Here is a 109245-nt window from a genome sequence, read left to right as displayed (position 1 = left end):
CGGCCCCGTCGAGAGGTTCGGCGACGACGCCGTCCCGCTGGACGAGCGCCCTCGCGTGGGCCGTACAGACGTTCCTGTCGGCGTCCCACGGCACGTAGAGCCTGACCGCCGCGATGTTTCCGCAGTCGGGTTCGCTACACTCGGCCATACGGGGAGCGTCGGCACCGACGACTATCGGTGTGTCGGCGCGCGGGCGACCGGCGCGACCGTTCCCACGGGCGGCGTCACCGGAACCGCTCGCGCTCGGCGTGGGCCGCGTCGGTGCCGTACTCGTCCACGAGCGGTTCGTAGGCGTCGCCGAGCGCGCGCATGGCCCCCGCGGTCGAGTGGAAGTCGAGTTCGTCCGCGACGGCGTCCCACGGGCGCGTCTGGAGGACTTTGCGGACGAGCAGTCGCTCTTCCCGAGGCGTGAGCGACGCGCGCTCGGGGTTCGTGAGGTGCGCGAGTCCGAGTCGCCGGAACGCGCCGGGGGCGGTCGTGTAGAGTCCCGGGCCGTACGACGCGCCGACGACGACGCGCCACTCGTACTCGGAGAGGTCGGGCGAGAAGGCTGACTCAGGGCCGGCGTCGGCGTCGGAGTCGGAACCGGCCTCGACGGCGGCGAGGGCGGTCCGCGCCACGTCGGCGTCGAGGTCCGAGAGGGCGTCGCCGAGCACGTCGCCGACGCGGCCGAGGAACCACCTCGCGTGGCGGTCGCGGAGGTCGCGACCGGCGGGCGACAGCGGGCGCATCATGAGCGCGGAGTACTCGCCGCTGGTGTCGTTTCTGGTGGTCGAGAGGTGGACCGTACCGTAGCCGTTGTCGCGCCAAAACGAGAGGAGGTCGGGAGTCGCGCCGAAGCCGACGCCGAGGTAGTCCGCCTCGTCCGCGAACTCGTCGCGTAGCTCCGAGAGGAGCCGCGAGCCGAGGCCCGACGACCGGACCGCGTGGTGGGTGGCGATGCGCATCACGCGGTAACCGACGGGGATTCCCGCCCCCTCGTCGCGGAGCTGGCTCGTGAACACGTCGGGGAGCATGTTCCCGCGGACCCGGTCGCCGTCGTACATGTGCCGGCGGGTGTCGGCGTCGAGGCCGCCCTCGCGGGCGAGGAGCGCGACCGAGACGACCCGGCCCTCGTGGGTGAGCGCCCGAAGCGTCAGGTTCGGGGCGTCGAGGAGGCGGGCGAGGTCGTCCGGCTCGGTCCGGTAGTGCGCGAGGACGAGCAGGCCGAACGCCTCGCGGAGCAGGTGTTCGTCCGCCAGTAGGTCGTCGGGCGAAAGCGCCCGGTAGGAGGCGGATTCGGGCGTCGCGTCCGCGACGAGTTGGTCGACCGGCGGCCGGGCGTCGAGGAGGAGCGCGCGGAACGTCCACGACTCGACGGGGTCGCCGGCGGCGTAGCGAATCGGGTCGTCGAGGCGCGCGTCGGTCACCTCGCGGTCCGCGTCGTCGAGGCGGTCGCGGAAGCGGACGGCGAAGCCGCGGCCCGCGCCCTCGTAGCCGCGGACGGTCGTACAGAAGGCGACCGCGGGCGCGGCGAGGAACGATTCGAGGAGCCTGACGGGGAGGGCCGCGGCCTCGTCCACGACGAGCGCGTCGGCGTCGGCCCCGGCCGCGCCGGCTTCTGTCGGCGGGACGTAGCGGACGCGCCCGCCGCGGTCGGCCGCGATGTCGAAGTCGTCCGCGCCGCCGCCCCGGAGCGCGCCGAGTTCGGAGAGGAGTCGCTCCGCGCGGGCGAACACCTCGGCGGCGTTCCGCTTTCCGGGCGCGGTCACGACCACGTCCGCGCCCTCGGCCGCGAGGCTCCCGGCGGCGAGGCCCGCCGCGCTCGACTTCCCGCGGCCGCGGTCGGCCTCTACGACGACGGCGGTCCCCGGTTCCGTCAGGGCTTCGAGCGCGGCGAGCGCCTCGGACTGGTCGGCGGTGAGGCAGTCCTCGTAGGCGCGCCGCGGGAATCTGCGGTCCCCCTCTCTCGGCACCCGCGGCGGGGCGGCGTCGAAGCTGATTCCCTGTCGGTACGCGCCGTCGCGCTCGGCGGTCCCAGAATCGAGGTCCACGAGCGCGACGCCGGGGTGGTCCCGGAGCGTCGAGACGAGTCGGCCGCGGAAGCGACCGGTCACGTCGCCGACGGTGAACGGCGGGACGGCCAATCGCTCGTCGAACGAGTCGTGGCGGGCCGGCCAGTCGTCGAGCGAGGGGGTGAGCAAAACGAGCAGGCCGCCGCCGTCGACCGCGCCGGCGACGCGGCCGAGCGCGTTCGCCGAAAAGTCCTCGTGGGCGTCGAGAACGACGAGCGTCCGGGTCGTCCCGAGGAGCGAGGAGGCGCGCTTCGGTTCGACGCGGTGGAAGCGAAAGCCCTCGCGGGCGGTGACGAACGTCACCTCGTCGTCGGGCACGTCGGCCCCGCGGACCGCGTCGAAGGCGGCGTCGATGCCGGCGTCCCGGTCGCCGGCGAGGACGATGAGGCGTCGCTGATTCGTCGCCAGCGCCTCCTCGCGGCGGGCGGCGGCGAGCGCCTCGACGTCGGGGTCGTCGCCGAGTTCGGTCATGGTATCGGTACGTCGGCGCGGCTATTCACGTTCTTCGGTCGGGCGCGAGCGCCCCGCAGTTCGGTCGGTACGGCGGTGGTTCTAGTGGGGTGTCACACGCCGCCAAACGCGAGTCGTGTGAGCAGTCGACACGCAGATTCGGGTCGCTGTGGTCGGCGAGAAATCGGGCGATTCGCGGGTCGTGCGGACGCGTCGCACGGCGCTACGATTTTGAAAGCGCTTTTATGGGGGCCGGAGCAAAGGATGGTTACAGCCTGTCCGGGGTTGATGAACCTCCTCGCCGTAGGGAAATCGTTGACCGGTCGCGACCGACCGACCGGTGTGATACCGGCGAGGGAGTCGAGCCCGCGAGCAGGATATAGGTGAACAACAATGGCTGTTTACGTAGACTTCGACGTACCGGCCGACCTCGCTGACAGCGCCGTCGAGGCGCTCGAGGTCGCCCGAGATACTGGTATCGTGAAGAAAGGAACCAACGAAACGACCAAGTCCATCGAGCGGGGCAACGCCCAGCTCGTCCTCATCGCGGAAGACGTTTCCCCCGAGGAAATCGTCATGCACCTGCCCGAACTCGCCGACGAGAAGGGCATTCCGTTCATCTTCGTCGAGACGCAGGACGACATCGGCCACGCCGCCGGCCTCGAAGTCGGCAGTGCCGCGGCCGCCATCGTCGACGCCGGCGACGCGTCCGACGATGTCGAGGACATTGCGACTAAGGTCGAGGACCTTCGATAACCGACCATGAGCGCGGACGAACAAGCCAGCGACTCGACGCCTGCCGAAGTCATCGAAGTCGTTGGAAAGACTGGGATGCACGGCGAGGCCATGCAGGTCAAGTGCCGCATCCGCGAAGGCTCCAACCAGGGCCGTATCATCACGCGAAACGTGCTGGGTCCCGTCCGCGAGGGCGACATCCTCCAGCTCCGCGAGACTCAGCGTGACGCCGACTCCATCGGAGGGCAGTAACAATGGTCGAAAAGCGCACGTGCGACTACAGCGGTGACGAAATCGAGCCCGGCACGGGCACGATGTACGTCAAGACCGACGGCACCATCCTCCACTTCAAGGACTCGAAGGCCGAGAAGAACTACTTCCTCGGCCGCGAAGCCCGCGACCTCGAGTGGACCGAGGCCGGCCGCCGCGCGAGCGGCAAGTCGGAGGACAACTGATGTCCGACGCTGAGCGCACCTTCGTGATGGTCAAGCCCGACGGCGTCCAGCGCGGTCTCATCGGGGACATCGTCTCCCGCTTCGAGGACCGCGGTCTCAAGATGGTCGGCGGCAAGTTCATGCAGATCGACGAGGAGCTCGCCCACGACCACTACGGCGAGCACGAGGGCAAGCCCTTCTTCGAGGGTCTCGTCGACTTCATCACGTCCGGTCCCGTCTTCGCGATGGTCTGGGAAGGACAGGACGCGACGCGACAGGTCCGCCGCATGATGGGCGAGACCGACCCCGCAGAGTCCGCCCCCGGCACCATCCGCGGCGACTACGGTCTCGACCTCGGCCGGAACGTCATCCACGGCTCCGACCACGAGGACGAGGGCGCGAACGAGCGCGAAATCGCGCTCTTCTTCGACGAGGACGAACTCGTCGACTACGAGCGCGTCGACGAGACCTGGCTCTACGAGTAAGTCTCGTCTCGCGGTTCTCACGCTTTCTTCCGAGAGGAGCGACGGCCACGTCTCCCCTCTCGTCCGCGCTCCAGCCGCCGAGAGGGCGCTCTCGTCGGGTCGGTGTGCGGGATTCTACCATCGGTCATCCGCGCTCGGCGGCGACCCTCACCGCGGCCTGACCGTCCACCGCGCGGCGAACAACGGTTTTCTCGTCGCCCGGCGAATCGTGTCACATGGTCGAAGTGGAACTCGTAGTCCTCGCGCTCGCGGTGCTGTTCGTCGGCGGCGCGGCGGCGATGCTCGGCGCGACCGCGATTGCGGCGTGGACGACCGCGCGACTGGCGGCGACGCTCTCGACGCTCGCGCGGCCGGTCGTCCTCGGCCCGACCGACATCCGCGACGTGGAACTCCGCGTGGCCGGCCTGCGCGCGCTCGACCACGTCGATTCCGGCGTCGTCACGAACGTCGTCCCCGAGCGGCGGCGCGGCGCGAGCGGCTTCGCTCGGTTCTCCCGGCGGGACGGCGTGCGGTTCGACCTCGCGCTCGCGACGCCCGACGACCGGACCGCGGCGGTCTGGGTGCCGGTCCCGGAGGCGCTGACCGGCGGGTCGCGGTTCGAGCGCATCGCCGCGGCGTGCGACGTGGTCCCCGAGGAGATTTCGGACGCCGTCGGCGCGGAGCTTCCGCTGGTTCGCAGTGCTGACGGCGGCTGGCGCGTCGGAAGCGGCGACGCCTCCGGCCACCGTCGGGGCGACGACGATGCCGCACTCGGTCGCTCGTTCGAGACCGAGCGCGCCTGAGTCGCGCCGGCGAGTCGTCGCGTCGTCGCGTCGCCACCACCGACCGAGACGCGACCGAAGGCGGTGCGGTCCCGCGGCTCTGTGGTCGCGGGTCGAGACGGACGAAAAAGAACGAAACGCGGCGTCGGTGGCTCAGTCGGCCTGCGGGACGGGCGCGTCGAGGTCGATTTCGCCGGCGTCGAGTTCGGCTTCGACCTCGCGGGCGGCTTTGACCATGTTCTCCATCTTCTGGTAGGCGACCTCGCGGGGGAGGAGCTTCACGCCGCAGTCGGGCGAGACGGTGAGCTTCTCCGGCGGGACGACCTTCAGGCCCTGCTTGATGTTCTCCTTTATCTCCTCGACGGTCTCGACTTCGGCGGTGTGAACGTCGACGACGCCGAGCGCGAGGTCCGGCTCGAACTCGGGGTCGGTGAACACGTCTATCTGCTCGTAGCCGCCGTTGCAGAGTTCCACGTCGAACTCGTCGATGGGGTAGTCGTTGAGTTCGGGGTAGATGCGGGAGTAGTCGCCGTAACAGACGTGGAGGCCGATGCGGACCTCGTCGGGGACGCCCGCGACGATGCGTTCGAGACACTCGCCGACGATGGCGTGGTCGTCCGGCGTCGTCGCCAGCGCGGGCTCGTCGATCTGGATGTAGGTCGCGCCCGCCTCGACGAGCTGTTCGATCTCCTCGTTGACGAGGTCGGCCAGCGCGTACGCGAGGTCCGCCTCGGAGTCGTAGTGCTCGTTGAACGACCAGCTCGCCAGCGTGTACGGGCCCGTGATGGGCACCTTGACGGGCTTGGAGGCCACGTCGCTCGTGAACTCGAACTCGTCGACCAGCCACGGCTCGTCGTACTCGACCTCGCCGACGACGGAGGGCTTGTCGAAGTAGTTGTGGCCCCACACCTTCACCGGGCCGTTGAACTCGTAGCCGGGGATGCGGTGGGCGAAGTACTCGACCATCTCCTCGCGGCGCATCTCGCCGTCGACGACGGTGTCGAGGCCGGAGCGCTCGTGTTCGTTGGTGATGACGCGACAGGCGTCGTCGTGGGCCTCGTGGAGGTGCTCCTGGGTGAACTTGGAGTCGGGGTCCTCCGCGAGGTCGTTGGCGCGGTTGAGCCACTTGGGCTTGGGGTAGGAGCCGACGACGGTCGTGAGCAGGAAGTGCTCGTTGTCGTGGTTCTCGGGGCGGAACTGCTCGCGGTTCTCGGCGTCGCGGCTCATGCTTCCACCTCCAGTTCGTCCTCGGTGGCGGCCGCGAGAGCGGCGAGTTTCTCCGTCGCGCGGTTCTCCGGCAGGTAGAACAGTTCGGTGTTGGAGGTCACGTAGGCGGTGTCGAACGTCTGGCTCTGGACGTTGTCGAGGGTCCACTCGACGCGCTCGCGGACCGTCTCGGGGTCTTCGACCAGCGTGTTCTGGCCGTCGACGAGGCCCAGGGCGATGTCGTCTTTCGTGCCGTACTCGTTGACGTTGTAGAGCGTCTGGTCGCGGTCGCCGGCGACGAAGTCGAAGCCGATGGCGTCCACGTCGGCGTCCATGAGGTGCGCGTAGACCTTCTCGTCGAGCGCGCCCCAGTAGGTGTGGACGACCACGTCGGCGTCGGTCGCGTCGGAGACGGCCGAGATGGCCTCGGGGACGCGCTCGTCGACGTCCTCGCCCGGCGGCGAGAACACGAGCGAGGGTTCGAGGAGGAACAGCGTCTCGTGGTCGGGGAAGGCGTCGACCTCGCCCGCGAGGAACTCGCTGACGGCGTCGAGGAAGTCGGCCTCGTCGCCGTAGTGCTCGTCGGTGGCGAGGTCCGAAAGCGAGTACGGACCGGGGAGGACCGCCTGTAGCGACTCGTCGCCGAGGAGGTCGGCGGTGGCGTCGAGCTCGGCCGCGACGTCGCCGGAGAAGGTGAGTTCGCCGCGGACCTGCGGGTCGCGGTAGAAGTTGTTGTTGTCGTAGTAGCGGACGATGCCGCCGGTCTCGACGTTCTCGTGGACCGTAAGCGGGTGCGCGAGCATGTCGTCCCAGCGGAGTTGCCCCTCGACGACGCGGTCGAGGCCGGCATCGGTCTGCTCGGAGACGACCTCCTCGCGGGCGCGATCGTACGCGCCCACGATGTCTGCGCCCTCGTTACCGGAGATGAGGTCGTGTTTCTGGTGGCCCTTGAGGTCCGAAAGCTCCTGTTTCGCCCAATCCGGGAGGGGATACAGTCCCGGTGTCGTCGAGACGAGTTCAGTCATCACTCCTGGCTAAGAAATGACGGTGTATAATATTTCCTGTATCAACATATGCGCATTGGTTATTCTAGCGCGAGTACCGTGAGCGTCTCGTAGGGGTACGACTCCTGCACGACGACTTCGTGGCCGAAGCCGTTCGCCTCGGCGCGCGCGAGCACCTCGTCGTAGCCGGTGAAGCTACTCACGAGGAGGAAGACGGTGCCGCCCGGTTTGAGGACGCGCCCGACCGTGTCGAGGAAGGGGTCGATGATTTCGCGGCCGTCCTCGCCGCCGGTGAGCGCGACCTCCATCCAGTCGTCGCGCGCGGCTTCGAGGTCCTCGGGGAGGTACGGCGGGTTGAACGCCACCGCGTCGAAGGCGTCGTCGCGGAACGGTTCGACGAGGCTCCCGCGGACGACTTCGAATCCTCGGTGGCCGTCGGCACGGAGGGCGGCGGCGCGCTCGGCGGCCTGCCGGCAGGCGTGGGGGTTGAGGTCGCTGGCGACCACGTCGGCGTCGGTCTTCGTCGCGAGCCGTTCTGCGACCCAGCCCGAGCCGGTGCCGACTTCGAGGACGCGCCCCGAGACGCGGCCGACCGCGGCCTGCGCGAGCAGGCCGGAGTCCTCCGCGGGCTGGTAGACCGAGGTGTTCATCCCGCGGCGTTCGGCGAGGTCGGTCATTCGTCGGCCTCCTCGACGCCGCCGTCGGCTTCGGGACTCGCTTCGGGCCGCGAGTCGGTGAGTGGAATCGGACCCGAGGGGTCGCGCTCGGACAGCGCGCGCTGGGGGAACGGAATGGTGATTCCCTCCTCGTCGAACGCCTCGCTGACGGCCGAAATAGTCGCCGTCCGCGCGCGCCACCACCGGCGGGCGCTCGGGCGGTCTATCCACGGGCGCACCCCGAGAACGACCGCCGAGTCGTCGAACCGCTTGGCGACGACCTGCGGCTTCGGCACCGAAAGCACCTCGTCGAGGTCTTCGACGGCCGCCTGTGCCACCTCGGCGGCGCGGTCGATGTCGGCGTCGTAGTCGACACCGACCTCGATGTCGAGGCGGAGTCGCCCCTTTCGGCTCCGGTTGACGAGGCTCTCCGAACTCACCACGTCGTTCGGAATCATCACGAACTCGCCGTCGAACGTCTGGATGCGCGTGTTCACGACCGTGATTTCGGTGACGATGCCCTCGTGGTCGCCGACCTCGACCCAGTCGCCGATTTCGAACGGCCGGGAGAACATGATGACGAAGCCCGCGATGAGCGCGCCGAGGGTCTGTCTCGCCGCCATCCCGACCACGATGCCGAGGAAGCCAGCGCCGACGAGGAAGCCGCCGAGGTCGGCCCGCCAGATGCCGAGGATGACCGCGAGCGTCGCGAGGTAGGTCGTCACCTGCGCGATGCGGTAGATGATTTCGCGCTGGTGGTCCGAAATCTCCGGGCGCGTGCTCGCAATCTCGCCGATGAACCGGCCGAGGACGCTCGTGAGGACGTACGCGCCGACGACGAACGCCGCCGACAGCGCGATGCGGACGAACGTCTGCCGGTTGACGTCGTACTGCGCCGAAATCGTGCCGATGTCGCCCGACAGCGACCAGAGCGCGAAGACGAACGCCCCGCCGCCGGCGACGACGACGAGACGGAGGACCGTCACCGAGAGATGCCACACCGGCATCGAGACGGCCTCGACCTCCTTGTCGTGGAGGCGCGCGCCGAGCCGCCAGACGGCGACGACGGCGACGGTCACGAGGACGCTCGCGGCGACGCGGAGTTCGAACGTCGGGAACAGCGACGCGATGTCGAGGATGGCGTCGCTCTGGAGGGGCGTTCCCGTCGAGGCGAGGCGGAGGAGCGCCGCGGCGAGTGCGGGTGCGGGGACCGTCATGGATTACAGGCCGACCGACGCGGCGAGTTGCGCGAGCTCGGCGAACTCCGCGGGAGCCATGTTGCCGGCGCGCTTTCGGAGGACGTCTTCGTCCGCGGCCTCGACGACGGCCTCGGGGTCCGACAGCCCGGAGATGTGCGCCGTGTTGCGGATGCCGTTTCTGATGGTCTTGCGCCGCTGGGTGAAAAGCGCCTTCACGAAGTCGAGGAAGAACGCCTCGTCGTCGACCTCGTAGTCCGGGTCGCGCGGCGTGATGCGGACGACGACGCTCTGGACCGCGGGCTTGGGGTCGAACGCCTCGCGGGGGACGTGCTCGCAGACCTCCACGTCGCCGTAGTGCTGGGTGCTCACCGAGAGGCGACCGTACTCCGAGGTGCCCGCCTCGGCGGCCATCCGCTCGCCGAACTCCTTTTGGAACATCAACACGAGCGGCTTGCCTCGGGGAAGCAGGCGGAACGAAATCTCCGAGGAGATGCCGTACGGGAGGTTCGAGACGCACGCCGTGAACTCGGGCAGGTCGACGTCGAGCGCGTCGCCCTCGACGACCGTGAGCCGCCCCGACTCGACCTCGTCGGCGAACTCGCGGCGCAGGTGTTCTGCGAACGTTCGGTCCTGTTCGACGACGGTCACGCGGTCGGCGACGCCGAGCAGTCGGTCCGTGAGGACGCCCGGCCCGCCGCCGATTTCGAGGACGTGCGAGCGGTCCGCGTCCTCGGGGAGATACGTCGGGATTCGGTCGACGACGCGGTCGTCGACGAGGAAGTGCTGGTCGTGGTCCGGGTTCCCGCGAGCGCCCGCCCGCCGGATGAGGGCGTCCGGGTCGCGCGCGGCGGTCCCGCGGCCCTGTTCGCTACCGTCGCTCGTCATTGGGAGAGGTATCGTGCGGGAGCGGGTAAAAGTCCCGTTCCGCTACTGCCCGTCGCGTCCGACGAACGTCTTGTACTTCACGTCGTTGTCGCGGAGTTCGTCGAGGATGCGCTCGACGATGACCTCCCTCGGGCGGTGGAGCCCGGAGACGCGCTCTTCGAGGTCCTCGAACGACTCGAACGGCCCCTGTCGCTTGCGCGATTCGAGAATCTTGTCGCGGAGCTTCTTGCCGATGCCGGGGAGCAAGTTGAGCTGGTGGAGCCGCAACGTGATGGGCTGTGCGTCGTTGTAGAAGTCGACGAACCGCGTTTCGTCGGCCTCGACGATGTCCTCGACGACGTAGTCGACTTCGGCCGTCGCCGTGTTCGAGAGGTCGCCGTACGAGAGTTCTTCGACGGACTGAATCAGCTCGCGGTCGGCGACCGGCGAGACGACGAGTCGGTCGCCGATGCTCACGTCGGCGTCTTCGACGAGGGTCAACTCGAGGAGACGGAAGTCCGACTCTCCGAGCGCGTACGCGATGGGTGCCGCGTCGAAGCGCCGTCGGTCGTCTCCCTGACGCCCGTGGCGGAGTACGTCGAGTACGACGACGTACTCGGTCGTGGCGTCGGCGTCACCGCTCTCCGTACGTGTCATACCAGTAGTTACGGCGAGCCGATATTTAAATAGTTGGCCGCGCTGTCGCGCGGTCAGACGTACTTCGCGACGACGTTGAGGATTTCGTCGAGTTCGTCGCCCGAGAGCGCGTAGCGCTGTTGGGCGAACACCGCGCGGAGTTCGTCGCGCGACTGCGGGAGGAGGTCCGCGATTTTGATGGCGGTCGGACCGTCGACCTTCTCGAGCTCGGCGAGCTCCTCGACGAGTTCGCGAGACTCCTCGGGGTCGAGGTGGGCGAACCGGTTGACGTGTTCTATCGCACGGGCCAGTTCGTAGCGCATCTCGCGCTCTTCGTCGGCGGCGCGTTCCGCCTCAACCTCGGCGAGCAGTTCCTTGACCTCGGAGGTCGTCAGATACTCCTCGTCGAGCTTTTCTTTGAAGATGGTCATCGCTTACTGCTGGGCGCGCAGGTGAGCGGGACGGACGATGACCGTCTTCTCTTTGCCGCCGTCGTTAATCTGGACCTTGAACGCGCGGCCCTGCTTCCCGGTGACTTCACCGGTGAGACCGTTGAAGCGCGGGTGGAAACGACCCTCGCGGACGCTCGGGTCGATGTTGAGGTGGACCTTCTGGCCCTCCTCGAATTCCGCGATAGCGCGCTGCGGCGGCGAAGTGCCGCGCTCGCGCGGCTTGTTCGAGAGCTTTCCTCGCGTCCCCTTCATCGGACCGTTGGAGCTCGGCATAGTCGTGAGAACGAATACTTGCGTCGCCATTATAAATTGCACGTTACGAACCGCGCGTGTGTGTCTCCCGCGTGGTCGCGCGGGAGGGACGGACTTAACCCGAGTCGGCGCGGCGATTCTCGTATGTCCGAAGACGAGCGGCGCATCGAGACGCGCGCCATCCACGCGGGACAGGAGCCCGACGAGGAGACGGGCGCGCTCATGACGCCCATCTACGCGAACTCGACGTACGCCCAAGACGGACCGGGCGACCACCGCGGCTACGAGTACTCCCGCACGGGCAACCCGACGCGAACCGACCTCGAATCGAACCTCGCGGCGCTCGAACACGGCTCGCACGGCCGCGCCTTCGCCTCGGGAATGGGGTCGATAAACACCGTGCTCAACCTCCTCGAAGCGGGCGACCACGTCGTCGCCGGCAACGACGTCTACGGCGGCACCCACCGCATCTTCACGCAGGTGTACGAGAAGTTCGACCTCGAGTTCGACTTCGTCGACACCACCGACCACGACGCCGTCCGCGACGCCGTCCGCGAGGAGACCGAACTCGTGTGGGTCGAGACGCCGACGAACCCCCTCATGCGCGTCAACGACATCGGCGCGCTCGCCGACATCGCCCACGAGGTCGACGCGCTCTGCGCCGTCGACAACACCTTCGCCACGCCGTACCTCCAGCGCCCCCTCGACCACGGCGCGGACATCGTCTCCCACTCGCTGACGAAGTACCTCGGCGGCCACTCCGACGTCGTCGGCGGCGCGCTCGTCACCGACGACGCGGAGTTAGACGAGGAAATCGGCTTCTACCAGAACTCCGTCGGCGCGACGCCCTCGCCGTTCGACTGCTTTCTCGTCCTCCGCGGGACGAAGACGCTCCCCGTCCGGATGGATCGCCACTGCGACAACGCCCGCGAACTCGCCGCGTGGCTCGACGACCACGAGGCGGTTTCCGAGGTGTTCTACCCCGGCCTCGACTCCCACCCGCAACACGACCTCGCGGCCGAGCAGATGGACGACTTCGGCGGGATGCTCTCGTTCGAACTCGACGGCTCGCTCGAACAGGCCTCGACCGTCGTCGAGGAGACCGAGGTGTTCACGCTCGCCGAGAGTCTCGGCGGCGTCGAGAGCCTCATCGAACAGCCCGCGGCGATGACCCACGCGGCCATCCCCCGCGAGGAACGGCTCGAAGCCGGACTCACCGACGGCCTCATTCGCGTCTCCGTCGGCATCGAGCACATCGACGACATGAAGGCCGACCTCCAGCGGGCGTTCGACGCGGCGTTCTGAGCCGTCGAACTCCGCGCCGGCTCGGCCTCATGCGCCCTCGTGCGCCCTCACGAACCGGTCGTTGCCGGAAACTGGGAACGCGAGTAAGGGTTATTGAACAGCACGATGAATAATGAGGTATGTCCCAAGAGACGTTCTCCCTGAGCGCGGAGTCCACCCAGCGACAGAGCTACGCCGAACCGACCGACCGCGTGATGGTCGATTCCGACGACCACGAGGGGTCGAGCCACAGCGCCGAGCAGTTCGGCATCGGGCTGGCAATCGGCTTCCTGCTCGGCGGCATCGCGGGCGTCATCGGCAACTCCCTGCCCATCGGCGTGATGCTCGGGCTCACGTTCGGCGTCGTGCTCGGCGTCTACTTCATGGAGCGCCGCTGACGGCGGGCGAGCGCAGTCGCTCCGGGGACGAACCTACGAAAAAGGTCGGTCGTCAGTTCAGATACGGCCGACGTTCTCGACGGAGACGCTCTCGACGCCTTCGACTTCGATGAACGCTTCCTCGACGGCCTCGGTGCCACCGGCGTCGTCGGGGACGATGACGGTCGGCAGGAGGGCGACGAGACCGAACGCGACGTCGTCGCGTTCGAAGCCCTTGATTTTCGCACCCTCGGGCAGGGAGTCTTCGAGCGCGTCCTCGAGGTTGTCGAGGTCCAGCTCGGGGCTGTTCGGCATGACCTTGATTTTGGCGGCTACTTTTCCCATGATTATGGACCCATGAACCCGCAGTCGGGGCACTCGTAGAGGTTGCTCTGCTTGCGGCACTTGGAACAACGCGAAATCTCCTGGCCACAGTCGGGGCACTTGAACGTCGCCGCGCTCATGCCGGCGATGTTGATGCCACAGGACACACACTGGTGCGCGTGTCGCTGTTCGGACTCGCTCATACGCTCATAAACCGGCGCGCGACTTTTAACCGTTGTCTTTCCGGGTTCCCGCGGGGGAAATCCGTGGCCCGCGTGGACACGCCTCATCCGAGTATCAGCGGCCCCATGAGAACGCACATCAGGTGGACGCGCCGACAGCCGAATCGGACGGGGACGTGACCGACGACGCCGGCGACCGCGAGAACGGCGACCCCGGCGACCCCCGCGAACGCCCACGAGAGCGCGACGAGGAGCGCGCAGACGGCGGCGACGAGTCGGCGCTGGTCGAGCCGCCCGACGACCGCGAGCGCCCGGTCGCCGACGACCGGCACCAACGCCGCCCCGCAGAGCCCCGAGACGACTGTCACCGGCACCGCGAGGCCGAGTCCGGTCGGGAGTTCCGCCTCGGTGAGCGCGACGAGCGCCCCCGTTCTGGGCGTCCCCAGCCCGGCGAGCGCGAACAGCGCGAACACCGTCGTCGCCGTCGTGGCCGCGCTGGTCGCGGTGACGTAGGCCCGCGTCGATTCGTCGGGGTCGGTTCTGGGGAGGACGGCCAGCGCGAGCGTGCCGGCGACGCCGGCCGAGACGCCCGGAAGGTAGCCGACGAACGCGCCGCCGCCGGTCCCCGCGGCGACGCTCCGCGCGACCGCCCCCGGCGACGTTGCGAGCGCGGCATCGCCTTGGGGCGGAACGCCGGACCCCCGCCGCGCCGCCAGAAGGACCGGCACGCCGAACAGCCCGGCCAACAGCGGGGCCAACGCGCCGCCGACGGGGAGCGGCCCCCCGAACGACCGGTCGAGGACGGCGAGGCCCAGCCCTGTCGACGCGGCGATGGTCACGCAGGCCGCCAGTTTGGCCCGTCGGGTCGGTTCGGTCCAGACGAGCGCGACGACGACGCCCGCGAGCACTAGCCACAGGCGGTCGCGGACGACGGGGTAGCCCTCGACCAACACGTCGGTGAGCGGCACCGCGAGCGGAACGGCCAGACAGAGCGCCGCGCCGCTTCCGAGCGCCGACAGCCGAAGCGCCTCCCGGCCGCGCCCGCCGAGGACGAGTTTGTGCGCCGGCAACGCGCCCGGCGCGAGCGCGGCGTCGGGCACGCCGAGCGTCAGCGCCGGCACTACGTCGAGGAACGTGTGAACCGTCGACGCGGCGAGCACGGCGGCCGCGACGGCGACGGGCGGCCCGGGCGCGTCGGACGCGACGCCGGCGAGAAGCAGGGCGAAGGCGTTCGCGTGGAGACCGGGGACCAGCCCCGAGCAGGTCCCGAGGAGGACGCCGACGGCCACGCCGAGGAGGGCGGCGACCGTCGGGTCGGCCGCGGCGGGCGACACGAGCGTCGCCGCTCGGCCGAGAAGAGAGCCGACCGCGCCGCCGATGAAGACCATCGCGCCGCAGTGGCCGCGGCTTCCGGTATGAAGCTACGCGCTCGGCACCGAGGCTGACGGCGGCGCGGTCCGCATCCGCGACGGGGGACGTGCGACCGAAGCCGCGGCTGGCGGGTTACATCGAAAGAAATCGGAGTTTCGAAGCGAGCGTCGCCGCGGACGCGGCGGGGTCTCGCGGAAGTTTAACCGAAGAGCGCGCCGAGGCCCTCGCCGTCGGCTTCTTCGTCTTCGTCGTCGTCGTCGCCGCCTTCGTCAGCGGCCTCTTCTTCGGCGTCTTCCTCGTCGTCGTCGTCAGCGGCCTCGACCTCGCCACCGGCGGAACCGCCCGAAGCGGGCGCGGGGGCGGCGGCGGCCGTCTCGATGGCCTCTTCGATGTCGACGTCCTCGAGCGCGGCGACGAGCGCCTTGACACGGGATTCTTCGACATCGACACCGGCGGCCTCGAGGACCGCGGTGATGTTCTCTTCGTTGACCTCTTCGTCCGACTCGTTCAGGATGAGCGCAGCGTAGACGTATTCCATTGTTGTGTACCTTGTGTGTTGTTAGAACAGGGAGCCGAGGGCGTCGCCAGCGTCTTCGTCGTCGCCGTCGTCTTCGGCGGCGGCGTCGTCGGCGTCGGCGTCTGCCTCGTCGGCGTCCGCTGTTTCTTCGTCAGTCGATTCTTCTTCCTCGGCGGCACCCGTGTCAGCCGCGGACACGCCGCGGAGTTCCTCGGGAAGCGCCTCTTCGTCGTCGATGTTCGCCGCGAGCGCCCGAAGCTGGGCGTCCGCCTTCGAGATGAGCTCGGGCATGAAGTCCGGGCTCTCGATGTTGGCGAACAGACCGACGGCCTTGGCCTCGCTCGTCGCCTTGGCGATGAGCGTCGGCGCGGTCTGGGCGGTCGGGTAGACCGCGTTGACCGACAGGTTCGTCGCGGCGGAGACGGCCGACTGGATGTCGGCGCGGTACTCGTCCACGTCGATGGCGAGTTCGTCGGGCTCGAACAGGACGCCTTCGGAGAAGACGCCGCGGAGGTCGAGACCGACCTCCTTGGGCTCGATGCCGAGTTCCGCCAGGACGTTCGCGAGTTCCTCGGAGACTTCCTCGCCCGCCGAAAGGACGTTGGAGTCTTCCGTCACCTTGATCGAGCCGTCCATGATGCGGGCGGACGCCCCGACCTGCTGGAGTTCGCCGACGAACGGACCCGGGTCGACACCGGTGTCACCCTCGGGGATGACGATGTCGTTCGGGGCGACTTCACCGGCGTTGATGGGCGCGGGCGTCTTCGACGCCTCGAGCTCCTTGTACAGGGCGAACGGGTTGTCGTTCGTGCCGATGAGGGCGACCTGCCCGGCGATGTACTCCTTGAGTTCCTCGAAGCCGTCGTCGACTTCGTCGAGCGCGCGGTTCGCGAGCGTGTTACGGCTCATGCGCACCGCGGCCGAGCCGTGAAGCTCGCGGCGCATGGCCTGAAGCTGGCGGCTCGGGATGCCCGCGACGCCGACGACGCCGACGGATTCGTAGGATTCGATGAAGTCGACGAGCTCGTCGACCTCTTCACGCTTCCACTGTGGGATGACCTCGGTCTGCCGGACCTCGGATTCGCTCATGCGGGCACCTCCACGGACGGCCCCATCGTCGTCTTCACGTAGACGGAGTCGATGTTGAGCGGGCCCTTTTCGAGCGTCGCTTCGAGACGACGGACGATGACGTCGATGTTCTCCGCGATTTCGTCGGGCGTCATGTCGTCTGCGCCGACGCGCGTGTGGAACGTACGACGGTCACGCGAGCGGAGCTGCACCGTGTTCTTCATCCGGTTCACCGTCTCGACGACGTCGTCGTCGGGCTGAAGCGGGGTCGGCATCTTACCACGGGGACCGAGCACGGTACCGAGGTAGCGACCGATGTCCTGCATCAGTCCAGCCTCGGCAACGAAGAAGTCGGTCTCGTCGGCAAGGTCTTTCGCCGCATCGGTGTCGTCGCCGAAGTCTTCGAGCTCATCGGGCCCGAGAACTTCGTCGGCGACATCCTCTGCGCGGAGCGCGGTTTCACCGGTCGCGAACACCACAATCTGGGTGTCCTGGCCGGTGCCAGACGGGAGCACGATGCTCTCGTCGACACGCTTCGACGGGTCGTTAAGATCTAAGTCTCGCAAGTTCACGGCGAGGTCAACCGTTTCGCGGAAGTTCCGCCCGGGTGCCTCGTCGAGTGCGCGAGAGACTGCGTCAACTATTGTGTCTGCCATTATTCACCTCCGTAGTACGCAGGATTGCTCCTACGGGTCAGTGAAACAGGCTACTGCCTGCCTCGTCCGGCAGGACGAGTAGGCTCAACTTAAGTCCGTCGAACTACGGGAGCCGAAACCCCCGAATTCGGGGGTTTCGCGTGCCACAGCCACACATGCGGGCTGGCGAGCACGCGAGCGATTCGAGGTCGTCGACGGTCGGGCCGCTCCGGGTCAAATCGGGTCGGTGGAGAGAAGAAAGCGGGCCGAGTCGGCTCGGCCCGACGGAAAGGGCGGTTCGAACCGCCGAGGCGGGTCCGAGACGATTACTCGTCGTCGAAGTAGTCGTCGAAGTCGCCGCCGTCGATGCGCTGTTTGAACGTGCGGGCGTCTTCGCCTTCGATGGTGACGCCGAGGGACGCACACGTCCCGGCGACCTCCTTCGAGGCGTTCTTGAGGTCGTACGAGAGCAGGTCAGAGGACTTCTGCTCTGCGACCTTCTTCAGCTGTTCGATGGACATGTCGGCGACGAAGTTCTCCTGGGGTTCGCCGCTTCCGGTGTCGAATCCGACTTCGTCCTTGATGAGCGCCGCCGTCGGCGGGACGCCGACCTCGATGCTGAACGAGCCGTCGTCGTCGTACTCGACGGTGACGGGGACTTCCATGCCGTCGAAGGCCGCCGTCTGGTCGTTGATGTCGTTGACGACGTCCTGCACGTCGACAGGGGTCGGGCCGAGTTCCGGGCCGAGCGGCGGACCGGGGTTCGCCTTCCCGCCGGGAACGAGTACTTCGATAGTTCCAGCCATACGTGGAAACACCGTGTGGCGACTTTTAACGGTTTTCTTTCGCCCGGAGTCGTATGCGACAACTACGCACAGCGCGCTGGGCCGCCGTCCGCCCGCTTACAGTTCGACGCCGAACGAGTCCACGTCGCCCGCGAGCGCGGCCATCGACCCGAGAAGTTCGGCCACGTCGTCGAGGTCGCTCGTGGAGACGACCTCCACGGGCGTGTGCATGTAGCGGTTCGGGATGCCGATGTTGAGCGAGGGGATGCCGGAGCGACTCGTGTAGAAGGCGTCCGCGTCGGTGCCCGTGCGGACGCCGGCGGCCTGCAACTGCACGCCGATGTCGGCCTCCGCGGCCGCGTCGCGGGCGAGCGCGACGACGTTCGGGTGGTTCGCGCTCCCGCGGGAGACGACCGGCCCCTCGCCGAGTTCGACGGGGCCTTTGCGCTTGCCGGGCACGTCGGGGTTGTCCGTCGCGTGAGTCACGTCGACGGCGACCATCGCGTCGGGGTCGAGGTCGTAGCCGACCATCTTCGCCCCCTGCACGCCGACTTCCTCCTGGACGGTGCTGACGGCGTACACCGTCGCGTCCACGTCGGCCTCGACGGCGGCGCGGAGACCCTCCGCGGCCGACCACGTGCCGACGCGGTTGTCCATCCCGTTGGCCGCGACGCGGTCGCCCGCGAGGTCGCGGACCCGCGCTTCGACCGTCACTGGGTCGCCCACTTCGACGTGGTCCTTCGCGTCGCCCTTGCTCGTCGCGCCGATGTCGACGAACTGCTCTTCGAGGTCGTCGTACTCCTCGCTCCCCACGTCGCGGAGGTGGATGGCGGTCTGGCCGATGACGCCCGCAACGTCGCCGTCGTCGCCGTGGACCGTCACGTGCTGGCCCTTCGAGACGGTGCGGTCCGCGCCGCCGATGGGACCGATGCGGACGAAGCCGTCGTCGTCGATGTCGCGGACGATGTAGCCGATTTGGTCAGCGTGGCCGGTGAAGGCGATTTCGGGACCCTCGCCGGTACCCTCGTGGACCGCGACGGCGTTGCCGTAGTCGTCGACCGTCACGTCGTCGGCGAACTGCGAGACGTAGTCCACCCACACGCGCTGGCCGTCGACCTCGTAGCCGGACGGGCTGGGTGTGGTGAGCAGGTCTTCGAGGAAGGCGCGTCGGTCGTCGTCCATACGTGACGTTCGGGAGCGCCGAAACAAGAACACAGCGACTCCAGCACACCCCACCGGAAAGCCGGTCGGTCGTCTCCGCGCGCGGCGTCCCGCGGCGACTCGCATCGGCCCGTCGCCACAAGGCATATCCATCTTGTGAGCGTACTGATGGATATGGCCGACTTCACCCTCTTCGAGGTCCACCTGCACGACGGATTCGAGTTCAGCCCGACCAACAGTTCGCCGCTTTTCTCCAAGCGCGGCGACGCGGAACTCGAAGCCGACGACGAATCGTACGACGACTACGACGCCGAGTTCGACGCCGACGAACCCGACGAGCTCGACGACGCCGAGTCGGACGAGTCGGGCGGCCGCTCCGGACTGGGGCTCCTCGTCGGACTGGTCCTGCTCGTCGGCATCGCGGCGGCGGTCCGCTACATCCGCGGCGGCGACGACGACCTCGACGAGCTGACCGACCTCGACGACGACGCCGACGAGGAGCGCGACGAAGTCGAAATCGACGCCTGAGCCGACGGCTCCGAACACCGCTTTTTTGCGACCGTGTCCGCCGACCGTTTCCACCGACTGCTCCCCTCGACGCCCGCGACCGGGTTCGACCGCAGTCGGATACCCTTAAGCGAATCCCGTAGCAACTCCGGGTATGACCGTTTCGAGCGCTCCCGGCAAGGTGTACCTGTTCGGGGAGCACGCAGTCGTCTACGGCGAGCCGGCGGTCCCCTGCGCGGTCGAGCGCCGGGCGACCGTCACCGTCTCCGCCCGCGACGACGACCACGTCCGCGTCCGCGCCGAGGACCTGAGTCTCAACGGCTTCACCGTCGAGTACCGCGGCTCGACCGGCGACCGGCCCGACGTGGACGTTCCGGCACCGCTCGTGGAGGCCGCGATGGGCTACATCGACGCCGCGGTCGACCAGGCCCGCGACGCCGCCGACGCGCCCGACGCCGGCTTCGACATCACCGTCGAAAGCGACATCCCGCTGGGGGCCGGCCTCGGCTCCTCCGCGGCGGTCGTCGTCGCCGGCATCGACGCCGCGACCCGCGAGCTCGGCGTCGAACTCGCGCCCCGCGAAATCGCGGAACGCGCCTACCAAGCCGAACACGAGGTCCAAGACGGACAGGCGTCCCGCGCCGACACCTTCTGTTCGGCGATGGGCGGGGCCGTCCGCGTCGAGGGCGACGACTGCCGGACCATCGACGCGCCGCCGCTCCCGTTCGTCATCGGCTTCGACGGCGGCGCGGGCGACACCGGCGCGCTCGTCTCCGGCGTCCGCGCGCTCCGCGAGGAGTACGACTTCGCCGCCGACACCGTCTCGACCGTCGGCGATATCGTCCGGCGGGGCGAGGAACTGCTGGCCGAGGCAAACCCCGACGCCGACGACGCGCCCGAGGAACTCCTCTCCGAACTCGGCCGCTTCATGAACTTCAACCACGGCCTGCTGGAGGCCCTCGGCGTCTCCTCGCGCTCGCTGGACTCGATGGTGTGGGCCGCCCGCGAGGCCGGCGCGTACGGCGCGAAACTGACCGGCGCGGGCGGCGGCGGCTGTATCGTCTCTCTGGACCCGACGCCCGAGACCCAGACCGCGCTCCGATTCACCCCCGGTTGCGAGGACGCCTTCCGCGCCGAACTCGCCACCGAGGGCGTCAGGGTCGAGGTGCCGCCCGAAGCGGACGCCGAGGGCGAGACCGAGCGCGACCCCAGCGACGGGGACGGGAAGAAGACGGGGGCGGACTCGGCGTGAGCCTCGTCGTCCTCAAACTCGGCGGGAGCGTCGTCACCGACAAGGACGAACCGGAGACGGTCGACGAGGCGGGGCTGGCGGCCGCCGCGGACGCAGTCGCGACCCTCGCCGAGTCAGGTCGCGTCGTCGTCGTCCACGGCGGCGGGAGCTTCGGCCACCACCACGCCGCCGAACACGGCGTCTCATCGGAGACCGGCAGTCACGACGCCCGCGGCGTCCGCGCCATCCACGACGCGATGAAGCGCCTCAACGACGCCGTCCTCGACGCGCTCGCCGACCGCGGCGTCGCGGCCCTGCCGGTCCACCCGCTTTCGGCCGGCGCGCGCGAGGCCGACGGCTCGCTGTCGCTTCCCCTCGCGGCGACCGAGACGATGCTCGACGAGGGCTTCGTCCCGGTGCTCCACGGAGACGTCATCGCGCACGCGGGCAAGGGCGCGACCATCGTCAGCGGCGACGACCTCGTGGTGTCGCTCGCGTCCGGCCTCGGCGCGGACCGCGTCGGCCTCTGTTCGACCGTTCCCGGCGTGCTCGACGCCGACGGCGACGTGATTCCCGAGATTACGGCGTTCGCGGACGCGGCCGACGCGCTCGGCGGGTCGGACTCCACCGACGTGACCGGCGGCATGGCCGCGAAGGTCAGAAAACTGCTCGCGCTCGGCGCGCCGGCGCACGTCTTCGGCCCCGAGGGGCTGTCGGCGTTCGTCGCCGGCGAGTCGCCGGGGACCGTCATCCGCGGGGAGTAGTCGGCGTCGGACTCGGGCTCGGATTCGGACTCGGGCTCGGATTCGGACTCGGGCTCAGTGTCAGGCTCAGAGTTCGACGACCAGCCCGTCTTCCGCGACTCGGACTTCGCCGTCGAAGCGGTCGCTCACGCTCGCCCGGAGGTCGTCGGTGACGCGGTCGGCGTGCGGGTAGAGATGCGTCAGGTAGACCGAGTCGATGTCCCGCCCGGCGAGCGCCTCGCCCACCTGCGACGGCGTCGGGTGGTTCGACACGTCCACGTCGTCGGGGAACGAGCAGTCGTGCGCGAGGACGCTCGCGCCGTCGGCGAAGTCGCCGAGGGCGGAGAACGCCTCGGTGTCCCCGGAGAAGACGAAGTCGGCCTCGCCCCGCTCGTTGCTGAAGCGGTAGGCGAGCGTCGGCATCGAGTGGCGGACCTCGAACCCCATCACGTCGAAGCCGGCGATGCCGAACTCGGTCGGGCCGACCTCCCGAATCTGCACGTCGAGGCGGCCCCGCAGGTAGTCGTGGACGTCGAACAGTCCCTCGACGAGCGTCTCGGTCCCCTCCGGGCCGACGATTTCGAGGCTGTCAGCGCCGGCGAGCCACCGGGCTTTCACGAGCGCCATGAGGTCCGAGACGTGGTCGAGGTGGTGATGTGTGAGGAGGACCGACGAGACACCCTCGTAGCCGACTTCCGTCTCGGCGAGGCGAGCGAGGACGCCCGACCCGCAGTCCACGAGGAGGGCGTTGCCGTCCGATTCGAGGAGGAGGCCGGTCTGGGCGCGGCCGGTGACGGGCATCGCACTGCCGGTGCCGAGGAACGTGACGCGCATGCGCAGAGCTACCACGGCGGCGGCGTTAGTCCTTGTGCTCGCCGGGGCGGCCGCCGCGGGGACAGGCACAACCCTCATACCCGCGCAGGCTAACCCCGAGGTAATGACCCGGCGCGGCCGCTCGCTTCTCGCGTCGAGAGGCGGCGACTACGAGTTCGACCCCGAGTCGGTGCCCGTCGCCGACGAGGACGTGCTCGACCTGCTGGAGCCCGCCGTCCAAGAGTGGTGGGTCGACCGGTTCGGCGAGTTCGTCCCCGGCAACGGCGGCTTTTTCACCCCGCCGCAACGCGGGGCCATCCCGCGCATCCACGACGGCGACAACGCCCTCATCTGCGCGCCGACGGGGTCGGGAAAGACCCTCGCCTCTTTCACCGCCATCATCAACGAGCTGTTCCGCCGCGACCGGGAGTCGCCCGACGGCCTCGACAACTCGGTGTACTGCCTCTACGTCTCGCCGCTGAAGTCGCTCGCCAACGACATCCACCGGAACCTGACCGAGCCGCTTTCGGGCATCGCCGACATCGCCGAAGAGCGCGGCGAGACGGTGGACATCAGACACGCCCTCCGCCACGGCGACACCTCCTCTGCGGACCGCCAGAAGATGCTGTCTGAGACGCCGCACATCCTCAACACGACGCCGGAGACGCTGGCGATTCTGCTCAACTCGCCGAAGTTCAAAGAGAAGCTCCGAACCGTCGAGTACGTCGTCGTCGACGAGATTCACAGCCTCGCGGAGAACAAACGCGGCACCCACCTGTCGGTGTCGCTGGAGCGACTGGAAGACCTCGCCGAATCGTCGCCGACGCGCATCGGCTGTTCGGCCACCGTCGAACCGCTCGACACGGTCGCGGAGTTCCTCGTCGGGTGCGAGGGCGGCGAGCCCCGCGACTACGAACTCGTGGACACGCGGTTCGTCCGCGACTTCGACGTCCGACTGGAGTGCCCGACCGACGACCTGATTCGGACGCCCCGAAGCGAGGTCCAGAATCGGTTTTACGACCGCCTGCACGAACTCGTGGCCTCGCACACGAACACGCTCGTGTTCACCAACACGCGGTCGGGCGCGGAGCGCGTCCTCCACAACCTCCGCGAGGAGTTCGACGACATCGACGAGTCGAACTCGGGGTGTCACCACGGGAGCCTCTCGAAAGAGCGCAGACAGGAGGTAGAGTCGAAGCTGAAGGCGGGCGAGTTGCGCGTCGTCACCACCTCCACGAGCCTCGAACTCGGCATCGACATGCCCCACATCGACCTCGTGGTGCAGGTCGGCTCGCCCAAGTCCGTCGCCGCGCTCCTCCAGCGGGTCGGCCGGGCCGGACACCAGCTCGGCCAGACCGTCGAAGGCCGCGTCATCGCCCTCGACAGGGACGAACTCGTCGAGTGCGCGGTGATGCTCTCGAAGGCCGAGTCGGGCTTCGTCGACCGGGTGTTCATCCCCGAGAACGCCTTCGACGTGGCCGCCCAGCAGGTGTACGGGATGGCCATCAACGCGATTCGCCCCGAGTCGGAACTCCGCGAGACGCTCCGTCGGGCCTACCCCTACCGAAACTTCGCAGACGACGACTTCGAGCGCCTGTTCCGCTATCTCACCGCCGACTACGACGGCCTCGAAGACAGGAACGTCTACGCGAAAATCTGGCGCGACACCAACGACCCGCCGGACGGCGAACACCACTACGAGGAGTACCCCGTCGGCGAACCGCTCATCGGCAAGCGCGGCCGGATGGCCCGCGTCATCTACATGACAAACATCGGGACGATTCCCGACTCCTTCACCTGCGACGTGCTGGTCCGCGGGGCCGACCAGTGGGTCGGCACGCTCGACGAGGGCTACCTCGACACGCTGGAGAAAGGCGACGTGTTCGTCCTCGGCGGCGACCACTTCGCCTACCGCTACCGCCGCGGGTCGAAGGTGTACGTCGACCGCACCTCTCAGCGCCCGACGGTCCCCTCGTGGTTCTCCGAGCGCCTGCCGCTTTCGTACGACCTCGGCCGCGAACTCGCGGCGTTTCAGGCCGACCTCGTGGACCGACTCGCCGCCGGCGGCGCGCCCACCGTCAGGTCGTGGCTCCGGGAGTTCCCCCTCGACGAGAACAGCGTCCGCGCCGTCACGCGGATGTTCGACGAGCAGGTCAGATACGCCGGCCCCGAGAGCGTGGCGACGCCCGACAGACTCGTCGTCGAGACCGAACTCGACCGCGAGGCCTACCGCCGACAGTTCTACGTCCACTGCACCTACGGCCGGCGGTTCAACGACGGCCTCTCGCGGCTCCTCGCGTACCACGCGGCCCGCCGGACGAACGCGAACGTGCAGGTCGCCGTCGCCGACAACGGCTTTTCGCTGTCGATGCCGCTCAACCGCAAGGTCGACCTCGCGGGCGTCCTCCGCGACCTCGAACCCGAGGAAGTCGAGGACGACCTGCGGGCCGCCCTCGACGGGACGGACCTCCTGAAGCGCTACTTCCGCATCAACGCGACGCGCTCGCTCATGATTCTCAAGCGCTACAAGGGCTACGAGAAGTCCGCCGCCCAACAGCAGGTCTCCTCGGAGATGTTGCTGTCGTTCGCCCAGGACCTCGACGAGTTCGCGGTGATGGAAGAGACCTACCGCGAGATTCTCGAAGACAAACTGAACCTCGCCGCCATCGAGGACGCGGTCGCGGCGATTCGGGCGGGCGACGTGGACGTGGTCGGCCACCAGGTCTCGTCGCCGACGCCGCGGGCGTTCGGCCTCGCCACGCTGACCGCGAGCGACGTGGTCCTCGCCGAAGACGAGAGCGCGGCGCTCAGAGAGTTCCACGAGCGCGTCAAAGCCGAAATCGGCGACGACGAGGCGGACCTCGGCATCGACGTGGAGTGACGGAATCGCGGCTCGACGCGGTTCGATGGTCGGCGCGCCGTGAAGACGCCTACCGCCGCGCCCACGCGAGCATCCGGTCGTAGAACGGGTCGGATTCGAGCGCGTCGGCGTCGCCGACGAGACACAGCGCCTTCTTCGCCCGCGTGAGGGCGACGTTGATGCGGCGGTGGTCCTCGAACAGCGGGCCGTCCAACTCGCCGGTAGCGACGAAGGAGACGACGATGACCTCCTTCGAGGAGCCCTGGAACCGGTCGACCGTGTCCACGATCGCGTCGGTTCGGCGGGAAATCTCGGCGACTTGCGCCCGGAACGGCGCGATGACGCCGATGTCGTCGGTGTCGACGCCGGCGGCCTCGTAGGCGGCGACGACCTCCGCGACGCGGTCGGCTTCGACTGGGTTCGTGTTGCCGACGCGCCGCCCGTCGGGGTCGACGAAGGCGACTTGGTCCGCGAGTTCGGCGGGGAGGTCCGCGGTATCGACGCCGAGGTCTCGGAGGTGCTGGGCGGCGACCGCACCCGTCGCCGGGCGGAGCGCGCCGTCGTAGAACTCCTTCGAGGCGAACGCCTGAATGCGCTGGGACATGCGGTACTGGCGGTCCAGCATGACCGAGGCGTCGGGGTACGTCTCGATGAGTCGCTGGAACAGCGATGTCTGGAGGTCGTTTTCGGCGCGGACGACCGGCGGAAGCTGTTTGTGGTCGCCGACGAGGACGAACCGGTCGGCGAGATTGACGGCGGCGAGCGTCCCGGGTTCGGTTATCTGCGACGCCTCGTCGACGAGCGCGGCGTCGAACGACTGCTCGCGCATCACGCGCGACCCGCAGGAGGCGGTGGTCGCGGCGACGACCGGCGCGTCCCGGAGGGCGGCCGCGAGCGCGTTCGGGTCGCCGCTCCGTGAAAGGCGCACGTCCTGCATGTCCTCGCGGACGCCCGATTCGGTGCCGACGCGAACAATGTCCTCGAAGCCTTGGTCGCGCAGGGCTTCGAGCGCGTTGTCGACCGCGCGGTTCGTGAAGGCAGACAGGAGGACGCGGTTGCCGTCCTCGACGAGCGCGCGGATGGTCCGGGCGATGGTGTAGGTCTTGCCCGTCCCCGGCGGCCCGTGGATGAGCGCGAGGTCGTCGGCGTCGACCGCGAGGCGCACCGCGTCGTCCTGGGCGTCGTTGTTGTCGATGAACGTCCGGCCCGCAGAGCGGTCCGAAAACTCGGGGTCGCGGCGGCCGAACAGCACGTCTTTCCGGTCGGGCGAACCCTTGAGCACCGCGTCGTGGAGCGCGGTGAGCAAGCGGTCGACGGTGAGTTCGGAGGGGTACACGTCGAGGCGGCGGAGCGGCACGGGTTCGTCGGTCGTGACGACGATTTCGTCGCCGAGTTCGACGATGCGCGCGAGTTCGGCGTGGCCCTCGACGGGGTGGCCGTCGCTGGCGAGCGCCACGTCGCCCGCGCGGAGCTTCGACACCGCGTCGTCGGTCTGCTTCGCCCGGAGTTCCCACGTGCCGTCGGGGCGCTCCGTCTGTCCGAGGGGTTCGAGACCGATGAGCGCCCGGTCGTCGTCGGCGCGCTCCTCGGCGCTCTGGTCCCAGAGCTTGCGGTACTCCTTGTGGACCGACCGGCGCTCCTCCTCGACGGCGCGGTAGAAGCGGTCGAAGTAGTCGCGTTCGTCCTCGGGCACCGGCTTGCCGATTGCGCCGGCTTTCGACTCCTGGTCGAGCCTGCCGGAGACGACCATGCAGGTGTCCTTCTCGAAGCAGTACTCGCACTTCGAGTTCACCTCGTAGCCGGTCGGCACCGACGCGTCGTGTTCCATCGCCGCGATTTCGTTGCGGGTGCGGACGACGAATTCGAGGAGGCCGCGGCCGATGGAGAAGTCCTTCGCCGGCGAGAGGTCGCCGGACTCCTCGGTGCGGTCGAGCGTCGTGTTCTTCGTGTAGAGGAGCGTCCCCGTGTCGACCGGCACGCCCCGCTCTTCGAGGATGAGCGCGTAGGAGGCGGCCTGAATCTTGTCCTGAAACCGCGGGTCGCGGTTGAGGTTCTTGCCGGTCTTGAGTTCGACGGGCGACCCCCGACGGAGGGCGTCGGCGCGGCCCTTGATGCCGAACGTCGGCGAGATGAGGGTGTACTCCGAGCGCCACTCGTCTTCGTCGGTGAGGACGCCCTGCGAGAGCCACCCCTCGATGGCGGCGGCGTTGCGGCGCACCTCGTCCGCGACCTCGTCGACCTCGCGGCCGAGCAGGCCGAGTTCGAGGCCGCGCTCGTCGATGCGCTCGTCGATGGACGACTCGAGGTCGCGGCCGCGGAGGAGGTCGCCGAACACGTCGTGGACGATGGTCCCTTTCACCACCGGGTAGTTCAGCGGGATGCCCGAGAGCTTGTTCAGGTAGTACATCCGCGAGCACTGCACCCACGAGCGGATGTCGGTCACGTCCACGAGGAAGTCGGGCTCGACGACGACGAACGACTCCGAGCCGGTCGAATACGTCGTCTCGCCGCGGTACTCGGACTCCTCGGCGTCGGTGACGAGGAGGTCCATGCCCGGTTCGGCGTGCTCGGCGGCGTGGGTCCACTTCCCCCAGAGGGTGACGGTCACGGGGTCTGCGGTCCCGCGCTCGGGGCGGAGCGTCACCTCCGCCAGCGAGCGCTCGCCGTACTTCGTTTCGACGTCGCGCGGCTCGCCGACCTCGACGAGCGGACCGCGAAGGTTCACGTCGAAAGCGTGGGTGAGGCGCGGGCAAATAGCCGTCGGTGGGACACGAACGGTTCGGCAGATCGCGTGCGCGACTCCCCGCGACCGTCACGCTCTTTCTCTCCCGCGCGGTACGCACACCCATGCGCGTCAGAGATTGGCAGGACATCCTCTCGGAGGTCGTCGACGACGGCCGCGACCGCGACCCCGACGCGTGGCGGGCCGTCGCGGGCACCCGGCGACGGAGCCTCGGCGAGGACCTCTTTCTCGCCCATCCCGACGCCGGCGTCTACCAACTGAAGACGTACGCCAAGAACCCCTACGAGGTCCGCGGCGTCGGCGCTCGCGTCGCCCGCCGCGTCGACGACGGCCTCGACCCGCTGTTCCCGCGTCGGCGCGACGGCGGCGAGAACGACGCCGGCCGATTCGCCGTCCAAAGACCGCCCGAAGACGAGTCGCAGGCCGAGTCGATGGCCCGGCGACTCGAAGAGACCGTGAAGGTCCACGCCGACGCGCCGACCACCGCCGACGACTTCTTCACCGACGTGATGGAGGCGCTCGACAGCCCGGCGTTCGGGCCGATGGACTACGAGTTCGACGCCCGGCCCGACCGCCTCGACGACCTCGCAGACGAGTTCACGGACGCCGACGAGTTGCTCTCGTCGGACCTCGACGACCTCATCGAGTCCGACGGCGTCGACCGCGGCTTCCAGTAGGATTCACCGGTTTCAAACCCTCGCACATCCATTACTCATCTATGAACGATAGGATCGGCGGGCGGTCGCGGCACTCCCCGCACGATGCGAGTTCGGAGGGACGATGGTCGGTTCGAGCATGAGCGACGAGGAGACGCGACTCGCCAACAACCGGCTCAAAATCGGCTTCACCCTGCTGGTCGGCGTGTCGGCCGCGCTCGTCGCCGTGCAGGCGGGAGCGACGCTCCCTCAGAGCGCAATCGCGCTCGTCGCCGGACTCGTTATCGGCGGCCTCCTCACGTGGTACCTGAAACGGTGGAGCCGCGAGTTCACCGCCGTGAACCGCCGGTAGAGGCGTTTTCTCAGGGCGACACCCGCGCGAGCCATCGCTCGGGCGCGTCCAGTTCCGCGTCGGTCGGTAGGTTCTCCGGGTGGTCCCACACCCGCGACGCGGCGGCGACGCCGCGCTCGTCGGCGACGTGTTCGAAGAAGCGAGCGCCGCGTTCGTACTGCCGGCGCTTGAGTCCGAGGCCGAGGAGCCGACGCGCGAGTTTCGCGATCGGGCCGCCGCCCTGCCGACGCTCGTCGAGTTTCCGGCGGAGGTCCTCGTAGTCGTCGTCGAACGCCCGGTCCATCAGCAGTTCCGCGTAGCCCTCGACGGCCGTCATCGCCGTGTCGAGCTCGCGGAAGGCGTCGCGGTCGATGTCGCCGTCGACGAGGGCGTCGACCCCGCGTTGCATCCGCGATTCGAGGTGCGTCGAGAGCCACGGGGCCGCGCCGAACTCCGCGGCGTGCGCCACCTCGTGGAAGGCTATCCAGCGGCGGAACCGCGGGTAGTCCACGTCGAGGCTGTCGGCGACCCGGCGGATGTTCGGGTGGACGAAGTACAGGCCGTGGTCGTCGTCGCCCTCGGCGAGGAGAAGCGGGTCGTACTGCCCGAGGACGTTGTTGCCGAGAAACGAGAGGACGAAGGCGAACGACCCGGTGTTGACCGCGCGCGTGACGCCGGGGAGGACCGCGGGACCGTGTTCTTCGAACGGGGCCATCACCCGGCGGAACGTCGCCACGTTCGCGTCTATCCAGTGGTGTCGGTTCTGGACTTCGACGACCTCGGGCACGTCGAACTCGACCTCGGCGACGGCCGACAGACGGTCGCGCGCGTCGCGAACGTCGGCCGCGTAGCCCGCGCGCTCGGCATCCGTGAGGTCGAGCGAGCCGGGGTCGGTCGCTGACTTCGCGGCCTCGGTGACGGCGTCCCAGTCGATGGTACCGGAGCCGGTCGCTGAAGCGTCCGCGACCGCTCTGACGCTCCGAAAGAGGTTCATACCGTACCGTGGCGGGCCGGACGCAAAACGCTTCGGTCGGGGTGTTCGAACCCGCCGATTCGCAGACACGACGACCCTAGACACTATACCGAGTCCGACGTGGGGGGCGTATGGACCGAACCATCGACCACGTCGCGTTCGGTGGTACCGAGCTGTACGAACTCCGAGCGGCCGCGAACGAGGTCGGTCTCACGCCGACCTACGGCGGCGAACACGGGACCGGAACGACCCACATGGCCGTCGTTCCGTTCCCCGACGGGTCGTACCTCGAACTCATCGCACCGACGCTCGGGACCGACGCCGAGGACGCCGGCTTCTGGCCCGACTACCTCGCGGCCGACGCCGGCCCCGCGGCGTGGTGTCTGGAGACCGACGACGCCGCCGACAGCGCGAAGACTGCCATCGACGCCGGACTCCCCGTCGACGGCCCCCACGAGGCCTCCCGCGCCCGACCGGACGGTCGCCTCGTCGAGTGGGATATGTGCTTCGAGGGCACAGACCAGCGACTTCCCTTTTTCATCCGCGACCGAACCCCGCGGAGCTACCGCGTTCCGAGCGCCGTGCGAAACGCCGCCGTCCGCGGACTCCGAACCGTCGTCGTCGCCACCGCCGACCGCGAGGCGACCGCGGCGCTGTTCGCCCGGCGGCACCGCTATCCATCGCCGGTCGATATCAACGGCCCGTTCTCCGAGTTCGCCGTCGTGCCCGGCACGCCGCTCGCCCTGTGCGAACCCGGCGACGGCGCGCTCAAGGAGCGAATCGAGGAGGTCGGCGAGGGTCCGTGCGCGTTCCTCGTCGGCGTCACCGACCTCGACCGCGCGCGGAACTCGCTGTCGCTCGGCCCCGAGATTCGCTACAGCGACCGCCGGATGGCGTGGTTCGACCACGACCTGTTCGACGGTCGGTTGGGCGTGGTCGAACTCCCCTGAACCGCCGATTGAAGCCGGATGACGGGCTCAGGCGGCGCAGTTGTTCGGTCCGAGTTCGAGTTCGGTCGCCTCCTCCTCGTCGCCGACGGAGGCCCGCCCGGTGTTGATGTCGATGACGCGCTCGTAGTTCACCGGCTTCTCGGGCGTGTCGTCGGCGACGCGAGAGACGAACGCCGACTCGTCCATCGACAGGAGGTCGAGGTCCGAACGCAGGTCGCCGAGCGTCGCGCTCACGAGTTCGCCCGGCGCGGCGACACCGTAGCGACCGTCCGCCCCGACTGAGACGTGCCCGGGGAGGACGCGCGTGTCGTCGGGAAGCGACAACAGCGTGTCGTGGAGCGTCTCGTAGAGGAGTTCCGCGCCCGTCGCCGCGTCGTCGTCGCCGAACTGGAGTTCCGTGCGGCCGACCGACTCGACGAACAGCGTGTCGCCGGTGAGGAGGAATCGCCCGTCGACGAGGTAGTTCGTCATGTCCGAGGTGTGTCCCGGTGCGTGAATCGCCTCGATATCGTGGTCGCCGACGGTCAACGTCTCGCCGTCGTCGAGCGGGGTGAACTCGTACGCGACGTCGCGGTCGGCCGCCTCAGACCCGAGGTAGTACGGCACGCCGAGGCGGTCGGCGAGCGCGCGCCCCCCGGAGACGTGGTCGGCGTGGACGTGCGTGTCGAGCACACCAGTGACCGTCATCCCCGCGTCGGCGGCGACGAGTTCGAACTCGTGGGTCTGCCGGGTCGCGTCCACGACGACCGCCTCGCGGGCCGACCGCGAGCCGACGACGTAGCCGAGACAGCCCTTCGCGCGGCGCTGGACCTGCGCGACGAACAGGTCGTCGTCGCCGGTGTCGAGTTCGACCACCTCGTACAGCTTGCTCCAGTCTTCCATGCCGCCCTTGACGACCTCCACGTCGTCGTAGCCGCGCGTCGCGAGTTCGAAGCCGAACGACGTGGAAGACAGCCCCTTCCCGCAGATGGCGACGACCGGTCCCTCAGCGGCGAGGTCGCCGACGCGGTCCCAGTCCCAGTCGCCGCCGAGTCCGTCGACGGGGTGGAAGGGGACGTTGACCGCGCCCTCGATGTGCCACGACTCGAAGCTCTCCGGCGGCCGCGTGTCGACCACGGTGAACGAGTCGCCCGCGTCTACTCTGTCTGCGAGTTCGCCCACGGTGAGCTGGTGGAGGAGTTTGCTCATGTGGTTAGCTATGGGAACGACGCACAAAACCGTTTGCGGCGGACGCGAGTCCGTGGTCTCGTGAGGTCGACACGCTATCGCGGTCGGCGTCTCGACACTGCGGCCGAACCGAGAGAAAGCGCCGCCGCTCGCCGGGCGGGCGTCAGAAAAGTCGAATCGAAACGTCGTCCCGAACTACAGTTCGTCCTCGAAGTCTTCGAGGGCGTAGACGGTGTCGGAGCCGCGGCGGTCGAGCGTCTCGTTGGCGAGGAGCCAGTAGACGACCGACAGCGCGCGTCGACCCTTGTTGTTCGTCGGGACGACGAGGTCGACGTTCGACGTCTGGTTGTTGGAGTCGCACATCGCGATGACCGGGATGCCGACCGTGATGGCCTCCTTGACGGCCTGCGCGTCACCGATGGGGTCGGTGACGACGACCACGTCGGGTTCGATGTAGCCGGCGTAGTCCGGGTTCGTCAGGGTGCCCGGGATGAAGCGGCCCGTGCGGGCGCGAGCGCCGACGGCGTCGGCGAACTTCTCGGCCGGGAAGCGACCGTACTGGCGGGAGGACGTGACCAGAATCTGCTCCGGACTGTAGTTCGCGAGGAAGTCCGCGGCGGTGCGGATTCGCGAGTCCGTCTGGCTGACGTCGAGCACGTAGAGCCCGTCGTCGCGGACACGGTGGATGAACCGGACCATGTCCTTGGTCTTCTGCTGGGTACCGATGTGGACACCGGCGGCCAGGTAGTCCTCGACCGGGATGAGCAGGTCGGCGTCTTCGTCGGGCATGACGTCCTCGTCGAAGGCCGGTTCCGGCTCTGCTTCTTCTTCGGCCTCGGCGGCGTCGTCGGCCGCCTCGGCGGTCTCTGCTGTCTCGTCTTCGGTGGCGGCCTCGGCGGGTTCCGTCTCGGCGACCGCTTCGGTCTCCGTCTCGGGTTCCTCGTCGGCGACCTCCACCGCGTCGTTTTCGTTGTCGCTCATACTGCGTCGTCCGCGATGCGGATGAGTTCGTTCAGTTTGGCGGTTCGCTCGCCCTGCACCGTGCCAGTCTTGATGAACGGCGCGTCGGTTGCGACGGCGAGGTGTGCGATGGTCGCGTCTTCCGTCTCACCGGAGCGGTGAGAGATGACGGCGTCCATCCCGTTTCGGGAGGCCAGTTCGACGGCGTCGAACGCGTCGGTCAGCGTCCCGATCTGGTTCGGCTTGATGAGGATGGAGTTCGCGGCGCCCACGTCGATGCCGTCCTGCAGACGGTCGACGTTGGTGACGAACAGGTCGTCACCGCAGATGAGCGTGCGGTCGCCCACGCGCTCTGTGAGTTCCGCGAAGCCCTCGTAGTCGTTCTCGTCGAGGGGGTCTTCGACGTAGACGAGGTCGTACTCGTCGACCATCTCGGCGACGTAGTCGATCTGCTCGTCGGTCGTCTTCGTCTCGTCACCGTAGTGGTAGACGCCGTCTTCGAACATCTCCGAGGCCGCGATGTCGAGACCGAAGCCGATCTCGAAGCCGAGTTCGTCCTCGACGTCGGAGACCGCTTCGCCCATGATTTCGAACGCCTCGGCGTCCGATACCGGCGGCGCCCACGCGCCCTCGTCGCCCTTCGCGGCGGGCACGCCGCGCTCGTCGAGAATCTCGGACGCGCGGGCGTGGACCTTCGCGTTGGCGAAGACGGCTTCGGAGACGCTCGGCGCGCCGACCGGCGCGGCGAGGAACTCCTGGATGTTCGTCGCTTCCTTGGCGTGTTCACCGCCACCGATGACGTTCCCGAGCGGCGTCGGGAAGTTGTCGCCGCGGAACGCGCCGCCGAGATGCTGGTACAGGGGCGCACCGAGCACGTCGGAACCGGCCTTGGCGGCCGCCATCGAGATGGCGACCGCGCTGTTCGCGCCGATTTCCGAGAAGTTCTCGGAGCCGTCGGCGGCGCGGAGCGTCGCGTCGACCTCGCGCTGGTTGCCCGCGTGGACCTCGTCCACGAGTCGGGGAACCGCGTGTCGCCGCGCGGCGGCGATGGCTTCGGTCGGCGGCAGTTCGATCGCCTCGTACTCGCCGGTGGACGCCCCACTGGGGGCCGCAGCGCGACCGAACCCACCGGATTCGGTGAGCACGTCGGCTTCGACCGTCGGGTTCCCACGGGAGTCGAGCACGCGGCGCAGAGCTACGGATGTGATTCGAGTCATGTTGTCACTTACCCTCTCGTTTGACGGTGAACGGAAGTACACCTGCGTCGTACTCCTCAGCGGCGATTAATATCGGTTCTGTCTGTTCCGAATCGACGAGAACCGGTGCGCCGTAGGAGACCTGCAGCGCTCGCGCGCCGAGGATGCGTGCCTTCTCGTATCGGTTGTACCGTTGCATCATTGGTAGGGAGACACGACGTCCACGAGGTCCTTGTGCGACACCATCATCCGCCGGCAGCAAGCACGGGTGACCCCGAGGTCGTCGAGGACGTCAGCGGGGTCCTCGTCTCCCTCGCGAGCACGGGCCTTGAATTCGTCCCAGTGTTCGCCGATCACTGTGCCGCAGGTGAAACACCGGACGGGAATCATCATGGTTAGATCACCTCAGCGGTAGGACTTCTGGTAACGAGCGCGCGCGCCCGGTCCGCCCCACTTCTTGGGTTCGGACTGGCGGACGTCGTTGACCAGAAGCGAGCGGTCGAACTCCATGTACGCGTCGCGAAGCTCCGCGTCGTTCAGGTGCTGCACCAGCCCACGAGCGAGCGCGGTGCGGACTGCGTCGGCCTGACCGGCCACGCCGCCGCCGTTGACGCGCACGTCGATATCGACCTGCGAGCGGAGGTCCTCGCCTGCGATGCGGAACGGCTCCAGCATCTTGAGGCGGGCCATCTCCGGCTCGACCAGCTCGACCGGCTGGGAGTTGATTCGGACTCGACCCTCGCCCTCGCGCACGGTGGCGCGGGCGATTGCGGTCTTCTTCTTACCGGACGTGTTCGTTACCATGTGACGTTAGCACCCAGCTTCTCGGAGACCTCTCCGAGCGAGATGAACTTGATGTTCGAAAGGCGGTCCAGCGAGGTGTCTTCGAGCATCTCGCCGTCTTCGTCGTACGGATTGCCGACGTAGACGCGGACGTTCGAGAGCGCCTCGCGGCCGCGGGGCTTCTTGTACGGAAGCATGCCGCGGATGGCACGCTTGAAGATGCGGTCGGGACGCTTCGGGTAGTACGGACCCTGGTCCGAACCGACTTCGACGCGCTTTCTGTACTTGGCCATCACGTCCTCTTCCGAGCCCGTGATGACGGCGTCTTCCGCGTTGACGACGGCGACCGTCTCGCCCGCGAGGGCGCGCTGTGCGACCTCCGAGGCGACGCGGCCGACGATGCAGTTTCGAGCGTCGACGACGACGTCTGCGTCGAATTCTGCGAGGCTCATCGGATCACCCGTACGTTGGACCCGTCGGGGTTCTGTTCAGCGAGTTGTTCTAGCGTCACGGTGTCGCCGACCTGCTCGATCTTCTTTCGAGCGGTGGACGAGAAGTCCACGGCCGCGACTGTGACGTTCTTCTGCAGCACACCGCTACCCAGCACCTTGCCGGGCACGACGACGGTCTCGTCTTCCTGAGCGTATCGTTCGATACGACCAAGGTTGACTTCCGCGTGGGTGCGCCGTGGCTTTTCGAGACGGTCCGCGACATCCTGCCAGACGTTGGCACCGGACTCACGCGAGACCGCCTTCAGCTCGGCGATGAGACTGTTGAGTCTCGGGTTCGTCTTACTCATTGTCTACCTCCAGAGAGAAAGCGGAGTGCAGGGAGCAGGATTTGAACCTGCGGACTCCTATGAGACAGCGCCCTGAACGCTGCGCCGTTGGCCAGACTTGGCTATCCCTGCAAGCATTCCGCTGTACTTCATGCCCCGTAAAAACACCTTCGGTCCGACCCGCCGCCGTGAGGGAGTCACACGCCACGCTATCGGTGGCTGTGACCCCTCGTGGGGCGGGCGAACGTCGGTGTTGAGACGGGGCAGTGTTCATTCTTACAGTGCGACCTTCTCTTCGAGTTCGGCCGCGCGGTCACCTAAGGAGGCGACGGCGCGCGTCACGAGCTCGTCGACGTCGAACGAACCGTCCGTCTCCACACTGAAGACGAACGCTCCGGGCACGTCGTGTACTTCGACCTCTTTACCGGGGTACCGCTCCGTCAGGTCGTTGCCGAACGTCTCCGTCGCGACGAGGTCGCCGTCTTCGGCGTCCCCCTCGGCGTGCTCCGCCGCGGCCTCTTCGATGACGCCGCGGAGGATGTTCGGCTCCTGTTCATCGAACTCGCCGGCGTCGCCGACGACCTCCACGCGCTGGAGGTGTCGGTAGCCGACGGCGACCCCGCCTTGGTTCTTGGCGTGGTCCTTTCCGTAGCCGAGGACGGCGTCTGCCTCGAACTCGAGGCGCTGGCCCTCCTTCAGCTCGATGATGGGGATGTTCTCGTCCGCCGGGACGACCATGTCGTCGGCGGATTCGATGTCCCCGGAGTACGCGGTTGCCGGCCCGTCGACTTCGAGCGCGACGGTGACGGTGTCACCGGGTTCGAAGTCGTCGAGAGGCGTGGTCAACGGAACCAGACCGAGACGAAGCCCGATCATCTCGTCGAACATGACCGAGGTGTTCTCCACGAACCGAACGGTGTCGATGGAGAACGTCGGCACGTCGGCGACCATCGCCCGGCGAATGCCGTTGGCTAGCGCCGGGGTCAGACCGCGCGCGACGAAACGGGCGCGTCGGTCTTCGCGTTCGATGAACTCGACCTGGAAGTCGTTTACCATGGTGTGTTAGAGTCGGCTGTTTTTCGGCGCGCGAGTTCCGTCGTGCGGAATCGGCGTCACGTCCTCGATGCGACCGATTTCGAGACCGGCGCGAGCGAGGGCGCGAATCGTTGCCTGTGCGCCGGGTCCGGGGCTCTTGTTACCGTTGCCACCGGGACCGCGAACGCGGACGTGCAGACCGGCGATACCGGCCGCCTTAATCTGGTCGGCGACGCTCTCTGCCATCTGCATGGCCGCGTACGGAGATGCCTCGTCACGGTTCTGCTTGACGACGGAACCACCGGACGACTTGACGATCGTCTCGGCGCCCGTGATGTCAGTCACCGTGATGAGCGTGTTGTTGAACGATGCGTGGACGTGGGCGATTCCCCACTTGTCACCGGTTTCGGATTCGCTCATTCTTGGGCCTCCGCGCGCTCAGGGTGCAGTTCGTCCGCGAGCTTCGACGTCTCGTCGAACGCCACGGTGTCCTCTTCGTCGACCTCGACCTTGCGGGAGGGGACGGTCGTCCGCGCACCGTCGACGGTCACGTGACCGTGGACGATGAACTGACGGGCCTGCTGGGGCGTCTGTGCGATCCCCTTGCGGTAGGCGACCGTCTGGAACCGACGTTCGAGGATGTCGGTCACGTCGAGACGCAGTGTCTGGGAGATGTCGTCCTCCGCAGAGAGGATGCCGTAGCGGCGCATGCGCGCCATGAACTCGTCACCGAGCGACTCGGCTTCCTCGACGTCACCCTGGGCCTCGCCGAGGAGGCGTCGCGCCTCGCGGCGGAGGTTGCGCAGTTCGGACTGCGCGCGCCAGAGTTCTTCCTTGTTCTTGAGACCGTACCGAGAGAGGAGGTCCGATTCCTGCGCGATGCGCTCGCCCTGGAACGGGTGGTTCGGGGTCTCGTAGAACTTGGTGTTGTTACCCGTCGTCATTCTTCAGCCTGCGCCTCCTTGATCTCCTCGACGTTGACACCGATGGTGCCTTCGGTACGTCCAGTGGACTTCGTCCGCTGGCCGCGAACCTTCTGGCCGCGCTGGTGTCGAACGCCCTTGTAGGAGCTGATCATCTTCATGCGGTTGATATCATGCCGCCGCTTTTCTTCGAGGTCCGAACCCGTGATGTGGTCGGTCTCACCGGAGAAGAAGTCCTTCCGTCGGTTTGCCATCCACTCGGGGGCGTGGTCCTCGAAGTTCTCGACGACATCGACAACGGAGTCGATCTCGTCTTCGGGGAGCTTACCGAACAGCGCCGTTCGGTTCACTTCCGCGGCGTCGGCGATGATGCGCGCTGTGCGCTTGCCGATACCCTTCATGTCCGTCAGACTGCGCTCTACCGTCTTCGTCCCGTCAAGGTCGGTCTGACCAATTCGGATGAAGTAACGGAGGTCCTCTTCCTCCTCCGGAGAGCCGTCCTGTGGTTCTTCTGCACTCATGACTTTGGAAGTCGTGTTGTGAGCGTTGCGGCGGGGATTCGAACCCCGGGGGCTTGACGCCACTGAGTTAGCAACCCAGCGCCTTGGGCCAGGCTTGGCTACCGCAACACTTCGGTCGTGTTAGTTTCGCCCTTCCGGACTCGGGGACGACATTCCCCTACATCGATTGCATCCGTTACGAGACGGGGGCATTACTTAAACATCACGAAAGGGACCTCGCGTGACAGCCCGAGACACCGCCGCTCGCGGGCGATGTGGTGTGGTACACCACCTCACCGAAATCATAATAATGGTGGTTACGTATTCTCGCCAATGAGTTCGACAGAGTCCGCGACCGCGACAACGAAGCCCGTGCGAATCGACACCGCCGAGGAGCTCGACGCCCTCGTGGCCGAACACGACCGCGTCCTCCTCGACATCTACACGAAGGGCTGTACGCTCTGTCAGAGCATCGAACCCGTCCTCGGCAACGTCGCGAAAGCCACCGACGTGGTCGTCGCGATGATAAATCCGCAGACGGATATGTCGGTCGCAGAGCGGTACACGATTCGGAGCGTCCCGACGCTCCTCCTGTTCGAGGACGGCGAACTCGTCGACCGCCTCGCCGACGGCTTCCAAGGGGCGCAGGCGGTCGTGGATTTCGTCGAGAAAGCGCGGTAAGGTCGGTTCGCGTCGGTTCTGCGCGGCCGGCGGCGGGGGCACTCTTTCGACCCCACGGTGGCGGTCTCAGCGGTCGATCGGTTCGTCGAGGCGGGTCGTACACCAGTGACAGAAGTCGATGTCGGCGTCGACCTCGCGGCCGCACTCGGGGCACGTGACGGCGTCCGCGTCGGGGTCGGCGACGGTGGCCGCCGACTCCTCGGCGTCTTCGACGGCGGAGCGCTCTGCCCGCGCCGCGGCCTGCCGCAGGCCGAGGAAGAAGGCGTCGAGGACGCTCGCGAAGCTCACCACGAGGATGGGCACCAGTTCCCCGAGCACCGCGGCGAACTCCGACGGCGGGATGGCCGCACCGCTGGTCAGCGGGTCGAACGCCTCCGGCGGAACGAACAGCGCGGACACCGCGAACGTGAGAAGCACCCAGAGCGCGGCCCGCCGCCAGCGTCGCAGATACAGGTGCCCGAGCCCCGTGAGTACGAGGCCGAGTATCGCGGCGAGCCAAGGGCGGTGTTTCGTGAGTGCGGACATACGTGGATTGGGTTGATTCTCGCTCATGAGAGTTCCGTTCGTGAGACGCGGCGAGCGAACGCGCTCGCGCGTCCGCCGCTGACGCCGAGCGACCGAACGCACATCGACACGTGAACCGACGTGGAACGGACACATAAAGTGAGCCACGCAACCCGGCGCGGCGCTCCCGAAACAGTCTCCGCGAGCGCGAGTTATCGTCGCTCGGGCAAGTCGATGGTATCGGCGTCGTCTGGGCGCTCGCCGTCGCCTGCGCTCGGAACGACGAGCGCCGGTACCCCGGCGTGGCGGACGACGCGGCCAGCGACGGTTCCCGCGGTGCGGTCCCCGCCGCGACGAGTTCGGTCGCCTCCACCGACGCCGAGGACGACCGCGTCGGCTCCCGTCCGGTCGACGTGCGCCAGCAGTTCGGACGCGGGAACGCCGGTTCGGACGGTCCCGCCGGACTCGACGGCGTCTCTCGCGGCCGCCGCGGCGACGGCGTTCACGCGGGCTCCCGCCTCGGTTTCGAGCGTCCGGCGCGTTTCGGCTGACGCCGTCGAGACGGCGCGCTCGTCGACGACCGCGAGCGGTTCGAGAACCCCGCGAGTCGCCGCGGCGATGCGGCGAGCGAGCGTCGCGGCCGACCCCGACGACGGCGCGTCGTCGGCGAAGAGCGCGATTCGCCGGTACGTCGGCTGGGGTGACGCCGACGGAACCACGAGCGTCGGAGCCGGCGGCGCGTCAAGGACGCGCTCTGCGACCGAGCCGACGAGGAACCGACCGGGGCCGGACCGGCCGTGGCGACCGAGGACGAGTAGGTCGCCGTCGCCGACGACGCGTCCGACCGCGGTCGCGGCCGGCCCGCCGACGACTTCAGAGGTCAGACGGACGCCCGCGAGGAGCGCCCGACGCGTGACCGCGCCGACGGCCTCCTCCGCTTCGACGGCGGCGCTGGCGGACGGCCCGGCGGTCTCGGTGCCAGTCGTTTCGGGCGCGGGGGCCGGCGGCGCGCCGGTCGCGGAGACGACGTGGAGCGGCGCGTCGAGGACGCGGGCGAGAAACAGCGCGTGGGCCGCGGCGGTCACCGCGGGGGCGCTTCCGTCCGTCGCGAGGACCACTCGCTCAACGGTGACAGTCATGCGACCCGAGAGGTCGTCGGAGGAGAAAAGCTCGCGCGTCGGGGCGACCGGCGCTCAGGCGCCGATGTACTCCTCGTTTATCGTCCAGCCGTCGTCGCCGTCGCGGACGAGATACTCGCCGTAGTACGGCACGCGGTTCTCGACGACCGCCTCGAACGTCTCGCGGATGTCCGCGCGCGTCATCTCGCCCATCGGGCGCAGGTCGTCGTTGCGGTTGAGACAGCCCTTCAGGTATCCTTCGTGCGTCACGCGCACGCGGTGGCAGTTGGCGCAGAACTCGGGGTTCTCGACGGGGTCGACGATTTCGACCATGCCCTCGCCGACGTAGTAGCGGCGGCGGTGGTGCATGTCGCGGACCTCCACCTCGTCGGCGAGGTCGGCCAGCCACCGGTGGACGCGCTCGATGTCGATGTTCCACTCCGGGCGGCCCGTCAGTTCGGGCATGTACTGGATGAGTTGGAGCTGAAGCCCCTCGTTTTCGGCGACGTACTCGACCATCTCCTCGACGTGGCCGGCGGTCTTCGTGAACACGACCATGTTGAGTTTCACGGGCGTGAGGCCGGCGTCGACCGCGGCCTTGACGCCCTCCATCACCTTGTCGTACGCGCCGGACTTCGTGATTTGGGCGAACGCCTCGGGGTCGAGGGCGTCCTGCGAGACGTTCACGCGATCGAGGCCGGCCGCGACGAGGTCCTCGGCGCGGTCGCCGAGGAACGTCCCGTTGGTGGTGAGCGAGGTCTCCATCGAATCCGGCGTCCGGCGGATAATCTCTTCGAGGTCCGCGCGGAGCATCGGCTCGCCGCCGGTGAACTTCACTTTCTCGACGCCGTACCCCTCGACGACTTCGAGAAAGCGGACCACGTCGTCGGCGCTCATCTCCGCGTCGGAGGCGTCCATCGGCCCGCGCGTGTCGCCCAACCCTTCGTTGTGGCAGTAGACGCAGTCGAAGTTACACCGGTCGGTCAGAGAGATTCGAACGCCAGTTACCTCGCGGCCGAAGTCGTCCACCAGCACCATATACCGAATCCTGGAAGTGTACGTTGATAAATTCGCTGTCGATAGCCGGGGCGTGGTAACTAGATTCGATTACACTCGCGGCGCCTCGAAGTCGGTGCGGGTTGGGTCGGCGACGCTCTGCAGTCGGTCGGAGCCCGACGCGGGCCGCACGCTGGCCGGGTCGTTAACGGCGACTGTCACCGCGCGACGAGACCTTACAAAACCCTTATCGGCCGCACCGCCGGAATGACGGACATGGACGAAGCCGACGTACGCGACCGCTTGCGGTCGGTCGAGGACCCCGACCTCGGAGACGACATCGTCTCGCTCGGACTGGTGAACGCCGTCGAGGTGGACGGCGACACCGCCCGCATCTCGCTCGCGCTCGGTGCCCCGTACTCCCCGACGGAGACGGACATCGGCCGTCGAATCCGCGAGGTCCTCGCCGAGGACGGACTGGAGGCCGACCTCACCGCCAAGGTCCCGACCGACCGCGACCCCGACGAGGAGGTGCTCCCCGGCGTGAAGAACATCATCGCCGTCGCCTCCGGCAAGGGCGGCGTCGGGAAGTCGACGGTCGCCGTGAACCTCGCGGCGGGCCTCTCGAAGCTCGGCGCGCGCGTCGGCCTGTTCGACGCCGACATCTACGGGCCGAACGTCCCGCGGATGGTCGCCGCCGAGGAAGCGCCGCAGGCGACCCAAGACCAGACCATCGTCCCGCCCGAGAAGTACGGGATGAAGCTCATGTCGATGGCCTTCCTCGTCGGCGACGACGACCCGGTCATCTGGCGCGGCCCGATGGTCCACCAGCTTCTCACCCAGCTCGTCGAGGACGTCGAGTGGGGCAGTCTCGACTACCTTATCCTCGACCTGCCGCCGGGCACGGGTGACACCCAACTGTCCATCCTCCAGACGCTCCCGCTCACGGGCGCGGTCATCGTCACGACCCCGCAGAACGTCGCCCTCGACGACGCCAACAAGGGCCTCCGCATGTTCGGCAAGCACGACACGAACGTCCTCGGCATCGTCGAGAACATGAGCACGTTCCGGTGTCCCGACTGCGGCAACCGCCACGACATCTTCGGCGCGGGCGGCGGCCGCGAGTTCGCCGCGTCGAACGACCTGCCGTTCCTCGGGGCACTCCCGCTCGACCCGGCCGTCCGCGAGGGCGGCGACGGCGGCAAGCCCATCGTCCTCGAAGACGACGACGAGACGGCCGACGCGTTCCGCGTGATGACCGAGAACATCGCCGACATGGTCGGTGTCGTCCAGCGGCGAACCGTCAGCGAGCGATGAGCGACGACGGCCGACTGGACGCCGACGCGGACTCGAACCCCGATGCCGACGCCGACCCGGACGAAGTCGACTGGGAGATGGCCCCGGACTCGGACGCCGACTTCCCCGCGGACCCAGAACGCGTCGCGTTCCTCCGCGACATCGCCGACGACATCTACGGCGAGTCCTCCGAGAGCCGGCAGGTGTCGGCCATCCTCTACCGCGTCAGCGACCTCTACGACCCCGACGGCGACACCTCGCCCGAGGAGATTTACCTGAACGTCCGCCACATCATGGACATCAAGGCGCAGGGCGGCATCGACCGCTGAACCGTCCGAGACCACGCCTCTCCAGCCCCCGGCTGGTGTCCGCCTCCGGCGGCTTCACTTCCGCTTTCTCCGAGTCCGCGATTCGACCGCCAGCGCCGATTTCAGCGATTCAACCGCCCGTCCGCCTCGTGTTCACTTTCACCACGGACTGGACGCCGGGGAACTCCGAACCTGCGCGGACCGGGCGGGTTTTGGTTCCGGAGCCGAATTCGAGGGTGTGGACGCACACCAACGCCAGTTCCGGAACCCCTTCTCGATGGACACCGACTGCACGAACTGCTCGGCGCTCTGCGAGACGCGCGAGCGGGTCGTCCACGGCTACGGCGACGTGGGCGCGGAGTTCCTGTTCGTCGGCGAGGCCCCGACCGCGGCCGCGGAGCGGACGGGCGTCCCCTTCACCGGCGACGAGGCCGGAAAGCGCGTCCAGCGCATCCTCGGCGACCTCGGGTTCGTCCGGTCCGACCCGGACGCCGACGAGCCGGACGTGCAGAACGTCTTTTTCACGTATCTCACGCGCTGTCGACACCCCGACCGGGGGCCGACCGACGACGAAGTCGCGACCTGCGAGCCGTATCTGAACGCGGAGATTCGGATGATAAACCCGCACATCATCGTCCCCGTCGGACAGGCCGCGCTGGAGGCGCTCGCGTTCGATTACACCACGCGCGCGGCCGACAGCTTCGACGTCGACGCGGAGCACGCGACGACCATCCGCGGCCGCGGCTTCGAACTCGTCCCGATGAAGGAGCCGGAGCGCCTGACCGACGACGACGCCGAGGCGTTCGTCGAGCACGTCAGCGAGTCCGTGTTCGGCCGGGACTACCGACAGACGAAGGGTCGGCAGAGTCGCTGAGGCGGGGCGGTACGCGGAGGATCCAGTCTTCGCCGGCCCCCGATTCGGCGGGCCACAAGCGGCGGGTTCAAGGGTTCCCCGAAGTGAGGGAGGGTATGACGGTCATCGCCGTACTCGCCGAACCGCCGCGGCCGGGACTGGTGCTTTCGGAACTCGCGGAGACGAGTCCGCTCTCCGAGTCAGAGGCCGCGGAGCTCTACGCCGCGATGCTCAAAGACGTCTGTATCGCCGTCGAGCGGTCGGGCGGCGACCTCCTCGTCAACTACCGCGCCGAGGACGACATCCCCGACGAGTTCGCCGGGGACCACGACTCGGAAGCCGAGGTTCGGAGCGTCGTCGCCGACGCCCTCGGCGGCACCGACGACGCGCGGTTCGAACCGCAGGTCGGCTCGACGTTCTCCGCCCGCGCGGGCAACACCGTCTCGCACCTCCTCAACGAAGAGGAGGTCCACTCGGTCGCCGTCGTCCGCCCGGTCGCGCCGCTTCTCGGCCGCACCCACATCGACAGCGCGGCGATGAAACTCCGGAGCACGCCGGTCGTCCTCGGCCCCTCGACGGAGGGTCGGGTCTACTTCTCGGGCTTTCTCGACCCCATCGACTTCACCGACGCCTACGCGGAGCCGGAAGTCGAGACGCTCGCCGAGCGCGCCGACGACGCGGGCCACGGCCTCGACTACGTCCCGATGTTGCCCGTCCTCGAAACGGGCGCGGACCTCGCGACGGTCGTGCCGATGCTCCGCTCGCGGGTCGAATCCGAGCGGCTCGTCCCCGAGCACACGACGACGTTCGTCTTCGAGAAGGGGCTTCGGGTCGAATCGACCGACGGCGTGTTGGAACTCGTCCGCGACTGAGCGAAGCGACAACACTTAGGTATCCGACTCAAAATTCCCGTGTGAGGGTGGGATGGCGGAGTGGCCTAACGCGCCTGCCTTGAAAGCAGGTTTCCTCACGGAATCCTGGGTTCAAATCCCAGTCCCACCGCATTCTCAGAGAACCGAGACGCGCAGGTTTATCTGCGCGTCTCCGGTGAACGTGTCACGCGGAAACGGACTGGGATTTGAACCCCACTCGCTCCGCTCACGTCGTTCGCTCCGTCCCTGCTTCAAATCCCAGTCCCACCGCACAACCCATACCGACAACCGATAAAACGCGACCGACGGACTGCGACTCGCTCAGAACCGGTACGCCATCATCACCTCGTCGACGTGTTCGTCGCCGATGGTGTAGTGGTCTCTGCGAATCGCTTCGGTCTCCCAGCCGTGGTCGCCGAGGAACTCCAGCGCGCGGTCGTTCGTCATCGGGACGCTGTTGTACACTTTCCGGAAGCCGTTGGCCTCGGCCCAGTCGAGGCCGCGGCGAAGGAGCAGACTGCCGATGCCCGACCCGCGGTAGTCCTCCTTGACGCCGACGGTCTGCTGGGCGGTCTCGCGGATGCGCGACACCTGCGGGAGATCGAGGTGCGTCCAGCCGACGACCTCCTCGCCGAGAGTGGCGACGAAGAACACGCGGGACTCGACGCGGTTGTGGCGCGTGACGGCCTCGTCGTAGAGGAGTTGCTCGGCGATGGTCTCGGCGACGACGTACGTCTCCTCGGCGGTCACGTCGCGAATCGCGTCGATGAGGCCCTCGAAGTCGCGCTGGCGGCCCGGCCGGATGGTGACGATGCCGGCGTCGGTCTCGTGTTCCTCGATAGCGCCCACGTCGAGCGCCAACTGGAGCGTCCCGCCGTCCTCTTCGAGGTAACCGCGGGACTTCAGCCGGTCGAGTTCGCTCTGGAACTCGTCGGAGGACACGGGCGCGACGTCGAGGAGGACGTTTCGCTTGGCGGTGCCGTGCCGCTCGACGTACTCGTAAATCAGCTTGCTGGCCTCGGATTCGAACGTCGGGCGCTCGGTCGCTCGCATGACTCCGAGAACGATGGCGTGCCACGCGTATATTTCTTGTTTATCGGTAGCAAGCAACACGAGGTTGTGACGTCGACCCGACGCCGACGCGGCGGCGACGCGCCGCGTGACAAATCCCCACAGATGCGTAACGGCTTTGAATCGGCCTGCCAACGTTCGGGTATGGATTGGCCACACGACCCGGACGGCGAAGAGGGGAGCGAAGGCGGACGCAAGTACGGCCAGGCGGTCATCGCGAAGAAGGTCGACGAAGACGAGGATTTCCCGCTGAACAAAGCGGAGTTCGTCGAGGAGTTCGGCGACCACCCCATCCGACTCGACTACGAGCGCGTCGTCTCGCTCGCGGACATCTTCGAGCACGTCGAAGGCGAGGAGTTCGGCGACTTCGTCGAGCTACACAAGGCCATCGGCAAGGCGATGCGCGAAAACGGCTTCTGGTTCTACGAGGGCGCAGACCAGTTCGTCACGGGCAAGAACGCGTAAGCTTCGAGACATCGGTTTTCGGCCCGCGACGGCGAGTTAGTTGCCGGACCCGCGGAACGAGGTCCGCTCTTGGACTTCCTGCTCGATAGCGTCGCGCTCCCAGGTGCGCGTCTCGTCGCCCTCCACTTCGGCTTGGACCTTCTCTTCGAGGAGCGTGACGGCGACGCTGTTGGCTCCCTCGGGGATGATGAGGTCCGCGTGCTTCTTCGTCGGCTCGATGAACTGCTCGTGCATCGGCTTGACCGTCGAGAGATACTGGTCGATGACGCCCTGAAGGTCGCGTCCGCGGTCGATGGCGTCGCGTTGGATGCGCCGGAGGATGCGAACGTCGGCGTCGGTCTCCACGTAGAGCCGGAGGTCGAGCATCTCGTTTACGTCCTCGTCGTAGAGCGCGAGAATCCCTTCGAGGATGATGACGTCGGTCGGCTCGACGGTGTTCCGCTCGGGCTTTCGGTTGTGAATCTCGAAGTCGTACTGCGGCATCTCGACCGCCCTCCCCTCAAGCAGTTCCGAGAGCTGTTCGTACAGGAGGTCCCACTCGAACGCCGAGGGGTGGTCGTAGTTCACCTGCTCGCGTTCGCTCATCTCGAGGTGGCTCTGGTCCTTGTAGTAGTTGTCAATCGGAATCCGCGTCACGGACTCGCCGACGTTCTCCGTGATGAGTCGGGACACGGTGGTCTTCCCGGCACCGCTCCCCCCCGCGATACCGATGACGAACGACGGGATGGTCATTGTCCAAAAGACGCCCGCGAACGGGTTTGAACGCAGCGGTTCGCCGGCTTCGGCGGGCGAGTATATAAAGCACGTTGACAGGCAGTTTCACACAACCGATTCTCGCACCGCCGTCGGTCGCAATTATCATGGCTTTTCAAACGCGGGAAGTAAGTTTTATAAGTGGGAGTTGCCATTGGCTTTCACATGGTACGTGATATCGTACGCCGCGACTTCCTCAAGGGAGTGGGAGCCGCGGGCGCGGCAGGCTTGACTGGCTTATCCGGATGTATCGGTGGCGGCGGCGGCGGCGGCGGCCCCGAGGGGCTCGTCGTCATCGGCTACCCCGAAAGCGGTATTCAACTGTTCCGTGACTACTACAGCGCGTCCGACGGGAGCGAGGAGATACTCGTCCCCGACGGGATGCGCTCCGGCTCGATGCCCGGGCAGGTCGGCAACGACATGGCGAACGTGACCGGGACGGCACCCGCGGCGGGCGGTCCGAACCAAGACACGTTCAATCAGCTGTTCGAAGACGAGTACGATGCGGCACCGGGCGTCTTCACGTCCCAGACGTACGACTCCGTCGCGATTCAGCTTCTCTCGAACGCCGCCGCCGGGGAGAACTCCGGCCCGGCAATCAGAGACCAGATGCGCCGGATGGCGAACCCCGAAGGGATGACCGTCGGCCCCGACAACCTCGTCGAGGGTATCGAGGCGGCCGCAAACGGCGAAGACATCAACTACCAGGGTGCGTCCTCGTCCGTCAACTTCGACGAGAACGGCGACCCGGCGGAAGCCGCGTACGCCATCTGGGAGTTCGACGCCGAGAACAACGCCACGTCGAGCGTCGAGACGCAGTCGTTCGCCGGCGAGAACCCCGACGGGAACGGCCCGTCGGCGGACAGCGGTCCGGGAGGCTCCGACCGCGAGATGTCGGTCGGTATCCTCCTGCCCGAGACCGGCGACCTCGCGGCCGTCGGTGCGCCGATGATTCAGGCCGGTCAGATTCCGGTCATGCAGGTCAACGACGCCAACCCGGCCGGCCTCTCGGTCAACGCGCAAATCGAAGACACCCAGACGTCCCCGGACGCCGGTGTCTCCGCCGCGCAGTCGCTCGTCTCCGCGGGCGTTCCCTCGGTCTGTGGGTCCGCGTCGTCCGGCGTGAACGTCCCCGTCTCACAGCAGGCGTTCATCCCGAACGAAATCGTCGGCTGTTCGCCGTCCTCGACGGCGCTGTCCGTCTCGAACCTCGAAGACAACGACTTCATCTTCCGGACCGCGCCCTCGGACTTCCTGCAGGGCCGCGTCATGGCGCAGGTCATGGCCGAGCGCCTCGAAGCCAGTTCGGTCTCGACGCTGTACGTCAACAACGACTACGGCCAACAGCTCTCCGAGCGCTTCGCGAACGTGTTCAGCGACTCGTTCGACGGCGAAGTGTACAACCAGGTCGCGTTCAACATCGGCGAGTCCTCGTACTCTTCCGTCATCGAGACGGCGCTGTCCGGCCCGGAGAACTAACCCGACGACGACCCCGAATTTTCTTTCGTCGCCGCCGACGCGAGCGACTGCGCTCTGTCGCCGCGCGCACGCTCCAGTTCACGACTTCGTTCCTGTTCCGTTTCCGTTCCCGTTCCGTTTCCGTCCATTTCAGTTCCATCGATTCCGTTCTCGTCCACTCCGTTCCGCGTTCCCGCCACACGCCTCCGGGGGACACAAGATATACATACGACCGCTGACAGATTCGAGTCGATGAAGCGACGCGCCCTCCTCTCGACCGTCGCCGGGTCGGCCCTCGGGCTCGCCGGCGGCTGTCTCTCCGATACCGACGCCCCGACCGAGACCCCCGCGAACCCGCAGAACACCACAGCCACGACTGACGGCCCGACCGAGTCGGACACGCCGGAGTCGGGTTCCGAGTCCGGCGCCGGTCTCTCGGTCGTCAACGAGGACGACGAGCCGCACGCGCTGTCGGTCCGAGTGGCCGACGGCGACGAGACGCGCGTCGACAGTTCGCTCGACGTCGGTGCCGGCCCCGGCTACGGTCGGAACGTCGCGAACGACCTCGTCGACGACGGTCGCTACCGCGTCGTCGCGGAACTCGACGCGGGCGCGACGCTCGACTACGAGTGGACGGTCACGAACGAGACGCGCCGCCTCGAACTCGTCGTCACGTCCGACGCCGGCCTCGAACCGCGACAGCGCGTGACGCCGACACTCGACGACGCCGACCTGCCGTACTCGGTGCCGGGCGCAGCGGACATCTTCTCGCCGCCGACCGCGGGGATTCGGAACCGGAGCGACGCCGACGCCCGGCTTACGGTCGCCATCGAACACGACGGGACCCGCTTTTTGGAGCACGCGTTCGACGCGGCGACCGACAGGGAGATTTCGACGCCGGCGCTCGTCGAGTCCCACGGCACCTACGAGGTGTTCGTGGAGGCCGACGACGGGCGCACCGCGACCCACGAGTGGCACATCCCGGAGACGTGGGCGTGGCCGATGCTCGCGGTGCTCGTCGCGGACGACGGCTCGCTTCGGGTCGGCTGTGCGTGGCCCACGACCGCGTCGATTCGTGTGCAAAACGTGGCCGAGACGGAGCGCGAGGTGACGCTGACGCTCGTCCGCCCTGACGACGCTGATGCCGGCGGCGACGACGCCGGCGGGACCGGCACCGGCTCTGAGGACGCGGTCGTCACCGAGACGACGCAAACCGTCCCGCCCGGCGAGTCGAACGTGTCGGTCGACGTCCCCATCGGCGACGAGTACGAGCTAACCGTCGAGACGCCCGCTGGCTCGGAGACGGTCGACTACCCGGCGTGTTACTGCCGGAGCACGGACGTAACGGCGACGGTCGGCGGTGACTCGGCGGGGGCTTCGAACGGCGGAGACGACGGAAACGACGGCCCGTCGGTCGAGTCGTTCCAGTACGTCTGCGAGTGACCGCCGAAAAATAACGCTGGACTCCGAGGCGGGCTATCCGCCGAGGAAGTCCTGCCGGACCTGTTCGTCTTCGAGGAGCGCCGTGCCGGTGTCCATGTAGCGGTTCTGTCCGTTGGCGAGGACGTAGCCGCGGTCACAGCGCCGAAGCGCCTCCTTGGCGTTCTGTTCGACCATCAGGATGGCCGTGCCGGCCTCGTTGATTTCGTCGATTTTGTCGAACATCTCCTCGACGAGGTCGGGCGCGAGGCCCGCCGACGGCTCGTCTAAGAGCAGGAGGTCGGGGTCGAGCATGAGCGCGCGACCCATCGCGAGCATCTGCTGTTGCCCGCCGGACATGGTGCCCGCCTTCTGGTCTTTCCGCTCTCTGAGGATGGGGAACCGCTCGTAGACCGCCTCCATGGCGTCCTTCGGCACCTCGTCGAGGATGTACGCGCCCATCTCGAGGTTCTCTTCGACCGTCAGCGTCGGGAAGACGTTGTCGTTCTGCGGGACGTAGCCGATGCCGACGTGGATGATGTCCTCGGGCCGGCGGCCGGTGATGTCCTCGTCTTTGAACCGGACGTTGCCCCCCATGTGGACGGTCAGCCCGAAGACGGACTTCATCGTCGTCGATTTGCCGGCCCCGTTCGGCCCGACGATGGTGACGTACTCGCCGTCGAACACGTCCATGTCGACGTCGGTGAGAATCTGGAGGTCGCCGTAGCCGGCGTCGAGGTTGCGGACGCGCAAGAGCACGTCGTCGCGGCCCTCGACGCCCGCGCCGCTCGTCGCGTCGGTGTTGGCGTCGACGCTCATACGTTGCCTCCGAGGTAGGCCTCGATGACCTCTTCGTTGCTCCGAATCTCGTCTGGCGTCCCCTCGGTGAGCACCGAGCCCTGGTGGAGGACGATGACGTGTTCACAGTTGTTCATGATGAGGTCCATGTCGTGTTCGACGAGCAGGAACGTGTAGCCCTGCTCGCGGAGTTCGTGTACGTGTTCGAGTAGCTTCTTCTCGAGCGTGGGGTTGACCCCGGCGAACGGCTCGTCCAAGAGTAGCATGTCGGGGTCGGTCAGAAGCGCCCGCGCCATTTCGAGGAGTTTGCGCTGGCCGCCCGAGAGGTTCCCCGCGTACTCCTCTGCGATGTGGGCGATGTCGAAGAAGTCGAGCACCTCCCAGACGCGTTCGAGCAGTTCCTCTTCCTGTTCGCGGACGTCGTCGCGGACGCCCGGCATGACCGAGCGCCACAGCGCCTCGCCCCGCTGGTGTTTCGGCGCGAGCATCATGTTTTCGAGGACGGTCATCTCGCTCAGTTCGCGGGCGATTTGGAACGTCCGGACCATCCCGCGGTTGGCGATTTGGTGCGGCTCCTCGCCGGTGATGTCCTCGCCGTTGAACGTGACCGTGCCGGCGTCGGGCTTGAGCATGCCCGTGATGAGGTTGAACGTCGTCGACTTGCCGGCCCCGTTCGGGCCGATGAGGCCCGTGAGCGTCCCGGATTCGACCTCGAAGGTCGCGCCGTCGACGGCGGTGATGCCGCCGAAGGACTTCTCCAGTCCCTCGACCTGAAGCGGGTAGTCGACCGACGTGTCGACGCCGGAGGCGAACGCGCCGAGCGCCCCCTCGTCGACCTTGTTCGCCACGTCTTCGACGGGCTGGTCGGCGGCGTCACTCATCGGTCTCACCCCCTTCGGCCGCGGCGTCGACACCGCCGTCGGTGCGGACCGAATCGTCGTCCCCGCCGTCGGCGGTCATCGACTTCGGCCGCGACAGCGGGATGACCGACGCCGTCTCCTTGCGGTAGCCGAGCATCCCCTCCGGCCGGTTGTGCATCAGCCAGATGAGCACGAGGCCCATCACGACCAGTTGGAGCTGTCGGATGCTGTCGACCGTGTACAGGAGGAACGGCACGGGGTCGAACTGCGAGATGAGCGGCGAGATGGCCTGTCCGAAGCCGGACGGCGAGTCGAAGTTGGGGAACACCGCCGTCACGAGGTTCTGGAAGTACCGCGGCCCCTGATAGAGCACCGCCGCGAAGACGGCGCCGCCGAGGACGCTCCCCGTGTTCGAGCCGGCCCCGCCGATGATGAGCGCAATCCAGACGAAGAACGTCACGCGCGGCCGGAAGAAGTTCGGCGTCACCGCGCCTTGCGGGACGAGCCAGAGGATGCCGGCGAGTCCCATCAGCGCACAGCCGAGCATGAACGACTTGATTTTGAACCGGTCGGTGTTCTTGCCGAGGGCGTTCGCCACGTCCTCGTCCTCGCGGATGGCCTTCAGCACGCGGCCGAACGGCGACTCGCCGGTGCGCTTGAGGAGCCAGTAGAACGCCGCGACGAAGCCGAGGAGCAACAGCCCGTAGATGAGGCCGTCGACGACCGGCTTGGGGTTCCTCGGCACCACCACTTGGAAGGCGTCGACGAAGCCGAGATACGCGTCCCAGAGGCCGACGCCGCGGAGCAACGCCTCGAGCGGCGGGGCGAAGTCGAGGATGAGGCCCGACCCGCCGCCGAAGCCGACGCGGTTGCCGAACAGCTGGAACTGCTGGAGTTCGCCCGAGAGGAAACTGAACCGGACGATTTCCGACATGGCGATGGTGACGATAGCCAAGTAGTCGGCCCGCAACCGGAGCGCCGGGAGCGCGACCACGAGCCCCAACAGCGCGGCCGCGAGCATCCCGGCGAGGATGCCGACCCAAAGCGGCAGGCCGAGGCCGCCGACCTGCGCCGCGCCGCCGGCGACGTACGTCGGTTTCGTCACGATTGCCGTGACGTAGACGCCGACGGCCATGAAGCCGACGATGCCGATGTTGAACAGCCCGGTGTACCCCCAATGGAGGTTGAGCGCGAGCGACAGCATGGCGAAGACGCCGATGTAGAATGTCAGCGTCGCGATGGAGTTGAGCTGTCCGCGGAGCGTGTAGCCGAGGACGAACCCGGCGAGGACGTACGCGAGGTACGTCGCGAGGAGGACCAGCACGATGAGGCCCGCGTCGCCGCCCGGAATGCGGTCGGTGAAGTCGTCGCGGACGCTCATGCGGTCGCCCTCCCGCTGAACAGCCCGGACGGTTTCACGAGCAGGATGACGATCATGACGACGAAGGCGGCGGCCCGCGAGAACGCCGAGGGAATCCACAGGACCGACATGGACGCCGTCAGCCCGATGACGAGGCCGCCGGCGATGGCCCCGTAGATGGAGCCGATGCCGCCGAGGATGACCGCGGCGAAGATGAGAAGCAACAGGAGCCACCCGTCGTTGAACCCGAGTGTCCCCTTCCAGAGGATGAACATGTACCCGGCGACGCCGGTCAGTCCGCCGCCGATAATCCACGTCGCGCGAACGACGCGCTCGGTGGAGATACCGGTGATGAGCGCGAGGTCCTTGTTGTCGGCCATCGCGCGCATCGCCTTCCCGAGTTTCGTCCGCTGTAAGAGGACGTGAACCCCGAGCATCAGCGCCGAGGCGACGACGAGGAGCGTGATGTCGTGGGCGTTGATGAAGACCGTGCCGTCGATGAAGTACAGCGATACCGAGGGCGGCTGGGCGGTCGTGCCGCGAACGTCGGAACCGAAGACGAACTGCATCAGGTAGCGGAGCGCGAACGCGACGCCGACGCTCGTGATGAGAAGCGTGATGCCGTCCTCGTTTCGAATCGGCCTGAAGATGGTTCGGTCGACCGCGAGCGACAGCGCGATGGCGAAGCCGCCGGAGACGACGATGCCGGCGACGACCGCCAGCGGCGTCGAGAGCACCCCGATACCGAGCGTCCCACCGTACACCGACCCCCCGGCCCCGACGAGCAGGAGCGCGCCGATATCGGCGCGGCCCAACCCGGCGATGAGGTACGTCGTCGCCCACCCCGAGAACGCACCGGCCGTGATGTAGTCGCCGTGCGAGAAATTAGCGAAGTTTAGAATACTGTACGTCATCGACAACCCGATGCCCGCGAGGCCGATTACGAGCCCCCGCATCAGACCATCCCAGACGAGCGTGCCAATGTCGGCAAACTGCGTCTGCCCCGTTGCTAACCCGCGAAGTAAGTCACCGAGTAGTACGACTACGATGACCGCCAAGACGAGCGCGAACGGACGCTCGATGGCGAACCGCCTTCCACGGGAGTAGGTTTCGGCAATACCCATTGATAACTATCCTCATGATATGTGCGGACCATAAACATAGATAAATCTTTCCTCATCGGTCGTCTTTACTGACCCTACTCGGCACCCCGCAGGAATGCGATTCCCCGATTTGGAGTCGAATCGGCGACACTTAAATGCGGATAGAGCCACGACAGACCCCATGCGCGTCAGTTCGGCGGCGTTTTCGGACCTCGACGACCTCGCCGACCTGTGGGTCGAACTCGCCGCGGACCAGCGGGCGTTCGGGTCGCACCTCCGCGCCGACGCCAACCGGACGCCGATTCGGGAGGCGCTGGCTCGGCACGTCGCCACCGACGGGGTGCTCGTCGCCCGCGAAGGCGATTCGGCGGACGCAGAGGATGGCACGAAGGGTGAGACAGGGACCGGAAGCGACACGGAGGCCGCGGGCGACCTCGTCGGCTTCGTCATGTTCGACATCGAGGCGGGGGCGTACGAACAGGACGTGACCCGCGGGATGATTCGGAACCTGTTCGTCCGCCCGTCGTCCCGAGACGCCGGCGTCGGCACGCGACTGCTGGAGGCCGCGGAGAGCGCCCTCGGAGCGGCTGGAGCCGACACCGTCGCGCTGGACGTGCTGGCGGCCAACGACGCCGCCCGTCGGTTCTACCGACGACACGGCTATCGACCCCACCGCGTCGAACTGGAGAAATCGATGCGAAGCGATACACACTCAAAGGAGGACGGGTAATCGACAGACGCGCCAGGAGAGCATGGGCGGTTCATGCACTCGACTTGTAATCGAGACTTCGTGGGTTCGAATCCCACTCCTGGCTTCTTTCGGCGTTTCGTTCGTGCTTGCCGAGTCCCGTCGCCGCCGAGCTACCGAACCACCGTCGCAGTCGGTGCCTCGACGCGCGCCGTCAGTTCCGGCGGGCGGGCGACCGCACGCGAATGAGGAGAAGCGACCCCGGAACGCCGAGGACGAGCGCGCGGAACGGGTTATGCTTGATGATAACGTCGGGGTCGAGCGGCTCCGACTGGAGGTCCGTGATGCGGATACACGAGTAGTAGACCGTGACGTGAGTCAACACGTACGCGAACGCCGCGGGGACGACGACCGGATACCGAACCCCGAGCATCGCCAGCGCCTCGAACGCGAGGGCGGTGAGCGCCGAGATGAAAAGGAGGTTTCCCAGTTGGAGCGTGACGCCGGTCAGCGCCGTTATCGCGGTGTCGAACAGCGACGCGCCGTAGGGCGTGTACGTGAGCGCGGTGACGACAGCCACCGCTCCGAGAAAGAGCCCGGCGAACAACCCAGACAGCGCGTACACGAACTCCATTGGAGGACCGTTACGGGCCCGACGAGTGCGGGGAATTTAGTTCTACCCCCCTCGTTATCGCGGGAGAAAATTAGAGAACGCCGCCCTGAGCGGCGGTGGACCGCCGTGAGACGGAATTTTATCTTCACCCGGAACGTCTCGTTCGGTATGCACGCGACCGACCAGTTCATGCTCGCCGTGACGCTCCTCCTCTTCGCGCTCCTCCTCGTCGGCTTGCTTCTCGCACTCGTGTAGGGAGAAAACTTATGTGATATTCATGGAGGATACTAGTTACCATGCCGGAATGTCAGAACTGTGGTTCGTTCGTGACGCCCGCATACGCCCGAGTCTTCACTCCCGATGGCATGGAGGACCCGCGCGTCTGTCCGAACTGCGAGGATATGGTCCGCGACGGCGCACAGGTGCGGGCGGCCCGCTCACCGAGAAATCACTAACGGTCAGAGCCGTTACTGCGCGACGTGGTAGTGCTCGGCGTCCTGTCGGACGAAGCCGCGCTTGGAGAGCGTGCTGAGAATGCTGTAGAGAGCGATTTTCTTCATCTCCAGCCCGTTTTGCAGGTCGGTGATGGACGCGCCGTCGTGCGTGGTGAGATAGAGGTACACGAGTTTGGCCGAGGGCGATTCGAGTTCGCCGGGGACTTCGATGGTCGGAACCGTCTGTTGCATGGTCGTTGTCATCCTCTTTGCTTCGACGATAATAAAACTCTCTTACAACAATCGTCGAAGAACAGGGGCCGGGAGTGAGGCGTCGAACGTCTCGAATTCGGGAGAATCGTCGAATTCGTCACGAACGTACATCGCACGAAACCCGGCGTTCGACGCCTCCGACTTCGACGACAGTCGAAGAGCGCGAGTCGCGGGTCGCGGGTCGCGGGTCGTCGAATCCCGAACGCTCCGGGCGTCGCGGTTTCGAGACGGAAGGGGCGGGAGTCGAACCACGCGAAGCCATTGAAAACCACCGGTCCGACCGCGAGGGCCTGTGCCGGTGTGCTCTACCACTGAGCCACCCTTCCGGCCGGGCGTAGGTGTCGAGCGGGCAAATAGCCGTTGGTGGGTTCGGTCACGGGCACGCGATTCGGCGGGTCGAGTGCCCGTCGATGCGCCGCTGGGCGGCTGGCGGCGTCGAAAGAAATGTCGCCTGCGACACGACCGGCGCGGTCGGAGTCGGCTCAGTAGCTCCGGACCTTCGGCTCGTAGGTCTTGTTCTCGCCTTCGAGGATGACCGGCTTGTACCAGAGTTCCGGGCGGCCGTCGTTCCACGAGAGCATCGTGTGCTTGAGCCACTCCTCGTCGCGGCGCTCTTGGTACTCCTTGCGCCAGTGGGCACCGCGGAACTCGTTGCGCGCGAGCGCGCCGAGCGTGATTGCCTCCGCGATGTCGAGGATGTTGCGCATCTCCAGCGTCTGCAGGAGGTCCGTGTTGAACGTCCGCGACTTGTCGGCCACGAACACCTGCTGGTAGAGTTCGCGCGCCTCGCGGAGGTCGCGGAGCGCGTCCTTGAGCGCCGACTCCTCGCGGAAGACGTTCACGTTGCGCGTCATCGACTTCTGGACGCGCTCGCGAATCTCGGCCTGCTGGATGCCGTCGTCTCGCTCCAGGAGCGTCTCGATGGTCTCGCGCTCGTCTTCGACGGCGCGCTGGACGAGGTCGGTCCCGGAGACGGACGCGCCGGCGTCGGCGGCCGTCCCGCCGTCCGCGACGGCGTCCTCGCCGATGCCCGCTTCGCCGAGTTCGACCGGCGAGTCGACCTCGCCGAGTTCGTACTCGCCTTCCTTGCCGGTCGTGATTCTGGCCTCCTCCATGTCCTTGCCCGCGGCGTGGTGGCCGGCGCGCTTGCCGAAGACGATGAGTTCGGGGAGCGCGTTGCCGCCGAGGCGGTTGCCGCCGTGGACGGAGGCGCAGGCGCACTCACCGGCCGCGTACAGGCCGGAGATACACGTCTCGCCGTTCTCGTCGGTCTCGATGCCGCCCATCGCGTAGTGCTGGCCGGGCTTGACCGGCATCGGCGCTTCGAGCGGGTTGACGCCCTCGAAGTCCTCCGAGAGGTGGACGATGTTTTCGAGGCGGTCGATGATGCGCTCCTCGCCGAGGTGGCGCATGTCGAGGTGGACGTACTCGTCTTCGATGCCGCGGCCCTCGTTGACCTCGGTCAGTTCGGCGCGCGAGACAACGTCGCGGGAGGCGAGTTCGCCGAGGTTGTTCGCGTAGCCGTACTCGAACATGAAGCGCTCGCCGTTTTCGTTGTAGAGGATACCGCCCTCGCCGCGAACGCCCTCGGTGATGAGGACGCCCGTCGAGGGGAGCGTCGTCGGGTGGAACTGGATGAACTCCATGTCCTCCATCGGCGCGCCCGCGCGGTAGGCCATCGCGACGCCGTCGCCGGTGTTGGCGACCGCGTTCGTCGTGTGGTCGTAGACCTGTCCGAGACCGCCGGTGGCGAGGATGACGCCGTTGCGGGCGCGGAAGCCCTCGACCTGTCCGGTCTGGACGTCGTAGGCGACGATGCCGTGGCAGGTTCGGTCCTCCGGCTTCTCCTCGTCGGAGACGGCCAGCCGGGTGACGTGCCACTCGTCGTACACCTTGATGCCGCGTTTGACGAGTTGCTCGTACATGGTGTGGAGCAACTGGTGGCCCGTCTCCGCGCCCGCGTAGGTGGTCCGCGGGAACGAGAGCCCGCCGAACGGTCGCTGGCTGACGCGACCGTCGTCGTCGCGGGAGAACGCCATGCCCCAGTGTTCGAGCTTGATGGTCTCTTTCGGACTGTCCTTACAGAGGGTCTCGGCCGCCGGCGCGTCGGCGAGATAGTCCGAGCCCTTCATCGTGTCGTAGGCGTGGTCCTCCCACGAGTCGCCTTCGCGGAGCGCGGCGTTGATGCCGCCCTCCGCCGCGCCCGTGTGACTTCGGACCGGGTGGAGCTTCGACACGATGGCCACGTCGGCCCCTTCCTCGTGTGCCGCAATCGCCGCGCGCAGGCCCGCCCCGCCCGCGCCGACTACGATAACGTCGTGTTCGTACATGGTGTGTTTGGGTGTGTCGTAGGGTTGGTCGAACTTCAGGGTTTCACCGGGAAGTTCACCAGAACTTCAGGTTGTTCTTAATCGCCTCGCGCTTGAGCTCCTGGATGTGCTCCGTGAGGGGGATGTCCTTCGGGCACACCTCGGTACAGGAGAACTGCGTCTGACAGCGCCAGACGCCGTGTTCCTGTTCGAGGATTTCGAGGCGGCGCTGTTTCATGTCCTCGCCCTCGCGTTCGTCCATGGCGAAGCGGTAGGCCTTGTTGATGGCCGCGGGACCGAGGTACTCGTTGTCGCCGGCGGCGATGTTACACGAGGACATACACGCGCTACACCAGATGCAACGGGTGGACATCTTGACCTTCTCGCGGTTCTCGCGCGTCTGGCGTTGCTCGTCGAGTTCGCCGTCCGGAAGCGAGTTCGTCTGGAAGTACGGCTCGACGGACTCCATCTGGTCGTAGAAGTGCTCCATGTCGACGACGAGGTCTTTGACCACGTCGGAGTGCGGGAGCGGTTCGACTCGAATCGGCTCCGAGAGGTCCGACAGCTGGGTCTTACAGCCGAGCCGTTGCGAGCCGTTGACGAACAGCGCGTCGGACCCGCAGATGGCCTGCCGGCAGGAGTGCCGGAAGGTAAGCGAGGAGTCGTAGTGGTCCCGCGCCCACATCAGCGCGTCGAGGACCGTCATCCCCTGTTTGTACGGGACGTGGAAGTCGTCGAAGCGGGGCTCCTGTTTCTCCGGCACCTCGGGGTCGTAGCGGAAGACCTTGAGGTGGTAGGTGTCGTCCGCGGAACGCGCTTTCTCGGCCGCCTCGGCCTCGCGCTGTTCTTGGACGCGCTCGGCGCGCTCGCGCTTTTTCGCGTCGCGCTTCTGCTTGCCGGCGGACGCGGTTTCGGTGGCCGATTCCTCTTCGACTGATTCGGGAACTTGCGTGCTCATTAGATGGGAACACCTCCGGCCCACGCGAGGGCCGTGCGGACGCCCTGCACGATGAGGAGGACGCTCGCGAGACCGAGAATCGCCTTGACCGCCGTCTTCCGGGTGCCCGAGAGGCCCTGGTTGACGAGGGCGTTGTAGACGCCGTTGACCCCGTGGAACGTCGCGGTGACGAGGAACAGGATCATCAGCGAGAAGTACGTCAACTGCTCCATGCGCGCCTGTGAGAGGGCGAACGTCACTTCGTCGGCGTGGTTGAGGAAGTGGAGCAGGAAGAAGTGGAACGCCAGCACCACGACGAGGAACGCGGCAGTCAGCCGTTGCCAGAGCCACCGCCGGCCGCCGGGCTCGAAGGACGTGTATCGCTCCGCCATCAGATGCTCACCCCCGAGAGGAACGTGGGGACGCTCGCGACGACGATGACACCCGTGAGGATAAGCGACGCGTAGAAGCTCCTGTCCTGCGCTTCCAGCCCGACGCCCAGGTCGACGAACAGCAGTCGCAGTCCGTTGAGGATGTGAAACACCGCCACCGCGAGCAGTCCGACTTCGAGAATACGCACGACCAGGAGGCTCTCCAGCGCCTGAATCGTGTTCGTGTACGCCGCCGCGCCCGAGAGGGCCGTCGACAACACGGCGATGTGGGTGAAGAGATAGCCCACAAGCACCCAGCCGGTGAACTTGTGGAATATCCAGGCCCACATGCCGGCCGAGAACTCCCGCCATCTGCTGAAGTCCTCGATGAGGCCCCGATTGTAAGACTGACTCATGCTCCTGTGAGTGTCGGGAAGGGGAGGGTATAGAACTTACGTGTATGGAGTTTCGTGAGGGTCGGCAAAAATCGCCGGCCCCACGGCTGTCTCGGGTCGGGGCGGCCGGTCTCAGCGCGTCGCCTCGGGAGCGCCGGACTGCTCGCGCTCGACGACGCGCCGCACCTTGTCCTTCAGTTCGACGAGGTGGCAAAGCGGGTTGCCGGGGTAGACGACCGGGTTTTCGAGGACGCCGACGAGCAGGCCCGTGAAGGGGGCGACGACGGTCACGTTGTCGTCCTTGAACGGGTTCGTAATCGTGCAGATGCGGTCGCCCTCGTGGACGAGCGCGCCGCGGTCGTGGTGCATGTCGACGATGCCGCCCGCGTCGGCGCGGAGCCACGTCTTTTCGTTTTCGTCCGAGATGACGGTCCGCCAGCCCGGCCAGTTGACCGTCGAGGTCTCCCGGAGGCCGTACTCGGCGAAGACGCTCTCGACGCCCGCGAGCGCCTCGTCGATGAGTTCGCGCTGGAAGCGGTGGGCCTCGCCCATCTCGACGGTTATCGCCGGCGTTCCGCTCGCCGACGACTCGGTGCGGAGCATCCCGCTGGACCCGGAACTGTCGATGATGACGTGCGAGCCGAAGGCGTTGGCGAGGCGCGCGACCGCGGGGTCGGACATGTCCGCGCGGACGTGGAGCATGTTGGTCCGGCCCCGCGTCGACGTGTGGAAGTCGATGCCGAGGTCGCAGGGCGCGATGAAGTTCTGGTAGATGCGGTGGGCCATCCGCTTTGCCCCCGTCGAGGTCTCGGACCCGGGGAACGACCGATTCAGGTCGCGGTCGTAGATGGGGAGATACCGCTGTTGAGCGAGAAAGGCGGGGACGTTCATCACCGGCATGCAGACGAGCGTGCCCGCGAGGTCCGCGAGGTCCCACTCGTAGGCCACCTCTCGGACGACCTCGATACCGTTCAGTTCGTCGCCGTGGGCGGCGGCGGAGAGGAACACGGTCGGCCCCGCCCGCTCCCCGTTGATGATGGTGACGGGGATGCGAACCGGGTCGCCGAGATACGTCTCGGAGATGCCGTACCGGATGTCCTGTGTCTCGCCCGGCTCGACCTTCCCGCCGTTGTAGGTGAAGGCCTCGTTGTCGGCCATGTGATGCGATGGGAGGGCCGGGGTTATAAACGGTCGCGACGGACCGCCCGACGTCGCCCTCGCAGTTGCGAACCGGGGGCTCCGGCTCTCGACCGTCATGTCTTTGAAACCGGGAGGATATCAACTGAGTATGTCCACCACAGACGACGCCGTACGTGTCGGCGTGCTTTCTCTACACAACAGCAAGGAGACGAAGGCAATCCTCAACGCGGTCGAAGACCTCGGTCACGAGCCGGTGTGGCTCCGTCGGGAGAACGCGGCGGTCAGCATCGAAGACGGCGAGGTGACAGTCGAGCCTGAGGTGGACATCATCGCGAATCGACTGCTCCTATCGAACACCGAGGAACCCGCCGAACTCCTCGGGCTGGCGACGACGTTCAACCGCATCCGGCCGATGCTCAACGAGCCGAACGCGGTCCTCGCGGCCATCCACAAGTTCGCCACCGCCGCGACGCTCGCCAACTGGAACATCCAGGTGCCCGACGCGCTCCTCGCGCTCTCGAACGACCGGCTCAACAAGGGCCGCGAGCGCTTCGGCGACGTCGGCGTCTACAAGTCCGCCATCGGCACCCACGGCGGCGGGACGTGGAAGGTCGACCTGACCGAGCCCGTCAACCCGAAAGTCGGCAACCGGCAGGCGTTCCTCCAGAAGCTCATCGACCGCGACGGCGACCGCCACCGCGACCTGCGCGTCTACATCGTCGACGGCGAAATCATCGGCGCGATGTACCGCTACGCCCCGGAAGGCGACTGGCGGACCAACGTCGCTCTCGGCGGCGACGTGCTCAACGCGACCGACGAGATGCCCGAGGAAGCGCGGGAAACGGCGCTCTACACGGCCGAAGTGATGGAGATGGACTACGTCGGCGTCGACCTCGTCGAGGGCGACGACGGCTGGTTCGTCCTCGAAGCCAACCCGACCGCCGGCTTCAAGGGCCTGTATCAGGCGACGGGGAAGAGCCCCGCGCCGCACATCGCGAAGCTCGCAATCGAGCGCGCGGGCGGCGAGGTCGACGAGACGCGCGTCGAGGAGCTGTCGGCGACGCTCGACGACTCCGTCCCCTCGTGTGCCCCCAACGAGTCGCCCATTTTCGACGGCGAAGCGCCCATCATCGGCTACATCGAGGAGGTCGTCGTCAACGGGACCAGCGGCTCCCAGCAGACCCTCGCGAAGTCCGACACCGGCGCGACCCGGACGAGCATCGACACGAGCCTCGCCGCCGAAATCGGCGCGGGGCCGATTAAGAGCATGACGCGCGTGAAGTCCGGGAGCCTCAAGAGCGGGAAGGCCCGCCCCGTGGTCGACCTCGTCATCGGTATCGGCGGCACCCAGCACACCGTGACCGCCAGCGTCGAGGACCGCTCGCACATGGACTACCCGCTTCTCCTCGGGCGCGACATCCTCGAACACTACCGCGTGGACGTGCGCCGCCGCGCCAACGCCGACCGCAACGACAGCGACGACGAGGAAGAGGAACTCCTCGAAGAGTAAGTCGGCCGCCGGCGCGACCGCGCCCGACGCATTCGCCTCGGTCGCGCGTGCCCGCGACCGACCCCGAGACACGCGCACTTTTCTCCCCGACGGCCCAACCACGAGTCGATGAGCGACGACGCCTACCGCGAACTCCGGGCCGACCCGCATCTCGGCGACGTGGTCGAAGAGCACGGCCCGCTCTCGCTCGACCCCGCCGACGACCCCTTCGAGCGACTGGTCGTCTCGATTGTCAACCAACAGCTCTCGACGACCGCGGCGGCGACGATTCGGGACCGCCTGTTCGACCGCGTCGAAGTCACCCCCGAGGGCATACTCGCCGCCGACGAGGCCGTCCTCCGCGACTGCGGTCTCTCGAACCAGAAGGTGGGCTACGTCCGCAACGTCGCCGAGGCGTTCCGAGACGGCCTGTCGGCAGAATCGCTTCGGGCGATGAACGACGACGAGGTCGTCGCGGCGCTCACCGAGATTCGCGGCGTCGGCGACTGGACCGCGAAGATGTTTCTCATCTTCGTGCTCGCCCGCGAGGACGTGTTCCCGGTCGAAGACCTCGGGATTCGACGCGGCATGGAGCACGTCTTCGGCTTCGAGCGCGACGCCGTCTCCCGCGGCGAGATGCGCGAACGCGCCGAGCGATGGGCACCGTATCGGAGCTACGCCAGCCGATATCTCTGGCGGTGCGTGGACTAACGGCGGATGGGTGGAAAGCCGAACCGGCCCAGTTAATCGACGGACTGCGGTGATGTTGCTCGGCGAGGGAATAAACAGCGCTTACGTTTACGTCTCAGACGAGGGAAACGTTGAAACCGCGACGCAGTATAACGTTCTTCCATGAACGTAGATGACGTCGACAGTATCACCGTTCTCGGAGCGGGCAACATGGGCCACGGCATCGCGGAGGTCGCGGCGCTCGCCGGCTACGACGTCGTCCTGCGCGACATCGAAGACGAGTTCGTCCAGCAGGGCTACGACAAAATCGAGTGGTCGCTGAACAAACTCGCCGAGAAGGACCGACTGTCGCAAGAGGACGCCGACGCGGCGCTCGCCCGCGTCTCGACCGCGGTAGACCTCGGCGAGGCCGTCGCCGACGCCGACGTGGTCATCGAGGCCGTCCCCGAGAAGATGGCCATCAAAAAGGAGGTGTACACCGAGTTGGAGGAGCACGCCCCCGACCACGCGGTGTTCGCCACCAACACCTCCAGTCTCTCTATCACCGACCTCTCCGAGGTCACGGAGCGCCCCGAGCGCTTCTGCGGGATGCACTTTTTCAACCCGCCGGTCCGCATGGACCTCGTCGAGGTCATCTCCGGCGCGCACACCGGCGACGAGACGCTCGACCTCGTCGAGGACCTCGCCGAGTCGATGGGCAAGACGCCCGTCCGCGTCCGCAAGGACAGCCCCGGTTTCATCGTGAACCGCATCCTCGTCCCGCTGATGAACGAGGCGGCGTGGATTGTCCACGCCGGCGACGCGACGATGGCCGAAGTCGACTCCACGACGAAGTACGACATGGGCCTCCCGATGGGGAGTTTCGAACTCGCCGACTACGTCGGCATCGACGTGGGCTTCCACGTCCTCGAATACATGCACGGGGTGCTCGGCGACGCCTACGAACCCTGTCCGCTCCTCTCCGAGAAGGTCGAGGCGGGCGACCTCGGCCAGAAGACCGGGCAGGGCTTCTACGACTACGAGGACGGCGAGGGCGCTGAAGTCCCCCACGACGAGGGGAGCGAGGCGGTCAAAAACCGCCTGCTGGGCGTCATGGCGAACGAGGTCGCCGGCCTCGTCGAAAACGACGTGGCCGACCCGGCCGCCATCGACCGCGCGGTCAAACTCGGCGGGCGCTTCCCCGACGGCCCGGCGAAGATGGCCGACAGCGCCGGTATCCCCACCCTCGTCGACGCGCTCGACGACCTGCACGACGAGACCGGCGAAGCGCGCTACGAGGCCGTCGCGTACCTCCGTGACCTCGCCCAGTCCGGAGAGGGGTTCTACGGCGACGAGGGGTCGTCCGATGGCATGCCCGCGTTCGACGCCATCTCGGTCGACGTGCGCGAGGGCGTCGGCCACATCACGCTCGACCGCCCGCACCGTCTCAACACCATCAGCACGGACCTCATCGAGGAGCTTTCGACGGCTATCGACCTGTTCGCCGATGACGACGACGTTCGCGCCGTCCTCCTCACGGGGGCCGGCGAGCGCGCGTTCTCCGCCGGTGCGGACGTGACGAGCATCGCCGCGAGCGGCCCCGACGCCCTGACCGGCACCGAACTCTCCCGGACGGGCCAACAGACGTTCGGCAAACTCGAAGCGAGCGATATGCCCGTCGTCGCCGCCATCGACGGCTTCTGTCTGGGCGGCGGCATGGAACTCACCATGTGCGCCGACCTGCGAATCGCCACGAAACGCTCCGAGTTCGGCCAACCGGAACACAACCTCGGCCTCGTCCCCGGGTGGGGCGGCACCGTCCGCCTCCAGCGCATCGTCGGCACGGGTCGGGCGAAGGAAATCATCTTCACCGCCGACCGGTACGACGCCGAGACGATGGCCGACTACGGCTTCGTCAACGAACTCTTCGAGAGCGAGAACTTCGAGACCGAAGCGTTCGAGTACGCCAAACAGTTCGCACAGGGACCGCCCGTCGCCCAGCGACTCACCAAACGCGCCATGCACAGCGCGTGGGAAGACAGCGATGCCGGCCTCGAAGTCGAATCACAGGCGTTCGGGCTGGTGTTCACGACCACCGACCTGATGGAGGGAGTCGCCGCCTTCACGAGCGACCGCGACCCCGAGTTCACCGGCGAGTAATCGGCCGTCGTGGGTGGGTTCCTCTCACTCACCCGCGATGGAACGCAACGCTTAAAATAGTCCAACGACCACTCGTGAATGCAGACGCTCGGTTGGTGTAGTCCGGCCAATCATCTTGGCCTTTCGAGCCGAGGACCAGGGTTCAAATCCCTGACCGAGCACTTCTCTGCTGAACTACCTTCGAAGCGACCGCTTTGCGTGTCGTTTCGACTGTGAAGCAGGAATGCGACACAGGAGATTGGAACCCGACCAGTCGCGCACAGCGAACGAAGTGAGCGAGCACGTCTGGGTTTGGTTCAAATCCCTGACCGAGCACTTCTGTCGAACTAACACCTCCGAGAGACCTCCGTGTCTCTCGGTTCTGTGAGACTGAATGCACGACGAGGGGTTTGAACTAGCGAGCAACGTGTTGCGAGTGGAGTTCAAATCCCCTCCCAAGCAGTTCTCTTGGACATCGACGACTCGGCACCCGCCCACGCCGATTAGCTTGCACGTTTTTAACAATGGCAATTAAAATATGACCGATAGCATGGAACTCGACCGTCCCGAGACGAGGAGTCGGTGATGCTCGAAGAGTTCGTCTCGCAACTCGACCCGGTAGTCGTCCGCCTGTTCGTCGCGGCGGCGTTGGGGATGTTCCTCGGCTTGGAGCGCGAGCGGTCGAAAAAGGGGGCCGGCGTTCGGACCTTTACGTTGACGAGTCTCCTCGGCGGCATCGCCGTCGCGGTCGGGAGCGACATCCTCCTTGCAGTCGGCGGGTTGTTGGTCGTCGCACAGGCGGTGTTGCTCGGGAGCCGCGGACTGGTCGAACGTCGGTCGAACGACCGGCATGCCGACGGCGACGCCGACTCCGACGCGGATTTCGACACCGGAACCGACACCCACCGCGACGACACCGGCGTCGCCCGGTTAGACGACCTCGGTGTGAGCCTCTCGCTCACCACGTCCACGTCGCTTCTGGTCGCCTACGCGGTCGGCGCGGCGGTCGTAAGCGGCTTTGTCATCGAGGGGGTCGTCGTCGCGCTCACCTCGTCGCTCCTGTTGGTCCTGCGGCGTGAACTCCACGGGTTCGCGCGGCGACTGACGACCGACGAGGTCCGAAGCGCCGTCGAGTTCGCCATCATCGCGTTCGTCGTCTACCCGTTGCTTCCCGAGGGACAGGTCGGCCCGTGGGACGCCGTCAGCCCCCGGACCGTCTGGCTACTCGTCGTCGCGGTCAGCGCCATCGGCTTCGTCAACTACGTCATCATCCGGCGGTACGGCGAGCGGGGCATCGCCATCACGGGCTTTTTCGGCGGGCTGGTGAACTCGACGGCCGTCATCGGCGAGATATCCGGTCGGACCACTCGAAACCCGTCGATTCGGCCGCTCGCGGCCGGTGCGATTCTGATGGCCGACGCGGCGATGGCGCTTCGGAACCTCTCGCTCGTCGCCGTGTTCGTCCCGGAACTCGCGGTCGAGGTTGGCGTCCCCCTCGGACTCATCGTGCTCGTCGGGGTGAGCTACGCGCTGTACTCCCTCGAATGGGACGTCGACCTCGACGTGGCGTTCGAGTCGCCGTTCAGCCTCGAAAGCGCCCTTCGGTTCGGCGTCTTCTTCCTCCTCGTCCTGCTCGCCTCCGCGGCGGCACAGGAGTACTTCGGCGCGACCGGGTTCGTCGTGACGAGCTTCCTCGGCGGGCTCGTGTCGAGCGGGTCGGTCGTAACGACCGCCGTCACGCTCTACAGCGGCGGTACCATCGGTGAAACGACCGCCGTCGTCGGGGTCCTCGCCGGCACCGCCGCGAGCATCGCGGTCAAGGTCGCGCTCGCGGCCAGCGTCGACCGGAAACTCCTCGGGCCGGTGGCCCGCCGGAGCGCGCTCCTCGTGGCCGCCGGCCTCGTCGGGGTCGTCATCGTCACCACCGTCGGCGTTCAGCCCTGAGTAGAGGCGGACGGACCGGACGACTCCGGGCGCGAACGTCGGCATCGACGCAGGCGTGCAACCGATGCCCGACACGGACGGGTGAGCCGCGCGCCGACCGGTCGCCGGGCGAGCCGATGGCTTGAGGTACGCCGAGGGCTATCGTCGCTCCACGTCCAACAAGCGATGATACTCGACTCGACTCGACGAGACCGTGGCGAACCGCGCGCGGAGCGACAGCGGTCGGCTCCCAAACCGAACGGAACGAGGCACGTCCTCGGGAGCGCCTGAGCGTGTCGGATGCGACGCGCGCCGCGCTCGCCGCGGGAACCCTCGTCGCGCTCGCCGCGACGAGCGGGAGTCTCTACTTCAGCCTCGGCCTCGGACTGACGCCCTGTGATCTCTGTTGGTACCAGCGCATCCTGATGTACCCGCTCGTCGTGGTGCTCGGGGTCGCCGCGGTCGAAGACCGGCCCGGCGTCTGGAAGACGGTCCTGCCGCTCTCGCTCGGCGGCCTCGCGCTCTCGGGGTACCACTCCTATCTGCAGGTCGCGCCGGGCGCGACGTGCACCGTCGGCGGCCCGTGTACGTCCATCCAGTATTCGATGCTCGGCGGCCTCCTGACGATTCCGCGACTCGCGTTCATCGGATTCGCGCTCGTGACGGTCCTCGCGGTCGCCGTGGCCCGAATCGGCGGCGAGGCCGACGACGCGTGGGGGATGACGTGACCGCGGTCGGGACCGCGCTCCGAGCGCCGCCGTCTCTCTACCTCTCGTCGAGGTCGACCATCGGCTCGGGGTAATCGACGCCCAGCTCGACGCCGTAGGACGCCTGTTCGTCCTCGCTCAGTTTCCACGGTTCGCGGGCGTACTCGGCGGGTAACGCGTCGAGTTCGGGGAGCCACGTCGTCACGTACTCGGCGTTCTCGTCGTAGCGCTTCGCCTGCCAGCGCACGTCGAGCGAGCGGTCCCGCGAGTCGTTGCCGACGCCCGCGATGTAGGCCCAGTTGCCGTAGTTCGACGCGGGGTCGTAATCGACCAGTCGCGTCTCGAAGTAGGCCGCGCCGCGTCGCCAGTCCAGTCTGAGGTCGTTGGCGAGGAACGACGCGGCGTTCTGTCGCCCGCGGTTCGACATGTAGCCCGTCGCGTTCAGCTCCCGCATGTTCGCGTCGACGAAGGGGATACCCGTTTTCCCCGCCGCCCAGCGCTCGAACTGCGCGTCGTCGCGTCGCCAGTCGATGTCGGTCCGCTCGCGGATGCCCTCGCGGCGGAAGAAGTCGCGTCCGTGTTTGGCGAACTGGAACTGGAAGAAGTCGCGCCAGCGGAGTTCGAAGACGAGCCAGTACGTCGAGTCGTTGGCGACTCGGCGGTCCTCGTAGCGGTCCACCTCGGCTTTGACGTACCGCGGCGAGAGACAGCCCTCGTTCAGCCACGGCGAGAACTTCGAGGAGTAGTCGGCTCCGAGCAGTCCGTTCCGCGTCTCCTTGTACTCGCGGAGGTTGTCACCAGCCCAGATGTACGACGCCACGCGGTCGAGTGCGGCCGTCTCGCCGCCGTCGAACGGGAGGACGCCGCGGTCGTCGGGTGCGGGGTCGAACTCGGCGTCCGGGATTCCGACGAGGTCCGAGACTGCGGGAAGGTCGCCCGCATCGGGCGCGTCTCGGGGAAGCGGTGGGACGGTCGGTTCGGAAAGCGGGTCGCGGCCGGCGAGGTTACGGCCGGAGGAATTGCGGCCGACGTGGTCGCCGACGGCGGAGTCGCCGACGCGCGCGCTTCCGCGCCCAGTCGCCGCGTCTGCGTCGGCGTCTTCGGCGGCCGACTCGACCGCCTTCCGAAACGTCGTGTACGTGTCCGGGAGCGCCGACAGCGCCATCGGGAGGTCGTCGACGTGGGTGAGCGTGTGCCCCCAGAAGCGCCGGAGTTCGACCCCGTCGTCCCGGAGCTCCGTTTCGACCGCCGATTCGACGCTCGACTCCTCGGGCGTCGGGCGCGTGTGGACCGTCACGACATCGGCGTCGACGGCGGCGGCCACCTCGGGGAGAACGGACTCGGGGCGGCCCTCGCGGACGAGGAGGTCGCTCCCCCGGTCGCGGAGCGACGCCCGCAGGTCGGACAGCGATTCGAGGCGGAACCGGGCGCGGTGCGCGCCGGTCTTCTCGAAGTCGAAGGAGTCGGGACCGCCGAACGGTCGGTCGCCGTACTCGCGGGGGTCCACGCAGTAGACGGGGACCACGCGGTCGGCGTCACAGGCGGCCGCGAGCGCCGCGTTGTCGTGCAGGCGGAGGTCGCGGCGGAACCACGCGAGCGAAGTTGTCTCGGGCATCGTCGGCGGCGCTTAGGATGGGGGTGACTTGAGTCGAACGGCGGATTCGGGGCTGATGGAATAGGACGGACCGCGACCGTATCTCCGAGCTACGTCCGGCTTCGCGTCTGTAAGCCGAGTTCCGCGCCGGCGACGACCGCGACCGCGGTGAGCGCGAGGCCGGCGACGAGCCGCGGGTCCACGCCGCCGATGACGGGGACGCCCATCCAGCCGGCGACGAGGAGCGCGAGGCCGGCGAGACACGTCGCGAGCGACAGGAGCGCCAGCGGCGGCTGTGTCGGCTCCGGGTCGGCCAAGAAGTGGTCGAGTTCCGCCGCGGCCGAGCCCAGCGAGACGGTCTTCGCCCGCGAGTCGTACGCGACGATGCGGAGCGAATCGAGTTTGGGGAGGTGCGTCTGGTGAAGCGAGATGTAGACGCTCTGCCGGACGTTCTTGGGCGGCGGCGACTCGCCGGACTCCGCGACCGCGATGTACTCCGCGAGGTCGCCGACCGACTCCGGCCCCGCCGCGTCTCGCAGTCGTTCGAGCGCGAGCCGTCGCCGCTCGTTTCTGAGCACGTCGTGGATGTCGGCCTCGTCGAGCGAGTCGTCCGCCGGCTCGTCCACCGCCGGCGGCTCAGCGTCGACCATCGCCCCGCTCAGAGCCAGTCATCGGGCTTCGTGTCGTAGTCGACCTCGCCGGCGGCGATGCGCGCTTCCAGTTCGGCGTCGAGGTCGTGTTCCTCGAACGACGCGCCGTCGTATCGAATCCGAATGGCTCGTTCTTCGGGCGTCGGCTCGCGCCCCCGTCGCCGGGCGACTTCGACCTCGTGTTCGTCGAACTCCTTCGTGATGGTCATCAGGTTCACCGGGCGGCCCCAGAGGTGGTAGACGCGCTCCAAGACGCCCTTCGCCTGCTTCATGTCGAGGATGACGCCGTTGTACTGGTGGCCCAACAGGAGTTCCCCGCGGTTGTCGAAGTTGCCGTCGTACACCGCGATGGTCGGCTTCCCGAAGTTGGTGAACTGGAACAGGAGCTTCTTTTTCACGTCCCGGTACTCCGACGAGGAGACGCGGAACTGCCGCGACGACTGGGAGAACTCGTAGGCGAAGTAGTGGTTCGCGCGGACGAACTCCTCGGAGAGGAACGCGTCGAGGAACGTCACGTCGTTGTGGCTCTCGCGAATCTCGCGCATGCGGTCCCAGCCGGCGGTCTTGTCCACGTCGGCGACGGCCTCCGCGACGCTGTCGTACACCTCGTCGTCGAACATGTACCGCGAGAGCTGTTCGAGCTCGGAGCGCCGTATCCGACTGAGGAACCCGCGGTTCTGCGACTTGACCAGCGAGTAGTGACGCTCCGCGAGCCCCTCGTAGGTGAGGAGCTTCCACGGGTAGGCGTCGAGGTCGAGCGACTCGTCGCCCGAAAGCGCCCGGTCGAGGGTCTCGTGGTCGACTCTGGGGTCGTCGGGGCCGAGTTCGGACAGTTCGTCGAGGGAGTCGGCGCTGACGCCGTCGATGACCGGGTCCGCCCGGAGGCGTTCCTGCACCTCGTCGAAGTCGACCGTCTCGCGGAAGTTGCGCCACGTGACGCCCTTCACGCGCAGGAGCTTGTCGGCGACCTCCGCGCGGTTCGTCGAGTTCTCGATGTACTCCCACAGCTCCTTGCCGAGCTTGTAGGGGTTGAGCCCGGGCGACCCGAGGACGCGCGACTGGTGGTCGGCGTAGGTGATGAACTCGTCCGTGCCGGCGAACCGCTCGTCGGCCATCATGAGCGACTCCCAGTAGGCCGCCCAGCCCTCGTTCATCACCTTCGTCATCTTCTGGGCGGCGAAGTAGTACGCCTCCTCGCGGAGCATGTCGAGGACGTCCTTCTGCCACGGCTCCATCTCCTCTGCCTTGCCCGTCTCCTCGTCGTACCGCATGCCGTGTTCGCGGACGTACGCGAGCACGTCCTTCCGGGGAGCGGTGAGCTTCGCGGCCTCGCGCTCGGCCTCCTCGGCCGCTTCGAGCCACGCGTCGTCGAACACCTCGCGGCGCACGTCCTCGGAGATGTCGAGGCTCTCCAACTGGGCGCGGATGTCGCCGGGGATGCGGCCGTCCTCGTCGGCGGCGGCCTCGCGGATGGTCCGGTGTTGGTCGATGGTGTCTTCCAGACAGAGCACGGCGTCGATGAACTTCTCGATGTCGTCCCGGCTGATTTCGGGGTTCTGGACGTACCTCTCGATAGTCTGGGCGTGGCGTTCGAGCATCGCGGCGGCGGCGAACTGCCCCTCGTCGGAGAACAGCCCGAACCACTGGTTGTTCTTGAAGAAGTCCGAGTGCGCCTCGACGTGGGTGATGACGGCCTTCTGGTCGGCCAGCGAGTTCGACTCCTGGAGGAACGCGTTCGCCGGGTCGTCGTTGTTGACGATTTCGAACGCCTTGCCCATGCCGAACTGGTCGGTCTTCCGCTGGCGGTCGTAGGTCATCCCCCACCGCCAGTGCGGGTAGCGCTCTTGGAAGCCGCCGTAGGCGATGAGCTGGTTCATCTCGTCGTAGTTGACCACCCAGTAGTTCACCGGGTAGGGGTCGAGTCCGAGCTTCTTCGCGAGCGCGCCGGCCTCCCGGACGGGCTCGTCGAGTCTGGCGGCCTCGCGCTGTGCGTCTCTGCGGTGTCGTCTGAAACTCATTCTGCTGTCGCCTCCGTGCTGAGGATGGTGTAGATGGCGTCGATGACGTCGTCGGGCTCCGAGACGTACGCGACGACGACGTTACCCTGCTCGCCGAGGCTCCGTTCGACCTCTTCTGCGTGCGTGGCGTTGATTGCGGTCCCGCCGGGCTGGGTCTCCACGTAGGCGTGGAGGTTCGCGTCTATCTCCTGCATGAGCGGGACGACACGCTCTTTCGTGTCGTTCGAGGAGTTCTCGGAGTCGCCCGCGGCGAAGACGTAGCGGTTCCACTCGCGCCACGGGTAGCGCTCGTCTAAGACCTCCTTGGCCAGCTCGTAGGCCGACGAGATGCGCGTCCCGCCGCCCGAGCGGATGCCGAAGAACTCGTCGCGTTCGACCTCCCACGCCTCGGCGTCGTGGGCGATGTAGACGAACTCTGCGTGGTCGTACTTGCCCGTGAGATACCAGTCGAGCGGGGTGAAGGTGCGCTCGACGAGTTCGCGTTTCGTCTCCCGCATCGACCCCGACACGTCGCGGATGTTGACGACCACGACGTTCGACTGCTTCTTCTCTACGACCTCGGGGTGGCGGTAGCGCTCGTCCTCGCGGCGGAACGGAATCTCGCGGAGCCCCTCGCGGCGGATGCGCTGGATGGACGTCGTCCGCTCGACGTTCTCTTCCATCTCCTCGAAGGAGGCCCACGTCCCCCGCTCGTCGTCCGGGATGCGGCCCCACTCGTCTTCTATCCACGCCATCGAGACGAGGATGTTCTGCTCGCGGCACCACTCGAACACCTCGCGGGCGGTGGTGCCCTCGACCTTCATCGCCTCGCGGACGAACTCCTCGTCGAAGTCCATCGCCAGCTTGCGCTTCAGGCCCTCTTTGAACAGGCGCTCGAAGTCGAGGGTGCTGTGGGGGCCGCTCCGGGTGATGTCGGTGAAGTCGCCTTCGACCTCCTCTACGACCTCCTTGCCCTTCGGTTCGAGTTCGAGGCCGAGTTCCTCGTCCAACGCCTCGGCGAACTGCTCGGGGTCCATCTCGTAGTACTCGTGTTCGGCCCCCTCCTCGCCGGGCTCGCCGTCTTCGCCGTCGCCGTCGCCGGGTTGCGGCTGGCCGAGCGGCTGGCCCACGTCGGGCGTGCCGCCTTTGCCCTGTCCGACGCCGCCCATGTCGAGGCGGTCGTACTTGAACTCCGGCAGGTCCACGACCTTGATGGGTATCTTGATGTCCTTCGAGCCGGACGCGCCGAGGTCGCCGTAGGAGATGAACTCCTTGAGGTCTTCGCGGCGCTCTTCGCCCACTTCGCGGAACCGTTCGAGGTCGTCTCTCAGTCCCATGTGTGGCTCACCTCCTTCATCACGGCGCGGCTGGTCAGTTCGGCCGACGCGGCGGTGTAGCCGCGGTCGACCAGTTCGTCGATGGTGCGGGCTTTCACGCGCGCGGTCTCGGTGTTCGCCGGCGGGTCGTCCCACTGGCGGGGGTCGAGGTCGGAGAACAGCCGGCGCACGTCCTCCCAGTCGTGGGTTTCGAGCACCGTCCGGATGACCGGAATCTCGGTGAGGTCCACGTCGGAGACGGTGAATCCCTCGTCGCGGTTCTCCCACGCGTAGCGGTTGAGCGCGGTGATGACCTTCTCGTTGCGGAACTCCTCGACCGACTCGGAGGGCTCGTTGCCCTCGTAGTCGCCCGGCGAGAAGCGCCCGAGGTGCTCGGTCTCGAACAGCTTCATGAGAAGCGGGTCGGGGTCGACCGGCCCGCGTTCGGTCTCTATCTGCCCCTCGGACGCCCACGCGTAGACGTGTTCGACGTACTCCTCGACCGTCTCGCGCTCGACGCCCTTGTCGGCGAGAAGCGCGTCGAGCACGTCCGCCTCCTGCCGGTCGAAGATGTACGATTTGACCATCGCGATGCGGCCCTCGTACTCCGAGGACTCCGCCCGCGAGAACACCGGCGCATCGGAGAGTTCGGCGACCATCTCGTCGAGCACGTCGGCCGGCATCACCACCGACGACACGTCGAGGTCGGGGTGTCTGCGGTCGATGCGGTCGTGAAGCAGATCGGCGATGACGTCGCGGGTGAACGTCACGGGAATCCCGTGGGTCCCCTCCGAGTCGCCGATGAACTCGAACGCCGACACCTCGTGGCGCTGGTCGCCGACCTGCAGGTAGCCGCGGTCGAACAACAGCGCCTTGTCCACGAGGTCGAACTCGGCGTCCGGGTCGCGCGGCACGTCGTCGCCGTCGAGACGGGTCACGACGCTGTAGAGCGCCGCGGCCTCGACCGCGTGCGGGGCGAGTTCGCGGGTGCGGACCTCGCCCGGCCCCTCGCGCACGTCTAACGAGACGGCCTCGGCGACGCGGTCGGCCATCGCCTCGGGGTCGTCGGTCCAGACGCTCGTCTCGTTCGTCAGCTCGCGGCGGATGAGTTCGGCCTCCAGCGAGAGGTTCGTCAGGTAGCGGAACTCGTGTTTGTTGAGCCGGCGCTTGAGCGCCTTCAGCGGGTCGCGACCGTTCCTGTCGGCGTACTTGTCGAGTTCGGCGTCGAGGTCCGGGTTCGAGATGATGACGAGCTGGGTGTCGATGTCCATCCCGATTCCCTTGTCCAGTTTGACGTGCCCCTCGTCGGGGACGTTCAGGAGCTTCTGGAGCAGGTCGGCGTGCTGGGTGGCGTCCTCGACGATGGTGAGGAGGCCGTTTCCCTGCGAGAGCACCCCGTCGTAGCTGAACGCCTGCGGGTTCTTCCGCCCGCGGGAGTTCAGCTCGCGGAGCATGCTCGGCATCCACGACCCGACCAGTCGCTCCTTGGGCGACCCGTCGTCCTCCGAGTGGAGGACGCCGACGCCGCGGCCGACGTCGACGACGTAGTTCTTCACCCGGAGGTGTTTCGGGTCGGTGACGGCGCTGAAGAGGTCGCTTTTCCCCGCCCGGCGGAACTCCTCTTCGAGGTAGGTGTACGCCTCCAGACAGAACGGGTCGAGGTCCTCGTCCACGTCGATGGCGATGTGGTCGCCGTTCCTGCTGTTGAGGTCGGAAAGCAGTCGCTTGCGGACCTCGGCGGGGAACACCGAAAGCGGGTGCGACTGGACCGGGCTCTCGTACCAGTCCTCGTCGTCGGCGTCGACCTCGCCGCCGTAGGACAGCCCGCGGGTGTCGTCGGCGTTGGCGACGTTCCACTCGACGGTGTAGCGCCGCCCCGCGTCGGTCTTCGAGTACTCCCGAAGCCCGTTGATGAGACAGCGTTTCAACTCGGATTTGCCCGTGGCCGTCGGGCCGTCGAACCAGACGATTTTCTCGGCTTTGCCGCGGTCGGCGGCGATGGTCCGCAGGTCGTCGACGAAGGCGTTGAGCACCTCCGTGTTGCCGAGGACCGCGTGCTCGCCGTCGTTGGCGGGGTCGTCGAAAAAGCGGTAGCGCTGTTTCTCCTCGCCCTGTTCGACCACCTGTCTGGTCCCCATCGACTCGATGGCTTCCAGGAGGTACTTCGACGCGTGGGAGGCGATAGACGGCGACTCGAACGCGGCGTCGACGTACTCGCCGAGGCTCATCGGCTCCTCGTAGGTGCCGCGGAGCGCCTCGTCCGCCTCGCGGATGTAGTCTCGCATGGTCACCCTTCGAGCTCGGCCTTCGCCACCTCCGCACCGGCGAACTCGAGCACCTCCCGTGCGCCGTCGCGCGAGTAGCCCTGGTCGACGAGCGCGTCTACCCACGCGTTGCGCTCGTCGTCGTCGAGCTCGTTCGCGCTCACGAGCGCCGAGAAGTTGATGTTGTGCTTCTTGTCCTCCCAGAGCTTGCGTTCGAGGGCGCGGCGGAGGCGGTCGTTGTCCTGCGGATTGAACGACGTGCCCTCGCGGGCGCGCCGGGAGACCCAGTTGGAGACCTCCTGTCGGAAGTCGTCCTTGCGGTCCTCGGGGATGTTGAGCTTCTCCTCGACCGCGCGGAGGAACTTCTCGTCGGGCTCTTGGTCGCGGCCCGTCAGCTCGTCTTCGACCGTCGCGTCGTCGATGTAGGCCATGACGTGGTCCATGTACTTCTCGCCCTGCCGGCGAATCTCGTCGATGTCGTAGGCGAGGGCGTGGCGCACGTCTTCGATGGCGCGCTCTTTGTACTCCTCGCGGACCATCTCGAGGTAGCGGTGGTAGCGTTCGAGGTTCTCCTCGGGAATCGACCCGTGGTTTTCGAGGTTCTCTTCGAGGTGCGTGAACGAAGACAGCGGCGAGAGGTAGCCGCGGCCGCGGTGAGTCGCGTCCATGATGGCCTCGGCGATTTCGTCGCCGATGAACCGGGCGGAGACGCCGTCCATCCCCTCTGCGATGTCGGCTTTCTTCTCGCCTTCCTCGCGGAGTTTGCGCACGTCCACGTCGTCGCCGTCGTCCAGCTCGCCGTTGTAGGCCTTCGCCTTCTGGACGAGCGAGATGGTGTCGGAGTCGGGTTCGACGATGCGGGTCAGGACGCCGAAGAGGCCGGACATCTCCAGCGTGTGCGGCTCGACGTGGATGTCGGGCACGTCGGCGTTCCGGAGCATCTTCCGGTAGATTTCGGCCTCCTGTTCGTACTCGAGGACGTACGGGAAGTCGATGCGCTTGGTCCGGTCGTTGAACGCCTCCATCTTCTCGTCGCCCTTCTTCTCTCTGTACTCGGGCATGTTCGTCCGCCCGACGATGACCTGGTCGATGTCGATTCGGGGGTTGTTCTTCGGCTTGATGGTCTGTTCCTGCGAGGCGTGCAGGAAGTCGTAGAGGAACTCCCGCTGGAGCTTCAGCAGTTCCTCGCCGGAGAAGATGCCGCGGTTGGCGTTACAGAACGCGCCGGCGTAGTCGAACGCCCGCGGGTCGGACTCGCCGTACACCGCGAGCTTGGAGTAGTTGACGTCGCCGGTGAGTTCGGTCTCGTCTTGGTTCTTCTTGTCCTTCGGCTCGAACGTCTCGATGCACTGGCGTTTGTTCTCGGAGGCGACGAGCCGGACGATTTCGATGTGGTTCTCGACGACCTCCTCTAAGTCGTCGTCGTAGTGGGCGAGCAGTCGGTCCATGTAGAACTCCGAGGCGGGGTCTAACGCCTGGTCGTTCCGGATGGTGTAGGGCGCGTCGAGGTTCTCGTTCAACTGCTCTATGACCACGTCGCGCTGTTCCTGCGGGAGCAACACGAGCGGGTCCTGATTCATCGGCGACTGGACCACGTCGTCGGACGGGTCCTGGTCGCGGATGACGTCGCCGATGTTCGTCCACCGGAAGGTGTACATCCGCCCCTCGTCGGACATGGTGTAGTCCTCGAAGTAGCGGCGGGCAATCCAGTCGAAGTGCGACTTCCCGGAGCCGACGGGGCCCAAGAGGAGTTTGATGCGTTTTTCGGGGCCGAGGCCGCGGGCCCCCGATTTCACCTTGTTGACGAACTCGTGTATCGACTCGTGCACTTCGCGGCCGTAGAAGACGTTCTCTCCGTCGTGAAGGGGGTCTTCGGAGGCCATGAGGTACTCCACGACGCCCGCGTCCTCGTCGTAACGGGTGCCGTAGAAGTCGAACATGTCCGCCACGCGCTGGTGGGCGTTGCGAGCGATCTTTGGGTGAGCGTAGACCTCTTCCAAGTACCACTCGAAGCTCTTGGCCTCGCGGAGGTCCGCGGGCACGGAGTCTTTGTAGTGCTTGCTCAGGTCTGCGAGTGTTTCAATTTCGCCGGTCATTGTTCGTGGAGCCTCGTCGGACCAGCCGTCCGGAGACGACCGAGGGCGACGCGCCCGCGTTCGCGGGTCGCAGACGACACACCCAGAGCCACGGACCCGCGGCGACAGACCGCGGGCGGTGAATCGGAGTGCGTCGCCGCCGCTACGCGCTCACAACGGGTCGGCGACGGGCGACAGAATCGGCGATTTGCGGACGATGCGTGACGGCTCGCTCGGCCCGGGGACCGAGACTACCAATCAATGAGAGACGTTAACATATAACGCTTTCTGTGAAAGTAGTCAACGAATTGTCTCGAACGCCAACCAATCCAGATACGTACCACATCGAGTGACCCTTCGACTGACCGACGTATGTCGATTTAATCGGCGATTCAGTCCGTTGGCGGTCCCGTTAATCGGGTCGGCTGGGATTCATGTCGTCGCCGCCCGGTCACTTTCGAGCGGTAAACCACGGCCGCCGAATCGGCGTCAGGCCGCTGGCGAGCCGCCGTCGCGGCGACGCGCGAGCGCGACGCAAGGGCGCGACCGGCGGGCGCGGCGGAAGCGGGAAGGCTTAGGACGCGCGGCGGACTAGCACGCCCATGACCGACCTGCCCGACGGGTGGACGCTCTGGAACGACGAACCCGAGGGGCGGCGCATCCTCGCGTATCGCCCCGACGTGTTCAACGAGAGCGCCTTCCCCGCCGAGTGCATGCCGACCGTCTTCGTCTGGAACGGGTCGCGGGCGAACCGTCCGGGCGCGACGCAGATACGCACCGAGACGTGGCACGCGGTACTCTATCTCGAACCCGAAATCGAGGTCGTCGTCGAGGCGTTCGACTCCCGCGAGGCGGCCGTCGAGGGCGCGACCGACATCGCCGGGCGGTTTTCCGACGGCGAGATAGACTACCGGAGCGCCTACCAGGTCCCCCGCGAGGAGTACTTCCAGAAGCTCGACGAGCTGACCGGGCGGGAGCCTTAACCACCTCGCAGGAGAACCACCGCTATGACCTCCGTCACTCTCGTCGGTGCCCGCCTGACCGACCCCGGCACCGAGTTCGTCTACCACGGTGAATCGAGCGCCTGCGAGGGCTGTCCGTATCGCCGCCAGTGTCTCAACCTCACCGAGGGCGTCCGCTACCGGGTCCTCGGCGTGCGCGAGAACACGCAGGTCCTCGACTGCGCCGTCCACGACGAGGGCGTCCGCGCCGTCGAGGTCGAGCCGGCCCCGGTCACGGCGAACGTCCCCTCGAAGGGCGCGTACGCCGGGAGCAAGGCCAGCCTGCAGGGTCCCTGCCCGCACACCGAGTGCCCGAGCCACGAGTACTGCGTCCCCGAGGGGGCGGAGTTCGACCAGGAGTACCGCATCCACGACGTACTGGGCGACCCCCCGCACGACCACTGCCACCTCGACCGGAACCTGACGCTCGTCGAGTTCGAACCCGCCGACGAGTAGGGATTTTCTGCGGTTCTCGGTCGCCGACGCGGTGGCTCGAATCCGTGAGGAGAGAACCGAACGGACGGGAGAACCGAGAGAGCCGACCGACTACGGGAGCGTGCCGACCTTCTCGCCGGCGTAGCCGAAGATGTCCGCGTAGCCGTACGCCGAAAGGAGAATGGGGTAGAAATCGCGGTCGGCGACGAACTGCTCGGCGTCGGCGCGGGCGAACGTCTCGCCCGCCGAGACGGGTTCGAAGTTGGTCGCGTGGACCTCGTACTGGTCGGCCGGCGGCTTGGGAAGCCGTTCGAGCAGGCGGAACACGTCGAGGCTGTGCTCCTCGGGGATGCCGAGTTTCAGCCGGTCGTCTTCGGTCTGCGACGCGGTTTCGTCGGGTGCGCCGCCGTCGTTCCCCCCGTCGCTCGCGATCGCGGGCGCGGGGAGGGCGTTGGTCGCGGTGAGGAACGCCCGGATGAGCCAGTAGGCGTTGTCGGCGGCCTCGTCGGACTTCTGGAGGCCGGCTTCGACCTCGATGGTGTGGGCGTGTTCGATGAGGCGGCCCTCCGCGAAGTGGTTCGTCTCGACGGCCACGTCGACCGGGAGGCGAGGGAGAATCGACCGGGAGATGGCGTCGACCGTGTCAACGATGGCGAACGGCTCGGCGTACGACTGGGTGGAGTGAATCGAGAAGGCCGTGGTGCCGCGGACCTCGCGGCCGAGGTCGTGGGCGAGGCGTCGCTCGTGGCTCTCGGCGTTCGGGTCGCCGGGGAACGCCCGGTTGAGGTCCTCGTCGAGGTAGCGCTCGTCCGCCGCCAGCGCCTCCTCGTTGGCGACGATGAGCTTCACCGGCCGCTCGACGTCGGGGTCCTCCGCGACGAATCGCTCGATGGCGCGAGCACCACAGGGCTCGTCGCCGTGGATGGACCCGACGACCGACACTTCCGGCGTGCCGTCACCGAGTTCGTAGATTCGCATTGCCGGTTCCTAGAACTGGACGCTAATGGACCTTTAGATTCTCCCGGTTCGCGCCGCTTTCGCGGACGCGTCAGCCGAGACAGTCGCCTCGGAACTGCGGCACCTCCGGGTCCGACGCGGTCAGTGGTCGAGTTCCTCGGCGTACTCGTAGTCGGCGGGATAGGCGGTCGCGCGGTGTCCGTCGAGGGCGATCTGCCAGCCGTGGAGCGCCGTCGGGTCGTTCAGCGCCGCCCGAAGGGTCTCGCGCACGTCGTCCACGTCGACGCCGTAGAAGTCCTCCGGGACGCCGCGGATGTACTCCAGCGCCGTCTCGAACAGCGACCGCATCCCCGCGTCGTTCTCGAAGTCGAAGTGCTTGTACGCGCCGGCGGCGACCTGCACCATCCCGTGGAGGAAGGCGCTTTCTGCGGTCCCCGCGCCGTAGTTGTACCACTCGTCTTCGAAGCAGTCGTGGCTCTCGTGGAAGTCGCCGGAGTTGAACAGGCGGACGCCGTGTTCGACCGCCCGCCGGAGCGTCGCGTGCTCCCACGTCCGCAGGTCGTCGTCCCACCCCGACGGGTTGCCGAGCGGCGGGGCGACGCTCGGGTCGCGGGTGTGTTCGTCCATGTGAGTCAGGGCGACGGGGAGGCCGGTAACTCCATCGGTGGCGCAATCGGTCGCGCGGTTTTTCGTGCTGGCGCGACAACGGTCGGGCGTGACGGACGCGATAGACTGCACCTACTGCGGGAGCGACGTTCGGCGTCACGACCCCGTCTTCGTGGAGGAACTCGAAGCCGGCGAGCGCGTGCCGGCGGGCGCGTTCTGCAACTACGCGTGCCTCTCGTCGCACATCGACGCGGCGGGACTCGCAACCGGCGCGTCCTGCGAGTGGCGACCGGAGTGAGTGTCGGTGGCGGTCTCCCCGTCGCCGAGCAGTTCGGCGGCGTCGTCTGACGTTTCGCAACGTTTTAGCGGTCCCCCTGTCGTACTTGAGTACGCGCGAGGGTAGCTAAGTCAGGAAAAAGCGGCGGACTCAAGATCCGCTCCCGTAGGGGTCCGTGGGTTCAAATCCCTCCCCTCGCACTTCTGCTGAAACGCGACGCGCCGAGTGACAAATGCGTCCCGAGGGCGTCGAATCGGGGCGCGTCAGCGACCGTGGTGGACCGCCGTCCACGGGCGAGCAGACGGACGCTGAGAAGGACCGTCGTGCCAATATAAACCCGACCGCTCGCCGCCTGCGCCGTCTTTTCTACGCCCGCGAGGTTCTCGGTCACGCCGCCGCGACAGGGACGCCACACATCTCCAGCGGCATCCCGAACGATTCATCATGAACAGACCACGTTTCCGATGAAAAACGCCGGAAGGGAGCCGACCGCGGACGACATTCGACGGCGACTCCGGCCAACCTATCGGTCGAACAAACTATCAGTGTCTTCTGACTATCCAGAAAATATCAGAAACATTCATTATGTTATCGGGCCTACTGTAGTGTTGCCGGAAGCGCAAGGACGCACCGGATGACCAAACCGAATCCCTCGGGCGACGTGAAAGGCGTCGACGACGGTACGCATCGCAAGATTGCGGAGGAATGGAATCGACACGAACACCGAGTCTTTCGTAACAGGAAGACGAGGTCAAAGTGCCGAAGAGGAACCGAAACAGCCCCGTAACCGCTCTGCGAGCGAGTGGCAGGAAGACCAAGTACCGGACCACGAGGAATCGGAGTTCGGGAACTCGGCGCAAGCCGAAAACGGTCGTGAGGGCTGTGGAAAACGTCTTCCGTCCGGGTTCTAATTGCGGATTCTGGCTTTTCCGTTATCTGCCCTTCGAGCGAGCGGTCCGCCTCGCGGGGGCGCGCAGTTCACGACCCGTCGAGTCGGCGGTGCGTCGGTGGCACGTCGGTGCCGCGTCGGCGACGACGTTACGGCCGAACCAACCGACTCATCAGTCGCAGATACTCCGAGGCGACGAGCGGTTCGTCGGCCGCGGTCCGCTCGACGGCCGCCACGCCGTGTTTCAGTTTCTCCTTGAGCGGACTCGGCGGCACCTTGTGGCCGACCACGCGAGACGCCGTCTCGACGTGCTCCAACGCGGTCTCGGCGTCGCCGGCTCTGACCGCCGCTCTGGCGTCCTCGAAGGAATCCGCGAGCGACTCGCGGACCCGCGCCGGGAGGTCGATAGCGTCTGACACGCCACGAGGTAAACCGTCCATCGACATAAGCCACCGGGCCGCGTCGCCGTCCGGTCGGTGGATATAGGCACCTGCCGGTCCTGCCACGCCCATGAACGAACTCGACGCCCGAGCGGACCGGGCACAGCGCGCGGCCCGAGACGGCGGCGCGGTCGCGCGGCGCGCCTTCAGAACCGGCGTCGCCGTCGAGACGAAAGGCGGGAAGACGGACGTGGTCACGCAGGCCGACAGGGACGCCCAGCGCCGCGTCGTCGAGCGAATCCGCGGCGCGTTCCCCGACGACCCCATCGTCGGCGAGGAAGAAGACGAACTCAAATCGGTGCCCGAGTCGGGGCCGGCGTGGGTCGTCGACCCCATCGACGGCACGAACAACTTCGTCCGCAACGTGCCGGTCTGGGCGACCGCGGTCGCCGCCGTCCGCGACGGGGAGCCGGTCGCGGCGGCCAACTACCTGCCCGCGCTCGACGACTGCTACGCGGCCGACGACGAGACGGCCTACCGAAACGGCGAGGAGATTTCGGTGAGCCAGCGCGACGACCCCGAGACGTGCACCGTCTGTCCGACGTTCTGGTGGGACTACGACGCCCGCGACGAGTACGCCGCGGCGGCCCGCGCCATCGTCACGCGCTTCGGCGACCTGCGGCGCTACGGGAGCATGCAGGTCGTGCTCTCGTACGTCGCCGACGGCTCGCTCGACGGCGTTATCACGAACAAGCGGGCGAACCCGTGGGACTCGGTCGCCGGCGCGCACCTCGTTCGGATGGCCGGGGGCACGGTCACGGACCTCGACGGGGACGAGTGGCGACACGACTCGGAGGGACTGGTCGCCTCGAACGGGCGCGTCCACGACGCGGTGCTCGAAGCGGCGCGGGAAATCGACGACCGGTAGAACCGGCGGGGAGGCGGTCGGCCGGTTCCGGCGGCAGTCAGCGAACCGAGTCCCCATCCGCAAGTGCGAAGTTACCCCCCATCAGAAGGGATAGCATGGACCTCGACGCGACGGACCGGGCGATTCTCCGGATTCTGATGGAGGACGCGCGAACCCCGTTCAGCGAAATCGCCCGCAGAATCGACATGTCGAGCGCGACGGTTCACGACCGGGTCGGTCGGATGGAAGACGCCGGCGTCATCGAGGGCTACCACGCCCACGTCGACCCGCGGCAGGTCGGGCTGGGCACCTCCGCGCTGGTCGGCTTCCGAGTCAAGCAGGGCCGCGAGAAGGAGGCGCTCCAACAGCTCCGCGACATCGAGGGCGTCCAAGAAATCAACCTCACCACCGGCGAGTGGGACGTGATGCTCCGGGTGTACGCCGAGGACACCGACGCCCTGCGCGAGCTCATGTTCGACCACATCGCCGAACTCGACGGCTTCTCGCGGTCCCAGACGATGGTCATCCTCGGGACCGAGTACGACGACCCGGTGTTGCCGATTCGCGAGCCGGACGACGAAGACTGAAATCCGCCCGTCGCGGAGCTGAGTCGCCGCGCCGAGACCCGCGCGGGGAGTGCGAGAGACCGGAACCCTCAACAGGCCCGCCGTCGGGGTATCGGCTATGGCAACGGTAGCAGAGCGAATGGGTCTCGACCCCGAGCGCCTCTGGGGGCTCGGCGTCGCGGCCATCCTCGTCGCCCTCGTCGGCGGGTCGCTCGCGTTCCCTCGCGTCGTCTACGACGGCTTCATCTGGCACTACTTCTGGGGCCCCGTCCAGGCCGACGCGAACTCGGCCGTCTGCGCGGTTCGGGCGAACGGCGTCACGCAGTACCTCGACACGGCGTCGGCCTGCGCCGCCGCGGCCGAACCCGTCGCGTACCCCGGCTACACGCTCGTCTCCGAGGTCGGCTACATGGTCACGCTCGTCATAGCCCTCTCGGGCGTCGTGTTCCTCCTCCGCCGCCTCGACATCGGCGAGCGCCCGCGGTTCTTCTACGCGCTCTTCCCGTTCATGCTGTTCGGCGGCGCGTTCCGCGTGGTCGAGGACGCCAACGACGCCCCCGGCGTCGCCGACGCCCTCATCACCTACCCGCTGAACACGCTCGTCATCAGCCCGGTCATCTACGTGACCGTCTTCGCAATCACGCTCGTCGCCGTCGTCGGGAGCGTCTTCGCCGAGCGACGGGGACTCGTCGATGACTACGTGAAACCGCTGTTCGGGGCCGGCCTCGCCGTGCTCGCGGTCACGCTCGGCTACCTCCTGTGGGCCGGCCTCACCGGCGCGCAGGGCGCGACGTTCTACCCGCAGGTGCTCGTCGTCATCCTCGTCGGCGCGACGCTCACCGCCGCGGCGACGTGGTGGCTCATCGAGCGCTTCGCCCCCGAAATCAACGAGGGGACCGGCTACATCGGTCTCGTCGTCATCTGGGGCCACGCCGTCGACGGCGTGGCGAACGTCATCGGCCTCGACTGGATGGTCGCGCTCGGCGCGGGCAACAACCTCGTCCCGAAGCACCCGGTGAATCAGGCGGTCGTCGATTTCACCTCTTCCACCCTCCCCGAGTCGGTGCTGGCCGTCACGGGCGACGCGTGGCCGTTCCTGCTCGTCAAGCTCGTGGCCGCGACGGCCGTCGTCTGGGTGTTCGACGAGCAGATATTCGAGGACAGCCCGCGCTACGCGATTCTGCTTCTCATCGCCGTCCTCGCGGTCGGGCTCGGACCGGGGAGCCGCGACATGCTCCGCGCGACGTTCGGCGTCTAATCGGCCGGTCTCCTCCGTTTTCCCGCTCTCGGTCTCCAACTCTGCCGCGTATCGCTTCTCTCCCGACGAAGCTTCAAGTACCGAGCCGCGGCCACCGCCGCTATTCTGTGACGCAGGCCGCGCGGCGGCTCGCGGGTGTCCGGCACACCGCCGCGCGGATTCGACTCGGCCCGCCTGCCGCGCGGCCACCCGTGCCGGCTGTCAGCCACGAACCCCACCAACCCCGAGACTCGCCGGCTACGGGAACGGGTGGAACTCCCGGTCCAGCCGCGGTTCGAAGCCGAGGTCCCGCGGCACCGACTCGGCTCGGTCGGCGAAGTACGGCTCGCCGATAAACAACGGTTGCGCCGCCGGCACGACCACGCGGACCGCCTCGAAGCCGAGGCGCTCCACGTCGCGCGGGGTGGTCCGCGCCGCGTAGGCGTCGAGACCGGCGTCGGCGACCGCCGAGACGACCGCGTCGAGTTCGGCCGCGCCCTCGGTGACCTCGTCGGGACCGACCGAGTCCGCGGGGATGGTCGCGTCCGGCGAGACGAACGTCCGTGCGGGCTTCGGGAAGTCGGCGTAGGTCGCAATCGCGCCGCCCTGCGTCGCGGCCTGTTCCGGTCCCATGGCGCGCAGTTCGGTCCAGTTCTGGAGCGCCTCGGCCAGCGCGGAGCGAGCGGCGCGGTTCGCGTCGAGGTCCGCGCCGGAGCCCATCGCGAACTTCGGCCACTCGCCGTCGCGGTGGACCGCCACCGCCGCGACCGGCACGTCCACGTCCTGCGTCACGAGGAGCGCAGTCACTTCCAAGGACTCGGAACGGGCGCGGGCCGCCAGCGTCTCGAACGTCTCGTCGGTCACGTCCAGCCCGAGCGGGTCGAACGTCGAGTACCACGCGAGCATCGTCGCGTCGCGCTCGACGACCTCGTACAGCCCCGAGAGAATCGCCTCGGTCCCGGAGTTGCCGAGGCCGAGGCCGGTCGTAATCGACGGCTTGTGCCGCTCCGACGGCGGCGGGTAGTGGACGAACTCCGCCGGGAGCGAGACGGTCGCCCCGGTGGCGAGGTCCGCGCCTTCGACCCACTGAATCGGCTCCTCGGGGTCGGGGTCGCGGAACGAGTCGGGTCTGACGAAGCGACTCGGCGGCACCGCGGCCGGCCGGGACGCCGCGGGCGCGACGGCGAACTCGCTGGTGCGGTAGACGCCCGCCGAGTAGCGTTCGAGCGCCTCGCCGAGCGCCTTCATGTAGGCCTCGTCCCAGCCGGCGGCCGCGCCGCCGGCGAGTTCGGCCGCCCGAGCGTCGGCGTACACCGTCGTATCCGCCGTCTGCGCGACGTAGTAGGGGAGCGGGAACGACTCGCGCTCGCCGACCTGCGTGACGATGCCGACGCGGTCGTCGACGGCCGACTCGGCCCGCGCGAGCGCGTCGTCTAACTCGACGGCGCGGAAGTCGCGGTCGAGGGTCCGGTCTCGCTCCGTCGGCGACGGCGTCGGGAGAACCGACCGCTCGGGACCCGGGACTTCGACGACGGTCCCGGCCACGTCGTCGCCCGCGAGGAGCGCGATGCCCCGTCGTCCGGCGATGGCGCCGGCGAGTCGAACGGCCGCGCGGTCGCCCCCGGGACGGCCGCTCGACTCCGTGGTGGACGCGACCCGCGCCCGGAGGTCCGCGAAGTCGGCGCTCCCGGGGTCGAACGCCGAGACGGCCGCGTCGAGGTCGGCCACGGCGTGACCGCCGACGCCGCCGATTTCGACCGCGAGCCAGCGCGAGGCGGCTTCGTCGGCCGCGTCGAAGGCGTCGCTTCCGGCCGCGGCGACGACGAAGCCGAGGTCGAACGAACCGAGCGAGTCGGGGGCCGTCTCCGCGACCGTCGCGTCGATGTCGGCGCACGCCGCGCGAATCGACTCGGCGGCGGGACCGCTCCCGACGAGTCCGATATCCATGCGCGCGACGAGGAGCGGCGGCGGGAAAAAGCGAGGGGGTCGCGGTCGGCTACGCGTCGAGCAGTTTCTGGGCCTCGTCGGCCAGTTCGTCCGCGCTGGCGGCGACGAGTTCGTCCGCGCCGAGCTTCAGGCGGAGCCGCGGCCGGCCGACGTCGATGGGGACCTTCTCGGTGTCGATGAGGCCGAGTTCTTCGAGCTTCGTCTTCGTCCGGGAGAACGTCGCCTTGCTGGCGATGCCCACGTCCTCGCCCCACTTCGAGATGTCGTAGAGGAGGACCTCGTTGCGGGCGGCGACGAGAAGCGAGATGGTCACCTCGTCGAGGCCGTCGCCGTCGCCGCGAGCCGACGACAGCGAGGCGAGCACGGCGTCGAAGTCGGCGAGCGTCTCCTCGCCGATGTCCTCGCCGAGCGTCTCGCGGACGCGCGACAGCGGCGGGGTCCGGAGCTTGAACTCGGGGGCGTTCTCCCAGTGGGTCTGGTGGGCCTCGAACGCCGTCTCGACGAACGCCTCGTCGTCGGTGACGAGACCGGCGACCTTGCCCCCGGCGGCGACGAGCGCGACGACCGAGTTCGGCGTGACGAACAGCGTGTTCTCGACTTCGTCGGCGGCGGTCCGCATCGAGAGCGCGCCGTCGGCGACGAGGTTCGCGGCGTTGGAGGCGACGATGAAGTCGTCGAGGACGTCTTTCAGGATGCCCTCGTCGGCGACGAGACGGATTTCCGGGAGGTCGTCGTCGACGTCGGTCGCCACGGCGACGAGCCCCTCGATGACTTCGGCGGTCGGATTCGCGACCAGCACCTCGTCTTCCGACGAGGAGAGGACGGACTGGATGATGTCTTCTACCCCCTCAGCGAGTAGATTAGAACGAATAGCCATAGCTTGAATATCGCCAGTAATATATTTAATATTAACGCAAGACGACCGGCAGAACGTATTCGAAATCGAGTTGTACCAACGCTGTACCGAGCGAATTGAGCGACACGTTTCAGAAATTTTACTCCAAGGAGAGAGTGGGAAAATCGAATTCGAACCGGCTGACTCGGTCGGGAAGGAGTCGTCGCCCGCGAGAGTCGCCCCGAGCGGTCGACTCGGGTCGGAGACACGTCCGCGACGGGTGGCATCACGCGTTCGTGTATCTGTTCACGGTAGCACGCCACAGAATATACACGAGTGTGTAACACAACACCGGCAGGCGTAGCCAAATGGGACACATTTATGCCGTAATTGGCCCGGATACTACGTATGGACTACAGCCACGTCCGCGACGTCGACCCCGCCGTGGCAGACGCCCTCGACGGCGAGGTCGAACGCCAGCGCGACACGCTCGCGATGATCGCCTCGGAGAACCACGTCAGCGAAGCGGTCCTCGAAGCACAGGGGAGCGCGCTGACGAACAAGTACGCCGAGGGCTACCCCGGCAAGCGCTACTACGCTGGCTGTGAGTACGCCGACGACGTGGAGAACCTCGCCGTCGAGCGCGCGAAGGAACTCTGGGGCGCGGAACACGTCAACGTCCAGCCCCACTCCGGCACGCAGGCCAACATGGGCGTCTACCTCGCCATGCTCGACCCCGGCGACAAGATTCTCTCGCTGGACCTGACCCACGGCGGCCACCTGAGCCACGGTCACCCCGCGAACTTCACGGGCAAGCTCTACGACGTCGAGCAGTACGAGGTCGACGCCGAAACCGGCTACATCGACTACGACCAGCTCGCCGAGAAGGCCGCGGACTTCGAGCCGGACATCATCGTCTCCGGCTACTCCGCGTACCCGCGGGCCGTCGAGTGGGAGACGATTCAGGAGGTCGCCGACGACGTGGACGCGCTTCATCTCGCCGACATCGCCCACATCACGGGCCTCGTCGCCGCCGGCGTCCACCCCTCGCCGGTCGGCGTCGCCGACTTCGTCACCGGCTCGACCCACAAGACCATCCGCGCCGGTCGCGGCGGCATCATCATGTGCGACGAGGAGTACGCCTCCGACATCGACAGCGCCGTCTTCCCCGGCGCGCAGGGCGGCCCCCTCATGCACAACATCGCCGGCAAGGCGGTCGGCTTCAAAGAGGCGCTCGAACCCGAGTTCGAGGAGTACGCCCAGCAGGTCGTCGACAACGCGAAGGCCCTCGCCGAGACGTTCGAAGACCACGGTCTCAGCGTCGTCTCCGGCGGCACCGACACGCACCTCGTGCTCGTCGACCTCCGCGACTCGCACCCCGACCTCACCGGCGGCACCGCCGAGGAGGCGCTCGAATCGACGGGCATCGTCCTCAACGCGAACACCGTCCCCGGCGAGACGCGGTCGGCGTTCAACCCCAGCGGCATCCGCGCCGGCACGCCCGGGCTCACCACCCGCGGCTTCGACGAAGACGAAATCCGCGAAGTGGGCGAACTCATCGTGAAGGTCGTCGACGCCCCCGAGGACGACGACGTGCTCGCGGAGGTCTCCGAGCGCGTGCAGGAGCTCTGCGACGCCAACCCGCTGTACGAGTAGAGTAAGCGACGCCCGCGGGCGACCGCCGCGGTTCGGCGGCCCGGCGCGTTCGGTTTTTCAAACCCCTCTGCCGAGTAACACTATTACCCGCGCCGCCGTATCGCCGTCCGACATGGCTCCGATTCGCCGGCTCGTTCTCGACGTGTTGAAACCGCACAGCCCCTCGACGGTAGAGGTCGCCCGCGAAGTCGCCGATGCGCCCGGCGTCGCCGGCGTGAACGCGACGCTCCTCGAAACCGACCGCGAGGTGCAGAACCTCAGGCTCGTCGTGGAAGGCGAGGCCGTCGACGCCGACGAGGTCGAACGTCGCGTCCGCGACCTCGGCGGGACGGTCCACTCGGTCGACGAGGTCGTCGCGGGCGAGACGCTGGTGGAGTACCGAACTCAACCGCAGGACCCGTCGCCGTCGTGATGTCGGCTCGGCTCGCCTCGCTCCTGCGCGACGACCGCGTCCGCGCCATCTCCCGTCGGTACTTCGTCTCGAACGGCTTCGACGGCGCGCTGACCTGCATCGGTCTCGTCATCGGCGCGTACCTCACCGGCGTCACCGACGGGGTGACGGTCGTCGAAATCGGCGTCGGCGCGGCGGTGGGGCTGACCACCTCCGGCGTCTGGAGCGTCTGGGAGATAGAGCGCGCCGAGAAGCGGGCCGAACTGGGCCGCATCGAAGAGGCCATGCTGACCGACCTCGACGGGACCGCGGTCGAACGCGACAAGGTCGCCGCGCGGGGAATCAACGCGGTCGCCAGCGGGCTCGGTCCGCTCGTCGGCATCGTCGTCCCGCTCCTCCCGTTTCTCGCGGTCGGCACCCTCCTGTCGATGACGTGGGCGACGCTCGCCTCGGTCGCCCTCGGGACGGCCATCCTCTTTGCGTTCGGCGCGTACATGGGGTCGATATCGGACCAGCGGTGGTACGTCGCCGGCCTGCGGATGGCGCTGGCGGGCGTCGCGGTGGCCGCCGTGAACCTGCTGTTCGGGTGACCGCCGATAGCCACAGACGTGTATATTTTTGGCATTTCACGGCCGAGAATACGCACGAATCCGAATCTTTGAAATGGTCGGGGCGCGCTGTCTGAGACAATGACGACCATCATCGACGGCAACGCCGTCGCCGAGGAGATTCGAGACGGGCTGGCCGACGCCATCGACGCCCTCGACGAGGCGGGCGTGAAGCCGGGCCTCGCGACCGTCCTGATGAGCGACGACCCCGCCAGCGAGACGTACGTCTCGATGAAACAGCGCGACTGCGAGGAGGTCGGCATCGAGGCGTTCGACTACGAGCTCGACCCCGAGACGCCCGCCGACGAGCTGTACTCGCTCGTCGACGACCTCAACGACGACGACGAGGTCCACGGCATCCTCGTCCAGATGCCCGTCCCCGACCACGTCGACGACCGGACGGTCCTCCGCCGCATCGACCCCGCCAAGGACGTCGACGGCTTCCACCCCGAGAACGTGGGCCGCCTCGTCGCCGGCGACGCCCGCTTCAAGCCCTGTACGCCCCACGGCGTCCAGAAGCTCCTCGCCGCCGCCGACGTGGAGACCGAGGGCGCGGACGTGGTCGTCGTCGGCCGCTCGGACATCGTCGGCAAGCCGATGGCGAACCTGCTCATCCAGAAGGCCGAGGGCGGCAACGCCACGGTCACGGTCTGCCACTCCCGCACCGACGACCTCGCCGCGAAGACCCGCGAGGCCGACATCGTCGTCGCCGCGGCGGGCGTTCCCGAACTCGTCACCGGCGACATGCTCTCGGAGGGCGTCGTCGTCATCGACGTGGGCGTCAACCGCGTCGACGCTGACAACGAGAAGGGCTACGAACTCGTCGGCGACGTGGAGTTCGACTCCGCGAAGGAGAAGGCCAGCGCCATCACGCCCGTCCCCGGCGGCGTCGGTCCGATGACCCGCGCGATGCTCCTCTGGAACACCGTGAAGGCCGCCGCCGAGGCCGAGGGCGTCGACGTGGACCTTCCCTGAATCGGATGGAGAGACAGATGGGTGCACCGCCGGGCATCGACGGCGAGTGGACCGTCGACGACGACGGCGTCGTCCGGCGTCGAAACCGCCGTGACCTCGACAGCGAGACGTTCGACCGTCTCGCGTCCCGCATTCGCAACGGCCTCGACTGGGGCGTCGCGGGCCTCTGCGAACGGGACGGGGCGGTGCTCCTCGTCCGCCAGGACGGCAAGTGGGTCCTGCCCGGTGGCGGGGTCGAAGCCGGTGAGTCGAAGACCGAGGCGCTTGTCCGAGAGATGCGAGAAGAGACTGGACTCGACGCGACTGTCGGGTCACCGCTGGTCGTCACAGAACAGACGTTCACACACGGCGACGACCACGCGACGTTCCACTTCGCCATCTACGACACGGCCGTCGACGGCGACCTCACCGACGACCCCGGCCTCGAAGACGAGGCCATCGCCGACGTGTCGTGGTTCGAGACGCTCCCCGCGGACACGCTCGACAGCGGGCTGATTCGGTTCCTCCGCGGGCGCTGACCGGCCGCGCGTCCGACCCGCTTTTCTCACTCGTTTCTCACTCGTGAGTCGCCACGAGCAGTCGGTCGCCGTCCCGCCGGACGCAGAATCGAGTGCCGGCGTCCACGTCGAAGCTGTGCGCGTCCCGGTCGGAGATGAGCAGTTGCGAGAAGTCGTCGCCGCAGGCCGGACAGGCCACGCCGTCGCGGTTCTCGACGAGCATCGTGTCGCCGTCGTCGCGGAGCAGTTTCACCCGGTGGCGCACCTCGTGGACGTCGAATCCGGCAGTCATCGTCGGCGAAGGGTCGCCGCGAGGCAAAAACGTTCGGTGAGCGCGGTGGTCGGGCGGCCTCAGAACAGCGCCGCGAGCGTGTCGCGGGCCGACGCGAGCGCGTCGAGGTCGTCGTCGACGACCGCGGTGTGTAGCTCGCGGGCGGCCTCGACGAGCGCCTCGGACTCCGCAAGCGAGACGGCTCCGTCGAGCGCCTCGACGCGCTTGCGGTGGTTCGAGAGGGTTTCGAGCGTCGTCCTGCCCTCGGGGTTCGGGTTGTCGTCGAGCCACGTCGAGAGGTCGCGGCAGTAGGCGTCGATGGCCTCGGCGTAGGCGAGGCCGCGGGCGTCGACCATCGAGTCCGGGACGGCGTCGGGGGCGGGGCGCTCTCCCTCGTCGGCGCGGCGGAGCAGGGTGATGACGTAGAGCTGTTCGTCGTCGGTGGGGCGGTTCGACCGGGCGACCACGTCGACCGCGTGGAGGAGTTCGTGGGCCGCGAGCGGGGTGTCACCGAGCGGGAGCAGTTCGCCCCCGCGGATGTAGCCCGTCTGCCGGACGTAGTCGCGGAGGTCGGATTTCAACGCCGGCGCGGCGTCCCGAATCGACCCGTCGCCGACGGCGGCGCGGTGCGCCGAGAGGTCGAGGTCGGTCTGTGTGGCGGTGTGGCGCTCCCTGTCGCCGACGCCGACGCTCCGGAGGCTCCCGCACTGCGGGCACGACACGCTTCCCGTCTCGTAGTACGACCATCGGTGGTCGCACTCCTTGCACTCGCGCTCGCCGCGTATCTCCATGCGGTGCGGTTCGTCCCGACGGCGCAAAAGCACGGCGACCCGGAGCGGCAGGCCCGACGCCGGAGCGAGCGGTGCCCCCGAGGCGACCGCCGGGCTACATACGTCCGGCGACCCACCATCGAGGCATGCGAAGCGAATCCGAGGTCCGAGAGCAGTACGAGTTCCTGAGAGACGAACTCGACTCCGAGGAGATGCGACACGAGGGCGTCAGAAAGCTCATGACGCACTACAAGCGGGCGCTCGGCTGGGTACTGGAAGAAGAACACATGTGAGCCACCCAACATAAATATTCCAGCGGACCGGAATCCGGGGCGCGTCCGGAATTCGACCCGTACGTGCCACGCAGACGGACAGTTAGCCGCGTTGTCAATGTTTGGCACGCGTCGTTATCTTTAAGTGAAACCGAACAGTAGCCGATAGTGACGCTTCGCTTTGGAGGGCCGAAGCGTCAGCGGGGACCAATTCAGGGCGGCATGCCGTGCCGGAGATTTCCGGCACGGCTTGCTTTCCTTCTGTGCGAAACTACGACCCGAGACCGAGCGGTCCGTCTCTCGCCGTCCGTGTACGGTGTCCCGTCGTTCCGGACCTGTCGAAAACCACACAGGAGCGCTGTGGGCTACTTCGACACCCCACGGGGTTCCGGTTCCGACAGTCAAACTGTGTTGCTAGTTAACAAGTAACAACATATTTTCCGCAATTCGTTCGAGTCGTCCAGCTGTGGACATATCCAGTCCTCGAAACGGACAGTCCGGCGGATTGGTAAACTGGTCAACATAATTGCCGCCGGAAGATTCCGGGGACTGGCGCGTCTTTGAGGGTAAATCGTCGGCCGAGGCCGATATGTTTATCTGAATTAGACAGTAACATACGGGTCGAATTTACCGATGTACGACCTGACAGGATTCCAGCGAGACCTGCTGTACGTCATCGCTGGTCTCGAAGAGCCGCACGGACTCGCCATCAAAGAAGAACTCGAAGCCTACTACGAAAAGGAGATTCACCACGGGCGGCTCTACCCCAACCTCGACACGCTCGTCGAGAAGGGCCTCGTCGACAAGGGACAGCGCGACCGCCGGACCAACTACTACACGCTCACCCGCCGCGGTCGCCGCGAAATCAAGGCCCGCGACGAGTGGGAAGCGGAGTACGTCCCCGAAGACTTCGAGGCGTGACCGGGCGGCTCGGGCTACCCGTCCACGCCGGCGTCGGACGGCGACCGTGAGTCTCGACCTGACCTGGTCTCGTCTCGGTCGGTAAACGTCTCCGAAGCGTCCGACTCGCCTTCCACAGGCCGTTTCGTTTCGGCTGTTTCTCGCTCCGCGTCGTCGCCCTCGTCAGCGGCTAGCTCCTCGACCGGCGGGCCGTCGACCAAGTGCGCCGGGTCCACCATGTACGGCCGAATCGGCTTTCCAGCCAGGAGCTCCGGCAGGACGAGTTTGGCGAAGTTCACGAACAACACGAGTATCATCGGCATGAGGAAGATGCCGTACCAGCCGAAAAGCAGTGGGCCGAACGTGTACGCGAGCATCACGGCCCCGACGTGGAGGCTCCGACCGGAGACGTACGGCCGGAGCACGAGGTCGGGAATCGTGTCCACGATGACGAACGAGACGGCGGCGAAAAGCAGGACGAACCAGAGTCCGGGCGGGTTCGCAATCGCCGCTTGGACCCCCATGTAGCCGGCGACGGGGACGTAGACGAGTTTCATGCCGACGACGGGGATGAGGCTCGCCACGCCCGCGAGCAGACCGATGAGCGCCGGGGCGGGGATGCGGACGCCCGCCGGCGCGAGGACGTTCAAAAGCGAGTACGCGATGACGCCGATGGTGCCCGTGAGGATGGCGTTCAGGATGTTGCCGAAGAAGATGTTGTTGAAGTCGCGGTCCACGCCGCGCACGTAGGCTTCGAGGATGCCGTGGTCGTCGGCGAACATCGACTGGCCCCACCGCCGCAGGCGGTGGCCGTCGCGGAGGAGGTAGAACGCGAACGCGATCATGACGAACAGGTGAATCGCGCCGACGCCGAGGAAGGCGAACGTGTTGGCGGCGACGCTCAAGGAGTCGAACACAGAGGCGAGGGCCTCGGGCGTCAGCACCGACCGGAAGTCGTACTCCAACAGCGCCTGCGGGCTGGCGATTCCCTCCAACAGCGTCGGGTCGATGCCGTAGGCTTCGAGGTCGATGGGAACCTCGTCCGTCGAGAGTCGGTCCGCGTACCGCAGGAACTCGCGGAGCGCGATGGTCGCGGCGTAGACGACGAGTCCGAGCACGGGGAGCGCGAGGGCGAAAAGCGCCACGGCGGCCGCGAGGCTCGGGGGCTTCACCCGGCGACGAATCCGCCGATAGATGGGCCGCGTGGCGTAGTAGATGAAGAGACCGAAGACGAACGTCCCGATAAAAGAGTAGACGACGTAGGTGAGCGCGCCCGCGAGGACCAACGCGAGCGACCACCACATCGCGCGGGAGCGCTGAATGTCAGGGAGAGCCATACCCAACCACGGACGCGGAGGCGTCAAAAGCCTATCGCGGGAGCGACAGGTCACGACGGGACACCGTCACGACCGGCCGCAGAAGCCGTCGTTTCGCGCGACGAAACCGACCGACTCAGCCGCGTCGCGGACAATAGTACATCAATAATAACGAATATCTTAACTCACGTGTCGCCGTACCGAGTCGCATGGACCGAGAGACGGCGGTGCCACGCGTCGATTCGATGCCCGGCGAGAAAGCGCGCGAGTGGGTTTCGTACCACCACGAGCACGCCGCGCCGAGCACGTACGTCTACGACTTCGTCTGGGACATCACCGCGGAGTCGGAAGGCCCCTTCTGCACCGACGTCGACGGCAACGTCCTCCTCGATTTCACGAGCCACGTCGCGGCCGCGCCGCTCGGCTACAACAACCCGAAGCTCGTGGACCGCATGGCCGAGTTCGACCTCGTCGACCCGACGAAAATCGCCGGACAGGACTTCTACGTCAGCGACGGCTCCGCGCCCGGCGAGGAGCGACTTCCCGGCTCCGCCGCGCTCATGGACCGACTGACCGACCTCACGAGCCACTACGGGATGGACACGGTGTTCCTGTCGAACTCCGGGGCCGAGGCCGTCGAGAACGCCATCAAAATCGCCTACGACCACGCCGACGGCGCGAAGTACGGCGTCACCTTCGAGGGCGCGTTCCACGGCCGCACCCTCGGCGCGCTCTCGCTCAACCGCTCGAAGTCCGTCTACCGCCGCAAGTTCCCCGAGATTTCGGGCGTCCTCGACGTGCCGTTCTGCGACGACCGGACCTGCTCGCCCGCGACGTGTTCCTGCGGCTTCTTCCCCGACGCCGACTCCGCCGTCTCCAAACTCCGGCAGAAGCTCCACCCCAAGACGGGTCACATCGACGCCGACGAGGTCGCCTACGTCATCGTCGAACCGATACAGGGCGAAGGCGGCTACCGCTTCCCGTCCGACGCCTTCGCCGAGGAGCTCGCCGCCGTCGTCGACGACTACGACCTGACGCTCATCGCCGACGAGATTCAGACCGGCGTCGGCCGCACCGGCGAGATGTGGGGTTCGGACCACTACCCCTTCGAGCCCGACATCATCACCGGCGCGAAGGGTCTCCGCGTCGGCGCGACCGTCTCGAACGACGAGATATTCCCCGACGAGCCCTCCCGGCTCTCCTCGACGTGGGGCGCGGGCGACATCGTCTCGTCGATGCAGGGCGTGTTCACCCTCGACGCCATCGAGGAGTACGACCTGCTCGACAACGCCGTCACCCGCGGCCGCCAGTTCGTCGAGCGCCTGCGCGACGACGCGCCCGACACCGTCGCCGACGTGCGCGGCAAGGGCCTGCTTCTCGCCGTCGAGTTCGACACCAACGAACGCCGCGACGCCGTGCAGGAAGCCGCCCTCAAGCGCGGCCTCCTCACCCTGTCGTGTGGCTACAAGGTGCTTCGAATCCTCCCGCCGCTCGACGTGACCGCCCGCGAAATCGACCTCGGCGCGACGATGCTGTTGGACGCCATCGAGGACGTTTCGTAACGCGGCCGGTCAGGTCGCGTCGCGGTTGACGACGGGTTCGACCGCGTTCCCGAGTTCGCGCATCATCCCGGCACCGACGAGGTAGTACACCGCCGATTCGACGCGCTCTTTCCACGCGGGACCGTCGCCCATTTCGAGACTCACGTCGCCGGCGCGGATTCGACTCGCCGCCTCGCTGGCGACGATGCCCGCGATGGGTGAGTCGTATTCGTCGCGCGTCGCCCGAAAGTTGCGCATCGCACGGCGTTTCGCCCGGAACGACCGGCCGGAGTCGTAGTCGGTATCGCCGGGTTCCACGTCGAGGGCACCGAGCGCGAAGTCGTGGGCACGCCGCGCCAGGAGGGCACGGGCGGTGTCGACGAACTGCTTCGCGGTCAGTCCGCGTTCGTAGTCGCCGAGGTATCTGGCGTCGTTGTCGAAGCAGAGGGTGAACAGTTCCCACCGGGCGGCCCCGTAGGGCGTAGATTGGTCCAGGTCGCGCTCTTCTTCGATAGTGGTCCGCATTTCGCTTCGGCGCGGGTACTCGTCGATTCGAGTCCAGAACGCGTCGATGGCGTCAGCGAGTCGGTCCCGGTACGGGGTCGCGTCGTCTCCGAGATTCGCTCGGTACTGCTCGCGATGATGGCGGGCGGTCCGGAGGCGCTGTTGTGCCTGCAACTGCGAGCCCCACTCGCCGGCGAAGTCGTGTGCCGAGTAGTCCATCGACTCACCGCCGCCGTCGACACCGTCCCAGCTTATCTCGATGCGCGTGACTGAGAGGAGCCGCTCGATGGCGTAGAGAAACGCGAGGTCGCGGCCGGGGTCGGAGACGCGGTACTCGGAGAGTGACGACGCGAGGTCGTCGGCCGCTCGGTCCAGTTCGCGGCCGCGCTCGACGAGGAACTCGGGGTCGTCGTCTCCGAGCGCAACAGTCGCGTAGCCGACCGTCTCACCGGCGTACTGAATCCCGGCGGTCGCAGACCTGAGTCGGTCGCGAGCGCTTCCCCAGTCTTCCGCAGATTCGAGGTGACCCCCGGCCGGCGACCCGCGGAGGTGAAACCACGTGTCTTCGTCCACCGAGTCGCGGTCGACTCGCGAGCGCAACTCCTCGGCACGTTCGACCACAGATTCGAGGTTCGCCACCGCCGCGTCGGCGTGCTCGTCACTCACCGGCGGCCGCCAGACGTAGTTACTCGGCGGGTCGGGATACACCGTCGTCAGCCAGTCGGTAATCGGGTCGGGGAGCCACGTCGGCCTGAACCAGCCGATACCGCCGACCGCGCCCGCGCCGCCGACGAGGCCGAGCAGTTGGCGACGCGAGAGCGAAGAGCGGTCGTCGGAGCGGGGCGCGTCGGAGGGCGAGTCGGAATCGGTGTCGGCGTCGTCGCGGTCGCGGGCGGCCTCGGAATCGTCGTCCGCGGGAGGGTCGTCGTCGGGGGACACACGCCGGAGTTCCGAACCAGCCCGTGTAAACGTGTCGGCGGGCTGTCTGCTCGGCGGGGACGCGCCCTACGTCCAGCGGTCGAGGCCGGTCTGGGTGACCGACTCCTCGATGCGCTCGAAGCCGCGGCGGACCTCGTCGGGGTCGACCTCCCACGTCTCGGTGACGAACTCGCGGGCGGCGGCCACGTCGGGGTCGATGTCGGTGTCGTAGTCGTAGTCGTCGGTGACCGGCGGGTCCAAGAAGAACTCGCGCACCCGGTCGGCGTTGGGGATGGTGTCGCCGCGGGCTTCGAGGACCGACCAGAGGTCGCCGTGTTCCTTGACCACCTTCACGGCCGTCTTCGGGCCGATTCCCGTGATGCCCTCGTTGAAGTCGGTCCCGCAGAGCATGGCGATATCGACGAGTTGCTCGTGGGTGATGTCGTGTTTGTCGAGCGTCGCGTCGAGGTCCATCAGCTCGGGGTTCCCCTTGCTCGTGAGCTGTCGGAGCGTGTAGGGCGCGCCGAACAGGAGCGTGTCGTAGTCCTCGCTTCCCACGTAGTCGGCGTCGCCCTTGCGGGCCATGTAGGACGCCTGCGCCTCGCCCTCGGCGGGCGCTTCGACCACCGGCACGTCGAGAAGCGAGAGGAGTTTGCGGCTGGTGTCCTGAATCGTCTCGGTGAGCCGCTGGGTCCGGGCTTCCATCCGGGCGGCCTCGACCGAGTCACCCGCTTCGCGGGCCGCTTCGAGGCGTTCTTCGGCCTTCTCGCGCTGTTCGCGGCGCTTGGCCACCTCGTCGTCTTTCATCTCGGTGACGCCGCCGTCGAAGACGAAGACGGGCGTCAGGTCGTGTTCGAAGAACTTGGGGAGTCCCTGGACGATGCCGACGAGGTTGGCGACCTCCTCGCCCTCGGTCGTCGTGTACTTCTCCGAACTCGTCCACTTGACCGTCGTCGTGAGATAGCGGTACAGCCAGTTGTGGGCGTCCACGGCCACGACGCTCCCGGCCACCTCGTCGAACGACACCTCGGAGAGCGCGGCGAGCGTCCGCAGGTCTGCGTTTCCCATTTGCTCGGCCTTCGGGGGCCGAGGGTTTCAATCGTGCGAGTGAACGCCGTCTACCTCGGGAGGTCCGACTCCCTCGCGCGCCGCGAGAAACGACCGCTCCGGGTCGTCGAGGTCGCGGGCGCGGTAGTGGTCGAGGCCGGACTGATACGCCTCGCGGGAGACCGCGGCGGGCGCGTCGGCGGGGCGCTCCAGCACCAACTCGGCGACGCCCGTCTCGCGGCCCGTGAAGCCGAATCCGGCCTTGTGGCACGCCTCGTAGGCGAAGGGGTTGTTCGCGGCGATGCGGACCGTCTCGTAGCCGCGGTCGGCGGCGGCCTCGCAGGTCCGGCGAAGGAGGTCGGGACCGAGTCCGTCGCCCCGTCGGTCCCGCCGAACCGTGACGTACCGAAGCCAGAGCGTCGTCGGGTCGGTCCGGTCTTCGTTGAACGCGACGGCCGCGACCACGTCCTCGGCCAGTGGCGGCAAAGAGTCGGGGCCGCCGGTCGGCGCGGGTCGGTCGTCGTCGAGGGGCGGAAGGGACCCGTCGGGGTCCCGGAGCACCGTCTTGCCTGTCCCGGCGGTGACAAACTTCCCCGCGTAGGCGAACCGCCGGTAGTCGAGGCGGAGCCGCGGCCCGTCTTCGGGCCACCCGAGCAGGTCGAACTCCATGGCCGAGATGGGGCCGCCGCGCGCAAGAACCTTCCCCGGCGGAGCCGTGGACTCGACCATGCACGGCGCAGGCGACGTTCGGTTCTTCGACCGCTTCGCACCCGTCTACGACCTCGTGATGCCGCCCGCCGACCCCGGCGCGCTCGGCACGGCTCTCGACCGCGCCGACCGCCCCGTCGAGCGCGTCGTCGACATCGGCGGCGGCTCCGGGCGGGCGACGCTCGCGCTCGACGTGCCCGAGCGAATCGTCCTCGACCGCTCGGCCGGGATGCTCCGCCGGGCGCGCCAGCGGGGCCTCGACTGCGTCCGCGGCGACGCCCGAGAACTCCCCTTCGCCGACGACGCCCTCGACGCCGTGACCGTCGTGGACGCCTTCCACCACATGCCCAACCAGCGGGGCGTCGCCGAGGAGGTCTTCCGCGTCCTCGCGCCCGGCGGGGTGTTCGCCGTCAACGAGTTCGACCCCGACACGCTCCTCGGGCGGGGGTTGGTCGCCGCCGAGCGCGTCGTCGGCTTCGGGTCGGCGTTCGCCGCGCCCGACGAACTCGTTCGCTTTCTCGAACGCGTCGGGTTCGACGCCGAGGTGGTCGAACGCGGCTTCGAGTACACGGTGGTCGGAAAAAAGCGGGAGAGCCATTAGGGGGGCGACGAATCCACGCCTATGGCAACCTCGACGTCGTTCTTAGAGGAGCGACTCGATGCCGGGGCGTTACCCATCGCCGTGGGCGACGTGCTCGCCATCTTCCTCCTCGTCACCGTGGGCGTGATTCAGCACAACGGAGTGTCGTACCTCTCGGCCGACCCGGTCGGGTGGGTGCTCACCGCGGTCCCGTTCCTCATCGGATGGCTCGTCGCCGCCCCGCTTTTGGGCGCGTACTCGCCGGGCGCGGCCGAGTCGGCGAAGTCGGCCGTCCCGCTCGGCGTTCGCTCGTGGCTCGCGGCGACCGTCGTCGGCATGGCGATTCGCTGGACGCCGCTTTTCGAAGGCGGCGTCGAACTCACGTTCGTCGCGGTCATGCTGGTGCTCGGCTCCGTCGCCCTCGGCGTCTGGCGGACGCTGTACTTCAAACTCGTCTGAGCGTCGAACGCCGACCACCGAGTTCCGGCCCCCGAACCGCACCGAAGAATCAACCGAAGAACAACCGAAACCGCATTTTCTGCCGGCCGTCCCGCCCGTCCCGGAGTCAGGCGGGCGTCGGCCGCCGCCGCAACAGCGTCACGCCGAGGAGCGTCGCGGCCGCCGCGAACCCGGCGAGGACGAAAAACAGCGCCGTCGAGTCGGCGACCGTGAGGATGTAGCCGGCGATGGCACCGCCGAGCGCGCCGACGCCGAACACGCCGAGGTAAGTGAAGCCGTACGAGAGCCCCCGCAGACCGGCGGGCGTGTACTCCGCGACGGTGGCTTGGTAGAACGGCTGAACCATAAACAGGAAGAAGCCGAGGAGCGCACAGATGGCGAGGAGCGGGCCGACGCCGAGACTCGCCACGGGGAGAAAGGCGACGGCGATGACGGCGAGCGCGCCGAAGCCGGCGACGATGCCGCGTTCAGTCCTGATGCGGTCCGTGAGTTTGCCGCCGACGTACTGCCCGAAGACGCCGACCGTCAGGAGGCCGGCGTAGACGAACAGTTCCACGTCGAGCGTCGGCGCGCCCCCGGCCGACCCGGAGGCGAGGGCGGCGGGCAGGAGTTCGGAGACCGGAATCGGCTCGATGCCGATGACGGAGCCGAGGAGGTCCGGCAGGAACGTCGTGACGCCGCGGTAGTACAGCCCCGAGAACATCACGAGCGCGAAGACGAGCGCGAACCCGCCGGCGAAGAGGTGCTTCGACTGCGAGACCAGTTCGGCGAGCGAGGAGACGCCCGCGCCGGCCTTGTCGTCGCCGCCGGTGTCGCCGCCGTCGCCGGTGTCGGTCCCCGCACCGCCGTCGGCCGCGGCGACCGCGGCCTGTTCTTCGAAGTTGGCGCGGGTGGCGAGCGCGGCGGCCACAAGCGCCGGGAGCGCGAGCACGCCGGCGACGAGGTGCCAGTCGAAAAACAGCAAGAGGAGCGCGGTGACGAAGGGACCGAAGCCGATGCCGAGGTTCCCGGCGATGCCGTGGTAGGCGAAGCCGGTTCCGCGCTCCTCGACGCCGGTGCTGATGAGGCGGAGTCCGGCGGGGTGGTAGACGCTTGCCGCGGCACCCCAGACGACGAGCGCGAGGGCGACGACGACGAGGTTCGGCGACAGCGCGAGCAGGACGAACGACCCGGCCATCCCGAGCAGACAGGCCACGATGAGGCGCTTGGAGCCGACGCGGTCGACGAGGATGCCGCCGGGGAGCGCCCCGAGCCCGAACAGCGAAAAGCCGAGGCCGGTCATCACGCCCAGCGAGGCCGTCGTGACGGGAACCGACGCGAGACCGAGGTCGATGCTGGCGAACTCGCCGAGCCAGATGGCCACGAAGATGGGGATGGACAGTTCGTACGTGTGGACCATCCCGTGGGCGAGCATCACCAGCGCGACGATGGAGCGGTCGTTGCGGTTCACGTCTCCGGCCACGGTACCGACTCCCATAACCGTGTGGAGTTCCGGCAGGCGACGCGCGCGCCGAGCCGACTGTTCGAAGGCGAGGCACAACCCACAGTATCGGATTTGTGATGTTCTCTGCCGGCGGTCACCCCGACGCAGTCTGTCGATTATTCACTCATAAGTTATGAGAACGTTATCGGAAGGTCACGAAGAGAATATCAGTCATCTATGGGAAAGAACTATACCACTTACGTCCGTAGTATGGTACATATTATGACCGGATATTACGACTACATTCTTGGGCTCATCCCGCTCGCACTCCTCGGCATCACCGGCACGCTTACCGTCGCCGGGTTGCAGTTGACGACGGCAGTGCCGATGGCGGCGGGCGTGGCCGCGCTCCTCACCGGCCACGCGCTCTTCGTGAACGGGCCCTCGTCGCCGTCCCCGTCCCGCCTCGACGAACACGCCGGTCCCAACGCCGCTGACGCCCCTTCTCCGTCGGTCCTCGACGCCGACTAATCCCCATCGCACGCCCGCCCGGCCGGTTCGCCGGCCCGCAGGGTTTTGACCGCAGGTCTCGTTTTTTCGACCATGACAGCGACGTTGTTCCTCACGAGCGACGAGGTTAGCGGACTGGCGACGCCGGCCGAGTACGTCGAGGCCGTCCGCGAGGGCTACAGACAGCGCGGCGAGGGCGCGCCGGCCGAGCCGCGGACCAAGCTGTTCAACCGCGAGCCGCCGGGGATGCTCACCTCCTACGCGGCGGTGTTGCCCGAGACGGGCGCGATGGGCGGCTACATGTACTCCGCCGGCTTCGGCGCGGAGGACGCGTGGTTCATGACGCCGCTTTTCGACGCCGAGAGCGGCGAACCGCTGGCGCTCCTCGACGGCGCGAGCATGAACCCCTTCAAGACCGGCGCGGCGGGCGGCGTCGCGGTCGACGCGCTCGCCCGCGAGGACGCCTCGACGCTCGCGCTCATCGGGAGCGGCGCGCAGGCCCGCGGCCAGCTCCGCTCGGTCGCGACCGTCCGCGACCTCGACACCGTCTGGGTCTACTCGCCGACGAAGGAGAGCCGCGAGTCGTTCGCGGGCGAGATGGACCGCACGCTCGACGCGAGCGTCGCGGCCGTCGCCTCCAGCGCCGCGGCCGTCGAGGGCGCGGACATCGTCGTCACGGCCACGACCGCCACGGACCCGGTGTTCGACGGCGACCTGCTCGAACCCGGCACGCACGTCACCGCGATGGGCCAGTACCACCCCGAAAAGCGCGAACTCGACGAGACGACCATCGAGCGCGCGACGTACGTCCCCGACCTCCGCGAGCGCGCCACGATGGACGCCGGGTCGTTCCTCGCCGCCGTCGAGGCCGGCGTCGTGGACGAAGACCACATCCACGCCGAACTCGGCGAGGTCGTCGCTGGCGTCGCCGCCGGCCGCGAGGACGACGAGGAGATAACCGTCTTCGACAGCGGCGGCACGGGCATCGAGACGGTCGCCGCGGCGCACATGCTCTACGAGAGGGCGCGCGACGAGGGACTCGGGACGACCATCGACTTCTCACCGGCCAGCGAGTCGCTCACGGGGGAGTAGAACGGACGGAGGAGTCTCGATTGGCGAGCGACGGCTCGCCGACGCGGTCGTCACGGCTTCGCGGCCGCGGAAAAACCGCCGGTAACCGGCGTTCGTGCTCGCTCAGAACGTCGTCGGCCACGGACGGGGGAACGCCTCCGGCAGTTCGGTGTTTCCGGGTGCGTCTGCGACGCGTTCCGGAACGATTGGGCACAGGACGACGACACCGGGTTTCGACACCGTGACCAGTCCGGCGTCCGCCGCCGCCCGAACGTCTTCGACGTCGTCGAACAGCGCCTCGGGATAGTGGTCCGAGACGTACGGCGAGGCGACGATGTCGGCAACCGTCGTCCCCGCCGCCGTGTTGACGAGGTTGACGTTCCAGTGGGGCGAGTACCCGGACTCTCCGGGGACGAACTCGACGACCTGCGCCTGTAGCGTCCTGTCGCCGCCGATGAGGTAGATGTCGTTTTCTCCGCGTTCCGTCACTCCCTCCTCCACCCCGTGAGCGACGTAGTATATCTCTTCTTCTTCGTACCACCCGTTTGCGACCGAGACCCCCGCCGCGACGGTTCCAGTCGCGCCGACGCCGAGGGCGAGGCCGCCCGCGAGCAGTCCGGTCGTTCGGAGGAACCGGCGACGGGTCGGGCCGTCGCGAGTTGCTGCCTTTGTCATAGTCGTTCTCCTTCGAAATCGGCGAGTCGGGGGCGGTTCCACCCGGCTCGGCGATTCGACTGAACGAGGGGCGAGAGAACAGATAGCGGTTTTTCGATATCTCTCACCACTCCGTACCGGGTCTCTTCCAAATCTGGTGTGAATGTCGCCGCACTGTCGACCGCGAGTCGCGTGTCGAGACCGAATCACAGCGTCACTCGCGCGACCCGCTCGGTCCCGACGAGGACGACCGGGACGAACGCCAGCGCCCCGACGCCGACGACCGCCGGGACGACGACGCCCGGCCAGAACGCCCCCAGTTCGGTCTGCGCGAACGCGCCGAGGAGCGCCGTCCCGCCGACGACGAGGCTGTAGTAGGCCGACCGAATCGGGAGCGTCGGCAGGTGGCCGGGCCGCGGCCACGACCCGGTTCGGACGTAGCCGCCGCGGAACGTGCCGACGGCGACGGCGCTCGCCGCGAGCGCGGTGAGGCCGGACAGCGACACTTCGGCTCTGGGGGTCGCGGCGAGCAGGAACCAGAGCGTCGGAATCGCCAGTACCGACACCTCCCACGCGGCGAAAAACACCTGGTCGAGCCAGCGGTCGACCCGCTTCGTCGCCTTCGAAATCCCCCTCCGCATCACGACTAAAGGTGGGTTTCGGGCGGCTAAACCGTTTCTCCGGCGATGGCGGCGAAGGCGGTTTACTGCAGGCGGTACCGGAGGACCGCCGCGATGCCGCCGAGGTTCTTCAACTGCTCGCCGGGCTGGAACTCCGCGGAGAACACGGTGACCTCGCCGCCCTTCTGTTCGACCGAGTCGATGATGTCGTTCACGTCCACGTCCCAGTCGCCGTCGCCCTGTCGCTCCGCGCGGAGCCGCGAGTCGAGGAGAAGCAGGTGCTCGACCGCGCCGAAGTCCGCGGCCTCCGCGACCTGTTCGACGCCGTAGGCCGCCTTCGCGCCCGTCGAGATGTTCTCCATCAGCTCGTCGATGAGGTTGGCCTCCTCGGCGATACGGGTCTGTTTCTGCACGTCGTCGACCGCGCCGCGCTTCAGCACCTCGTGGACGCCGCGGTCGCCGACGCCGGCGGTGTCGACGGTCGTGACGATGGTCTCTGCGACCGCGGGGAAGTTGTCCTCGAAGTAGTCCATCGCGTCGTTCTTCGTGAAGCCCGGCCCGGCGAGGATGATGGCGTCCACGTCGAGGTGCGACAGCGCGGAGCCGAGTTCGTCGAACAGTTCCGAGCGCGGGCGGGCGTACTCGCCTTTCCCCGTCGGCTTCGTGAGCGAGGCGTACTCGTCGGTGCCGTACTGGGCGACGGTGTGGATGTACGCCGCGCCCTCCTCGACGGTGGCGATGGCCACGTCGGGGTTTTCTGCGGCCTGTTCGGCCGTCTCGATGCGGTCTATCTGGTCGGCCTTGAAGTGCTTCTCGATGGTTATCTCGGCGCGCTCCTCGACGTTGAGCGTGTGGTGGTGGCCGAGTTGGTCCTCGCGGGAACAGGAGACGATGACGCCGCCGACGCGGAGGCGATTGGCGAACCGCGCGAACTCCACGTCGTCGACCTCGATGGTGACGTTGAGGTGCTCGCGCTCGCCGCCGGTGTCCCGCATCTGCTCGTCGTCGCGCTGGATGCGGCGGGTGGTGTCGCCGGAGACGAGGTCACCCGGTTCGAGGACGTACGAGAGGTGCCAGAGGTCGTCGACGTTCTCGGGGACGAGCGTGATTCGCTCGCGCCCCTCCTCGCCGCGACCGCGGCTCGAAATGCGCATACACGTCCGGTCGTCGGGGAACGGAAAAGAGTCCTGCTATCGCGGTCACCCGGCGGCGGTCGGCGTCGCCGGTGGCAACGCGGCCGTCGCCCGGCGTCTCGATTCGCTCACCACCCGGTCGACTGCCGGCCCTTGCCGGTGGCGTCGGCGAAGCCGCGGGCCCACAGGTAGTACGTCATCACCTGAACGTAGAACAGGACGAAGAAACCGACGACGATGGCCGAGAGAAGACCGCCGATGAAGCCGAGCACGACCGCGACGACGAGCGCGAGCAACCACGCGACGGCGTACTCGCCGGTGAGCGCGCCCGAGAGGATAGTGCGCACGTCGAAGCCGGCGCTAAGGTTCCCCTCGATGGCGAAGTTCGCCCCGGCGGCCGGAACGAGGTAGGCCGCGAGGAGACCGAGCACGAACACGAGGAGGCCGAGGACGAGCGAGACGATACCGAGCCCGAGACCGCCCGCGGACGAAGCCGCCGCGCTCCCCGTCGCCGCCTCGGAGACGGTGAACGTGCCGATGCCGATGATGACAGAGAGGAGTATCGCCGGGACGATAGCCACTAACGCCCAGACGAACGTCACCACGAACAGTTTCAGGCCGTCGACGAACAGCCCGCCCCAGTCGGTGAACGAGGGGGCGGCCTGCTCGCCGTTCGCGGCCGCCCGCATCGCCCTGACGAAGTAGCCCTGCAGGATAATCCCCGGGAGTATCAGCACGGAGAGCAACGAGAGAACCCCGCCGATAATCGTCGTTGCGAACCAGTCGTCGCTTCGCTTGAGAAACCACAGCGCGTCGGAGAGCATGCCGTGGTGTCGCGTCGCTATCGGCTTAGATATTCCGTCGAAAAGTCGAATTCTCGCTGACAGTTCAGACGGCGGGCTGTTCGCCCGGCGTCTCGCCTTCGTCCATCATCTCGACCTCGTGGAGTTCGCCCCACGTCTTGCCGATGATGTAGTAGGCGGCGACGGCCGCGTAGAACGTCACGAACGCCCCGACGACGAAGCCGAGAAGCGGGATGACGTTCAGGACGCCGACCACGATGGACGACGCGAACAGCACCGCGAAGGACATGAGCCACGCGGTGGCGTACTTGCCCGAGGTCAGGATGGGCCGGAGCGTGCCGAAGTCGAACGCCGAGCCCATGCGGTCGGTCTCGGCGTAGTTCGACAGCGCCGCCGGGATGAGGTACGCGGCGAGCAGGCCGAGGACGAACGCGAGCAGGAGGCCCACGAGCGCCACGATGCCGCCGACCGCGCCCGCGGCGTCAGAGCCGCCGGCCGCCGCGCCGACGATGCCGGCGAAGCCGAACACGCCCGCGATGATGGCCGGGACGAGCGCGTAGACGAACGCGATGGCGAAGCCTTTCACGCCGTCTATCGCCATGTCGCCCCAGTCGTCGAACACCGGCGGTTGCTCGTCGCCCTTCATCGTCGCGCGGACGACCCGAAGGAGATAGCCGATGACGAGGAACGTCGGGACGATGAGGATGCTCAGCAGGCCGAGGACGCCGCCGATGAGGACCGTCTTTACCCAGTCCTCGCCGTTTCGAAGGTAATTGAGTGATTCTGAAATCATGATGTTTCACCGAGCGCCACCACCCACCCACCGGCCGTTCGGCCGCGTGAGAACCGCGGGTTGACACGCACGCTCGATTCAACATTACGACGAGAAAGTATATAATCTTGTACCCGACGCGCCCGAATAATTGAAGATTAAGCCGTCTAACGCCAGATTACCGGACGACGACGGCGACGTTCACTCGTCGACGATATCGCTCCCGCCCGGCGGGAGGAACTCCTGAATCTGGTCGGGTGATGCGATTTTTCTGACGAACGACTTGTCGGCGAACCGCTCGCGGAGCCGGCGGTAGCACAGCTTCGCGGCGTCGTTCTGGGCGTACTGCCCCGGCGTGAGCGTCAGCGTCGTCTCCGCGCGCGCCTCGATTGCCGACGGCGGGCCGCCGATGACGCGCGTCTCGTCTTCGCACTGGATGCCGACCGCGACCTTCGCGGGCACGTCCTCGAAGTACTCGCGGTCGCCGCGGACGACGAAGCTCCCCTTTTCGATGTACTCGCCGGACTCCGGCGTCTTCGACACCTGCGAGGGCTCGACCATGTAGGCGTCGTCGGCGAAGCGGCCCTCCTTCCAGATGGAGGAGTACGAGACGGCGAACTGCGCGGCCTCGCGGAGCGTCTCCTCGGAGAAGTCGACCGCCTGCGCGGGCTCGCTCGGCCCCGTCGCCTTCAGGAGCGTGACCGGCCCCCCGTGGGCCTGCGTGTGGAAAAAGCGGTCGTGCTTGCTCATGTACTTCTTCACCAACTCCTCGTTTTGGTCGGCGTTGCGGCCGCCGACGACGAGATAGCCGCTGGAGGTGTGGAACCAGCGGAACCGCTCGAACCAGTGTTCCGTGGACTTGACGGGCAC

Annotated in this window: 121 protein-coding genes and 7 tRNA genes (2 of these 128 cut by a window edge); 52 read left to right on the top strand and 76 right to left on the bottom strand. The window is 67.5% G+C overall.

The genetic code is table 11. From position 1 onward, the window contains the following. Both C438_RS19705 and tmcA read right to left on the bottom strand, forming a co-directional pair. Positions 1-148: the 5' portion of a hypothetical protein gene (locus tag C438_RS19705; RefSeq protein WP_004969393.1), read on the bottom strand. 17 nt of this gene lie to the left of the window's left edge; only the first 148 of its 165 coding nucleotides appear in the window; it begins with the start codon at positions 146-148; its stop codon lies off the left edge, out of view. Positions 149-224: 76 nt separating this feature from the next. Continuing rightward, positions 225-2525, bottom strand: a complete 2301-nt coding sequence (gene tmcA, locus C438_RS10695) for a tRNA(Met) cytidine acetyltransferase TmcA (RefSeq protein ID WP_004969392.1) — start codon at positions 2523-2525, stop codon at positions 225-227. A 372-nt stretch (positions 2526-2897) separates the two neighbouring features. On the opposite strand from tmcA, the gene rpl7ae reads away from it, so the two are divergent. From rpl7ae to C438_RS10670, 5 genes are all read left to right on the top strand, one after another. Next, positions 2898-3260 carry a 50S ribosomal protein L7Ae gene (gene rpl7ae / locus C438_RS10690; RefSeq protein ID WP_004042964.1) on the top strand — a complete coding sequence of 121 codons (363 nt, stop codon included), beginning with the start codon at positions 2898-2900 and terminating at the stop codon, positions 3258-3260. Between the two features lie 6 nt (positions 3261-3266). Continuing rightward, on the top strand, positions 3267-3491 hold the full coding sequence (locus C438_RS10685; protein ID WP_004042966.1) for a 30S ribosomal protein S28e: 225 nt from the start codon (positions 3267-3269) through the stop codon (positions 3489-3491). A gap of 2 nt (positions 3492-3493) precedes the next feature. After that, the gene (locus C438_RS10680) at positions 3494-3694 is read left to right on the top strand and encodes a 50S ribosomal protein L24e (RefSeq protein ID WP_004969391.1); all 201 of its coding nucleotides are present in this window, start codon (positions 3494-3496) and stop codon (positions 3692-3694) included. Next, a complete protein-coding gene (gene ndk / locus C438_RS10675; RefSeq protein ID WP_004969390.1) occupies positions 3694-4158 on the top strand; it encodes a nucleoside-diphosphate kinase in 465 nt (154 codons plus the stop codon). Before C438_RS10680 ends, ndk begins: the two co-directional genes overlap by 1 nt. Before the next feature lie 215 nt (positions 4159-4373). Beyond that, positions 4374-4940, top strand: a complete 567-nt coding sequence (locus C438_RS10670) for a hypothetical protein (RefSeq protein WP_004969389.1) — start codon at positions 4374-4376, stop codon at positions 4938-4940. Positions 4941-5072: 132 nt separating this feature from the next. Here the strand turns inward: C438_RS10670 and C438_RS10665 are convergent, their stop codons facing one another. Genes C438_RS10665 through C438_RS10630 form a run of 8 tightly spaced genes read right to left on the bottom strand, consistent with a single transcriptional unit; the run spans position 5073 to position 11209 of the window. Next, positions 5073-6146, bottom strand: coding sequence for a methionine synthase (locus C438_RS10665; protein WP_004969388.1), 1074 nt, complete (start codon positions 6144-6146; stop codon positions 5073-5075). Beyond that, positions 6143-7150, bottom strand: a complete 1008-nt coding sequence (locus C438_RS10660; RefSeq protein ID WP_004969387.1) for a vitamin-B12 independent methionine synthase — start codon at positions 7148-7150, stop codon at positions 6143-6145. Before C438_RS10660 ends, C438_RS10665 begins: the two co-directional genes overlap by 4 nt. A gap of 59 nt (positions 7151-7209) precedes the next feature. Then, the gene (locus C438_RS10655) at positions 7210-7806 is read right to left on the bottom strand and encodes a HemK2/MTQ2 family protein methyltransferase (protein WP_004969386.1); all 597 of its coding nucleotides are present in this window, start codon (positions 7804-7806) and stop codon (positions 7210-7212) included. After that, the gene (locus C438_RS10650) at positions 7803-9002 is read right to left on the bottom strand and encodes a mechanosensitive ion channel family protein (protein WP_004969385.1); all 1200 of its coding nucleotides are present in this window, start codon (positions 9000-9002) and stop codon (positions 7803-7805) included. Before C438_RS10650 ends, C438_RS10655 begins: the two co-directional genes overlap by 4 nt. 3 nt (positions 9003-9005) lie before the next feature. Next, on the bottom strand, positions 9006-9869 hold the full coding sequence (locus C438_RS10645; RefSeq protein WP_004969383.1) for a 16S ribosomal RNA methyltransferase A: 864 nt from the start codon (positions 9867-9869) through the stop codon (positions 9006-9008). A 42-nt stretch (positions 9870-9911) separates the two neighbouring features. After that, positions 9912-10505: a DUF655 domain-containing protein gene (locus tag C438_RS10640; RefSeq protein WP_004969382.1), complete on the bottom strand. Its 594-nt coding sequence runs from the start codon at positions 10503-10505 to the stop codon at positions 9912-9914. Between the two features lie 53 nt (positions 10506-10558). Further along, positions 10559-10915, bottom strand: a complete 357-nt coding sequence (locus C438_RS10635) for an RNA polymerase Rpb4 family protein (RefSeq protein ID WP_004042989.1) — start codon at positions 10913-10915, stop codon at positions 10559-10561. A gap of 3 nt (positions 10916-10918) precedes the next feature. Then, complete coding sequence (locus tag C438_RS10630) at positions 10919-11209, bottom strand: 50S ribosomal protein L21e (protein WP_004061361.1); 291 nt, start codon at positions 11207-11209, stop codon at positions 10919-10921. A 123-nt stretch (positions 11210-11332) separates the two neighbouring features. On the opposite strand from C438_RS10630, the gene C438_RS10625 reads away from it, so the two are divergent. Then, on the top strand, positions 11333-12493 hold the full coding sequence (locus tag C438_RS10625; RefSeq protein ID WP_004969381.1) for a cystathionine gamma-synthase: 1161 nt from the start codon (positions 11333-11335) through the stop codon (positions 12491-12493). 119 nt (positions 12494-12612) lie between these two features. Continuing rightward, on the top strand, positions 12613-12870 hold the full coding sequence (locus tag C438_RS10620) for a hypothetical protein (protein ID WP_004969380.1): 258 nt from the start codon (positions 12613-12615) through the stop codon (positions 12868-12870). Between the two features lie 57 nt (positions 12871-12927). Here the strand turns inward: C438_RS10620 and C438_RS10615 are convergent, their stop codons facing one another. The 8 genes from C438_RS10615 to C438_RS10580 form a co-directional block, all read right to left on the bottom strand. Beyond that, positions 12928-13194: an elongation factor 1-beta gene (locus tag C438_RS10615; RefSeq protein ID WP_004969379.1), complete on the bottom strand. Its 267-nt coding sequence runs from the start codon at positions 13192-13194 to the stop codon at positions 12928-12930. 2 nt (positions 13195-13196) lie between these two features. Next, on the bottom strand, positions 13197-13376 hold the full coding sequence (locus tag C438_RS10610; RefSeq protein ID WP_004042997.1) for an HVO_2753 family zinc finger protein: 180 nt from the start codon (positions 13374-13376) through the stop codon (positions 13197-13199). 83 nt (positions 13377-13459) lie between these two features. Continuing rightward, positions 13460-14743, bottom strand: a complete 1284-nt coding sequence (locus C438_RS10605; RefSeq protein ID WP_004969378.1) for a tripartite tricarboxylate transporter permease — start codon at positions 14741-14743, stop codon at positions 13460-13462. Between the two features lie 182 nt (positions 14744-14925). After that, positions 14926-15264 carry a 50S ribosomal protein P1 gene (gene rpl12p, locus C438_RS10600; RefSeq protein ID WP_004969377.1) on the bottom strand — a complete coding sequence of 113 codons (339 nt, stop codon included), beginning with the start codon at positions 15262-15264 and terminating at the stop codon, positions 14926-14928. Between the two features lie 21 nt (positions 15265-15285). Continuing rightward, the gene (locus tag C438_RS10595) at positions 15286-16332 is read right to left on the bottom strand and encodes a 50S ribosomal protein L10 (RefSeq protein ID WP_004969376.1); all 1047 of its coding nucleotides are present in this window, start codon (positions 16330-16332) and stop codon (positions 15286-15288) included. After that, the gene (locus C438_RS10590; RefSeq protein ID WP_004969375.1) at positions 16329-16967 is read right to left on the bottom strand and encodes a 50S ribosomal protein L1; all 639 of its coding nucleotides are present in this window, start codon (positions 16965-16967) and stop codon (positions 16329-16331) included. Before C438_RS10590 ends, C438_RS10595 begins: the two co-directional genes overlap by 4 nt. Positions 16968-17272: 305 nt before the next feature. Next, complete coding sequence (locus tag C438_RS10585; protein WP_004043005.1) at positions 17273-17752, bottom strand: 50S ribosomal protein L11; 480 nt, start codon at positions 17750-17752, stop codon at positions 17273-17275. A gap of 96 nt (positions 17753-17848) precedes the next feature. Beyond that, a complete protein-coding gene (locus tag C438_RS10580; RefSeq protein ID WP_004969374.1) occupies positions 17849-18913 on the bottom strand; it encodes a M42 family peptidase in 1065 nt (354 codons plus the stop codon). A 153-nt stretch (positions 18914-19066) separates the two neighbouring features. Between C438_RS10580 and C438_RS10575 the strand changes: the two genes are divergently transcribed. From C438_RS10575 to C438_RS10565, 3 genes are all read left to right on the top strand, one after another. Beyond that, positions 19067-19420, top strand: coding sequence for a hypothetical protein (locus tag C438_RS10575; protein ID WP_004969373.1), 354 nt, complete (start codon positions 19067-19069; stop codon positions 19418-19420). Positions 19421-19553: 133 nt separating this feature from the next. Beyond that, positions 19554-20651 carry a mevalonate kinase gene (gene mvk, locus C438_RS10570; protein WP_004969372.1) on the top strand — a complete coding sequence of 366 codons (1098 nt, stop codon included), beginning with the start codon at positions 19554-19556 and terminating at the stop codon, positions 20649-20651. After that, positions 20648-21394, top strand: a complete 747-nt coding sequence (locus C438_RS10565; RefSeq protein ID WP_004969371.1) for an isopentenyl phosphate kinase — start codon at positions 20648-20650, stop codon at positions 21392-21394. Before mvk ends, C438_RS10565 begins: the two co-directional genes overlap by 4 nt. Positions 21395-21460: 66 nt before the next feature. Here the strand turns inward: C438_RS10565 and C438_RS10560 are convergent, their stop codons facing one another. Then, positions 21461-22207, bottom strand: coding sequence for an MBL fold metallo-hydrolase (locus C438_RS10560; protein ID WP_004969370.1), 747 nt, complete (start codon positions 22205-22207; stop codon positions 21461-21463). 103 nt (positions 22208-22310) lie between these two features. Between C438_RS10560 and C438_RS10555 the strand changes: the two genes are divergently transcribed. Further along, positions 22311-25067 carry an ATP-dependent helicase gene (locus C438_RS10555; protein WP_004969369.1) on the top strand — a complete coding sequence of 919 codons (2757 nt, stop codon included), beginning with the start codon at positions 22311-22313 and terminating at the stop codon, positions 25065-25067. 49 nt (positions 25068-25116) lie between these two features. Here C438_RS10555 and C438_RS10550 read toward each other — a convergent pair whose 3' ends face one another. Further along, positions 25117-27771: an AAA domain-containing protein gene (locus C438_RS10550; RefSeq protein WP_004969368.1), complete on the bottom strand. Its 2655-nt coding sequence runs from the start codon at positions 27769-27771 to the stop codon at positions 25117-25119. A gap of 122 nt (positions 27772-27893) precedes the next feature. Here C438_RS10550 and C438_RS10545 point away from each other — a divergent pair, with 122 nt between their 5' ends. Next, the gene (locus C438_RS10545; protein ID WP_004969367.1) at positions 27894-28466 is read left to right on the top strand and encodes a hypothetical protein; all 573 of its coding nucleotides are present in this window, start codon (positions 27894-27896) and stop codon (positions 28464-28466) included. A gap of 103 nt (positions 28467-28569) precedes the next feature. Beyond that, on the top strand, positions 28570-28797 hold the full coding sequence (locus C438_RS10540) for a hypothetical protein (protein WP_004969366.1): 228 nt from the start codon (positions 28570-28572) through the stop codon (positions 28795-28797). A gap of 10 nt (positions 28798-28807) precedes the next feature. On the opposite strand, the gene C438_RS10535 is transcribed toward C438_RS10540, so the two are convergent. Beyond that, on the bottom strand, positions 28808-29770 hold the full coding sequence (locus C438_RS10535) for a zinc-dependent metalloprotease (protein WP_004969365.1): 963 nt from the start codon (positions 29768-29770) through the stop codon (positions 28808-28810). Positions 29771-29880: 110 nt separating this feature from the next. Between C438_RS10535 and C438_RS10530 the strand changes: the two genes are divergently transcribed. Further along, positions 29881-30699: a VOC family protein gene (locus C438_RS10530; RefSeq protein WP_004969364.1), complete on the top strand. Its 819-nt coding sequence runs from the start codon at positions 29881-29883 to the stop codon at positions 30697-30699. Positions 30700-30726: 27 nt separating this feature from the next. Here the strand turns inward: C438_RS10530 and C438_RS10525 are convergent, their stop codons facing one another. The 14 genes from C438_RS10525 to C438_RS10460 all read right to left on the bottom strand — a co-directional run bounded on the left by C438_RS10525 (position 30727) and on the right by C438_RS10460 (position 38170). Beyond that, the gene (locus tag C438_RS10525) at positions 30727-31887 is read right to left on the bottom strand and encodes an MBL fold metallo-hydrolase (RefSeq protein ID WP_004969363.1); all 1161 of its coding nucleotides are present in this window, start codon (positions 31885-31887) and stop codon (positions 30727-30729) included. A 174-nt stretch (positions 31888-32061) separates the two neighbouring features. After that, entirely contained in the window at positions 32062-32847 is a 786-nt protein-coding gene (gene rpsB, locus C438_RS10520) for a 30S ribosomal protein S2 (RefSeq protein ID WP_004969362.1), read from the bottom strand. Beyond that, positions 32844-34043, bottom strand: a complete 1200-nt coding sequence (eno, locus tag C438_RS10515) for a phosphopyruvate hydratase (protein ID WP_004969361.1) — start codon at positions 34041-34043, stop codon at positions 32844-32846. The genes rpsB and eno overlap by 4 nt, the downstream gene beginning before the upstream one ends. 4 nt (positions 34044-34047) lie before the next feature. Beyond that, complete coding sequence (locus C438_RS10510; protein ID WP_004043021.1) at positions 34048-34224, bottom strand: DNA-directed RNA polymerase subunit K; 177 nt, start codon at positions 34222-34224, stop codon at positions 34048-34050. Further along, positions 34221-34415: a DNA-directed RNA polymerase subunit N gene (locus tag C438_RS10505; protein ID WP_004061330.1), complete on the bottom strand. Its 195-nt coding sequence runs from the start codon at positions 34413-34415 to the stop codon at positions 34221-34223. The genes C438_RS10510 and C438_RS10505 overlap by 4 nt, the downstream gene beginning before the upstream one ends. 12 nt (positions 34416-34427) lie before the next feature. Next, entirely contained in the window at positions 34428-34826 is a 399-nt protein-coding gene (locus C438_RS10500) for a 30S ribosomal protein S9 (protein WP_004969360.1), read from the bottom strand. Then, the gene (locus C438_RS10495; RefSeq protein ID WP_004061328.1) at positions 34820-35257 is read right to left on the bottom strand and encodes a 50S ribosomal protein L13; all 438 of its coding nucleotides are present in this window, start codon (positions 35255-35257) and stop codon (positions 34820-34822) included. The genes C438_RS10500 and C438_RS10495 overlap by 7 nt, the downstream gene beginning before the upstream one ends. Beyond that, positions 35254-35604: a 50S ribosomal protein L18e gene (locus tag C438_RS10490; protein WP_004043025.1), complete on the bottom strand. Its 351-nt coding sequence runs from the start codon at positions 35602-35604 to the stop codon at positions 35254-35256. The genes C438_RS10495 and C438_RS10490 overlap by 4 nt, the downstream gene beginning before the upstream one ends. A 26-nt stretch (positions 35605-35630) precedes the next feature. After that, positions 35631-35715: transfer RNA gene (locus C438_RS10485), tRNA-Leu, on the bottom strand. A gap of 144 nt (positions 35716-35859) precedes the next feature. Further along, positions 35860-36639 (bottom strand): DNA-directed RNA polymerase subunit D, encoded by a 780-nt coding sequence (locus tag C438_RS10480; protein ID WP_004061327.1) that lies wholly within the window; start codon positions 36637-36639, stop codon positions 35860-35862. 6 nt (positions 36640-36645) lie between these two features. Beyond that, positions 36646-37038 carry a 30S ribosomal protein S11 gene (locus C438_RS10475; RefSeq protein ID WP_004043027.1) on the bottom strand — a complete coding sequence of 131 codons (393 nt, stop codon included), beginning with the start codon at positions 37036-37038 and terminating at the stop codon, positions 36646-36648. Continuing rightward, the gene (locus tag C438_RS10470; protein WP_004969359.1) at positions 37035-37562 is read right to left on the bottom strand and encodes a 30S ribosomal protein S4; all 528 of its coding nucleotides are present in this window, start codon (positions 37560-37562) and stop codon (positions 37035-37037) included. The genes C438_RS10475 and C438_RS10470 overlap by 4 nt, the downstream gene beginning before the upstream one ends. Next, entirely contained in the window at positions 37559-38062 is a 504-nt protein-coding gene (locus C438_RS10465) for a 30S ribosomal protein S13 (protein ID WP_004969358.1), read from the bottom strand. Before C438_RS10465 ends, C438_RS10470 begins: the two co-directional genes overlap by 4 nt. A gap of 23 nt (positions 38063-38085) precedes the next feature. Continuing rightward, positions 38086-38170: transfer RNA gene (locus C438_RS10460), tRNA-Ser, on the bottom strand. A gap of 204 nt (positions 38171-38374) precedes the next feature. On the opposite strand from C438_RS10460, the gene C438_RS10455 reads away from it, so the two are divergent. Next, positions 38375-38722 (top strand): thioredoxin family protein, encoded by a 348-nt coding sequence (locus tag C438_RS10455; RefSeq protein ID WP_004969357.1) that lies wholly within the window; start codon positions 38375-38377, stop codon positions 38720-38722. A 66-nt stretch (positions 38723-38788) separates the two neighbouring features. On the opposite strand, the gene C438_RS10450 is transcribed toward C438_RS10455, so the two are convergent. From C438_RS10450 to moaA, 3 genes are all read right to left on the bottom strand, one after another. Further along, a complete protein-coding gene (locus C438_RS10450; protein ID WP_004969356.1) occupies positions 38789-39247 on the bottom strand; it encodes a zinc ribbon domain-containing protein in 459 nt (152 codons plus the stop codon). Between the two features lie 191 nt (positions 39248-39438). Further along, on the bottom strand, positions 39439-40365 hold the full coding sequence (locus C438_RS10445) for a universal stress protein (protein WP_004969355.1): 927 nt from the start codon (positions 40363-40365) through the stop codon (positions 39439-39441). A 54-nt stretch (positions 40366-40419) separates the two neighbouring features. Then, positions 40420-41382, bottom strand: coding sequence for a GTP 3',8-cyclase MoaA (moaA, locus tag C438_RS10440; protein WP_004969354.1), 963 nt, complete (start codon positions 41380-41382; stop codon positions 40420-40422). Positions 41383-41616: 234 nt separating this feature from the next. On the opposite strand from moaA, the gene C438_RS10435 reads away from it, so the two are divergent. The 5 genes from C438_RS10435 to C438_RS10415 all read left to right on the top strand — a co-directional run bounded on the left by C438_RS10435 (position 41617) and on the right by C438_RS10415 (position 44799). Beyond that, positions 41617-42657 carry an Mrp/NBP35 family ATP-binding protein gene (locus C438_RS10435; protein WP_004969353.1) on the top strand — a complete coding sequence of 347 codons (1041 nt, stop codon included), beginning with the start codon at positions 41617-41619 and terminating at the stop codon, positions 42655-42657. After that, entirely contained in the window at positions 42654-42965 is a 312-nt protein-coding gene (locus C438_RS10430) for a hypothetical protein (protein WP_004969352.1), read from the top strand. Before C438_RS10435 ends, C438_RS10430 begins: the two co-directional genes overlap by 4 nt. A gap of 217 nt (positions 42966-43182) precedes the next feature. Beyond that, positions 43183-43818 carry a uracil-DNA glycosylase gene (locus C438_RS10425; protein WP_004969351.1) on the top strand — a complete coding sequence of 212 codons (636 nt, stop codon included), beginning with the start codon at positions 43183-43185 and terminating at the stop codon, positions 43816-43818. Positions 43819-43913: 95 nt separating this feature from the next. Further along, the gene (locus C438_RS10420; RefSeq protein WP_004969350.1) at positions 43914-44669 is read left to right on the top strand and encodes a hypothetical protein; all 756 of its coding nucleotides are present in this window, start codon (positions 43914-43916) and stop codon (positions 44667-44669) included. Between the two features lie 46 nt (positions 44670-44715). Next, positions 44716-44799: transfer RNA gene (locus C438_RS10415), tRNA-Ser, on the top strand. A 191-nt stretch (positions 44800-44990) separates the two neighbouring features. On the opposite strand, the gene C438_RS10410 is transcribed toward C438_RS10415, so the two are convergent. Next, positions 44991-45722 carry a GNAT family N-acetyltransferase gene (locus C438_RS10410; RefSeq protein ID WP_004969349.1) on the bottom strand — a complete coding sequence of 244 codons (732 nt, stop codon included), beginning with the start codon at positions 45720-45722 and terminating at the stop codon, positions 44991-44993. 162 nt (positions 45723-45884) lie between these two features. On the opposite strand from C438_RS10410, the gene C438_RS10405 reads away from it, so the two are divergent. Then, a complete protein-coding gene (locus tag C438_RS10405) occupies positions 45885-46205 on the top strand; it encodes a DUF5785 family protein (protein ID WP_004969348.1) in 321 nt (106 codons plus the stop codon). A gap of 36 nt (positions 46206-46241) precedes the next feature. Here the strand turns inward: C438_RS10405 and udk are convergent, their stop codons facing one another. After that, on the bottom strand, positions 46242-46937 hold the full coding sequence (gene udk / locus C438_RS10400; RefSeq protein ID WP_004969347.1) for a uridine kinase: 696 nt from the start codon (positions 46935-46937) through the stop codon (positions 46242-46244). A 186-nt stretch (positions 46938-47123) separates the two neighbouring features. Between udk and C438_RS10395 the strand changes: the two genes are divergently transcribed. Together C438_RS10395 and C438_RS10390 are read left to right on the top strand one after the other, a co-directional pair. Then, entirely contained in the window at positions 47124-48437 is a 1314-nt protein-coding gene (locus C438_RS10395) for an ABC transporter substrate-binding protein (protein WP_049917958.1), read from the top strand. 231 nt (positions 48438-48668) lie between these two features. Then, a complete protein-coding gene (locus C438_RS10390; protein WP_004969345.1) occupies positions 48669-49859 on the top strand; it encodes a hypothetical protein in 1191 nt (396 codons plus the stop codon). 33 nt (positions 49860-49892) lie between these two features. On the opposite strand, the gene C438_RS10385 is transcribed toward C438_RS10390, so the two are convergent. The 4 genes from C438_RS10385 to C438_RS10370 are packed head-to-tail and all read right to left on the bottom strand — an operon-like array spanning position 49893 to position 53809. Then, positions 49893-50654, bottom strand: coding sequence for an ABC transporter ATP-binding protein (locus C438_RS10385; RefSeq protein ID WP_004969344.1), 762 nt, complete (start codon positions 50652-50654; stop codon positions 49893-49895). Further along, positions 50651-51514 carry an ABC transporter ATP-binding protein gene (locus tag C438_RS10380; protein WP_004969343.1) on the bottom strand — a complete coding sequence of 288 codons (864 nt, stop codon included), beginning with the start codon at positions 51512-51514 and terminating at the stop codon, positions 50651-50653. The genes C438_RS10385 and C438_RS10380 overlap by 4 nt, the downstream gene beginning before the upstream one ends. Next, positions 51507-52874, bottom strand: a complete 1368-nt coding sequence (locus tag C438_RS10375) for a branched-chain amino acid ABC transporter permease (protein ID WP_004969342.1) — start codon at positions 52872-52874, stop codon at positions 51507-51509. Before C438_RS10375 ends, C438_RS10380 begins: the two co-directional genes overlap by 8 nt. After that, on the bottom strand, positions 52871-53809 hold the full coding sequence (locus tag C438_RS10370) for a branched-chain amino acid ABC transporter permease (RefSeq protein ID WP_004969341.1): 939 nt from the start codon (positions 53807-53809) through the stop codon (positions 52871-52873). The genes C438_RS10375 and C438_RS10370 overlap by 4 nt, the downstream gene beginning before the upstream one ends. A gap of 328 nt (positions 53810-54137) precedes the next feature. Here C438_RS10370 and C438_RS10365 point away from each other — a divergent pair, with 328 nt between their 5' ends. Together C438_RS10365 and C438_RS10360 are read left to right on the top strand one after the other, a co-directional pair. Further along, positions 54138-54686 carry a GNAT family N-acetyltransferase gene (locus C438_RS10365; RefSeq protein ID WP_004969340.1) on the top strand — a complete coding sequence of 183 codons (549 nt, stop codon included), beginning with the start codon at positions 54138-54140 and terminating at the stop codon, positions 54684-54686. Between the two features lie 11 nt (positions 54687-54697). Beyond that, positions 54698-54771, top strand: a tRNA-Thr gene (locus C438_RS10360). An 87-nt stretch (positions 54772-54858) separates the two neighbouring features. On the opposite strand, the gene C438_RS10355 is transcribed toward C438_RS10360, so the two are convergent. After that, entirely contained in the window at positions 54859-55278 is a 420-nt protein-coding gene (locus tag C438_RS10355) for a hypothetical protein (RefSeq protein WP_004969339.1), read from the bottom strand. Positions 55279-55383: 105 nt separating this feature from the next. Here C438_RS10355 and C438_RS20090 point away from each other — a divergent pair, with 105 nt between their 5' ends. Further along, positions 55384-55512, top strand: a complete 129-nt coding sequence (locus C438_RS20090; RefSeq protein ID WP_275039878.1) for a hypothetical protein — start codon at positions 55384-55386, stop codon at positions 55510-55512. A gap of 41 nt (positions 55513-55553) precedes the next feature. Continuing rightward, a complete protein-coding gene (locus tag C438_RS20330; protein ID WP_004969338.1) occupies positions 55554-55712 on the top strand; it encodes a DUF7563 family protein in 159 nt (52 codons plus the stop codon). Between the two features lie 12 nt (positions 55713-55724). Here the strand turns inward: C438_RS20330 and C438_RS10350 are convergent, their stop codons facing one another. The 7 genes from C438_RS10350 to C438_RS10325 all read right to left on the bottom strand — a co-directional run bounded on the left by C438_RS10350 (position 55725) and on the right by C438_RS10325 (position 61134). Next, entirely contained in the window at positions 55725-55943 is a 219-nt protein-coding gene (locus C438_RS10350) for a helix-turn-helix domain-containing protein (protein WP_004969337.1), read from the bottom strand. Positions 55944-56192: 249 nt separating this feature from the next. After that, a tRNA-OTHER gene (locus C438_RS19360) sits at positions 56193-56290 on the bottom strand. A gap of 156 nt (positions 56291-56446) precedes the next feature. Continuing rightward, entirely contained in the window at positions 56447-58294 is a 1848-nt protein-coding gene (locus tag C438_RS10345) for an FAD-binding protein (RefSeq protein ID WP_004969336.1), read from the bottom strand. A gap of 55 nt (positions 58295-58349) precedes the next feature. Continuing rightward, positions 58350-59231: a succinate dehydrogenase/fumarate reductase iron-sulfur subunit gene (locus C438_RS10340; protein ID WP_004969335.1), complete on the bottom strand. Its 882-nt coding sequence runs from the start codon at positions 59229-59231 to the stop codon at positions 58350-58352. Further along, positions 59231-59602 (bottom strand): succinate dehydrogenase hydrophobic membrane anchor subunit, encoded by a 372-nt coding sequence (locus tag C438_RS10335; protein WP_004969334.1) that lies wholly within the window; start codon positions 59600-59602, stop codon positions 59231-59233. The genes C438_RS10340 and C438_RS10335 overlap by 1 nt, the downstream gene beginning before the upstream one ends. Beyond that, positions 59602-59997 carry a succinate dehydrogenase, cytochrome b556 subunit gene (gene sdhC, locus C438_RS10330; protein WP_004969333.1) on the bottom strand — a complete coding sequence of 132 codons (396 nt, stop codon included), beginning with the start codon at positions 59995-59997 and terminating at the stop codon, positions 59602-59604. Before sdhC ends, C438_RS10335 begins: the two co-directional genes overlap by 1 nt. Before the next feature lie 111 nt (positions 59998-60108). Beyond that, positions 60109-61134 carry a succinylglutamate desuccinylase/aspartoacylase family protein gene (locus C438_RS10325; protein ID WP_004969332.1) on the bottom strand — a complete coding sequence of 342 codons (1026 nt, stop codon included), beginning with the start codon at positions 61132-61134 and terminating at the stop codon, positions 60109-60111. Between the two features lie 130 nt (positions 61135-61264). Here C438_RS10325 and C438_RS10320 point away from each other — a divergent pair, with 130 nt between their 5' ends. The 6 genes from C438_RS10320 (at position 61265) to C438_RS10295 (ending at position 68064) form a co-directional block, all read left to right on the top strand. Beyond that, positions 61265-62626 carry a putative ATP-dependent zinc protease gene (locus C438_RS10320; RefSeq protein WP_049917954.1) on the top strand — a complete coding sequence of 454 codons (1362 nt, stop codon included), beginning with the start codon at positions 61265-61267 and terminating at the stop codon, positions 62624-62626. Positions 62627-62734: 108 nt separating this feature from the next. Beyond that, positions 62735-63316, top strand: coding sequence for a DNA-3-methyladenine glycosylase family protein (locus tag C438_RS10315; RefSeq protein WP_004969329.1), 582 nt, complete (start codon positions 62735-62737; stop codon positions 63314-63316). Between the two features lie 141 nt (positions 63317-63457). After that, positions 63458-65434, top strand: a complete 1977-nt coding sequence (locus C438_RS10310; protein WP_004969327.1) for a 3-hydroxyacyl-CoA dehydrogenase/enoyl-CoA hydratase family protein — start codon at positions 63458-63460, stop codon at positions 65432-65434. A gap of 86 nt (positions 65435-65520) precedes the next feature. After that, positions 65521-65595 (top strand) — tRNA-Glu (locus tag C438_RS10305). A 403-nt stretch (positions 65596-65998) separates the two neighbouring features. Continuing rightward, the gene (locus C438_RS10300) at positions 65999-67357 is read left to right on the top strand and encodes an MgtC/SapB family protein (protein WP_004969326.1); all 1359 of its coding nucleotides are present in this window, start codon (positions 65999-66001) and stop codon (positions 67355-67357) included. A 272-nt stretch (positions 67358-67629) separates the two neighbouring features. Continuing rightward, on the top strand, positions 67630-68064 hold the full coding sequence (locus C438_RS10295) for a disulfide bond formation protein B (protein ID WP_004969325.1): 435 nt from the start codon (positions 67630-67632) through the stop codon (positions 68062-68064). A 37-nt stretch (positions 68065-68101) separates the two neighbouring features. On the opposite strand, the gene C438_RS10290 is transcribed toward C438_RS10295, so the two are convergent. From C438_RS10290 to C438_RS10265, 6 genes are all read right to left on the bottom strand, one after another. After that, positions 68102-69658 carry a DASH family cryptochrome gene (locus C438_RS10290; RefSeq protein ID WP_004969324.1) on the bottom strand — a complete coding sequence of 519 codons (1557 nt, stop codon included), beginning with the start codon at positions 69656-69658 and terminating at the stop codon, positions 68102-68104. Between the two features lie 89 nt (positions 69659-69747). Beyond that, positions 69748-70287 carry a DUF7344 domain-containing protein gene (locus tag C438_RS10285; RefSeq protein ID WP_004969323.1) on the bottom strand — a complete coding sequence of 180 codons (540 nt, stop codon included), beginning with the start codon at positions 70285-70287 and terminating at the stop codon, positions 69748-69750. 8 nt (positions 70288-70295) lie between these two features. After that, positions 70296-72305 (bottom strand): SpoVR family protein, encoded by a 2010-nt coding sequence (locus C438_RS10280; protein WP_004969322.1) that lies wholly within the window; start codon positions 72303-72305, stop codon positions 70296-70298. Then, positions 72302-73621 carry a YeaH/YhbH family protein gene (locus C438_RS10275; protein WP_004969321.1) on the bottom strand — a complete coding sequence of 440 codons (1320 nt, stop codon included), beginning with the start codon at positions 73619-73621 and terminating at the stop codon, positions 72302-72304. The genes C438_RS10280 and C438_RS10275 overlap by 4 nt, the downstream gene beginning before the upstream one ends. Then, positions 73612-75885: a PrkA family serine protein kinase gene (locus C438_RS10270; protein WP_049917951.1), complete on the bottom strand. Its 2274-nt coding sequence runs from the start codon at positions 75883-75885 to the stop codon at positions 73612-73614. Before C438_RS10270 ends, C438_RS10275 begins: the two co-directional genes overlap by 10 nt. Positions 75886-75887: 2 nt before the next feature. Further along, positions 75888-77960, bottom strand: a complete 2073-nt coding sequence (locus tag C438_RS10265; protein ID WP_004969319.1) for a PrkA family serine protein kinase — start codon at positions 77958-77960, stop codon at positions 75888-75890. Positions 77961-78541: 581 nt separating this feature from the next. On the opposite strand from C438_RS10265, the gene C438_RS10260 reads away from it, so the two are divergent. Both C438_RS10260 and C438_RS10255 read left to right on the top strand, forming a co-directional pair. Beyond that, the gene (locus C438_RS10260) at positions 78542-78922 is read left to right on the top strand and encodes a DUF5820 family protein (protein WP_004969318.1); all 381 of its coding nucleotides are present in this window, start codon (positions 78542-78544) and stop codon (positions 78920-78922) included. A 24-nt stretch (positions 78923-78946) separates the two neighbouring features. Beyond that, positions 78947-79396 carry a UPF0179 family protein gene (locus C438_RS10255; RefSeq protein WP_004969317.1) on the top strand — a complete coding sequence of 150 codons (450 nt, stop codon included), beginning with the start codon at positions 78947-78949 and terminating at the stop codon, positions 79394-79396. 90 nt (positions 79397-79486) lie between these two features. Here the strand turns inward: C438_RS10255 and C438_RS10250 are convergent, their stop codons facing one another. Both C438_RS10250 and C438_RS10245 read right to left on the bottom strand, forming a co-directional pair. Further along, positions 79487-80353, bottom strand: coding sequence for a succinylglutamate desuccinylase/aspartoacylase domain-containing protein (locus C438_RS10250; protein WP_004969316.1), 867 nt, complete (start codon positions 80351-80353; stop codon positions 79487-79489). Positions 80354-80473: 120 nt separating this feature from the next. Then, the gene (locus C438_RS10245) at positions 80474-80959 is read right to left on the bottom strand and encodes a DUF309 domain-containing protein (RefSeq protein WP_004969315.1); all 486 of its coding nucleotides are present in this window, start codon (positions 80957-80959) and stop codon (positions 80474-80476) included. Positions 80960-81047: 88 nt separating this feature from the next. On the opposite strand from C438_RS10245, the gene C438_RS10240 reads away from it, so the two are divergent. Together C438_RS10240 and C438_RS10235 are read left to right on the top strand one after the other, a co-directional pair. After that, positions 81048-81236, top strand: coding sequence for a hypothetical protein (locus tag C438_RS10240; protein ID WP_049917949.1), 189 nt, complete (start codon positions 81048-81050; stop codon positions 81234-81236). Between the two features lie 95 nt (positions 81237-81331). After that, positions 81332-81415, top strand: a tRNA-Leu gene (locus tag C438_RS10235). Between the two features lie 838 nt (positions 81416-82253). Here C438_RS10235 and C438_RS10230 read toward each other — a convergent pair. Further along, complete coding sequence (locus C438_RS10230) at positions 82254-82523, bottom strand: hypothetical protein (RefSeq protein WP_004969313.1); 270 nt, start codon at positions 82521-82523, stop codon at positions 82254-82256. Between the two features lie 91 nt (positions 82524-82614). Here C438_RS10230 and C438_RS10225 point away from each other — a divergent pair, with 91 nt between their 5' ends. The 3 genes from C438_RS10225 to C438_RS10215 all read left to right on the top strand — a co-directional run bounded on the left by C438_RS10225 (position 82615) and on the right by C438_RS10215 (position 85215). Continuing rightward, complete coding sequence (locus tag C438_RS10225; protein ID WP_004969312.1) at positions 82615-83412, top strand: inositol monophosphatase family protein; 798 nt, start codon at positions 82615-82617, stop codon at positions 83410-83412. Positions 83413-83507: 95 nt separating this feature from the next. Further along, positions 83508-83978 carry an Lrp/AsnC family transcriptional regulator gene (locus C438_RS10220; RefSeq protein WP_004969311.1) on the top strand — a complete coding sequence of 157 codons (471 nt, stop codon included), beginning with the start codon at positions 83508-83510 and terminating at the stop codon, positions 83976-83978. A gap of 118 nt (positions 83979-84096) precedes the next feature. After that, entirely contained in the window at positions 84097-85215 is a 1119-nt protein-coding gene (locus C438_RS10215; protein WP_004969310.1) for a DUF63 family protein, read from the top strand. Positions 85216-85452: 237 nt separating this feature from the next. Here the strand turns inward: C438_RS10215 and C438_RS10210 are convergent, their stop codons facing one another. After that, positions 85453-87141: a YcaO-like family protein gene (locus C438_RS10210; protein WP_004969309.1), complete on the bottom strand. Its 1689-nt coding sequence runs from the start codon at positions 87139-87141 to the stop codon at positions 85453-85455. 49 nt (positions 87142-87190) lie between these two features. Next, complete coding sequence (gene tbsP / locus C438_RS10205) at positions 87191-88018, bottom strand: transcriptional regulator TbsP (protein WP_004969308.1); 828 nt, start codon at positions 88016-88018, stop codon at positions 87191-87193. Between the two features lie 366 nt (positions 88019-88384). Here tbsP and glyA point away from each other — a divergent pair, with 366 nt between their 5' ends. The 5 genes from glyA to C438_RS10180 all read left to right on the top strand — a co-directional run bounded on the left by glyA (position 88385) and on the right by C438_RS10180 (position 92124). Next, a complete protein-coding gene (gene glyA / locus C438_RS10200) occupies positions 88385-89632 on the top strand; it encodes a serine hydroxymethyltransferase (protein WP_004969307.1) in 1248 nt (415 codons plus the stop codon). A gap of 112 nt (positions 89633-89744) precedes the next feature. Further along, entirely contained in the window at positions 89745-90044 is a 300-nt protein-coding gene (locus C438_RS10195) for a DUF211 domain-containing protein (protein WP_004969306.1), read from the top strand. Beyond that, on the top strand, positions 90044-90613 hold the full coding sequence (locus C438_RS10190; protein WP_004969303.1) for a VIT1/CCC1 transporter family protein: 570 nt from the start codon (positions 90044-90046) through the stop codon (positions 90611-90613). Before C438_RS10195 ends, C438_RS10190 begins: the two co-directional genes overlap by 1 nt. 99 nt (positions 90614-90712) lie before the next feature. Further along, positions 90713-91606 (top strand): bifunctional methylenetetrahydrofolate dehydrogenase/methenyltetrahydrofolate cyclohydrolase FolD, encoded by an 894-nt coding sequence (gene folD / locus C438_RS10185; protein ID WP_004044681.1) that lies wholly within the window; start codon positions 90713-90715, stop codon positions 91604-91606. A 5-nt stretch (positions 91607-91611) separates the two neighbouring features. Continuing rightward, positions 91612-92124 (top strand): NUDIX domain-containing protein, encoded by a 513-nt coding sequence (locus tag C438_RS10180; RefSeq protein ID WP_004969302.1) that lies wholly within the window; start codon positions 91612-91614, stop codon positions 92122-92124. 37 nt (positions 92125-92161) lie between these two features. On the opposite strand, the gene C438_RS10175 is transcribed toward C438_RS10180, so the two are convergent. After that, positions 92162-92395, bottom strand: coding sequence for a DUF7385 family protein (locus C438_RS10175; RefSeq protein ID WP_004969300.1), 234 nt, complete (start codon positions 92393-92395; stop codon positions 92162-92164). Between the two features lie 59 nt (positions 92396-92454). Beyond that, positions 92455-93165, bottom strand: a complete 711-nt coding sequence (locus C438_RS10170; protein WP_004969298.1) for a DUF7117 family protein — start codon at positions 93163-93165, stop codon at positions 92455-92457. 125 nt (positions 93166-93290) lie between these two features. On the opposite strand from C438_RS10170, the gene C438_RS19700 reads away from it, so the two are divergent. Together C438_RS19700 and C438_RS10165 are read left to right on the top strand one after the other, a co-directional pair. Continuing rightward, positions 93291-93437: a hypothetical protein gene (locus C438_RS19700; RefSeq protein ID WP_004969297.1), complete on the top strand. Its 147-nt coding sequence runs from the start codon at positions 93291-93293 to the stop codon at positions 93435-93437. Between the two features lie 612 nt (positions 93438-94049). Next, positions 94050-94337 carry a PadR family transcriptional regulator gene (locus C438_RS10165; protein ID WP_004044685.1) on the top strand — a complete coding sequence of 96 codons (288 nt, stop codon included), beginning with the start codon at positions 94050-94052 and terminating at the stop codon, positions 94335-94337. 14 nt (positions 94338-94351) lie between these two features. Here the strand turns inward: C438_RS10165 and C438_RS10160 are convergent, their stop codons facing one another. Next, positions 94352-95620 carry an AI-2E family transporter gene (locus C438_RS10160; RefSeq protein WP_004969296.1) on the bottom strand — a complete coding sequence of 423 codons (1269 nt, stop codon included), beginning with the start codon at positions 95618-95620 and terminating at the stop codon, positions 94352-94354. 221 nt (positions 95621-95841) lie between these two features. Between C438_RS10160 and C438_RS10155 the strand changes: the two genes are divergently transcribed. Further along, positions 95842-97194: a class-III pyridoxal-phosphate-dependent aminotransferase gene (locus tag C438_RS10155; protein WP_004969295.1), complete on the top strand. Its 1353-nt coding sequence runs from the start codon at positions 95842-95844 to the stop codon at positions 97192-97194. A gap of 9 nt (positions 97195-97203) precedes the next feature. On the opposite strand, the gene C438_RS10150 is transcribed toward C438_RS10155, so the two are convergent. The 3 genes from C438_RS10150 to C438_RS10140 form a co-directional block, all read right to left on the bottom strand. Then, positions 97204-98616 carry a hypothetical protein gene (locus C438_RS10150; protein WP_004969294.1) on the bottom strand — a complete coding sequence of 471 codons (1413 nt, stop codon included), beginning with the start codon at positions 98614-98616 and terminating at the stop codon, positions 97204-97206. A gap of 66 nt (positions 98617-98682) precedes the next feature. Next, complete coding sequence (gene fen / locus C438_RS10145; RefSeq protein ID WP_004969293.1) at positions 98683-99663, bottom strand: flap endonuclease-1; 981 nt, start codon at positions 99661-99663, stop codon at positions 98683-98685. Positions 99664-99690: 27 nt separating this feature from the next. Beyond that, on the bottom strand, positions 99691-100311 hold the full coding sequence (locus C438_RS10140; RefSeq protein ID WP_049917945.1) for a GNAT family N-acetyltransferase: 621 nt from the start codon (positions 100309-100311) through the stop codon (positions 99691-99693). A 58-nt stretch (positions 100312-100369) separates the two neighbouring features. Between C438_RS10140 and C438_RS10135 the strand changes: the two genes are divergently transcribed. Continuing rightward, complete coding sequence (locus C438_RS10135) at positions 100370-100951, top strand: class I SAM-dependent methyltransferase (protein WP_004969290.1); 582 nt, start codon at positions 100370-100372, stop codon at positions 100949-100951. Between the two features lie 21 nt (positions 100952-100972). Next, complete coding sequence (locus C438_RS10130; RefSeq protein WP_004969288.1) at positions 100973-101389, top strand: DUF3054 domain-containing protein; 417 nt, start codon at positions 100973-100975, stop codon at positions 101387-101389. 106 nt (positions 101390-101495) lie between these two features. Here C438_RS10130 and C438_RS10125 read toward each other — a convergent pair whose 3' ends face one another. Next, the gene (locus tag C438_RS10125; RefSeq protein ID WP_004969287.1) at positions 101496-102866 is read right to left on the bottom strand and encodes an MFS transporter; all 1371 of its coding nucleotides are present in this window, start codon (positions 102864-102866) and stop codon (positions 101496-101498) included. A 228-nt stretch (positions 102867-103094) separates the two neighbouring features. Between C438_RS10125 and C438_RS10120 the strand changes: the two genes are divergently transcribed. Both C438_RS10120 and C438_RS10115 read left to right on the top strand, forming a co-directional pair. Continuing rightward, the gene (locus C438_RS10120) at positions 103095-103343 is read left to right on the top strand and encodes a hypothetical protein (protein ID WP_004969286.1); all 249 of its coding nucleotides are present in this window, start codon (positions 103095-103097) and stop codon (positions 103341-103343) included. 72 nt (positions 103344-103415) lie between these two features. Further along, positions 103416-104414, top strand: coding sequence for an ornithine cyclodeaminase family protein (locus tag C438_RS10115; RefSeq protein ID WP_004969285.1), 999 nt, complete (start codon positions 103416-103418; stop codon positions 104412-104414). Between the two features lie 102 nt (positions 104415-104516). Here the strand turns inward: C438_RS10115 and C438_RS10110 are convergent, their stop codons facing one another. The 6 genes from C438_RS10110 to rqcH all read right to left on the bottom strand — a co-directional run. Beyond that, positions 104517-105068: a hypothetical protein gene (locus C438_RS10110; protein WP_004969284.1), complete on the bottom strand. Its 552-nt coding sequence runs from the start codon at positions 105066-105068 to the stop codon at positions 104517-104519. 185 nt (positions 105069-105253) lie between these two features. After that, positions 105254-105688 (bottom strand): hypothetical protein, encoded by a 435-nt coding sequence (locus C438_RS10105; protein WP_004969283.1) that lies wholly within the window; start codon positions 105686-105688, stop codon positions 105254-105256. Between the two features lie 62 nt (positions 105689-105750). Beyond that, complete coding sequence (locus tag C438_RS10100; protein ID WP_004969282.1) at positions 105751-106821, bottom strand: mRNA surveillance protein pelota; 1071 nt, start codon at positions 106819-106821, stop codon at positions 105751-105753. Between the two features lie 107 nt (positions 106822-106928). Continuing rightward, complete coding sequence (locus C438_RS10095; protein WP_004969281.1) at positions 106929-107624, bottom strand: DUF4013 domain-containing protein; 696 nt, start codon at positions 107622-107624, stop codon at positions 106929-106931. 64 nt (positions 107625-107688) lie between these two features. After that, on the bottom strand, positions 107689-108396 hold the full coding sequence (locus C438_RS10090; RefSeq protein ID WP_004969280.1) for a DUF4013 domain-containing protein: 708 nt from the start codon (positions 108394-108396) through the stop codon (positions 107689-107691). Between the two features lie 180 nt (positions 108397-108576). Further along, positions 108577-109245, bottom strand: partial view of a ribosome rescue protein RqcH gene (gene rqcH, locus C438_RS10085; protein ID WP_004969279.1) — the final stretch only. 1437 nt of this gene lie beyond the right edge of the window; 669 of the gene's 2106 nt are visible here — the last part of the coding sequence; its start codon lies off the right edge, out of view; its stop codon occupies positions 108577-108579.

It is taken from the genome of Haloferax denitrificans ATCC 35960 (assembly GCF_000337795.1).
In the GTDB taxonomy this organism is placed as follows: Archaea; Halobacteriota; Halobacteria; order Halobacteriales; family Haloferacaceae; genus Haloferax; species Haloferax denitrificans.
Note: the sequence above shows the minus strand (reverse complement) of the source record. Positions and strands in the feature narration are given on the sequence as shown.

Coding starts and splice junctions, on each gene's coding strand:
- tmcA (WP_004969392.1), bottom strand. CDS start 2,525: ATGACCGAACTCGGCGACGACCCCGACGTCGAGGCGCTCGCCGCCGCC.
- rpl7ae (WP_004042964.1), top strand. CDS start 2,898: ATGGCTGTTTACGTAGACTTCGACGTACCGGCCGACCTCGCTGACAGC.
- C438_RS10685 (WP_004042966.1), top strand. CDS start 3,267: ATGAGCGCGGACGAACAAGCCAGCGACTCGACGCCTGCCGAAGTCATC.
- C438_RS10680 (WP_004969391.1), top strand. CDS start 3,494: ATGGTCGAAAAGCGCACGTGCGACTACAGCGGTGACGAAATCGAGCCC.
- ndk (WP_004969390.1), top strand. CDS start 3,694: ATGTCCGACGCTGAGCGCACCTTCGTGATGGTCAAGCCCGACGGCGTC.
- C438_RS10670 (WP_004969389.1), top strand. CDS start 4,374: ATGGTCGAAGTGGAACTCGTAGTCCTCGCGCTCGCGGTGCTGTTCGTC.
- C438_RS10665 (WP_004969388.1), bottom strand. CDS start 6,146: ATGAGCCGCGACGCCGAGAACCGCGAGCAGTTCCGCCCCGAGAACCAC.
- C438_RS10660 (WP_004969387.1), bottom strand. CDS start 7,150: ATGACTGAACTCGTCTCGACGACACCGGGACTGTATCCCCTCCCGGAT.
- C438_RS10655 (WP_004969386.1), bottom strand. CDS start 7,806: ATGACCGACCTCGCCGAACGCCGCGGGATGAACACCTCGGTCTACCAG.
- C438_RS10650 (WP_004969385.1), bottom strand. CDS start 9,002: ATGACGGTCCCCGCACCCGCACTCGCCGCGGCGCTCCTCCGCCTCGCC.
- C438_RS10645 (WP_004969383.1), bottom strand. CDS start 9,869: ATGACGAGCGACGGTAGCGAACAGGGCCGCGGGACCGCCGCGCGCGAC.
- C438_RS10640 (WP_004969382.1), bottom strand. CDS start 10,505: ATGACACGTACGGAGAGCGGTGACGCCGACGCCACGACCGAGTACGTC.
- C438_RS10635 (WP_004042989.1), bottom strand. CDS start 10,915: ATGACCATCTTCAAAGAAAAGCTCGACGAGGAGTATCTGACGACCTCC.
- C438_RS10630 (WP_004061361.1), bottom strand. CDS start 11,209: ATGCCGAGCTCCAACGGTCCGATGAAGGGGACGCGAGGAAAGCTCTCG.
- C438_RS10625 (WP_004969381.1), top strand. CDS start 11,333: ATGTCCGAAGACGAGCGGCGCATCGAGACGCGCGCCATCCACGCGGGA.
- C438_RS10620 (WP_004969380.1), top strand. CDS start 12,613: ATGTCCCAAGAGACGTTCTCCCTGAGCGCGGAGTCCACCCAGCGACAG.
- C438_RS10615 (WP_004969379.1), bottom strand. CDS start 13,194: ATGGGAAAAGTAGCCGCCAAAATCAAGGTCATGCCGAACAGCCCCGAG.
- C438_RS10610 (WP_004042997.1), bottom strand. CDS start 13,376: ATGAGCGAGTCCGAACAGCGACACGCGCACCAGTGTGTGTCCTGTGGC.
- C438_RS10605 (WP_004969378.1), bottom strand. CDS start 14,743: ATGGTCTTCATCGGCGGCGCGGTCGGCTCTCTTCTCGGCCGAGCGGCG.
- rpl12p (WP_004969377.1), bottom strand. CDS start 15,264: ATGGAATACGTCTACGCTGCGCTCATCCTGAACGAGTCGGACGAAGAG.
- C438_RS10595 (WP_004969376.1), bottom strand. CDS start 16,332: ATGAGCGAATCCGAGGTCCGGCAGACCGAGGTCATCCCACAGTGGAAG.
- C438_RS10590 (WP_004969375.1), bottom strand. CDS start 16,967: ATGGCAGACACAATAGTTGACGCAGTCTCTCGCGCACTCGACGAGGCA.
- C438_RS10585 (WP_004043005.1), bottom strand. CDS start 17,752: ATGGCTGGAACTATCGAAGTACTCGTTCCCGGCGGGAAGGCGAACCCC.
- C438_RS10580 (WP_004969374.1), bottom strand. CDS start 18,913: ATGGACGACGACCGACGCGCCTTCCTCGAAGACCTGCTCACCACACCC.
- C438_RS10575 (WP_004969373.1), top strand. CDS start 19,067: ATGGCCGACTTCACCCTCTTCGAGGTCCACCTGCACGACGGATTCGAG.
- mvk (WP_004969372.1), top strand. CDS start 19,554: ATGACCGTTTCGAGCGCTCCCGGCAAGGTGTACCTGTTCGGGGAGCAC.
- C438_RS10560 (WP_004969370.1), bottom strand. CDS start 22,207: ATGCGCGTCACGTTCCTCGGCACCGGCAGTGCGATGCCCGTCACCGGC.
- C438_RS10555 (WP_004969369.1), top strand. CDS start 22,311: ATGACCCGGCGCGGCCGCTCGCTTCTCGCGTCGAGAGGCGGCGACTAC.
- C438_RS10545 (WP_004969367.1), top strand. CDS start 27,894: ATGCGCGTCAGAGATTGGCAGGACATCCTCTCGGAGGTCGTCGACGAC.
- C438_RS10540 (WP_004969366.1), top strand. CDS start 28,570: ATGGTCGGTTCGAGCATGAGCGACGAGGAGACGCGACTCGCCAACAAC.
- C438_RS10535 (WP_004969365.1), bottom strand. CDS start 29,770: ATGAACCTCTTTCGGAGCGTCAGAGCGGTCGCGGACGCTTCAGCGACC.
- C438_RS10530 (WP_004969364.1), top strand. CDS start 29,881: ATGGACCGAACCATCGACCACGTCGCGTTCGGTGGTACCGAGCTGTAC.
- C438_RS10525 (WP_004969363.1), bottom strand. CDS start 31,887: ATGAGCAAACTCCTCCACCAGCTCACCGTGGGCGAACTCGCAGACAGA.
- rpsB (WP_004969362.1), bottom strand. CDS start 32,847: ATGAGCGACAACGAAAACGACGCGGTGGAGGTCGCCGACGAGGAACCC.
- eno (WP_004969361.1), bottom strand. CDS start 34,043: ATGACTCGAATCACATCCGTAGCTCTGCGCCGCGTGCTCGACTCCCGT.
- C438_RS10510 (WP_004043021.1), bottom strand. CDS start 34,224: ATGATGCAACGGTACAACCGATACGAGAAGGCACGCATCCTCGGCGCG.
- C438_RS10505 (WP_004061330.1), bottom strand. CDS start 34,415: ATGATGATTCCCGTCCGGTGTTTCACCTGCGGCACAGTGATCGGCGAA.
- C438_RS10500 (WP_004969360.1), bottom strand. CDS start 34,826: ATGGTAACGAACACGTCCGGTAAGAAGAAGACCGCAATCGCCCGCGCC.
- C438_RS10495 (WP_004061328.1), bottom strand. CDS start 35,257: ATGAGCCTCGCAGAATTCGACGCAGACGTCGTCGTCGACGCTCGAAAC.
- C438_RS10490 (WP_004043025.1), bottom strand. CDS start 35,604: ATGAGTAAGACGAACCCGAGACTCAACAGTCTCATCGCCGAGCTGAAG.
- C438_RS10480 (WP_004061327.1), bottom strand. CDS start 36,639: ATGGTAAACGACTTCCAGGTCGAGTTCATCGAACGCGAAGACCGACGC.
- C438_RS10475 (WP_004043027.1), bottom strand. CDS start 37,038: ATGAGCGAATCCGAAACCGGTGACAAGTGGGGAATCGCCCACGTCCAC.
- C438_RS10470 (WP_004969359.1), bottom strand. CDS start 37,562: ATGACGACGGGTAACAACACCAAGTTCTACGAGACCCCGAACCACCCG.
- C438_RS10465 (WP_004969358.1), bottom strand. CDS start 38,062: ATGAGTGCAGAAGAACCACAGGACGGCTCTCCGGAGGAGGAAGAGGAC.
- C438_RS10455 (WP_004969357.1), top strand. CDS start 38,375: ATGAGTTCGACAGAGTCCGCGACCGCGACAACGAAGCCCGTGCGAATC.
- C438_RS10450 (WP_004969356.1), bottom strand. CDS start 39,247: ATGTCCGCACTCACGAAACACCGCCCTTGGCTCGCCGCGATACTCGGC.
- C438_RS10445 (WP_004969355.1), bottom strand. CDS start 40,365: ATGACTGTCACCGTTGAGCGAGTGGTCCTCGCGACGGACGGAAGCGCC.
- moaA (WP_004969354.1), bottom strand. CDS start 41,382: ATGGTGCTGGTGGACGACTTCGGCCGCGAGGTAACTGGCGTTCGAATC.
- C438_RS10435 (WP_004969353.1), top strand. CDS start 41,617: ATGGACGAAGCCGACGTACGCGACCGCTTGCGGTCGGTCGAGGACCCC.
- C438_RS10430 (WP_004969352.1), top strand. CDS start 42,654: ATGAGCGACGACGGCCGACTGGACGCCGACGCGGACTCGAACCCCGAT.
- C438_RS10420 (WP_004969350.1), top strand. CDS start 43,914: ATGACGGTCATCGCCGTACTCGCCGAACCGCCGCGGCCGGGACTGGTG.
- C438_RS10410 (WP_004969349.1), bottom strand. CDS start 45,722: ATGCGAGCGACCGAGCGCCCGACGTTCGAATCCGAGGCCAGCAAGCTG.
- C438_RS10405 (WP_004969348.1), top strand. CDS start 45,885: ATGGATTGGCCACACGACCCGGACGGCGAAGAGGGGAGCGAAGGCGGA.
- udk (WP_004969347.1), bottom strand. CDS start 46,937: ATGACCATCCCGTCGTTCGTCATCGGTATCGCGGGGGGGAGCGGTGCC.
- C438_RS10395 (WP_049917958.1), top strand. CDS start 47,124: ATGGTACGTGATATCGTACGCCGCGACTTCCTCAAGGGAGTGGGAGCC.
- C438_RS10390 (WP_004969345.1), top strand. CDS start 48,669: ATGAAGCGACGCGCCCTCCTCTCGACCGTCGCCGGGTCGGCCCTCGGG.
- C438_RS10385 (WP_004969344.1), bottom strand. CDS start 50,654: ATGAGCGTCGACGCCAACACCGACGCGACGAGCGGCGCGGGCGTCGAG.
- C438_RS10380 (WP_004969343.1), bottom strand. CDS start 51,514: ATGAGTGACGCCGCCGACCAGCCCGTCGAAGACGTGGCGAACAAGGTC.
- C438_RS10375 (WP_004969342.1), bottom strand. CDS start 52,874: ATGAGCGTCCGCGACGACTTCACCGACCGCATTCCGGGCGGCGACGCG.
- C438_RS10370 (WP_004969341.1), bottom strand. CDS start 53,809: ATGCGGGGGCTCGTAATCGGCCTCGCGGGCATCGGGTTGTCGATGACG.
- C438_RS10365 (WP_004969340.1), top strand. CDS start 54,138: ATGCGCGTCAGTTCGGCGGCGTTTTCGGACCTCGACGACCTCGCCGAC.
- C438_RS10355 (WP_004969339.1), bottom strand. CDS start 55,278: ATGGAGTTCGTGTACGCGCTGTCTGGGTTGTTCGCCGGGCTCTTTCTC.
- C438_RS20330 (WP_004969338.1), top strand. CDS start 55,554: ATGCCGGAATGTCAGAACTGTGGTTCGTTCGTGACGCCCGCATACGCC.
- C438_RS10350 (WP_004969337.1), bottom strand. CDS start 55,943: ATGCAACAGACGGTTCCGACCATCGAAGTCCCCGGCGAACTCGAATCG.
- C438_RS10345 (WP_004969336.1), bottom strand. CDS start 58,294: ATGTACGAACACGACGTTATCGTAGTCGGCGCGGGCGGGGCGGGCCTG.
- C438_RS10340 (WP_004969335.1), bottom strand. CDS start 59,231: ATGAGCACGCAAGTTCCCGAATCAGTCGAAGAGGAATCGGCCACCGAA.
- C438_RS10335 (WP_004969334.1), bottom strand. CDS start 59,602: ATGGCGGAGCGATACACGTCCTTCGAGCCCGGCGGCCGGCGGTGGCTC.
- sdhC (WP_004969333.1), bottom strand. CDS start 59,997: ATGAGTCAGTCTTACAATCGGGGCCTCATCGAGGACTTCAGCAGATGG.
- C438_RS10325 (WP_004969332.1), bottom strand. CDS start 61,134: ATGGCCGACAACGAGGCCTTCACCTACAACGGCGGGAAGGTCGAGCCG.
- C438_RS10320 (WP_049917954.1), top strand. CDS start 61,265: ATGTCCACCACAGACGACGCCGTACGTGTCGGCGTGCTTTCTCTACAC.
- C438_RS10315 (WP_004969329.1), top strand. CDS start 62,735: ATGAGCGACGACGCCTACCGCGAACTCCGGGCCGACCCGCATCTCGGC.
- C438_RS10310 (WP_004969327.1), top strand. CDS start 63,458: ATGAACGTAGATGACGTCGACAGTATCACCGTTCTCGGAGCGGGCAAC.
- C438_RS10300 (WP_004969326.1), top strand. CDS start 65,999: ATGCTCGAAGAGTTCGTCTCGCAACTCGACCCGGTAGTCGTCCGCCTG.
- C438_RS10290 (WP_004969324.1), bottom strand. CDS start 69,658: ATGCCCGAGACAACTTCGCTCGCGTGGTTCCGCCGCGACCTCCGCCTG.
- C438_RS10285 (WP_004969323.1), bottom strand. CDS start 70,287: ATGGTCGACGCTGAGCCGCCGGCGGTGGACGAGCCGGCGGACGACTCG.
- C438_RS10280 (WP_004969322.1), bottom strand. CDS start 72,305: ATGAGTTTCAGACGACACCGCAGAGACGCACAGCGCGAGGCCGCCAGA.
- C438_RS10275 (WP_004969321.1), bottom strand. CDS start 73,621: ATGGGACTGAGAGACGACCTCGAACGGTTCCGCGAAGTGGGCGAAGAG.
- C438_RS10270 (WP_049917951.1), bottom strand. CDS start 75,885: ATGCGAGACTACATCCGCGAGGCGGACGAGGCGCTCCGCGGCACCTAC.
- C438_RS10265 (WP_004969319.1), bottom strand. CDS start 77,960: ATGACCGGCGAAATTGAAACACTCGCAGACCTGAGCAAGCACTACAAA.
- C438_RS10260 (WP_004969318.1), top strand. CDS start 78,542: ATGACCGACCTGCCCGACGGGTGGACGCTCTGGAACGACGAACCCGAG.
- C438_RS10255 (WP_004969317.1), top strand. CDS start 78,947: ATGACCTCCGTCACTCTCGTCGGTGCCCGCCTGACCGACCCCGGCACC.
- C438_RS10250 (WP_004969316.1), bottom strand. CDS start 80,353: ATGCGAATCTACGAACTCGGTGACGGCACGCCGGAAGTGTCGGTCGTC.
- C438_RS10245 (WP_004969315.1), bottom strand. CDS start 80,959: ATGGACGAACACACCCGCGACCCGAGCGTCGCCCCGCCGCTCGGCAAC.
- C438_RS10225 (WP_004969312.1), top strand. CDS start 82,615: ATGAACGAACTCGACGCCCGAGCGGACCGGGCACAGCGCGCGGCCCGA.
- C438_RS10220 (WP_004969311.1), top strand. CDS start 83,508: ATGGACCTCGACGCGACGGACCGGGCGATTCTCCGGATTCTGATGGAG.
- C438_RS10215 (WP_004969310.1), top strand. CDS start 84,097: ATGGGTCTCGACCCCGAGCGCCTCTGGGGGCTCGGCGTCGCGGCCATC.
- C438_RS10210 (WP_004969309.1), bottom strand. CDS start 87,141: ATGGATATCGGACTCGTCGGGAGCGGTCCCGCCGCCGAGTCGATTCGC.
- tbsP (WP_004969308.1), bottom strand. CDS start 88,018: ATGGCTATTCGTTCTAATCTACTCGCTGAGGGGGTAGAAGACATCATC.
- glyA (WP_004969307.1), top strand. CDS start 88,385: ATGGACTACAGCCACGTCCGCGACGTCGACCCCGCCGTGGCAGACGCC.
- C438_RS10195 (WP_004969306.1), top strand. CDS start 89,745: ATGGCTCCGATTCGCCGGCTCGTTCTCGACGTGTTGAAACCGCACAGC.
- C438_RS10190 (WP_004969303.1), top strand. CDS start 90,044: ATGTCGGCTCGGCTCGCCTCGCTCCTGCGCGACGACCGCGTCCGCGCC.
- folD (WP_004044681.1), top strand. CDS start 90,713: ATGACGACCATCATCGACGGCAACGCCGTCGCCGAGGAGATTCGAGAC.
- C438_RS10180 (WP_004969302.1), top strand. CDS start 91,612: ATGGAGAGACAGATGGGTGCACCGCCGGGCATCGACGGCGAGTGGACC.
- C438_RS10175 (WP_004969300.1), bottom strand. CDS start 92,395: ATGACTGCCGGATTCGACGTCCACGAGGTGCGCCACCGGGTGAAACTG.
- C438_RS10170 (WP_004969298.1), bottom strand. CDS start 93,165: ATGGAGATACGCGGCGAGCGCGAGTGCAAGGAGTGCGACCACCGATGG.
- C438_RS19700 (WP_004969297.1), top strand. CDS start 93,291: ATGCGAAGCGAATCCGAGGTCCGAGAGCAGTACGAGTTCCTGAGAGAC.
- C438_RS10165 (WP_004044685.1), top strand. CDS start 94,050: ATGTACGACCTGACAGGATTCCAGCGAGACCTGCTGTACGTCATCGCT.
- C438_RS10160 (WP_004969296.1), bottom strand. CDS start 95,620: ATGTGGTGGTCGCTCGCGTTGGTCCTCGCGGGCGCGCTCACCTACGTC.
- C438_RS10155 (WP_004969295.1), top strand. CDS start 95,842: ATGGACCGAGAGACGGCGGTGCCACGCGTCGATTCGATGCCCGGCGAG.
- fen (WP_004969293.1), bottom strand. CDS start 99,663: ATGGGAAACGCAGACCTGCGGACGCTCGCCGCGCTCTCCGAGGTGTCG.
- C438_RS10140 (WP_049917945.1), bottom strand. CDS start 100,311: ATGGAGTTCGACCTGCTCGGGTGGCCCGAAGACGGGCCGCGGCTCCGC.
- C438_RS10135 (WP_004969290.1), top strand. CDS start 100,370: ATGCACGGCGCAGGCGACGTTCGGTTCTTCGACCGCTTCGCACCCGTC.
- C438_RS10130 (WP_004969288.1), top strand. CDS start 100,973: ATGGCAACCTCGACGTCGTTCTTAGAGGAGCGACTCGATGCCGGGGCG.
- C438_RS10125 (WP_004969287.1), bottom strand. CDS start 102,866: ATGGGAGTCGGTACCGTGGCCGGAGACGTGAACCGCAACGACCGCTCC.
- C438_RS10120 (WP_004969286.1), top strand. CDS start 103,095: ATGACCGGATATTACGACTACATTCTTGGGCTCATCCCGCTCGCACTC.
- C438_RS10115 (WP_004969285.1), top strand. CDS start 103,416: ATGACAGCGACGTTGTTCCTCACGAGCGACGAGGTTAGCGGACTGGCG.
- C438_RS10110 (WP_004969284.1), bottom strand. CDS start 105,068: ATGACAAAGGCAGCAACTCGCGACGGCCCGACCCGTCGCCGGTTCCTC.
- C438_RS10105 (WP_004969283.1), bottom strand. CDS start 105,688: ATGCGGAGGGGGATTTCGAAGGCGACGAAGCGGGTCGACCGCTGGCTC.
- C438_RS10100 (WP_004969282.1), bottom strand. CDS start 106,821: ATGCGCATTTCGAGCCGCGGTCGCGGCGAGGAGGGGCGCGAGCGAATC.
- C438_RS10095 (WP_004969281.1), bottom strand. CDS start 107,624: ATGCTCTCCGACGCGCTGTGGTTTCTCAAGCGAAGCGACGACTGGTTC.
- C438_RS10090 (WP_004969280.1), bottom strand. CDS start 108,396: ATGATTTCAGAATCACTCAATTACCTTCGAAACGGCGAGGACTGGGTA.